We start from the raw sequence: 115,343 nt of genomic DNA, 5'->3' as shown, positions 1-115,343 counted from the left end.
ACTGCACAATTATATCATACCAGCTATTTCACGTCAATTTATTCTACTCTCTTGATTTTCCGCAGTTTTATCCACAACCACTTGATTTTGTTAGATTCCAATAAACAACTTTCAAAAAATGCCCAAAATATAAGGAATCCTTTTCTGTTTTGTAGTAAAATTAATGTGTCAAATCAAAATAATACTAAACAAAAAAACAGGAGGACTCCTTATGCTTAATTCTACAACAAATACTTATACTTTGAAACGGGAAATTTTAACTTTTTCAAATAAAATTTCAAAACACCTGTCCAAGCCGGACAAAAAGTTTTCTGCCGAGATGACTTATGGTATGCTTGCCTCCAGAAGCTGTCTTTTAACCGATGTTGTGGATCAGCTTCACGAAGATTCCAAAAAGGTCAATTCTGTTGAACGGCTGACCAGACATTTAAACAATGGCATTTCCTCCACCGCGCTTAAATCTTATCTTACTGCCATCCGTAAATGGGCTCCGCAAGAACCTGTCATACACATTGATGACAGCGATGTTGTAAATCCTGATGGTTACAAATTTGAAGCTCTCGGACTTGTCAGAGATGGCTCTAAAAGTACTGCTTCCAAAACAGTTTATGAAAAAGGCTATCACGTAACAGAAGCCTGTGTTCTTACCGGCAACAATCATCCCGTGAAGCATATCTGTCTCATGTAAAAGTTCAGATAACCGCTTCTAAAAAAGATATTGACCTGGTGCTCGTCTATGGTTTAACCGAACATCCAATGATGCTTGCAACCAATAAAGATATTAAATCAAAAGAAGATGTAATCGCTGTTGCAAAGCAGTACTTTTCGAGATGGAAAATAGAGGAATATTTCCGCTGCAAAAAACAGATGTTTCAGTTTGAAAACTTTCGAGTACGAAAGCTGTCTGCCATCAATACGTTAAATTTTTATATCACCTTATGCATGGCTTTTCTTGCACATATATCTATGAAGTCAGAAACAAATGCCCTTAAGGTTTCAATTATACAAAAAGCAGACCCTGTAAAGAAAAAAGTATATTTCTGCTATTACCGGTTAGCTAAAGGTATCTCTGGCATACTATCGTATGCAAAAGAAGGCGTCAGGCTATGGTTCCGGACAAAACGTCCGGCATATCGTCAACTCTGCCTTAAGCTGACCGCTTAGATAGATACAAGAATATATCTCCAAAAGCCCGATTTCGGTGGGGCTTATTAAAGTACTTCTACTCACAGAACTTCCATTCCTAGCTCTTCAAAAAAGTGGAAGATTAGTGCTTTGGGAAGGTGTAACCACTTTTTGATTACATTTTATGGAAACTCAAGATCCTACTTTAAGCCAGAGATTTCGCTTTTAACTTTTTTATCCATGCATTTTTATAAATAATCCAGTTATCAGCATTCCATCTGCGGCTGCCCTTCATTCTTGGTCAATACGCGCAAAATCCCCCCTATTTTTTCCCTAGGTTTTTTTCGGCTGATTTTCTCTATCCGCCTTTTCCATATAAAATCTGTTTCACTTTTTCTGTTAGCAGCTCATCGCAAAAAAATCCGGTTTATACTCTTTCGGCTTATTCCGCTTCCTACAAAGCTCCGGCTTCTCCGGTACAAATATAACTCTCTTACATTAAAGCCTATGATTATCAGGTTAGATATTGTTTCAACCGCATCATGACAGTAACAGTGCTTTGCGTGATAATACGTTTTCAATTGATGGAAACCATTCTCCTCAATGTCCCACCTGCGGTTCATCATTTCCCATAACACCCGGTAATCTGCCGTTTCCAGTGTCATTACAAGCCACATAAAACGTTCGGCTTTCCCCCTTTTTCTTCCCACTGCTCACGATACCGCACCACACGCAGTTTATATGGACACCCTTCCATCTCAAAGCCTGAAAGGTCCCTTGGTTTTAACATTTCCTGCCCCAGAATTACGTGTGGTGATTTTCCTATGGTCATGCACACCACACTCCGGTGAAAGTATTCGGTTTCCCCTGTGAGTTTTTTCCGAGTCAGACAGTTCGGACAGGATTTTTTTGTACTGCTGAATAATTCCGCACCATCAAAACCTGCCACAACATATCCGCTTATCGTTCCATTCCGGAATATCCGGTTACGTTTTATGATATCAATCATTTCTTCATGTATGCTGCGTATTTCATCCGGGTTTATTCTGGAGAGAAGGTCGCGGACTGCATCAACTTTTGGAATCCTTCCACTGATACAGTTTTTCAGTCTTTTTGACATGCTTTCAGGGTCTGAAAAAATGGTATGGAAGCTCTCATACTGCGGCATCAGAAAAAGCAGTACCGGCATGACAATGTTGAACAATGGAATAGATTTTCTTTTTCTTTTGTCCGTTAAACACTTGATTTTTTGTGGGATTTTATATTGAAAATGGATATCCCCTGTTTTTCCTGAAATTCACAGGCAAAACCAGGGATTATATTTTTAAAAGCAAAATCTCTGTCTTTAAGCCAAGGATTACTTTCTGAGAAAGACCGAATATACTGTTTTTCTCAGATTCGCAGGCATCAGGATTACAATTCCACGGGTTATGACAGATGTCAGAAATTCCAGTAAATTAATGTATCCGCTATTTAACATGATTTTCCGAAACTCTGCCATATCTTTCAAGTATGAAACTCCTCCGCGCCTCGCATACATGCCATTACCGACTCTCATGTACACTAGCACTTCAGATAAATTATATCCCTTCATCCCGCCTGAGAGCATACGGAGCCATAGATAATAATCCTCAAATCCATGAAAATCCATATAACTTCCAGCTTTTATGACATCACTTTTTTTAAACATAACTGCCGGATGATTAAAAGGATTCCTTTTTTTTGCATATACCGCTATCTTTTCTGATGATTCCGGAACATATCTGACAGTACCTGCCTGTGCTGTATCATCCATAAATTCCTGCACAGCTCCACTGATAATCGATACATTATTTTGGGCAAAAGCTTTTAACTGCCATTCACAACGCTCTGGAACACTGATATCATCGCTGTCCATTCGTGCAACCAGTTCATTTTTACAATAAACCAGTCCTTCTTTGAGTGCTTCTCCCAGTCCTCGGTTTTCAGGCAGTTGAACTATCTGAAAACATTCCGGATACTCCTGCTTTTTTTTTTGGAGTACCTGATTTAATTCATCCCCCAGCAATCCATCACATACAATCACGAAATCCTGCGGTGGTACTGTCTGGGAGAGCATGCTGTCAATGCTTTTTTGCAAATACTCAGCTTTTTCTTTTCTATATACAGACATTAAAACGGAATAATTCTGTTCTATCATTTATATCACCATACTTTTTCGTTTATAAACTATCCATGATCCGAAGCAGCTTCGTACCATAATCCGCATCTGCTGCCCAGCCTTTTCCATATGGATTCTGCGGAATCGCAAGCCACTCCACGTATCTGGCTGTTCCACGCGATACATACTGGAAACGCTTATCCACACATGCATTGTTTAATCCCTCGGTACTTGCATACGCTTTCAAGTGCTGTACCTGTGCACGGAGTCCGGTTCTTACGTCTGCGTAGGTTTCCCCCGCAGCACCGCCACCGACTGCACCGAGTCCGCCAAAGTTGCACTGGCTCGCCTGCACATCACCACCGAATGTGAGTCCACCGGTCTCTAACATCACCTGTGCAAACAATACATCCGCTCTTACACCCTCTGCATCTGCCTCTTCTTTTAAAATCTTAAAGAACGCTTCCGCGGAATCTGCTCCCTTGTCACGGTAAGTATCTGCCGGGAATGTATATCGTTTATTATAATAAGATACCATCTGATCTACCGTCACACTGCTTGTACCCATGATCTCATGAGCTGCTGCTTTTGATTTCACCGCTGACCATGGACCATACATACGGATTCCGCTGCTTAAGTCCTTATATGCTCTTACTTTATAGTAATAGGTTGTTCCCTGTGTCAGATTACTGTGTGTAAAGGAAGTTGCACCGGAAGTCTGTAACGTGGTATAGCTTCCTTTTTCACTGATTGCACCGGCAAGTTCATAACCGCTTGCATTATCCACACTGTTCCAGGAAATATTTAATACATTGTTGTCTCCCAATGTAATAGAAGAAATACCTCCCTGTTTCAGAACAGGAACCTGTGCTACATTACTGTAACTTCCTCTGCCTGCACTTCCCTTGATCTTGTAGGTTGCAGCGATTTTGTAATAATAAGTATTTCCGCTCTTTACGCCCTTATCCGTGTAAGTCAGTGTAGATCCAGATGAAATTGAAGCGATCTTTTCAAATCCACTGTTTGACTTGCTGCTCCGGTAAATATCATACCCCTGTGCTTTTGAAACTTTCTTCCAGCCAAGTGTGACCTGATTTTTGCTGTCACTTGTGATCTGGGAGAATACCACCTGTTTGATCGTCCATGCCTTCTGTACTTTTGAGAAAGATGCCACACCGTTTTTAGCACTGTTGCTCTTATATGCACGAACCTGATAATAGTAAGTTTTTCCGGCTTCTAAGGTTTTATCCTCATATTTTTTCGTATTTTTACCTTTGACCTGTCCGACCTTTTTATAACCACTGTCTTTTGACGTACTCCGGTAAATCTGATATCCGTTTGCCCCATCCACGGCTTTCCATTCCAGTCTTACGGAAGTACTTCCGGTTGCCTTGACTGCTGTAATGGATGTAGTTTTTAATGTCTTTGCTGACACAACTGCGGAATCACCGCTGTATCCTTTTTTACCATTTACCTTGTTGATCGTCTCTACCTTATAATAATAGGTCTTTGCAGTTTTTACATTTTTATCCTGATAGGTTGTTTTATTCTTTCCATTTACGGTCGCAATCACATTATAAGTACCATTCTTTGACGTACTGCGTTTGATACGGTAGCCGTAGGCACCGCTCACTGCTCCCCAGTTTACTTCAATCTGATTACTTCCATTTGAAACAGCATACTTGATCTTCGCTTTTTTCGCTGTTCTTCCTTCCATGGACGCTGAATCACCGCTATAACAGATATTGTCTCCTGTCTTTACCATCGTTTCAACCGTGTAATAATAGGTCTTTCCTGCTTTTACACTGGTGTCTTTGTAGCTGGTCGTGTTTCCGGATTTAATCGTCTTAACAACTTTGTAAGTACCATCTTCATCGGTACTTCGTTTGATACGATAACCATAAGCTCCTGTGATCTTATTCCACTTGATCGTCAAGGTCTTTTCATTTGTGGAAACGATTGATGTGATTTTTGTGCGCTTTGCAGTTTTTCCTGCCACCGCGTCTGATGCACCGCCGTATCCTTTTGTACCGCTGTTGACATTATATGCTTCGACCTTATAGTAATAGGTCTTTCCTGCTTTTACAGTATCATCTGTGTAGGATGTTGTCTTTTCTCCTGATACTGTATCTATTTCACTATAACCACTATCTTTCTTTGTGCTGCGGGAAATGATATATCCCTTTGCACCGCTTACCTTATTCCAGGAAATTTTTAATACTTCCTCATCCGAGGATGTGATTCCTGTAATTTTTGCTTTTGCAAGTGTCTTTGCAGATTTTGTGGAAGAATATGCACCGACACCCTGTCTGCCATTGTTTGTATTGTAAGCCTGTACTTTGTAGGTATATGTTTTGTTATTGGATTTTACAGTATCTGTGTAAGTGAGTGTACTGCCGGATTTTACCGTGCCAATCTGATAAAATTTACTGTCACTGCTGTCCTGACGATAGATCAGATATCCCTCTGCTTTAGAAACCTTTTTCCAGGTCAGGGTAATCTTCTTTCCACTCTTTGCCTTGATCTTTGTGAGGTTTGTTTTTCCTAATGCCACACCTGAGATGGGTTTAGAATACTCTCCTGCAGTTCCATCGTTAAATACCGGACGGACCAGATAGTAATATTTTGTCCCTGCCTTTACGGTATCATCAATATAAGATGTAGCATCCGATACTTCGTCAATCTTAGGATAGTTTGTATCATTCACAGTATTACGATAAATTTCATAATAATCGACATTATCGAGACCTGTCCATTTTAATCTAAGACTACCATCCTCTCTCGACTGCGTGTAATTGAGCGTTACGGTCTTTGCTCCTTTTGTCAGTCCGAAATACTCAGCGATTGCAGTTGCATCCGCAACACCGAGTGCCTTTAATTTTTCATCAGAACTTAAATATGTATAATAATCATTTGCATTGTCCAAAAAGGCATGCTCGATGATCAGACCAGGAATGCCATTATTTTTACAACGACGGATCAGACCGTAATAATCTGCTGCAGAACCATCCGGATATTTATCATAAGATGCATTTCTAATCAAAGTTCCACGATAATTCAATCCAAGTGCTGCCAATTTATCGCATATTTTCTTTGCAAGTGCCTGTCCATTGCCTCCTACCTGTGCATTATAGTTGCTGTTCGGATAATAAACTTCCACACCTCTCGCTGTTCCGTTTGCAGTATTTAAATGGAAACTTACTAACACATTTGCTCCCACATTCTTTGCAAGGTTTGCACGGGCATCCAGACATGCAATATTATCTCCGCCGCCTGCCGGACAGCTTGCACTCTCTCTTGTCATATAAACAGTAATACCATTATAGGTAGATAATTCTTCTTTACAGTATGTGGCGATCTTAAGTGTCAGATCCGCTTCCTGTACTCCAAAACCGGATGCTCCTGCATGGGTGCCATCATGTCCCGGATCGAGTACGACTTTCACATTACTGTTCGCACCTTTTAAGTTATCTGCAACACTGGCGACAGCCTCTGAGATTCCCTGCTCCAGCACATTTTCCACAGTGTTTTCGGAAATAACTTCTCCATCTGCGCTCATAGTAACAACATCAGCATCCACATCCGCATAGGCATCTTCATCATAAAGTACCTGATCCGGGTTCGTCTCTGCCTGTTCATTGACACCAAATCTTACATCCATGCCAAGGTCTGATAGCAGGATTTCCTGTTTTGTTTTCTCCTGTGTAAACTGCACGGAAGTGATCTGATACTCTCCTGCCTGTCCATTTTCTGAAAAATCCATGGTAAACCGGATCATATCCTCTTCTATTCCTGCAGCTTTTGTCTGATATGCTTTTCCGGTGGTCAGATTCTTATAATTTAAGACGATATCCGAAAGCTGCTCATCGCCTGTTCCAAGACTTAAGACCACATTCTGCGTTCCCGGTGTCTCAACGTACGGTGACTCTACCATCATGTAGTTAAGTTCTGCTGCCTGGACAGTCTCTGTCTCCGCAGTCTCTGTCTCCGCAGTCTCCGTTTCGGTCGGCTCTTCTGTCTCTGTTTCAGTTGTTTCCGTTTCGGTTGACTCCTCTGTCTCCGTTTCAGCTGTCTCCGTCTCGGTGCTCTCTGTTTCCGTAGTTTCTGTTTCGATTGTTTCTGTCTCTGCCGGTTTCTCTGTTTCCGAAGTTTCTGTCTCTGCCGGCTCTTCTGTCTCAATCGTCTCTGTTTCGATTGTTACCGTCTCGGTCGTTTCTTCTGTCTCTGCTGTTTCTTCCGTTTCAGCTGCTTCTTCTGTCTCTGCCATCTCCGTTCCAGTCAGCTCTTCTGCTGCATTCCCAGTGTTTTCTGTCTGGGCTGATTTCTCTGACGGTGATGTTTTCTGCGTGCTTTCTGTCTGAACTGCACTGTCTTCTGCTGCACGTACATCTGCAGGCAGTGCTGTCATACTCACGCAGACTGCCATGATTACTGCTAAAATCCTTTTTTTCATTTTCCTTACCCTCTTGTATATTTTTTGACACTATTTAATGTGTAATGTACCATATAACGCAATGCATTTAGCCGGTTCTTTCCTATAAAACGGTAAACTTTCCACTGCATTTTAGCTGACTTGTATTTATTGCGCGACTTTCCGTCACTGCTCCACATAATCCCGTGCATTATAAACCGGCATAATAACAGATATCTGTACTTCGCTTGTCTGTTCCATCTCTATGATTCCTTTTTGATCGCTGTCGTTTGCTTTTCATCTACACCTTCTGTGTTTTCTTTCTGAAACATAATCTTAAATGTCATAAGCATTAATTTCACATCTAACCACGCTGAATATGTCTGTATATAAGTCAGATCCAGTTTTAATTTATCATATGGTGTTGTATTATATTTTCCATATACCTGTGCATACCCTGTCAATCCGGCTTTTACTTTCAGGCGGAACCGAAATTCCGGAACAATTTCTTCATATTTTTCAGCAATTTCCTGTCTTTCCGGTCTAGGACCAACAAAAGACATTTCTCCCTTTAAAATATTAAAAATCTGAGGAAGCTCGTCTAAATGCGTTCTTCGAATTATTTTTCCAACCGGTGTGATCCTGTCATCATCTTTTTTGGCAAGCTGTGCTCCCTGTTTTTCCGAATCTACTTTCATGCTGCGAAACTTGATAATCTGAAACGTCTCGCGGTCTCTCGTCAGACGCTCCTGCTTATAGAATACCGGTCCCCCATCATACAGTTTGATTGCAACTGCAATGACCAGTAAAAACGGCGATGAAATAACAATCGCGAGCAGTGCAAACACGATATCCATAGTCCTCTTTACAAATCTCTGCTCTATCGTAAGTCCCTGATTTCTTGACAACATAAGAGGTGTATCAAACAAATGGATTCGTTCCGTTCCATTTAAAATAATATCCGATATCTTCGGTGTAATATAGGTTCTTTTATTCTGATCATAACAGAACTTTAAAATTTTATTACGGATACTTGCCGGAAGATCACATAAAACTACCGCTTCATACTCTAATATTTTAGAATACAATGCCTCATATCCCATATAGGCGCTGGCAGTTGCACAAACATTGTACTTATCTTTTCTGGAATTAATCTTGGAAATCAGTTCTTCCGGAGAATGTTCCCCGTATATTACGATCATACGTCTTGGCGGATATAATCTGACATAAAAATATCTTACAACAAAAACGGTAGGCAGTGTCACTGCAATCTCAGCTGTCGTCAATAACAGAAGCGGTGATGCTGACATATAATCATTTGCAATCATACAAATCTGAAAATACTCGATAATATTTGCAAACAAAATTCCAAGGATCTGCGACAAACAAATATCTGTAATTCTAAGGTATCCGATCCGGTATCCGCCAAATGTACGGATAAAAAAGAACAATACCAATGCATACATTCCGATTACTGCCCAGTTTCCTCTATTCCAGAACTTATCCTCCAATTCCGGCACATACATTTTATACCATATAAATGCAAACATTGCTGTCTCAGCCACAAGCATTACAAAATTAGCAAATAAATTCAGCAAATGTTTATATCTTTCCCTTTTCCTCATGAAGTACCTCACATTCATACCTTTGCATAATCTATATTATTTTATCATAAAACCCAACCTTTGAATATATCTTACCAGAATTTTCATAAAATCTTAAAAATACCCCGGCAGGATGTATGATGATCATCCCACCGGGGTATCTCTTTTTACTTTTATTTTGCTTTTGTCTTTACGGAAACAACGGAAGAATAACTTCCATATACTTTCTTCCCATTCACTTTGCGGTATGCACGGATCTTATAATAATAGGTCGTCGATTTTTTCAATTTACCGTTTTTGTAAGATGTCGTACTACCTTTGGATATGGTCTTTACTTTACTACATTTTCCATCTTTACTGTTGCTGCGGTAGATCTCATAACCGCTTGCACCTTTTACCTTTGACCAGGTCAGTTTTACATTCTTTGCATCCGACGCTTTTGCCTTTAACGTCGTCTTTGCCGGAACCGCCTTTGCAGATTTTACATTCGAAAATCCACTGGTCTGTTCTCCATTCTGTGTCTTAACAACCGTCTTGATCTTATAATAGTATGTTTTTCCGGTTTTTACACTGCCGTCTGTCCAGGAACTAGTGCCTACACTGTTGATGGTTTTGATATTCTGATAATCCCCATCCTTTGCTGTACTGCGGTAGATCTGATAAGAAGTCGCAGCCGGTACAACTTTCCATGAAACTTTCAGTTTATTGTATGCTGTCGATTTTACGGAAGTCACGCTTGTTTTTCTGTTCTCAATTTTATTAACACAGAGCGTGTATTCTTTTTCCACCGCATTTTTCGCAAATGCCTGCACTTTCAGGTAATAGGTTCCCTTGCTTAATTTGACAGCCTTTGACTCTGTATAGGTACTGCCGGCATAGGAATAGATATGATCATCATCTTTTCTGCTCACTCTCTTGCCGTTTGCATTATAAAGTGTCACATACCAGCTTCTTCCCGCATCATTGATCTTCTCGTGTGCCAGACTAAAGTTGATATACTGCGCTTTTGTGAGTGTAAAGCGATAGCAGTCTTCATCTGACGTATATCCTGTGATCACACCGTTTACCGCTTTGCCGACTTTTATGTTATCTGCCGAAGCCCAGTCACCGTTGTTCTCTGTCTCCCAACCGGAAGCCGCTTTCTGTGTCATGCAGATCGTATAGTCGCCGGTATAAAGTGTAGATGCCTGGCTGACGCATACGTAATATTCCCCTGCATCCAGTCCTAATTTACAGGATGTATAAGAAGTCTCTGTCCCGGTATTCGTAAATTTATAAATTTCACTGTTATCCTTATTGTAAAGAACAACATTATAACAGCTTGCTGTACTCTGACTGTTTTTATGTCCAAACTTAATCTGCAGATAGCCTGCTTTTGACATTTTGATCTTATAGTAATCTTTGTCTGAGGAACTGCTTGTGCTTCCGTAATAGGTTTTTCCGTTCTTTACGGTATTTGCAGTGGCAGCAGAATCATTCGACTCCACTTCCCTGTCACTTGCTGTCTTTGCTATAATACACACATCATAGTTTACAGGATAACTCGTTCCGCTCAATAATGTTCCCGTCGTATTTCCGGTTCCTGCGATCTTAATGTAATACTCACCTTTCGGCAATCCAAGGTTCGGCGTGGAAATGCTTGTGTCCCCGCCACGGATCTTCGTAGTGTAGACTTCTGTATACTGGTCTTTGTCCACTTTACGGATCACGCTGAGCACAAACATGTTTGTTGTTTCCTGTCCGCTCACAACCGGATGCGTCAGTTTCACATTGATATAACCATTTGCAGAAAGTGATGTTTTAAAATAATCTACATCGCTGTAAGTACGGATATCTCCGCTGTATGTCGTGCCGGAAACAGCCGTATTTGCTGTATCGTAAGTATCATTGCTCTCGTGCTCCCAGGTACTGCACGCCTTAAAGGTAGTTTTGATCACATAGTTTCCGCCGTAATATGCATTCTGACCTGCCACTTTAATATAATATTTACCTGCTGACAGTCCCAGTTTGATGGAATCCGTGGATTCATCTTCCGCTTTACTGGTCATTTCGTAGATCGAATTGCCGGAAGTATCACAGACTGTAACTGCATAAATAGCCTTATTCTGCCATCCTGTAACTTTCGAATGCTGCAGATTGATCACGATATATCCGTCTTTTGTTGTCTGAAAACCATAATAATCAGAATCACTGACACCATACAGACTTCCGTAAACTGCCTTGCCTGATGTCATTGTGTCTGCTGTATTTATATCATCATTGCTCTCGCTCTCCCAGTTGTCTGCATTCGTCCAGGATGCCTTCAGCTTGTACGTCTCTCCATTTGCTCCCTGAACTGTCAGTGAACCTGACGCATCCATATATTGGATTCCTGATACTTTCAGATAATAGGTTCCGGCGTCAAGTCCAAAATTAACCGACTCGGTTTTCTCCTCGTCTTTTTTACTCGTCATTGTATACATCGTATTTCCGGCAGCATCACAGACTGCCACGCTGTAAATATCTGTTGAAAGCCTGCCGCTCACTTTATCGTGCTGTAACTGAAATGAAAGATATCCTTTTGTGGTGGATGTGATCTTATAATAATCGGTATCCGATGCAGAGGAAATGCTTCCTGTTATCGTCTGACCCAATCTGTCATAATTATCTGCTGTGGCAATCGTATTATTTTGTTCTGTCTCACAATAGGTATCTTCATACTGTACGCTGAAGCTGTAAGCTGCAGACCCGACTGTAAGTACTCCGGTTCCGGTAATCTGTACATAATAGGTACCGGCATCAAGACCTATTTTCGCCGTCTGGTTCTGTGTATCCTGCATTCCGCTTGTTACAGTGACTAACCCACCAACCTGATCGGCAATAAAATCAATCCTCCAGGCCGTACTGTTGCTTGCGCTCGATAAATTCGCATGTGCAAATTTCAGTTGTACCATACCGGCTTTGCTCATCGTAAATTTATACCAATGTGTAACAGATGTTCTGGATGTCGTTGCATTATAAGTTGTATTCAGTCCAATCGATGTTGCTGCCGCATAGGTACTTCCCGGAGTCACATTTCCGTCTTTCTTTAGAATATCCTCACTTTCTTCTTTCTCCGTGTCTGCCGCTTCGGTATCCCCGATAAGTGCCTCTGTACTTTCTGTATCTTCAGTCATCTCTGAATCTTCTGTTGCCTGCGTACTCTCTGTATTTTCAGTCGTCTCAGGAATTTCTGTACTCTCCGTATCTGCCGGCATCTCAGAACTTTCTGTACTCTCTGTATCTGCCGGTATCTCAGAACTTTCTGTACTCTCTGTATCTGCCGGTATCTCAGAACTTTCTGTGCTCTCCGTATCTGCCGGTATTTCAGAGGTTTCTTCTGATTCAGTAGTTTCTGTCACTTCTGCTTTGCTCTCTGTTCCGGCTTCTTCTGCCTCAGCTTTTTCTCCAGCTCCGGTTTTTTCCGTTGTTTCAGAGTCTTTCATAGCCTCCGCCGACTCCGGAACCTCTGTCAGTTCCGTAAGTTCTGTTACCTCTGTTTCATTCTGCCCACCGGCTGCATATACCACCTGCTCCGCCGGAACCGCTGTCATGCAAAGACTTAATGCCATAAGCCATGCAGCAATTCTTTTCCCTGCCTGATGTCTTTTTTTCATTTGGATCTTCCTCCTTGTTTCTCAAACAAACCATTTCCAAAATCTGATATCACAAATTATTTATATTCTGTGCTGAAACTGTCTCCCGCACATTTTATGATCTTGCCTGATTCATTCTCAAATACTGTTTCCTGTCCATCCAAATAATACTGATTTTCCTGATAATAAGAATCGCCATACAATACTGTAATATACTTGATTCCAAGTTGATTTAAATTATCGAGATTTTCTTTCGGATTAAAATTCCATGTATAACAATCCGTAGACTTCTGTTTGGTTTTCTGCCGGTAAATGATAAAATCAAGGCAGGATTCCTTTGCTGCCATCAAAGGTACCCTTTCATTCTTTAAATGTTTCTTCACATACTTATACAGTTCTAATTTTCCCTCATCATAACCATTTACATATGGAAGTATCTTGCACCAGCTTTCTCCCGGGAATGTCAGGATCGCAGCACGTTCATTTTCATACACCGCTTTACACAGTGAAAAATAATTTTCATACTGCTGATAGATCTTATCCTCTTTATCCACAAAAATCTTCGTGATGCCATTTTTATCCATCTTGACAAGAATATCCATCAGTTCTCTGTTATACGGCTTATATTTTCTCGTATTCTGAGCCCGCATGCCATCAAACCAGTAAAAAGTCCTGTCATCAGCCACCAGCGCCGGGATCTTATCATCATCGAGTTCCTCTGCCGCATAAGACATCACTTCCATAAGATCTGGTAAAATCGTGTATTCCCCATAGTCTTTCTGTGATGTATCTAGATTATTCCAATAGATTGCCAGAAAATGTTTCGGTACGGATGCCTCATTATATCCGGGATCAAATTCCCACATGTTCATATCATAATTTGTAAAAGTAAATAACGCAAGTATTCCAATAAATCCAACATATGCATAAAATCCTGCAAGCTGTTTTTCATCTGCAAGGATATCTGCTGCCATCACGCAAAGCAGCCAGCCGAACAGCCAGAGATTATAGTAGATCTTAAAATAATAATAAAATGACATCATGTGATTTATCAGAAATCCGTACATCACACAGGTGCATACCACCATAAAAAGTGCCATCACAGGGATCGCCGCCGGATATTTCTTTTTTTTCAGCAGATAAAACAGTACGATAAATGCTGCCGGTATGAAATAGATCAGATCTGCATACACGGAATGATACATTCCGCCCGCCTTGCTGACGTAAGTTATCATCTTGTCAAAAGAGCCGCCCCATTTATCCATAAATAAGACAAATACTGCTGCCGCTGCAATGACTACGACAACCAAAAATCCTGCTATCATTTTTTTGTTTATCTTTTTTTGCCGGATCGCGAGTACAAATAATGCCAGGATCACCGCCGCTGAATTGAGCGGGATAAACAGTGCATTACAACATGTATTTGCGTACAATGCAAACAGCAGTAAGATCACATTGCACTTATAATTTTTCGGATACCGCTCCAGCAGAAGCAGGGCATAGACTAAAAGCATCAGTATCATAACACCAATACTCCAGTATACAAATCCGCCTGTCATGTAACTGTATGCAGGATATCCCCAGAAATATCCCAGCGCAAACACCGGTGCAAAAATCCGCACGATCTTTTTCTCACTGACCGTGAGCATCAGTACATAACACATCCACACTTCCAGCACATGCATGAAAATATCCGCAAAAATAAACGCTTTATAATATTTTGAAACGATCAGGATCGGACTGAATATCTCAATAAACATTGCATTGACAAATGCAGAAAAATAAATGTGCTTGCCTAAGACTCCCTGCTTTACAATGACCATTGCATCATTAAAATGATTTGCCGGATCTGAATTGATATAACTCAGCCGCAAATATGGAGTAAACATATGTAGTGAAACTGCAATCACGATTCCTGCAAGAACTGCTAATACAGCAATATCTGTTATCCTCACAAATATCCGCTGCATTTTTTTCTTTTTAATGATCATTCCCCATAACAGGAGCACCGCTGCCGCCATTGAAATACATGTGGATTTAAGATTCACCGGTATTCCCACCAGTTGAAACATGAACGCCCAAAACGACTGATAACAGAAAATAGCCATAATTCCCATCACTGCCACTTTTATCATATTGATCTTTCCATCAATTTTCGGTACCAGTATTATCCCCATTAAAAATGCAAGAAAGAGCAGCACAAAAATTACTGATATTATCATATGTAATCCTCATTCACAAATATTTTTTTCACATCTGCAGTAAATTGCTGATGTTCATTTCTAATATAACTTCTGTAACCGTCAAAATCAACCTTGTGCACATCAAAATTACAGATACAATCCCTGATGCATGATATAATATCTTCTTTTTTCGCACATGACTCATCAAATTTATATGTTTCCGGAATACATACATCCTCCGCGAATGCCGCGGCACCCCTCTTTCCAGTGATAACGATACAGCCGGAAATTGCCGCCTCCCTTGGTATTCTGTCTTTCCCCGGATGATTTCCAAAATCGATATAAACCTTGCTTTTACTCATGCAGGAACGCATCTCTTCCGTCGTCATCCCGATCAGCGGTACCCACCTGAGATCCTGTGCCATCTCACGGAGCGCCTTTGTGAATGCAGCCCCTTTTTTGGGATTATAAAGGACTACATCTTCTTTCTTTTCGCGAAGTGCCGCTTCTTCCCCGGCAAGGTAAATATCATTTACATAATCAGACAGATAACGTACCTGCTTCCCGCTAATCCCGATCGTTTCCAGATAATGGATCGCATAGTAAGACTGACACAGATGCATCTTTGCCTTTTTTACAAAATCCGTTTTATCTTTCAGTTTTCCGGTGAGCAAGGCTTTTATGGCGCGCAATGTGCCATTTGCACGCCTTCTATCCACAAAACTGTTATGAATCAGATAGTTATCCACAGAAAGCCACCAGATATACACGGAAAGATTCTGATATCTCGCCGTTCTCTCACAGTAAATCTCCGGCACAACTAAAATATTTCCTTTTTCATCCTCTATCTCTTCCTCACGCAGATAACCGTCCGTATATTCCAGAAAAGCGGGATTCATGCCAGGATGTTCTTCTGATATCTCAGTATAAACAATTCCTGCAGGAACTTTCACATCCGTCAGGGTCTTTACAAGCTGATGCAGAAGTTCTGTTCCGCCGGTCTTTACATCCGCCGGACATAATACGTAGATCATTGTTTTTCTCTCCTTAATAATGTCTGCTTATACTCCATGCAAACTGGATTGCGAAGCATAATGCATAAAGCAAAATATGAGACCACCCCTGTCACTACTGTTGCTGCAAGCCGCAGAAATTCTCCATTTACCATGCTCATGACAATCCATGTAAGTGCCCCCATAAAAGCTACCGCAATCACGGTTTTTGCCAAATATCCTCTTCTTAATCTTACCTGAATGTGTTTCACGGAAAAACATACACAGCAGACAGTAACCAGTGCTTCGCTGATGACCGATGCCGCTGCCGCACCATTCTGGGCAAACCGCGGAATCATGGAAAAATTAAGACAGACATTTGACACTGCCCCAACGATCGTACAGAAAAGAAGCTTTTTTTCCTCTCCAAATGTTAAAAGCACCTGTGTCCCAAATAAATTGCTGAACCCAAGCGCGAGCGTTAAAAGTGCCGCGATCCGGAGTGTCTCCCCTGCCGGTGCAAAACTTTCGCCAAACATCACGACCATCAGATCATCTGCTGTCAGCATCAGCCCCACACAACATGGCAGGAACAAAAACAGCATGATCTCAAATACCCTGCTTACGATCCGTCCACACGATTCATCATCACCTTCCATATGATACTGGCTTAAATGCGGAAGTAATGTTCCCCCGATTGCTGTAATGACTGTAATGATGATCTTCACGACTTTCATCGCATTTGTATAATAACCAACGTTTTTTTCATCACACAAAAGTCCAAGCATCGTGGTGTCTAACATCGTATAAAGTTCGATCGCGACTGTCGTTCCGAGCATGATAAAGATCGGTTTCATATGCGGCAGGATCTTTATGCCATGGCATGTCAGACGGATACCAAACTTTCTTAACTGCAGCATATTGATAATATAATTTGCCCCTGTCGTCAAAACGATCACAAGCATATACCGCACATAATCTTCACTGCTCCGGATAAACACAAAGATTGCCGCAAGTGAGATCACTTTTACAACAAAACTGCGGATTGCAATATATTTGAATGCCTCCTGCCCCTGATAAAACCAGTCTACATTAAACGCATTAAATATGATCAGAAGTCCTGCCGCAAGTGAGATCATCTTACGTGAAGAAAAATACGGCAGATTCAGGATCAGTGCATAATACAGTGCCGTACAGATCAGCGTGGAGATCAGATTGATAAAAAAGAGAGACGAAAAAAGTTCCTTTGTCTGCTCCTCATCCTTACGCCTTCTTGCAATCTCCCTGATCCCGTAATTGGGGATTCCAAGGGATGCTGCCAGTACAAAATACTGCGCGATATTCTGTGCATATGCAACTTTTCCGACTCCATCCGACATCAGTACCCTTCCAAGGTATGCTGCAGAAACCAGCGGAAAAAGCGCATCCAGGAGTTTATAAATTACATTGTAAACTGAATTTTGAAATAATCCGTCATGTTTACTCATATTTTTTCATCAGTGCCAGAAATGCCCGATAGGATTTCGTGATATTCCCGAAATAAAAAATCTTCGCATCACAAAAATCCTGCATCACAAAATTTGTGGACACTGCCTCCTTGTGCATGCAGCCAATCTCCGGTGCATACAGTAATGTCATGCCGTATTTTCCGGCAAGGTAATAAAGGATCTCTTCCTCCGCATAGAGAAATGTCCCATCATAAAATCCGTCCATCTGTTTGAAAAAATCTTTCGAAAAAACAAGACAGCAGCCATGTAATAGAACATCCTTCATCCGCTCGTCCACGCGGCTGTCCGCCGATACGGACTTTCCGTCCTCCTCACGCGTGGTAAGATTCTTACTGCCATCTTTGACATCGCGCCCCGTTTCATCCGACACGACACCATAATGGCCTGCAATGGCTTTCTTTAAATGAAACAGTTTGATCAGCTGGAACATCTTACATTTCGCCCAGGAAACCAGGATCTGTTTCCGCATATAATTTAACGTGTACTGCCTGTTTCTCGCCACCGGATTAAAATGTCTGGTGCGGCTTGCATCCACAATATCCCCGCCTAAAATATCAAAGCGCTCTTCCTTATAGATTTCCCGCAGCTTCTCACAGTAATCTTCCTGTTCAAAAATAATATCGCTGTTTGCCGCCACGATAAAATCCGGTTCAAAATGAGACCTTGCATACCGGATGCCAAGATTGTTGCCGCGTGCAAATCCAAGGTTTTTCTCACTTGCGATCACATGCACTCTTTTTTCCCCGGCAAATTCTTCCCGAAGCGACTCCTCACTGCCATTGCCGGAACCGTTGTCCACTAAAACAATGCGGATATCCTGCCCCTGCTGCGTCTTTAGAATGGACTCCGCACATGCGGCCGCCTCACGCCAGGTCTTATAATTTAAAATCACAAAACAGATCGTTCCCATATAAATCCTCATTCAAATATTGCGATGATCATGCCGGCTTTCTACGCGCCGGAGTATCTCGTCTTTGTTCCAAGTATAATACGGATATACGGTGTAATGGAACGCACAATGGCCGTTCCAAGTCCGAAGTTTTTATGCAAAAAATGGAACCAGTCGCGGAATGGAAGTCCCTTGCGGCTCTCCTTTAGACGGATCCGTTCCATGCGCGGCAGCGTCTCATCCTGCCAGGTTTTCTGCAGTGTATTATCATTGCACTCGCCGACAAACTTTGGATAAATATGAATTTTATATCCAAGTTTACTGATCTGTAACCCGTAATCAAAATCACCGATACTGTGCTGGTAAAATGGATCGATCCCGACTTTTTCAAAGATTTCACGCGGAATGATGGCACAGTTTGCATTGAAGGTATCACAGTTTACCTCCGGCGCATCCGGGCCTAATTTTTTGTATTTGATCCCTTTGGTGTATTTGATACCGCCGTAACTCAAACCGCCGTTTTCGCCACAGATCGCACCGACTGTAACCTCATCCTTTTTCAGATGTGGTGCCATCTCATCAAAAATGCCCGGGAAGAACTTTGTATCATCATTCATCAGCATATAGTAGTCGTAATCCATATGCGTATTTTTGATGTGTTCGATCGCCTTGTGCATGCCGCCATTCCAGAAATTGCTTCCGTCTCCCTCGATCAGGTCGATCTGATATGTGCCGTCATCGCGCATCTGCTTTAACATCTCACGCGTTCCGTCAGAACTATTGTCGTCTAAGATCACATAGTCAAACGTGACGTCTCTATTTTCTGAGAGTGTTGCCATGCCCCGCTTTGTCAGTTCTTTTCTGTTAAAACAGGTAAAAATTGCAAGTATCTTCATAATTTATTTCATCCTCATTTCCAGACAGCCTGTTTTGTCTGCCATTCAAATGTTCTATGCCTGTCCGATATAGTTTTTCCGGAATACCACATGGTAGATCCGTTTGATCAGATTCGGCTGTGACTCATGGATCAGTGCTTTTTTCATCGCCTTATGGAGCTCCGGTTTTTCACAGATCTCCTGTGGGAACTCTGTGATCCTGTGATCTGTCATCAGTTTATGGTCGAATACCGGTCCCTTTTCATTGCCGCAGTGGATCCCGGTGCCATCCCAGCCTTCATTGCTGACTAAAGACTTTGTCGGGGATAAGATCAGTCCCTGTTTCCGGAAATTCGTCCAGTACCAGCGGATCGCCCAGGAGTTGGTCTTTTCATCGGTTTTCTGCATTTTCATGATCTTGTAAAAATCATAGGTATTGTCATAATTAAATGCTTTGCGCAGTTTTTTATCGGAAACCATATCCGTCCAGTCGTCGCAGTCCGCATCGAAATACTTCCAGCGGTCGCTCCAGGTCGCCCACGACCAGCTTGTGCCTGAGAGCGTGTTAAAATAGGACTCACACGGGTAGGAAAAAGTATCCCCGAAATGGGAGAACCCTGTGATTCCGGTCACTTTCTGTTCGTTCTGGTAACGATCTAATCCGTCATTCATAAACAAAAGAAAATAGCGGTTTGTGACAAGGTCATCCTCTAAAACGATCACTTTTCCATATTTATTTACGATCGCAGTCACGCCCTCGATCACATTTTTTGCAAGACCGTAGTTCTGTTCCCTTGCGGTCAGTTCCACCTGACGGAATCCCTGCACGGACTTTACATAATCACGGATTTCCTGCACTTTTCCTTTATCTGCATCTTTTTTTGCCGCATCGGAAAATACATACAGATCTGTTTCTGCTGCAAGTTCGTTTGCTGCAAGTGCCTCGATGGTGCGCTTTGTATGTTCCGGCCGGTTGTAGGTAAACAAAATTACCGGAGCCAGACTTCTCGTCTCTTCCATTCTTTTTCGCCCTTTCTATGCCTGCTGTTTTACCCAGCCTACATATTCGCGGATTCCTTCGGTAAGATCCATTTTTTTCTCATATCCGATCTTTTTCAAAAGAGAGATATCCGCACGCCAGTTCTGTGGATCGCCGACTTTCGTCTCCCCGTTAAACCGCACGATATCCGTTTTTTCTCCAAGCTGTGCGGCATAAATCTCAGCAAGTTCCCGGATAGACACTTCCTCGCCGTTTGCAACGTTAAAGATCTCCTCCGGTCCCTGATATCCTAAGATCAACTCTAAGGCACGCAGAATATCGGAAATATGGATAAAATCACGCGTCTCATTTCCGGTTCCGAACAGATCGATCCGTCCGGTATTTAAGTATTTCTGATAAATATCCCACAAAAGCTGTTTGCGCAGTCCGCTTCCATATGCAGAAAAGATACGCACACAGCGGATATGGTAACCATGTACCCTGTTATAATAGCTGCAGAGTTCCTCGCCCATCTGCTTGTGCACGCCATATGGTGAGATCGGTGCCAATGCATCTTTTTCCGTGATCGGAAGCTGCTTTGGATTGCCATAGACACCTGCACTTGATAAGAAAATGATTTTCGGTCTTTTTTCAAATGACTGCAATGCTAAAAGCAGCTGGTATAAACTGTGCAGATTGCCGTCTAAGTCTGCCATCGGATTTACAATGGATGCTCCGACATTGGCACTGCCGGCACAGTGTAAGATCACATCCGGCTGCACTCCGGTAAATATGTTGGCAAGTTCCTGTGAGTCTTTGGACATGTTGCACTGATAGTAGTGGATTTCTGCCCCGTCCTCACAGTAACGGTCGGCTAAGTCGATGCCGGTGATCTCGTAATCTTTGCTGAAATATTCCATGGCGCATCTTCCGATAAAACCGTTTACGCCGGTAATGATCATTTTTTTCATGGGCGAACCTCCTATAAAAATACCCTTTCAAGTGCCCTCGAGTACTCTCTCGCCTCGCGGTACATATTTGCGATGCCCTGTTCCATGTTACCGGCATATTCGGCTTCATGCTCCGGCAGGGATGCGCGCGCTGCAGTGCGCGCGATCGTTTCGGCAAGCTGTTTCGGGTCGTGTGGATCAAAGAGAACACATTTTTTGTTCTGCTGTTCCTGATGTACCGGGATGTTTGACAAAAGTACAACTTTATCAAGTACTTTCGCATCCTCTAATACGGTTCCCCAGCCCTCACAGAGTGACGGCTGTACGATAAACTGTGCGTTTTTCATGATTGCAAGCTGTTCGGTACGCTCTACAAATCCCAACAGTTTTATATTAGCACAAACCGTGTCTGATTCCATAATTTTTCTTAATTTATCGATATATTCCGGGTTACGGTAATCTTTCAGATTGCCGGTAAATACAAAATCATAGTCACATAATCTGCCCTCTTTCAGGAGACATTCGATTGCTTCTACCATAACGATATGATTTTTATGCTGCCAGAACTGGTTCGGAATATAGATATAGTTTCTCTTTAAGTCAAATTTTTCACGGACACTCTGCTCTAATTCCGGTGTAATGGCACGCACTTCCGGTTCAATGTAAGATACAAAATGTACCACCTCAACCGAGCATCGGTGTCCCGGATAGAAACGCTCTAAATCCCTTGCCGCATCGAAGCTGCTTAAAACCATCGGATTATCGCTTCCTGTCATGGCAAGATCATTTTTTTCTTTGTGTGCTAACTCCTCTGCGCCGAAAAACTCCGGCAGGGTTCTGTGCTGAAAGTCAGGTATCCAGAAGATACCTTTCTTTTTAAAGAGTTTTCCGATCTTGTTGAGTTCTAAGGCATAGCAGTATTTTACCCCGCCAAACCAGATCAGACGCATCTCATAAAGTGCCAGTTTTATTTTATTATTTCCATCATAGACACGAATATCTACATTTACATTTTCTTTAAAACAGTCAAAAATATCGGCATGTTCCGGATCGATCAAAAGCACCAGCGAAAAACGTTCCATGATATTTTCGTTCTGCAGGCAGCTGAACATAATGTTCTTAATATAATAAAGTCCGCCGATCCATCCTCTGTTTCCAAGTCCGTTAAATAAAATCTTCTTTTTCATATTCATCCTCATTTTTGAGCAACTTGCTGAGAAGAGGCGACGAGAATCTCAAATTCTCGTCTGCCATCAAAGCTATTTGTTTTTATTTAGAAACAAATAGCCGTGCAAAAAATAAGCTATCGAGCTTATTTTTCGCACTAATCCTTTATTTCTGTGATAATACATACGAAAGTGCCGCAATACAACCTTTTGAAACCTGTTCAAAAGAAAATTCATGTGCCTTTTCGTAACTCTTTTTTCCCATGACAGATGTCATATCACCGGCTGCAGCCTTTTCGATTGCCTCCGCAAAACCATCCACATCTTCCGGGTCAATGATATAGCCGTTTTCACCATCTGAGACGAGATCTCTTGCACCATCTGCATATTTTGATGAAATGATTGGAAGAGATGCACACATTGCCTCTAAAAGAACAAGTCCAAAGCAGTCCTCCCTGGTCGGAAGCACAAAAGCATCCGCTGTGCGGTATAATTTCTGCAATGGCTCCCCTTCCTGGTATCCTAAAAATTCCACACGGTCAGAAATTTTAAGTTCTGTGCACTGTTTTTGCAGCAGATCTTTTTCCTGCCCCTCTCCAACGATCCAGAGCCTTATATTCTGCGGTGTTTTTGCAAGTGCCGGCAGTAACAGATCAAGTCCTTTCCGCTGGATCAGGCTTCCCACATACAGAAGCTGCAATCCCTCATTTTGGGTTGTTTTCTGTGGTTTCTCATACAGATATTTCTGAATATCCACGGTAAGATATGAGATAAAGCATTTCTTTTCATCAGCACCGTAAGCGATCTGTGCCTCACGCGATGCAGTGCTGCTCGCGATAAATGCCGCCGCTCTTTTTATAATATAGCTTCTCGATAAGCGCTGTACTTTTCCGATATTTTTCTCGGAATTTAAAGTGCCGTCCGTCCAGCTGATAAACGGGATCTTCTTTTTCCGGCACCAATGTACCGCACGAAGGATCGTCGGGTTGTACTCCATGGCAAAGACCACATCCGGCGCGATCTCATTTAAAGTCTTTTCCACACCTACCGGGATAAACACATATCGGTCATCAAACCGTTTGCGGATGATGATCGTCTTTGATTTCAGGAAATGATAATGTTCGATCTCCTCCATCTCAACACTCCATTTCCGGTTTTCCATGCCTGCACCGGAAAAAATGATATGAAACTCATATTCCGGAAAGTTTTTCTGCATATAAGAAAAGAAATCCACCCGGTATGGCGATGGTATATTCGTGATAAATACTGCCTTTTTTTTCATTGTTCTTTTTCCTCTGAAATGCTGTGGTAGATACTGATGAGTTTCTGATAGTTATCTTCCGGTCTTAACCGGTGCTGATAAAATTCTCTCGCATTTTCCTTTAATCTGTTTAGATCCATCTGTTCAAACTCACAGACTTTTCTGGCAAGATCCTCAATAGAGTTATACTCAAATTTTACACCCGTCACACCTTCCTGCACCATACCATCCATATTGCCGACACGTCCTGCGATCACCGGTACGCCATAGGAATATGCCTCCGCGATCGTCATGGCAAACGCCTCATAACACTGGGAAGTCATGATGACTGCCTTTGCATTATAAAATTTCTCGGTCATCTCCTCTTTCTGCAGGTAACCCAAAAAGCGGACATTTTTCATATTATGGGTGCTGACGTATGCCTGCATCTCATCCATCATCGGTCCTGTTCCCGCAACATAAAGAATCTTATCCGGCAATTTTTCAAAAGCTTTTACTGCAATGTCAATTCCCTTTAATGCCTCCACTCTTCCAGCGAACAGATAATATTCTTCCTCAGGCTGTTTTTTAACCGGGACGATTCCATCTGCAAAGGTAAAGTTTGGTTTGATGTAAACACGTTTCGGATCCACGATCTTTTTGCCCGGATCTAAGGAGCTTAACAGTTTATTTTTGTTAAATTCCGTCAGACAGATAAAATTCACACGATAGTAGGTTCCAAGAAAACGGTGAATCCAGAGGATTGCAGAGCTTACCATCGTCTGTATTTTACTTCCGCGGTAACATTTGTGCCGGATTGCACATTTTAATCCGCCATTCACACATTCCTCACAGATCACATTGTTGCGGAAAAATGATCCGGCCGGACAGAGCATGCGGAAATTATGAAGTGTCTGGACCACCGGCACCTTACACTGAAATGCCGCATAAAATACAGATGGACTCACCATCATCAGGGTATTGTGCACATGCACGATATCGATTTTATTTTCACGGATAATCTTTTTTACTTCCCTGCAGGTTTTTAACGAATAGACTGCCGTAAAAGGAATAAAAAGTTTTTTTAATTTATTCCCCTCGTTCAGTTCTTTGTTACTGCGATAGTAAGTAAAGACTTCATGTCCATGCTCCTCTAACAGCTTTTTCTCATTGCGCACCACGACGTCTTCCCCGCCCGGGATCTGATAAAAATTATGAATTTGAAGAATTCGATATTTTTCCATTGTCTCCTCCATCTGAGATCTCATTTAACATCGTCGGATATAGCAATACACCTGCAAGCAAAATAAACGGATTCATAAAACCATTTAAGACAAACTGTTCCATGATCCCATACAATGCAAATACGGAAAGCATGACTAATTCTTTATATCCCCCTGCTTTATAGAGTCTGACTAACGTAACGCAGAGTGCCGCAAAAAATGCGATTGCAAAAATCCATCCGCAGTACAGTAAAATATACATATATGCGTTATCGATCAGCCCATGATAACTTGCATAAAAATACTCCTGGTTTCTCGGAAGCAGCGCAAGCCCTTGGTCATGATAATATTTTCCAAGGATATATACCCTTCCTGATACATAGCGGTCGATCGTCTTCATAATGTCATTGTCACTGTTAAATAGAATCATCATAACAAAACTGAAAATTGCTCCAACCGGTATAGACAGTGCATAAATAAACTTCACTTTTTTATTTTTGACCAGTTTTTCAAACAGAATTATCCCCCACGCAAAAAAGAATACAATAATCCCGGTACGGCAAAATGTTATTTTATAAAAAATAAACGCTGTCAGGCATGTTCCGAAAAACCACCATATATTTAATTTTTCATAGAAATAATAGAGCATAAGCATAAGAAGCAGAAAAATTGTCATATATGCAGCATTCGGTTCACTAAAACCAAGACTGTACACCGGTACTTCCACATACTGTGCATTTGGCACTGTCTTATAACCAATATCAAACAACCCATAAGCGGATCCGGCTACCATAATAAATGCTACAAAAAGTCTGGTCCATACAGAGATTTCAATCAATTTCCGGAAACACACATCCTTGATTCCGATGATCGTTAAAAACAAAAACAGTATCGTCGCCTTTTTGGTCATTACCCATATGAAAAGACCTGCACCTAGCATCAGCGCGATCACAACGATCTCCCGCAGCGTATATCTGGTTGTAACAAGTTTCATTCCCAAAAGGATCACGCCGGAAAGCATAAAAAATTTGTAGATCTGATCACTACTGTCATAACCAAATGCTTTTACCAGCACATTGACCGCAAAGTATCCATAATACGCAATGATCCCCATGCTCTTCCAGTCATTTTCCCGTATCCATTTTCTGATCTGCTCCATCTATTCCTCTCCAAGCATATAAATGACATAATCTCCGGTTTCCCTGTAATAGTGATATCCATACGGCTTCATATCATCCGGTATTTCCTGTTCTGTACGGTTAAAACATAAAAATACTACCTGATTGCGCTTTGCAATATCCGTCACTACTGTCATGTCCGGTTTTTCCTGACACATCTGCTGATACATTGCGACTTCATCATCCCCGATCCCGGAAATAAATCCGCCCACGTTTCTTCCATAAAATAATCCGATATCACAGCGGTACTGTCTGATATAGCAGAGCAGTTCATTCGGTACAACCGATCTTACTTTCCAGCTGACACCTGCGCCTGCTAAAATATCCGCAACATCCAGCGCAGCCTGCGGCAGTTTATATTCATTTTCTGCCTCCGTAAAGGTTGCTTTACTGTAAATTTTCTGTCCGCTTAATGCGATCGTACCAAGGGCCGCCACAAGCACAACGATACGGACTGCCTGTTTTTTCCACCGGCACACCAGCCAGACCACCACATACGCAGCCGTGAAAGAAACCGGAAGCATCCAGAACAGTCTCCAGTACACACCGGCAAAGAAACGGCTTCCCACATAACGGTAAAATAATGGATTAAATAAAAATAACAGTACCAGGATTGTCGGCCATACCAGAAACCGGACGGTCTGTTTCTCTTCCTGATATTTTCTTCCCAGGAAAAACAGCATTACAACTGCAAGACAAAACAGGCACCAGTGAAAAAGTCCGGTACGTCCGCCAATAAAATTTTTAAAATTGTCCAGTATTGAATAAAAATCTGCTGCCATATCCGTTCTCTTTCCTTTTTAAATCCCCGCCGTATAATAAATCATATAAACAGCACACGGCAGTGCTGCGATCCATATACAGAGCATACGTTTCAGATTCCGGTGGTAAATACCATCTAAAAGTCCGTACAATCCCATCATAACTGGTGCCATAATAATTCCCATTCCCGATAAAAGAGCTGCCGCAAAACTTAAGGCATACAATGGTGCCGCCCATTTCATACTCTGTTTTTCACTCATAAAGATCTGGTAAAACAAATACATTAACAATGGAAGGATAAATCCCGCCACGATTGCCTTTCCCTGCCAGATCCGCAATAAAAACATCGCCGACAGTGTATGTGTTGATGTAAAATTCCAGATATGGAACACAGATAAAACAATCAGAAACAGTGCTGTTTTTTCCGCATCACCGCGAAACAGTACATTTCCGATCATTCCATACAACACATAACAGATGATGATCATAAAAAATGGAAAAAATGTATGTGAAAACACCGCCGGAGCAATTCCTGTTATTTTACAGCACATTGCCACATACATCGTCCATGGGGATGTCACATCTTTTCTTACTTCCCCGACATCCCAGTACATATATTCATCCGTGATCGGATCATCCACTAAAAGCGTATCATGCACAACCGCAGAAACTTCTTCCGAAACATATCTTGCATCGTCATCATCAATATGCTGGTAATGATACGGAATCCATGCCTGCAAAAGGATCAGCGCCGCTGCAAGAATTCCAAAAATGATTTTCCATGCTCCGGCTTTCTTTTTTTTGTTTTCCAGCTTATTTTCTACTGTAACTAAGATACCACATCTGCGTATCAGAATTACCATGATAACAATGGAAACAATCACCAGAAATATCTTCCAAAGTGTGACAGCCTCGGTAAGCGTCCTTTTGCCAAGTATCATTGGCACCAGCAAAATCTGTCCCGATGCAAACATGCTTGCAAGTCCAAGCACCCATGCGTTGCACAGTTTTCTGACCGTTCCCTCTATTTTCAGATACCATACCCACAACAATCCAAACCAGACCGGAAGTACTACGAAAAGCATTCCTGTATAAAGTAGATTCTTATAAATCATATACCAGCACTCCATCCAGATGGATATGGTTGATCTCAGCCGTATTCTTTAACATATAAAGTTCTTCCGTTCTGACATTTCTGCGTCCGCAGATGACAAGATTACTGTCGCAAAGCAATGCCGTCTGATATCCTTCGGATATTGCCGACACATCCCTTCCATTGACCAGAATGTATTCATACTGCTTTGAGAAGCGATCCAGAAGCTCTTTGAACTTTTCATTTCCAACAAGATCAAATCCCTGTTCCTGTTTCAAATTTCTCTTTACGGTGTCTAAGTAGTCATTCATCTGCTGTAACTTTAATTCTGTCGTATTCCCCATAACATAGGCACTTAAAGATGCATCATCACTGTCAGTTGCATTCAGGTCGATCAGCAGAGTCTTTTTCTTTTCATTTGCATAGCACATCGCAAGACGCAATGCTGTGGTATCCGCAGTTCTTCCGACCGGCAGACAGTTAATCTTAAGGCATCCTTCTGCTTTTTGTCCATTCAAAAACATAGCCGCTTTTTTATAGGTTTCTTCATCTTCATTCTTTTTTGTGATCACATCAACGATCTGTGTCTCTAAACATTCCTGCACTTCCTGTGCATCCTTCGGTTTTTTATAAATCATCATCCACAATGTATATAAAACAACCTCAAGCATAATGCCAAGTAAAATACCTGCGATCACTGCTTTTAATACTCCCTGGCGGAACTCAGAACTGGAGATGGTATAAGTTTCAAGCTTTGTCACTTCTCTCTGGGACTGCGGTTCATCAAATACAGTAAAACACTGTGTGCCGACCTGTTTCTTTGTCACGGTATCCAATGCCTGAAGAAGTCCGTTCACAAAAGCATACGCTTCCTCTTCGTCATTTACGGTATAATCCCAGCTCGTTCTCGGATACACCACATAAAAAGTAATAATGTCCGATGCCTCTGTCTGTTCACACTCAAACATATCCGTAAATGCCTGTTTTGTCAGATCGATTCCTGTCACTTTACAGAATTCGTCGTACACACTGCTGCTCTTTGCAATTTTCATAATATCATTGCCACGCTCCACAGTACTTCCGGAATTATAATCTTTTAAAAGCACCGAAGTCTCCACCTGCATTCTGTCATCATAGACTTCTGCATCAATATAAGGCATCAGGGTTTTTGCCTTGTATCCACCGACGATCACTGCAAAAACTGCCGCAAAGACAGCCGCAAGCCACCATTTTCTTAAGTTATACTGCAGCACATCCATCAAACTGTATTCTTTTCTGCTCTCATATCTCTGATTCATATCAGGTCTCCTTTCTATTCTCCGCCTTTTTCAAACACCACTTTTATCGTCTTTAAAATGATCTTGATATCCAGTCCCAGACTCCAGTTATCAATATACTGTACATCCAGTTTCACGACATCCTCAAAATCAGTAATCTCGTTCCGTCCGCTTACCTGCCATAATCCGGTAATGCCCGGTTTTGCACTTAAACGGCGTTTCTGGTGTGATTCATACTGTTTGAACTCATCTACCGTCGGTGGTCTTGTACCGACCAGACTCATATCACCTTTCAAAACGTTGAAAAACTGTGGAAGCTCATCGATACTGGTCTTACGGATAAATTTTCCAACCTTCGTAATACGCGGGTCATCTTTCATTTTAAACATCAGACCATTCATCTCATTCTGGCTTTCCAGTTCTTTTTTGCGTTCCTCTGCATCCTTATACATCGAACGGAACTTATAGATCTTAAAAAATCTTCCATTCTTGCCGACACGCTTCTGTGCGAAAAACAGAGGTCCCGGAGATTCGATCAAAAGCGGCGGTGCTAAAAAGACCGTCACAACTGCCGTGATCACAAGTCCCACGATCGAACCTGCGATGTCCATCACACGCTTGATCATAAGCATTTTCCAGTCATAGGACTGATTGGAAAATGTGACGACCGGTATATTTCCCAGCATGTTAAAAGTTTTATGGTAATCATCAAACTTGTTTAAGATCTCAATCGTGACATGTACGGTTGCCCCCATATCCTCAAAACGGTTGACCACCTCCGCAAGCGAATCTCCTGTCTCATACGGCACACTGATAAAAACTTCATCCACAATCTGTTCTTTTACATACTGGAACATATTATCATAAGTGGCAACGACAGGAACACCATGATACCATTTTCCAATCTGGTTTTCATCAATGATCGCAATACTTGCAAGACGATGGATCCAGTCTCCGGAATGGTCTGCATCCGCGATCACCTCTTCCACACGTTCTGCCGTTGTGACCAGAAATACCTGATTATTTGCTCTTTTGTTACGGTAAACATGCAGCAGATAATATTTAATGATAATATGCATGCCAAAATACAGGCACATATTTACCAGCGCAATACAAAAATAAACACCTCGGGAAGCCTCCGCATTATTGTGCTGTAAAAAAATGGTCAGCGCTGTCACACATACTAACACAACGCTCGCTTTGATTGCTGCCCACAACTCCTGAAATACACTTCGGTCAATAAAACGATTATCAATATCCGAAAAGAGCATTACCAGCATGTAAACAACCATTACGATGCCAAAGCTCTCCATCAGCTCTATCTTCATATTTGCGACGGATACATTTCGATAACCCACCAGCCACAGATAACCGCCCCCGAAATAACTTACGGCAAAGCATATCAGATCCGCCAGCAGTAAAATGATACTCTGAATTTTTTCTCTTGTCTGGTACATGTCAAGTCCTTTCCTGTTCCTTTTCCCCGGTTTCATGCCCAGGTGTCACTGTTTCTTCCTGTCATTTATTCTGGTAATCATATTCCGCACTGCGTTTTCCCAACGAAAAAATCAGTTTCCATTCCGTTTCGCGCGGAACAATAAACACACAGTCAAATCCCAGGTTCAGGTTCACATCGCACGTCCGGCGCAGTTTTAATGCATCGGCGACATCCGCTCTCGGATATCTTTTCAATTCCGCTGTGACCACAGTGCCGTCCGGCATCACTGCTTTTATATCAACTGGAAGTACCTTTCCATTCCATGTCTTTGCAAGTGCCCATCCACAACAGACCACACTGCCATCCTGATATTCCTGTCTGTCAATGTGATACAGAATCTTCCGCACTCTAAAAGGTACATTCTGCATTTCTTCTATCTGTACATTCCCTGCATCCTGCCTTAGCAGCTGCTCTAAGGGAACGATCTTTGTTCCCATCACACGCTGCATATTGCGCACCGGAACGCTGCCCTTTCCCAGATATGCCTGAAAATTCTCCTCCATCCTGCCAAACTGTTCTTTTAATTCCTTACTGATTCCGTAAGCTGCTAACAGCTCATCCAGCGGAGTGCCTTTTCCTCCCATGATCTGGTAATATGCAAAATAAAGTGCACGGTATAATACAAATAACTTTGGTACCGGAAAGAAAAACGTCCACTCATAATCAATGACTGTCCATTCTGCTTCCTCTATTTTCATCTCACTGCCTGCAGGAATCAAAATATTGGCAAATATCATATCGATATCGCATATATCCACCGCTTCAGTTTCCTCTGTAAAATGAACCTCTCCAAACACTTTTCGGAAATCTTCGGTTGGTGTAAACAGGTGTTTTCCACCATATTCCATGATACGTTTTGCATAATCATCAAGGATACGCTTTACCAGTTCCGTCTGATTTCTTTCAATCGCCCGCTCCATCACATCCTGCAGTGTGACACCGGGATCAAAACCGGATACGGCTGCATCATTTTTTGTATGACAGGCGCAGAATCTGATTTTCCCATTACTGTCCGCATAGCACGATGACAATTTTTCGTATGACTTCTCCATATGACAGATATGCTCTCTTCCTTCCGGATAAAGTGCATATTTTCTGACATTTTTTTCTCCATCCGCTTTCTTGCAGATATCCGTGCGGATGGCAAACTGCCTTGCCCTCTCATTGGAATATTTTGAATAAATCACACGCTGTTCTCCGGTCCTATTTCCTGCCTCGATCAAAAAGGAATTGGCAAGTTCTCCAAATAACCCTTCTGCCAGAACCGTATCAAAAACTTTTTTCTCGTCAAAAAGCTGTAATCTGTCCCTGTCAAAATTTCTCCGGTTGTCGGAAAGTTCTCCCCTTCCCGGAAGATATTCATCCGAATAGATACAGGATGGGAACTTGTGATCCGGATATGGGTAATAGCTGTAAATTCCCGAAAATCCTGCTTCTTTTAAGATCTGTTCATACTCTTTTCTGGTATAGACCCTCGCCTCACCGTGCCTGTCATCCTCTGTGAATCGTTCCGGATCCTTATCATAATTTTCCAGTCCGGCAAAATATCCCCCGCGGTATTCCTCCTGACACCCCGCAAAATATTTCAGTCCCAGACGGTTGGCATCCGCCACATAGAGTTTCCCGTTGTCAGATAAGTGTTCTCTCATACAGGAAAGCTCATTTTGAAATTTTGAAAATTCGCCTGCAATCAATATCATGTCATAGGCCTGATCCTGATACAGTACATTTGTTTCCGGTTTTGTATCCGAAGCCGGAACAACCAGAACCGTCAGATTGCCGGCATTTTCATAACGCACCCGTAAAATGTCAGCTTCCTCTTCACTCTCCACCACTGCCGTCACATGTAACGCCATAGAAAGCAGTTTTCCTGTCAGTGCACCGCATCCTGCATTCCGCTCTAAAACATGCATCTGCTTTGTCACCGGCAGAAATGCGATCAGGTTCTCCCTGATATCCGACAGATGAAAAAGGTACGGATAGGATGCCTGTTCCATGATGATCTGCGGATAGGCTTTTTCACTATTCTGTTGTATGATCTCTTTCAGCCCCTCCGGCACGTTCACATGTCCCATTGCTTCCTCACTTTTACGTTCTTCTATTCGTCACATTTTTCAATCGTAACTTCTGAATTCATATCATAAAAACCGACGGTATTTTTGTCGGATACCACCGTCACACCGACCACATCATATAATCTGTGGTACGCGCGGAACTCTCCGCCGACATAACCGGTGCAGCTGATGGATAACAGATATTCGCCGCCCTGCATATCCATGTTCTGGCGGAATGTCGCAACATAGGTATCACCTGTCTTTGCCATCCCGATGCCCACTTTTTCAAACATCGTGTTTGTTCCGGTAACAGCAGTTCCCTGTACGGTTTTAAATGTATAAGTAAAAATCGGATCCTGTATATCAGAGAGGAATTTCACCTTGGATTTGATGGTAAAAGAAGTCCCCTTCTGGATACAGTTCGTATAATTGCCATATTCATCGATCAGCGCAAAGTCAATGATCTCCGCCTCACCGGTTCCATATTCATTGACATCCGGGTTGAGCTGGTAATTGGATTTCCAGAGTTTCTTTCCATCGGACGCATCATTTTCTAAAATCTTACCGCCAGTGATCTTGTCTGAATTCTTAAGCAGAACCTTTTTGTAAAGGTTGATCATATCCTTGGCATTTCCCTCTGCCAGTTTATCTCCCTTATTGAGTAAGATGACACGGTCACAATATTTTGCCACACTGCTGATATCGTGGCTGACGAACAGAATGGTCTTTCCCTGCGCCTTGAAATCCTCAAACTTTTTATAACATTTTGCCTGAAAAAATACATCTCCGACCGATAATGCCTCATCCACGATCAGGATCTCCGGATCAATATTGATCGCCACCGCAAACGCAAGCCGGACAAACATACCGCTCGAATAGGTCTTACACGGCTGATGCACGAAATCACCGATATCTGCAAATTTTAAGATATCATCTAACCTTGCATCCATCTCCTCGCGGGAAAATCCCATCATCATACCGTTTAGATAGACATTTTCGATTCCGGTATACTCCATATTAAATCCGGCACCAAGCTCTAACAGTGCGGAAATCCTTCCATCGATTTCCACCTCGCCGCTCGTCGGACTTAAAACACCTGTAATTATTTTTAAAATGGTAGATTTCCCGGATCCATTGGTTCCGATAATGCCGATCGTCTCACCTTTTTTCACCTCAAATGACACATGATTTAACGCATGATGTTCTTTGAAACGGTTCTTTCTGACCAGTCCAAGTGCATCCTTTAACCGGTCAGACGGTTTATCATAAAGTTTGTAGACTTTGCAGACATCCTCTACCCTGATTGCTAAATTATCCATACTATCCTCATTCCACAGTTTTCATTCTTGCGATGCTCCTACAGCACATCTGCGAAATGTACACGCAGACGCTTAAATACGGTCGTTCCCGCCCAAAGTGTAAACAGCGTGATTCCCCAGAACCACAATGTCAGTCCCGGATGTTCCCAGAATGCCGTTTTATTGATCAGTGCATCCCGGTATCCGGAAACGATATAATACATCGGATTTAGCTTAAGCAGTACTACAGCCCATTTTGGAATGCCCTGCATGCTCTCAAAATTCCACATGATCGGTGTCACCCACATTCCAATCTGCAAAAGAATGGCGACAACCTCTTTCATGTCACGGAAAAACACCGTCACGGCGCTTGTCGCATAGATCAGTCCTGCCGTAAACATCACCATGCAAAACGAATAATAAACCACCTGAAGCACATAAAGATCCGGATAAAATCCCATAACGACAAAAACAACCAGCATAAATATCACAAAAAAAGCGTGTGTAAACAATGCAGAGATCAGTTTTACCACCGGAAGTGCATCGATCTGGAATACGACCTTTTTGACCAGATAACTGTATTCATCAAGAACCCCGGTTCCTCCATTTAAAGCCTCCTGAAAATAAAACCACGGCACAAGACCGCCCATCAGCCAGAGTACAAATGGCACCTCGATTCCTGTTCTTAAATCATTGACTTTCTGATGTAGTCCAAACTCAAAGACAAACCAGTATAAAAGCACTGTGATCACCGGCTGTATGAAAGCCCATATCACGCCAAAATAAGAACCCGCAAATTTTTTCTTAAAATCATTTTTGGCAAGATTGCCGATGAGTTTACGGCTGGCAATCAGACGTTTTGGCAGGCAGACATTTTTCTTCTTTTCTGTCATATGAGTGCTCCTATCTTACAATTCCCCGTTCCTTACAATATGCATCGAATCCACCGTGCACTTTATCCTTATCGGAAAGGATCAGATCCGCCTGTGTCATTCCTTCCGGCATTGGCCATTCAACACCGATTGCCGGATCATTCCAGAGAATACCGCCCTCGTCATTTGGATGGTAGAAATCAGTAACCTTATAGCAGAACTCTGCATAATCAGACAGCACGATGAATCCATGTGCAAAATTCTTTGGTACAAAGAACTGTTTTTTATTTTCTGCAGACAAGACAATACCAAACCATTTTCCGAATGTCTCAGAACCTTCTCTTAAATCCACTGCAACGTCAAACACTTCTCCATTTACCACTCGAACCAGTTTATCCTGCGGATGGTTGATCTGGAAATGTAAGCCCCTGAGCACACCTTTTTTTGAGGCAGACTGGTTATCCTGTACGAACTGGCAGTCAATTCCTGCCTCCTTAAAATCGTTGTAATTGTATGTCTCCATAAAATATCCCCTGGCATCCCCGAATACTGCCGGTTCAATTACCTTCAGTCCCTCTATTCCATTACAGTCATGTGTTACTTTAATTTTTCCCATAATTATTGATCCTCACTATCTGTTTTTTTTAAAGTCCCTTGGCAACTTCTACTAAATATTTGCCGTAATCAGTCTTAAGAAGCGGTTCTGCAAGTTTTAACAACTGCTCTTTATCTATAAATCCGCGTTTGTATGCGATCTCTTCGATACATGACACATAAAGTCCCTGACGTTTCTGGATCGCTGACACAAAATCTGCAGCCGCAAGCAGCATATCGTGGTTTCCTGTATCAAGCCATGCAAATCCCCTGCCAAGCGTCTCAACGCTTAAATCACCACGCTCTAAATATGCATTATTTACGGAAGTAATCTCAATTTCACCTCTTGCAGACGGCTTTACATTTTTTGCGATCTGTACAACATCATTGTCATAAAAATAAAGTCCCGGCACAGCATAATTTGACTTTGGATGCTCCGGTTTTTCCTCGATAGAAAGAGCTTTTCCGTTCTCATCAAACTCTACCACGCCGTATTCTCTCGGATCTCTGACATAGTAGCCAAAAATCGTAGCACCCTTTTCATTCTGTGTGCGTTCAGCTGCACTGCGCAGAACATTGGAAAAACTTTGTCCGTAGAAAATATTATCTCCAAGAACCAATGCAACCGCATCGTTTCCAATAAACTTTTCACCGATGATAAATGCATCTGCCAGGCCCCTTGGCTGTTCCTGCACGGCATAAGAAAAACTCATGCCAAGCTGGCTTCCGTCTCCAAACAACTCTTCAAACACCGGCAGATCTCTCGGTGTGGAAATAATCAGAATCTCTCTTATGCCGGCAAGCATCAGTGTAGATAACGGATAATAGATCATCGGCTTATCATACACCGGCATAATCTGTTTTGAAATTGCCTTTGTCAGCGGATATAATCTTGTTCCGGAACCACCTGCTAAAATAATACCCTTCATTATTCAATCCTCCTTGTTTTGCGGAGCAAAATGCAATTTTATCATGTAAAATTTGCCCTCTGGTGAGCAGAGGATTTTCCTCCTTGTTTTCACGTCCATTATAAAACGCAAACAAGCAGTATCGCCCCATCTGGCGGTACTGCTGCCTGCATCTTCTTACCTGTTCTGATACATATCCTCATAATACTTCTGATAATCACCGCTGGTAACGTTTTTCATCCAGTCCTCATGTTCAAAATACCATGCGATCGTCTTTTTGATGCCTTCTTTGAACATGGTCTCCGGCTCCCAGCCGATCTCTGCCTTGATCTTATCCGGTGCGATCGCATAACGTCTGTCATGACCTTTGCGGTCCTCCACATAAGTGATCAGATCCTTGCTCACAAGTGCACGTCTCGGATCATCTGCCGGAAGCATCTCAAGCAGTGTATCTATAATGATATTGATAATTTCAATATTCTGTTTTTCATTGTGTCCGCCGACGTTGTAAGTCTCGCCGAGGCGTCCGTTTTCCTGTACCATATCGATTGCTTTCGCATGGTCATCCACATACAGCCAGTCGCGGACATTTTTTCCGTCTCCATATACCGGAAGTTTCTTTCCATGCAGCGCATTGTTGATGATAAGCGGAATCAGTTTTTCCGGGAACTGGTATGGTCCATAATTGTTAGAACAGTTGGTAATGTTTGCCGGGAAATGGTAAGTGTCAATATAAGCCTTTACCAGCATGTCTGAAGATGCTTTGCTCGCAGAATACGGACTGTGCGGTGCATACGGTGTTGTCTCATAAAAATATGTTCCGTCATCCTCTAAAGAACCATATACCTCATCCGTCGATACATGAAGGAATTTCTTCCCTTCTTTGAAACTGCCATCCGGCAGCTCCCATGCCGCTTTTGCACAGTTTAACATAACTGCTGTTCCAAGCACGTTCGTTTTTACAAATACTTCCGGATTTTTGATACTGCGGTCTACATGACTCTCTGCTGCAAAATGTACCACGCGGTCGATCTCATTTTCTGCAAAAATCTTTGCAATTGCCTCTTTATCCGTGATATCTGCACGCACAAATGTATAATTTTCACGATTTTCAATGTCTTTTAAATTTTCCAGATTGCCCGCATAAGTAAGCACATCCACATTGATAATTCTGATCTCGTTATCATATTTGCGAAACATGTAATGAATATAGTTAGATCCAATAAATCCGGCTCCTCCGGTTACTAAATATGTTCTCATAATTTTCTCCATTCTATGGTCTACAAAATCTTTCATCATTTTACCATACTTTTATTGTCTGTACAAGTTTTACCACCAGTCCACTGCCGGGCGTTCCGTAATTTCAGACAGCTTGACGACCACCAGATCTTTTTCTTCCACGATTGAACCCTCAGCCGGAAAGACTGTCATATCTTCCGACAGTGCTGCCGCCTTATATTCCATCTCTTCGGAATAACCATCGTCCAGATGGACTCCATTATGTGCTTCTAAAAATCCTGCGATCCGGTGCGTTGCCCCCGCTGGATGTTCTCTGGTATAATCCCATTCAAAAAATGACCACCCGTACATTTCCGTATGGCGGTTCCAGCTGTTTAACTGTGGCTGCCGGTATCCGATAAATACCACTTTTTTATCCACCGGTTCTCCTTCTGCATCCACCCCGGGGATCTCCCTCTTCAAAGCATCCGTGATCTGATCCGCTAGCAGCGCATCCTGTTCATAACGCACCTGATCTGCGCTGTGCATTCTGATGTTATAGCAGACCTGACCGCCTGTAACTGCGATTACAAGCAATATCACCACATTGCCCATTACCTGCAGCCATCGGCACATTTTCCTGTCCCGCTCCTGTTTTTCCGGTCGTACATCGGAAATCTGCTGCTCTTTTAATATCATCACACCAAACATCGCAAGAAATGCAGCCACAACCGGAAGTGCAAACTGTGTCCTTGTCACCAGCATCGCACCTGCATAGATTGTCATTAAAAAAGGTGTAATGAGCATAAAAATCATTCCTGCTGCAAAAATCCAAAAACCGGCACGTCCACTTTCTGTTCTTCTCGTCCATGCGATCCATATCACATAAAATGCGAGCAGTACACCGATCACATAGAAAGAGAAATTCCGCGGTCCGACGGTAAGAAGCTGATTTTTCACAACACGAAGAACATTCTTGACACATTCAGCAGCCGGTTCACTTCCCCAGTTGCTCTGCCCTTCCATATAATCACCGGCTGCCATGAACCATGTACCCGCAATCCCCCTGTATATCAGATAGGAAATACCGAAATGGGCCACAAGAAAAATAATGCGAATTCCACATTTTTCCCTTTTTCCATTCACCTGCCAGAAGAACAATAAGAAAAACATGACACAGACTGCAATATAATAAACTGCCAGTGCCTGGTAAGTACCAAGTGCCAGCACAATAAACACTGTGGACAAAAACAGCTTACACAGATCTTTTCCGCTTCTGTTCTCCTTATATTTCTCGCAAAAACAAAGATCACACATAAAAAATCCGGTGACTGCCATCAAAAGCATTGCAAATGCGACTTCCGCCTGCTGCAGTGAAAAATAAAACTGAAAACTCCAGATATTGGATGTCATATAAAGCAGCGTAAATATCCAGTACGGTTTTCCATCCTTTTTTCCTGAAAAATAATAGCATCCATACGTCAGTACATTGCCTCCCAGGATAAAAAACAAAAGCATCAGAATACCACTCTTTATCGTTCGGTGTACACCAAGACCAAGCATCCGTTTTAACAGAACCAGTCCAAATCTTCCAATCGTAAGCCACCCTAACGTAGACCCGGGATGATTGATCAGTTCCTCTGTATCGATTCTGATATTCGAGTTAAATGCCTGATACCCAAAACAGACCAGCGCAGCAAATACCGACATCAGAATCAGCCGGTAATGTTTTTTGATATATTCTGTCATCGTATTATTCCAGTGTTTTCATATACTCATCAAGTGCATCCTGCCATTCAGCCATTTTGTAACCGTCTGTCAGTTTCATCATATAGTTCTCAAGAATCGAATATGCCGGTCTGTTTGCAGAAGCCGGATTCATCTTCGCATACTGCTCACTTGTGACATGGTTGACTTTTGTTGTCTTTCCTGCACGTTTAAAAATTGCTTCCGCAAAAGCTGCCCAGTTGGTATCGCCCTCACAGGTTGCATGAAATGTACCATAATTTTCTGTCGGTTCAAAATGATGAATGGCTCTTGCCAGTTCCACCGCACTTGTCGGGGATCCCTGCTGGTCACATACAACACTGACTTCATCGTGTGACTCCGCAAGGCGAAGCATCGTCTTTACAAAGTTTTTTCCATCTCCATAAAGCCATGCGGTACGGAAAATAAAATATCTGTCTGCAAATTCACGGACAAACTTTTCTCCCTCCGCCTTCGTCTTTCCATAGGCACTGACCGGATGGATCTCATCAAATTCCGTATATGGCTTTGTTCCGTTTCCCTCAAATACATAATCGGTGGAAACGTGGATCATTTTTGCTCCGACTTCTCTTGCTGCAATACTTAAATTTCTCGGTCCGATCGCATTGATCCGGTATGCGGCATCCCACTGCTGTTCGCACGCATCCACATTGGTGTGCGCTGCACAGTTGATAATGACATCCGGTCTCTCCGCACGAACCAGCGCAAGGACAGCATTCACATCGGTAATATCGAGCGCCACAATGCCTTCACCTTCCGCAACATCTGTATTGATAAAGGAAACATCCTCACCTTTATATTCCTGTCGGATGGCACGCCCTAACTGTCCGTTGCACCCTGTCACTAAGATCTTTTTCATCATTTATTCTCCTAATCCATTTTCAATTGCCGTAACAATCGACGTAAGTGCTTCTTTTTCATCTTCTCCTTCGCAGACAAGCTCTATTTCATCCCCGGATTTGATGCATGCACCAAGTACACTCAACACGCTTTTTGCATTTGCTGTATTTTCTCTGTAACGAAATGTCACATGTGATTTAAACTGCATGGCCTCCTTGCATAAAATTCCAGCCGGTCTCAAATGAAGTCCCGTCGGATTTTTAATCGTTACTTTCTGGCTTACCATAGTAAATCCCTCCAAACTGTTTATTGTATATACGATATTTAAAGCATGATCTTCGTAATCAGTTCCGCTAACTTTTTAGCTTCCTCATCGATCACCTTTTGATCTTTTCCTTCAATCATGACACGGACAAGCGGCTCTGTACCAGATGGACGGATCAAAACTCTTCCCTCTCCGTTAAACTTCTGCTCTAATTTTGCAACTGCATCCGCAATCTCCTGATAATCCATAAAGTTGTCTTTTTTATGGTTTGGCACTTTTGCATTTACAAGTGCCTGCGGTAATACTTCCATAACAGATGCAAGCTCTGATAAAGTTTTTTTCGTTTTCACCATAACCTCAAGCAGATGAAGTGCAGAAAGCAGACCATCACCTGTGGTGTTGTCATCCAGGAAAATAACGTGTCCTGACTGCTCGCCTCCGATATTATAGCCATGTTCTCTCATATTTTCAAGAACATATCTGTCGCCAACTTTTGTCTTTTCCACATGGATGCCTTCGCGTTCTCCCATCAGTGAAAATCCAAGGTTTGTCATAACAGTAACAACGATCGTATTCTTTTTTAAGGTACCTTTCTGTTTCATATAAGTACCACAGATTGCCATGATCTGGTCTCCATCGACCAGTTCTCCTTTTTCATCCACAGCAAGCATACGGTCTGCATCCCCGTCAAATGCAATACCAATGGCAGCATTTTCATAAACTACTCTGGCTTTTAATTCATCCATATGCGTCGAACCACAGTTTGCATTGATATTCGTTCCATCCGGTTCGGTATGGATTGCCACCAGATCAGCCCCCAGATCTTTCAATGTCTTCACTGACGTATAATGAGCGGCTCCCTCTGCACAGTCAACCACGATCCTCATGCCTGTCAGATCAACCGGAACACATTTTTTCATAAATTCAACATATTCGTCTCTTAAATCGAAACGATAATCAATTTTACCGACTCCGGAACCGATCGGCAGGTTGACATCCTTCATATTATTACGGATCAGTGCCTCGATCTCGTCTTCAAGCTCATCAGAAAGCTTATATCCCTCGCCGTTAAAAAATTTAATTCCGTTAAATTCCATCGGGTTATGGGATGCGGAAATGACAACCCCGGCATCTACCTTATGTTTTCTCGTCAGATACGCAATTGCAGGTGTCGGCATTACTCCGACAAAAATCGCATTTGCACCGACAGAACAGATTCCTGCCATCAGTGCACTTGCAAGCATTCCTCCTGAAATTCTCGTATCACAGCCAACGATAATCGTTGCCTGATGTTCCTGCTCTTTCGTAAGCACATAAGCTCCCGCCTGTCCAAGTTTTGTCGCAAGCTCGATCGTAAGTTCTGATCCAGCCACTCCACGGACACCATCTGTACCAAACATTCTTGCCATTGTATTTCCTCCAAATTATTAATTTCTTTTATTTTGTTTTAGAAGCACTCTTTTTGCTGCTTTCCGTTGATTTTATTTCCGTATCTTCCGCAGTCATTTTAACCGGGATCCGCACGGTTTTTACCTGATAAAGTTCATTATCCACATCAATATCTGCAGCGATATTATGTTCACCATTTCCATATCCCTGCAGATTAACAGTACCTGTAATGTCATCTGCTGACAGCTTCTTAATATCGCTTTCCGCTCCGGTGACCTCAACCTGAATCGTATCTTCCGTAATCTTCGCCTTTGTCGCATCCGGAATATTTTCAAGCGTAAACGCAGATGCATCCACCTCGAAGGTTTTTGTTGTGATCGGCTCTACTTTTACTTTGACCTCCACTTTTGCGTCTGCTGCAAGTACCAGCGAAGTTCCATCTGGAAGATAAGATGTAATATCTACAGTTGTCTCAACATCTTCCGTTGCACCGCTCATATCTAACACATCATCCGGTATTGCGATCTTAGCCACCTTATTAAGCACATCCGTTTCTCCCTTGATCCGGACTTTTTTCGGACTGTAGGTAATTTCTTTTAATGTATAGCCGGATGCCACAGTTCCTTTTGTCTGGAAGGAAAGATCCACATCTTTTGTATTTAATATCTGCGCCGTGATCGTAACGGTATTAATATTCATTTTTAACTTTGAAGCATCGATCTCATTACCATCCGCATCATATAAAACCGGCACTACTGTATCGGTCACATCCGATGACATTCCGTCAACATTGATCGTTGCGACTACCGTGCTGATCTGACTCGTAACAGAAGACGGTCCCGAAATTTTCAAAAGATTCGATGTCACGATGGAAACATCTCCAAGTGCACAGCCATCCATGACCGTACCTTCCGTGCTTGCAGTGATCTTTTTCTGTACATTTCCAAGATCTTCCACTGTCACATCCAGATACTGCTGTTTGGATGAAATGGTAACTGTATTGCTGTTATATTTACTGCATGTGATCGTAATCGGGACACGGCATACGCCATCACCTTCCACATATTCAATCTTTTCCATATCCGCAACTGCAGTAAAATCCGTGTTGGATAATTTTTCCAGAATACTTCGTTTTGCCGATGCCGTAAACGTAACTGTATTTTTCCCGCCAAGTGTCTCGGAATACTTTCCATTTGAGGTAAGATAATCCATATTATCCTGTGTTACACTGATCGTATACTGTGCCGGTTTGACCGGATCATCAATATTGACCACTACGATCCACAGAGCGATCGCAAATAACACAGCCAGTACCTTGAGGCCAAGATTATTCGTTAGTTTTTTTGCCAGATTCTTTAACATCCTTAAGCCTCCTTCTCCATAATTCAATTTTTGAAACTTTCTTCTCGCGATGCTGTATAAATGAAAGTTTGTTCTTTAAAAACTCAGCGTCCACATTGCGGTACAATTCCCCACCCATGGCGATGGAAACTTTTCCCGTTTCCTCAGATACAACAATGGTAAGAGAATCACTGACTTCACTGATTCCGACCGCCGCACGATGTCTTGTACCAAGATCTTTGCTGATACTTAAAGAATCCGTCAGTGGCAGATAGCAGGTGGCAGACACCACTCTGTCCCCGCGGACAATCACGGCTCCGTCATGAAGCGGTGTGTTTTTTTCAAAAATATTGATCAAAAGCTGGCTTGTCAGTATTCCATCTACTGCAATACCGGTTCTTTCATACTCCGAAAGAACAATTTCATCCTCAATGACGATAAGTGCACCTGTTTTGACTTTTCCCATCTCATAACATGCCTTTACCAGTTCATTGATCGTTTTATCCGTAAACTTTGCGATTTCTCCCTTTGAAAAATCAAACGCAAAAAAAGAAGTAAGGAAATTCTTCTGTCCAAGATTTTCCAGTGCTTTCCGGATTTCCGGCTGGAATATAATAACTATGGCAGTAATTGCGACGCTCAATGTGTTCTTTGCAATCCAGATGATCGTATTCATCTGAAATACAGCTGCAACCAGAACAAAAAGCAATATTACCATAATACCTTTTAACAGTACCCATGCCCTTGTGTTCTTAATCCACACAAGCATATAATAAAACAGAAATGTTATGATGAGAATTTCCACAACATCTGTCATTGTAATCTTTGGTAAATTCAAATAAATAGACGCTTTTTCCCAAAACGCGCCCATGGTTGCCATCGCATTCTGCACCTGCTTCACTTTCCTTTCCGCTATCTGTATTTAAAGTAACTAATCCAGCAGATCTTCGTCAATCTCCATTTCTTCTGCGAAACGTTTTTTCGTCATACGATCCTGTTCTTCTTTTCCACTGAATCTGGTCACTTTTTTATCTGTCCCTGCAACGATTGCTTTCGGTACGGCTTTTACATAATAATAATACTCATCATCTTCAAACTGGAGTCTTTCTGTCCTTGAATAATCCAGATTGAAAAACAGGAACTGAATCACAAATGCAATCACGCAGGAAATAATGCTTCCCACCAGAATTGTGATGGTCTTTCCGCTGATTCCAAGTACCATATCCCCTGCGATCATACCAACTGCCTCGAATAAAATACCAAATATAATTGCGACCGCCCATGCATGCTCAATGGACATTTTTCGTATGATATAAACGATGACCAGTGTTACCACCATGATCGCAAGCACCAGATACATTTCCCTGTTGCCCAAAAGCTGGTTCAACGCAACAACAATCTTTGATGTTGCCGCATCTTTCTCATCCACTCCGCCAAGTGTTGTTTCATTCTGCTTTACACCGTTTAAGAAGAAATAAAGAACGATACCGCAGACCAGAGAAAACATGGAATATAATTCCCGCAAAAGTCCCATGCCGACCGGCATCACAAACGGAATGTTCAGTCCAAAACAAATCGGTGTCAAAAGCACCCCATACTCGTTTTTTGGAGAAAACCGAAAATACAGGATATACATCAGAATAAACAGGATCAGGGCCACAATACATACTTCTAAGGAAAGTGCATACATATCCAAAAGGATCAGCACAGAGCCAATAAAAACGGCCCCCCCGACTGGAAGAATCGAACAGATCAGGGCAAGGATCAGGGCAATTGGTGTACTGCTGATTTTTTCCATATAACCAATGTTGTGATTTATCAGCAAAAATGCTGTGAGTGCAACAGTAAACTTTATCACCGGCGTAATGTATATATCATATTTTCCATAAAAACGTGTTAATTTCTCTTTTAATTCCAATAAGGTCGTCATACTAATCTCCATTTCCACATGTGAAAAATCTCATTTTCCGCATTGCTTCCGTTGTCAGTCCCAGTCTTTGTTTCCGTTCCCTTTCAACCGTTCTTCCCGCAGATACATCGCACTGATCTTTTTTAGACCCGCATAGTATTTTTTTACCTTTTTTCTGCCATAAGTGTACTTCATATTAAAAATAATATATGTGGCAAGAAGATAAATTACCATAAAAATTCCATAGAGCAGTCCCAGTGTAGTAGCAGCCTTTACAAAATCCATTTTGTTGATCTGTTCCATCAAAGCATCCATAGAATAGAGTACCCAAAGCCCTAACATCATAAAAAATGCGATCGTGCCGACCACGAAACTTTTCAGAAGCTGTAATGCCACATAATCCTTTCGCGCATACTGGATCATCGGTTTGCAGCGTTTTCCATCGTTTGCATCAAATTTTGCTATTTTTATCATGCTGTGCAGTCGTTGTTCATTGACCATGCTGCGTTTCCTTTCTCTTAGCAAACTGCATTTTTGCTCGCAGTTACGCATTCTTATTTTTCATTATATCACAGTGCCCTTCTTTTTCAAAGGAAAAAAAGAATCCTGTTCCACAGGATTCACCGCCTGCGGCGGGTCGCCCCCGCGACATAATTCATCTCTGACGCAGTGCGATCCCACCCGGAGGGCTTTTTTATTCATAGGACGTAATTCCTTATGAATAAAAAAGCAGGACCACCTGTCAGGCCCTGCTCTTCTCTTATAAGAAACGCATCTTGTTTCCGTCGCGTTCTTTTTTCTGTGGTTCTAAAGGCTTTGGTTTTTCAATCGAGTTTGCGAATGAATTTGCCATTGCCGCTTTACACTTTTCGCAAAAGCGCCCCGTCCGGATCGGTCTGCCACAATGCTCGCAGGTAACACCGTCAAGTGAAGCTTCTGAAAGTGAAAGTCTCTCTTCACGGATCCACTGCTTGATCTGTTTTACTGATACATCATTGTCCTCGGATACCTGATTAACAGATGCATTCGGGTTCTCGTCCAGATATTGTTTTACTTCCTGAAACTTTTGTTCAAATTTTTTTCTGCATCCATCACACAATGGTGCACCACCCATATAATTAAATAAACGTCCACAGCCCTTGCAATTCTTCACTTCCATATTGGCATGACCTCCTGTCATTCTGTCAATACCCTTCTCCGATACTGATACAGATATAATATATGTTTTCCACTCCTGACGCTTTCAGGACTTTTGATACTTCATCCATCGTACTCCCTGTCGTATAGATATCATCCACAAGCACGACTCTCTTATATTCTACTATATCTGCTGTCAATTGGAAAGCATTTTTTAAATTTCTGTGTCGTTGTGATTCATTTAACTCTTTTTGAGGAATTGTATTTCTCACTCTTCTGACCAGGTGCTCATCCACTAAAATCCCTGCTTTTCTTCCAAGTTCCCGCGCAAATACTTCGGCCTGATTGTATCCGCGCAGTCGCTTCTTCCGGGAATACATTGGAATGGGAATCAGCACTTCTGCTTTTATTTTGTTCAGCCACACTCCATATTTTTCCACTGCTGCATTCGCATAAAACTCTGCATATTCTCTTTTATTTCCATATTTAAAGCGGTACATTGAATTTCTTATACCACCCTCATAAACAAACACTGCCTTTCCCTGTGTGTATACATGATGCTTTTTTCCACAGTCGGTGCAAAATTCCTTTCTCTCATCCACAAGCGGTTTCCCGCATTTTTTACATGCCGGTTCTCCTGCCACATGCACCTTGTCTTTACATAGCGGACAAATACCCTTTCCTGTCACTTCAATTTCATCACAGACTGCACATCTTCGTGGATAAAGGATTTCAAGCATCTGAAATAACATTTTTCTTCCATATAGGAAAATGTCATTTTTTCTGATTTTCATAAGATCCTTTCCGGATCTCTCCCTGCAAAGAATATCATTTTTGCCAAATACATACCATAAAGTTTTTCTTAATTTTTTCTTACTATAATGTTGACGAATCCCATTTAGGTCTTTATAATTTATTTATTAAAAGCGATAGCACTTTAAAGTCCTAAAGGGCAGCAATGTGAAAAATAAAATTTTTCACACACAAGATGTGTGCCCCGGCACAAACTTATGATGCCCTGAAAAACGGGCAGGAATGGAGAATTCTATGAAAAACTACAAAAAAATCTTATCTGTCGTAATGACAGCAGCCATGGCTGCATCACTTGCAGCATGTGGAAACAGTACAGCAAACACCAGCAGTACCACGGATGCAGCAGCTTCCGATTCAGCACAGACTTCGGATGCAGTGGCCACTGAAAGTGGTGCAGGCACCTCTTCCGATGGCAAAAAATATACGATCGGTATCTGCCAGCAGTTAGAGCATCCTGCTCTTGATCAGGCAACCCAGGGATTTGAAGATGCACTGACTGAATTACTTGGTTCTGGCAATGTTACCTTTGATCTTCAGAATGCCCAGGGCGAGCAGGCAAACTGCGCAACCATCAGCAACGGTTTCGTCGCTAACAATTATGACCTGATCTTAGCAAATGCAACGACTGCTCTGCAGTGTGCAGCTGCAGCAACCAGCACGATCCCGGTGATCGGTACTTCCGTTACCGACTATGCAACAGCACTTGACATTGACAACTGGACCGGCTCTACCGGTACAAACGTATCCGGAACTGCAGATCTTGCTCCGATTGACCAGCAGGAAGACATGCTTGTCGAATTGTTCCCAGATGCAAAAAATGTCGGCATTCTCTACTGCTCCGCAGAACCAAACTCTGCATACCAGGCAACCGAATTTGAAAAAGCTCTCGATGAAGACAGTATTTCCTATAAAGAATATACCGTATCAGATTCCAACGACATCGCTTCTGTTGTACAGAGTGCCGTCAGTGAATGTGATGTCCTCTATATTCCGACTGACAATACCATGGCAGGCAATACTGAATCCATCAACAATATTGCTCTTCCGGCAGGTGTTCCGATCATCGCCGGTGAGGAAGGTATCTGTTCCGGCTGTGGTGTAGCCACACTTTCCATCAGCTACTATGATATCGGTTATACAGCAGGCAAAATGGCATACGACGTTTTAGTAAACGGTGCTGACATCTCGACCATGGATGTACAGTATGCAGAGAATGTTACCAAAGAATACAATGCTGATATCTGTTCACAGCTTGGCATCACAGTTCCTGATGACTATACTGCCATCGCTGCCGAATAAAAAATATTTTTGATAAGGGGTTTTTCTATGACAATACTTATGTCCTTAGACCCGATGGCTCTCTTCCGTTCCATGCCCGGCGCCTTTGCGCAGGGGCTGGTCTGGGGGTTGATGGCACTGGGTGTATATATTACATACAGACTTTTAGATTTTGCCGATCTTACCGTTGACGGTTCTCTTGCAACCGGCGGTGCAGTTGCCGTTATACTGATCCGTTCCGGCATGCATCCATGGGCAGCACTTATTTTTGCATTTTTAGCAGGTATGGCAGCCGGTTTTATCACCGGAATTCTGCATACTGCACTTGGTATTCCCGGAATCCTTGCAAGTATCCTGACACAGATTTCACTCTATTCCATCAACTTAAATATTATGGGAAGTTCGAATCAGGCTGTCAGTGTTGACAAGTATCCGTTAGTTGTTTCCCTGCGTTACATCTCGGATTCTTCCGCTACCAAAGTCCAGCTGTTTGTGACATGTGTTCTTTTCTGCGTGGCGGTCGTTGCCCTTTTATACTGGTATTTCGGAACCGAGCAGGGACATGCCATCCGCGCAACCGGATGTAACCGGCAGATGTCCCGCGCACAGGGTATCAACACTGATTTCCACACGGTCGTTGCGCTGATGATCTCAAACGGTCTTGTCGGTCTTTCCGGAGGACTCTACGCACAGTATCAGGGTGCCGCAGATGTCAACATGGGACGTGGTGCCATCGTCATCGGTCTTGCCGCTGTCATCATCGGTGAGGTACTTTTCGGGAAGTTATGTGCCGGAAAACATTTTGCTTTTGCATATACCATGTTTTCCGTGATCGGCGGCGCGATCATCTACTATATTGTAATGAATATCGTATTATGGCTGAAACTGCCGTCTGATGACCTAAAACTGTTTTCTGCCATCGTCGTTGCGATTTTCCTTGCATTCCCGTATCTCAAATCCAAATACGGCAGGAAAGGGGTGTCCGTCAATGGCTGAAATGTTAAAACTCGACAATATCCACAAAACTTTTAATCCCGGAACCATCAACGAAAAAATTGCTTTAAATGGTGTCAATCTGACTTTAAATGAGGGCGATTTTGTTACCGTGATCGGTGGAAACGGTGCCGGAAAATCAACCACGTTAAACGCCATCGCAGGTGTATGGCCAATTGATTCCGGGAAAATTTATATCGGTGGAGACGATGTCACAAAATTATCCGAGCACAAACGTGCCAAATACCTCGGACGTGTATTTCAGGATCCGATGACCGGAACCGCAACCACCATGTCGATCGAAGAAAACATGGCGATTGCAGCAAGACGTGGTGAAAAACGGGGACTTTCGTGGGGAATCACCCATCAGGAACGCGATACCTACCGCGAAATGTTAAAAGCCTTAGATCTTGGACTGGAAGACCGTCTCACCAGTAAAGTCGGTCTGCTCTCCGGCGGACAGCGGCAGGCGATCACACTTTTAATGGCGTCGATCAAAAAACCAAAACTTTTGCTGTTAGACGAACACACTGCAGCACTTGATCCGAAAACTGCCGCAAAAGTGCTTGAGATTTCTGATAAGATCATCGCAGAAAATCATCTGACCGCCATGATGGTCACACACAATATGAAGGATGCCATCGTGCACGGTAACCGCCTGATCATGATGCACGAAGGAAAAGTGATCTTAAATATCTCCGGAGAAGAGAAAAAGAAACTGACCGTCGAAGATCTACTTCATCAGTTTGAAAAGGTCAGCGGCGAAGAATTCGCCAATGATAAAGCACTGTTATCCTGATATGCAGATCTGCTAAAGCACAACAGGATTTTAAAATTACCAATAACAATAGAATGCACACTCTGCGAACATTCTATTGTCATAAATTAAAAGCTGCCGTACAAGTGAGCCGGTGTTAATGATTTTCATTACCGGTTGCCCTGCATGGCAGCTTCTTATTATTTTATTTAATTTTCTTTTAAGCGGTCGCAGAGTCCGCTGTACCTTTTCTGCTGTGAGGTATTCCGAATCATCTGCTGGAAGGTCACTTCATTGCCGACTAACGTCACACATTTTCTTGCACGCGTGACGGCAGTATACAATAGATTCCGGTTCATTAACATCATCGGACCGCCAAGCAGCGGAATGACGACCGCCGGATACTCACTTCCCTGTGATTTATGGATCGTGATCGCATAGGCAAGCTCAAGTTCATCCAGAAGTTTATAGGGGTACTCTACCATTCTCCCTTCATCAAACTCTATGATCATCTGTTCTGCGAAATCATTGATCTGTCTTATGATTCCCATATCTCCATTGAAAATTCCAAGGCCTTTATCCACAGTGAGTCCAAATTTTGTACGGATTTCCCACGCGAGCTGGTAGTTATTCTTTGTCTGCATAACTTTATCCCCCTCACGGAACACAGTGCTGCCATATTCTTTCTCCACTTTATCATTGGCAGGCGGATTCATATATCGCTGCAAAATCCCATTCAGGCGCTCTACGCCAAGCAGTCCCTTGCGCATCGGTGTCAGTACCTGGATATCATAAGGCGTCGCATCCACAAACTTCGGCAGTTTCTGCTTAATGAGCTGCAGCACCACATTGATGATCACATCTGCGTCATACCGTTTCAGGAAAAAGAAATCCATGCTCTTATTATCTAATATCACTTCTTCTCCATGATTGATCTTATGCGCATTGACAATAATATCACTGGTGGATGCCTGACGGAAGATTTTGGTCAGCATAACTACATTGCAGGCATGTGATTGGATAATATCACGGAGTACACTTCCCGGTCCGACACTCGGAAGCTGATTGACATCCCCGACAAGAATCAGCCTCGTTCCCACAGAGATTGCTTTGAGCAGAGAATACATCAGTGAGATATCCACCATCGACATCTCATCTACAATGATCACATCCGCTTCGAGTGGATTACTTTCATCCCTTTCAAATCCACCGCTTCCCTCGGCTCCCCCATTCAGCTCTAACATACGGTGAACTGTCCGCGCCTCAAATCCCGTTGTCTCACTCATGCGCTTTGCTGCACGCCCTGTCGGAGCTGCCAAAAAGATTTCCAAGCCCTCCAGTTCAAAATAGCGGATGATCGTATTAATCGTGGTCGTCTTTCCGGTTCCAGGCCCCCCCGTGATCACAAGCAGACCATTCCGCACTGCCTCTTTGACCGCCGTTACCTGATGTTCATCCAACGTCATGCCGCTTTTCTTTTCGATCCCCCGGATTCGCTGTTCAATCTCCGCATCTGACACATCATAACTTACATTGAGCCGTTTTAACATCGTCGCCGTGTTTGCTTCCATATAATAAAATGACGCTGCATAGATCTGTGTCTGATCTTCCATCTGTTTTAAGATGATCTTCCTTTCAATGGCAAGATCCATGTACTGCTTTTCCACCTGTTCTGCCGTAACATTCAATAATTTTGATGCACGCGGTGTCAGCTCTGTCTCCGGCAGATAGGTATGTCCCTCCCCACTTGCCTGAAGCAGTGTATACAGGATTCCGCTTCGCACACGGAAATCAGAGTCCATCCGGATACCAACCCGCGCCGCGATCTCATCCGCCGTCCGGAATCCGACTCCATCAATATCGTCCGCCAGCCGGTACGGATTTTCCCGGATGATACCATAAACATCCTGTCCGTATGCCTGATATACCTTGACCGCTAAATTCATCGTGATTCCATACTGCTGCAAAAAGATCATCGCCTGCCGCAGATCCCTCTTTTCGTTGACCTGGCTGGCAATCTCCATTGCTTTGCGGTTACTGATCCCTTTGATCTCAGCGAGACGTTCCGGTTCTTCCTCTATGATCCGGAAGGTATCCTCCTTAAAACGCCTGACAATTCTTGCCGCCATGGCAAGCCCGATTCCCTTGATTGCACCGGAACCAAGATACCGCTCTATTGCCTCCTCATCTTCAGGTGCTTTCTCCTCAAAACTTGTTACTTTAAACTGCTGCCCATAGGTCGGATGTTCCGTGTACTCCCCCTGTGCCTCAATATTTTCTCCCTCTGCGATTGCCGAAAATATCCCCACACAGGTGATTTCATCCTCCCCGCTCACCAGATTTAACACGGTATATCCATTATCCGCATTCCGATATATAATGTGTTCCACATATCCTGCAAGACTTTCCACTGTTTTCTCCATTCCAGAATTCTGTTTTCTGCCGCGAAAGCAATAAAATAAACGCTTTGTGAGCGAGCTATTGCCATGAATAAAAAATGCAGTCTAACGGGATTTTTGAACCCATCGTTCATTTTCCCGTTAAAACTGCACCGATTTTTGCATACTGTTTCAATTATGTACTTATCTGCACACTTTACTTCTGCTGCGCCGATTTTACGACATTTTATCTGCGCAAACTTATTCTATATTATAATTACGTTTCATCTGCTCATAGAGCTGCTGCGTAAAATTGGTTCCAACCTCATCTACAACCTGGTCTGCAACCAGTTCGATGACATTGTCCATATAATAATCTTTCAGTGTTGATGTGGAAGAATCCTCCTCATCATCCTCACTTGTCAGGCTCTCTTTAATTTCTTTTAAAACTTCTTCCACAAAATATGATTCAAAATCTTTACAAACCTGCATCAGTTCGTCCTCGGAAGAATCCGAAGAAATACTGTTTAAGGAACTCTGCAGGGAACTTGCCTGATTTGCAGCTACTGTATTTTTGCTTGTATCGATCAATGATGAAATGCTGTCCATGGAAATCATATTGTTTTTCCTTTCCTACATCCGCTGTCTAATCTTAACGTTTCAGATTGTTTGCCTGCTCAAGCATCTCGTCCGATGTTGTGATTGCCTTTGAGTTGAGCTGATATGCACGCTGTGCAATGATCAGGTTTACCATCTCATCTGCGACTTGAACATTAGAACCTTCCAGGTATTTCTGTAAAACTTTGCTCTTAGTAAGATTTGCAGTTGTAGACTCGTTCATTGCATTACCGGATGCCGGTGTCACTGCAAGAAGATTGGTTCCTGTTTTTTCAAGTCCGCTTGGATTATTAAACTGGAATAATCCAATCGTCTGGTTCATATCCACATATGTGCCGGCTGCATTGGTATATCCCATTTTTCCATTTTCGCTGACGATCACTTTCTCTGCACTGATACCTGCCGGAAGATTGATCGGCTGATTGTTGGAATCTAAAACCGGGTATCCCTCATTCGTGCAAAGAGTTAATGTACCGCCTGCATTGACAGACCATACAAAATCTCCGGCTCTGGTATAATAAGTTTTTCCGTCTGCTCCGCGCACTGCAAAAAATCCATCACCGCTGATTGCAAAATCAGTTGCATTCTCACTTGCCATCAGTGACCCCTGTGTATAAATAGAGGTGTTGGATGCCACTCTGGTACCAAGTCCTACCTGTGCAGAGATCGGCTTTTCCTCGCCATTTGCACTGGTTGTACGCGTCTGGATTGTCTGGTAAAGCAGAGACTTAAACTCCATCTTCTCCTGTTTATATCCGACTGTATTGACATTTGAAAGGTTATTTGAAATATTATCCACGTTTGACTGCTGTGCAATCATACCGGTTGCCGCAGTATAAAGAGCTCTCATCATAATTCCAGTTTACCTCCTGCTTATACCCTTCCCACCTGGTTTACCGCTTTGTCTAATGTTTCATCCACAGCGTTGATCACCTTCTGTCCAGCCTGAAAGGCTCTCGATATCGTGATCATATTGACCATCTCCGAAACAACATTGATATTGGATGATTCGATACATCCCTGCGTTACTTTCGCAGTGGATGCCTGACGGGCACCGCCATTTACCAGGTCATACATATTCTCGCCGTATTTTGCCAGATAATTATAATCTGCAATATCTACAACGCCGATCGTACCAACCTGCTGGTTATTCTGAAAAATGTTACCTTTTTCATCCACCGTGATCGGTACATTCGGATCCACCTGAATACGTGCTCCTGCATCCGCATTCATGGCTCCATTCTGATTTAATACATAGTCGCCGTCTTTTGTGACAAGATAACCTGCTGTATTTACCACAAAGGCTCCATCCCTGCTGTACTTTACAGATGTGTTTCCTGCTTTATCCGTATAGGCGATTGCAAAGAAACCATCTCCATCCAGTGCAAAATCCGTTGCGTTATCTGTTACCCTGAAATTTCCCTGGCTGTAATCCGTGTAAGTCTCTCCGATGTGTACACCCATGCTCATGGTTCCAAGCTTCTGCGGCATGCCGTAGCTGGATGTATCCTTGATCTTGATCGCAAGCTCATCTGCAAACGTCTGGTTTGTCGCTCCCTCTTTCTTATAACCATTGGTGTCTGCATTTGCAAGGTTATTCGAAAGAATGTCCAGACGATTCTGTTCATTGATCATTCCTGTATACGCTGTATACAATCCCTTTACCATGTAAACTCTCCATTTCTGCACAGCTTCTGATGTATTTTAATCCGTATTTCCGCATATGAAAAACCTTATTTTTCACACGTTTTCCCTATCTGTGCACAAAGCATATCTTTCATTTATTGTATCGGCAAAACACAAAAAAAATTTAATCTTCGTCACGTTTTCCGGCTAAAAACTCTACGAATTTTCCGGTACCGATTGCAACACATGTCATCGGTTCATCTGCAGTCATCGTATTGATTCCGGTGCGATCCTCGATCAGCTCCTCCAAACCTCTGAGCAATGAACCACCGCCTGTCAGCACAATACCACGATCCGCAACATCTGCTGCAAGTTCCGGCGGAGTTTTCTCCAGTACAGAATGTACTGCTTCTACGATCTGAAGTGTCGGCTCTCTGAGTGCCTCTTCTGTCTCCTCCGAAGAAACCGTTACAGTTTTCGGAAGTCCTGTCACAAGGTTACGTCCGCGTACATCCATCGTCTCGGCCTGTGCCTGTGGGAAACAGCTTCCGATACGGATCTTGATATCCTCTGCAGTACGTTCACCGATCAGAAGATTGTGCTTTTTACGCATATAACGGACAATCGCCTCATCAAAATCATCTCCGGCGATCTTGATAGAGGTGCTGACAACCGAACCGCCCAGAGAGATCACCGCGATATCGGCTGTTCCTCCTCCGATATCCACGATCATATTTCCACAAGGTCTTGAAATATCAATACCTGCTCCGATTGCCGCAGCGATCGGTTCCTCGATGATTGCAACTTCTCTTGCTCCTGCCTGATATGTTGCATCCTCAACAGCTTTTTTCTCAACCTCTGTGACACCGCTTGGCACACATACACTGATGCGCGGCTTACGGAATGTTTTCTTACCAAGTGCTTTCTGGATAAAGTACTTGATCATCTTCTCTGTAACCTGATAATCAGAAATAACACCCTGACGAAGTGGTCTGACTGCCACGATATTTCCCGGTGTTCTTCCGAGCATCAGTCTTGCTTCCTCTCCGATTGCTTTGATCTTATTTGTATCACGGTCAAAAGCCACAACTGACGGCTCCTTTAATACAACACCTTTTCCTTTGATATAAACTAATATACTGGCAGTACCGAGATCGATACCAATATCTGTACTCATCATTTTAAATACTTGCCCCTTTCGTCTCTCTGTTCCTGAATCTATGGATAATATTCCCATATCCACGCGGACATAGAAATGCCATTAAACCTATTTTTACATATACAGTCCTATTATATACAAAAAATGGGATTTTTCAAAGGTTTTTTTATGGCAGGACTGCATTTTTAAAAAAAATAAGAAAATCTTCATTCTTTTTTATTTATTTTGTTTATTTTTCATTTTGTCATCACATTTTCATCACATTTCTATTTTATATTCTAAGAGTACTAGCTAATAAGTCCGATACAAACGGACCCAACCGTCAGAATTACTGACGGGCAGTATAATTTTTCATAACTCATGCTTCCCGGTTTTCCGCAAGGATTTCCGGGGAGTACTCCCCGAACGTGATAAGGCGCTGCGATTGCAGCGCCTTTTTAAACTCCTTCTATAAACCAACCTGCCAGTTTTTTGATCTTTTCAACAAAAACAGGAAGTACCCTATTGTATTTTACTGCAAGCCGGGCTGCACATCTCTGCCCTGTTTTTCCTATGGTCGCTTTCCTGATCTCATTTATTCCGACAGCAATGATAACCACACACGCAGCATATCCCAGGACTAAAAGCAATAGCAATTTATTATTTCCAAATTGTTCAATCCCTGTATATGGTTTCAAAAAATACTGAATATGTTCATCAAGCACGGTAACTGCCAAAACATTTCCGGCAATTCTGTTGATAAGTCTGCTTGAAAATTCAAATTCCTTAAACCATAAAAAAATACAGACGGACGCCATGATAATAAAACTGGAACAATCCCTTGAAAACGTACTGTAAAGTACTCCATTTATCTGCGTACGTACACTGTCCAGGATAAATATCAGTAAAACCAAACTTACAGCTCCCATGCCAAGCCTTTTTTTTTGCAGTCTGACCGGATATTTTGACAGATAACGCCCGATCAGGTAAATCATAACAAAATCCACAAGGCCTTTTCCCGAATCCTGCATAATATCATAAGTAGTGATCGTTGGTATCACACTGAATAACAGTAACATGGTCACAAGAAGTCTTTCAAAATTTTCTTTTTTTATTTTTTCTGCCAGTGCATTCAATAATGGTGCAAGAAAACAAAGCGCAAAATAACAGGAGATAAACCAGTAACGCCTGGTTATGATCGGAAAACATGCAAGTATCAGTTCTTTTGCCTTAAGATCCCCCCGCACGGCAACACCTGCCACCGTATAAAAAATTACCATAAAATCCATTTCAATCAGCTTTTCCAGACGGAATTTTATTCCAAAGTATCCGGAAATTAAAATGAAACAGGTTACCCCAGTATTAAATAATGCGTTGACAAAAATATGACTTTCTGTATTCCAGACGGAGAGGCTTGTATCAATATTTCCCATAGCATGCATAACCACGATTCCAAAAATGCAAAAAAGCCGAAGCAATTCAAAATTAGACTTTCTCATGTTTCATCTCCCCGGATTTTCTTTTTATTCATGCAAACTTTCTTTCCATATTCCAGACACCGGTTTAACAGCAGACACAATACGATTGCAACGGTAATCCGCACGATCTGGTAACATAAATTCCATCCACTTTCCGGCGGCGGAAGTTCCATTATTTTTTCTGCTATTACTTCCGTACTTTGTAATATAAATATATGAAAAATAAGGATCACCACCGTATTTTTCCCTATATATGCAAGTATTTTTCCCAGCCACATGGATTCAATCATGGCTCCAGCCCACATGCAGAGAATCGATCCGCAAATTCCAACCAATATGAAAAGCAAAACACTCCATGCTCCATAATTTCCATAGCTTCTTACCGAAATATTAATTCCCGGATTCACTTTTGCCAGCACAAAAAACAAAACTACTATACAGAAAATCCACTTTTTCTTCCATTTTTCTATACTGTAGTTTTGCCCTAACAAAGTCCCTGCAATCATCAGAACCGCACCTGCAAATGCAATATCTATACTCCATGGAAGTAAAATTGGCAATTTTGCCAGACACACAGATACAGCCAGAAAACATATGATATAACCGGCGCATTTCTTTTTACTTCTTATGCACACATCAATCACGGCATAATAAACGGCGCCTGCCGTAAATAAAGATGTCAGATACCACATTGCTCCATTTGCAATATCCAGAAAAAAAATGTTATTTTTCTCAGCAGCAATATCCATGTTATAAAAGCAATACCTTGAATACAATATCCCGATACCCGAAAACAACATTTCCTTTGTTGTGCGGCCAAGTACTTTATATATTCCCAACAGCACAATACTTCCCAGAAAATATGGAACCAGAAGTCTTTCTGTCTTTCTTTTCATATTTTGTTTATAACTTTTTCCCTGCCGGTACACATATCCGGAAAGTACAAAAAATAACTGCATAAAAAAACAGGTCAGATACATTGATATTCCCATTGCATGTCCTGCTACAACAAGCACCATTCCGATTCCTCTTGCCACATCAATATAAGGATATCTTCTCATTGCATCCCTCTTTTTATTTTTAATAATAATACCTGTCTCTATTTTCTCACAAACAGATAATTTGTACAGAAAAATATCTCTAAAATATCTCTATACTCTGTAATTTCCTCTACTCCGTCTAAAAGGACACGGTATACTTTATATTTTGCACTGAGTAAATTCCAGAAATCTCTGAAATAAGTTCTCGAATCGATATTGCAGCCGCCAAATTCCATCTGGATTACATCAATTTTTCCTTCGTCCAGCATCCGCTGTGCACCATGCAAAGCGTTTAACTCATTTCCTTCTATATCTATTTTTAACAAATTGATTCGCGGAATATTTCTTTCTTCACAATAATGATCTACGGTATCCAGTTTTATACGGATCGGTTCCGCATGTTCCACACACTGACGTTTATACATGCTTGCCAGTCCATCGCATTCTGCATCGTAATAAAGAATGCTTTCCGTACATGTATCACTCATTCCAAAATTATTCATTATCACTTTATCAGACTTCACCTGGCTGCATAAAATCTTAAATGTTTCAGCCGCCGGTTCGAAACAATGGATCTCTGCATTTCTATAATTCTTTACCAGCTCCTTTGCATAATCCCCCCTGTTCGCTCCGACATCAAACAAAACCGGCTTATCTATATTTTTAAGCAGGTTTTTAACATACCCCATGGCATATTTTTCTCCACTGCTTTCAAAATCTCCACCATTTCCTACGTTCATTCCCATCATTGATGCCTTATACAATTTGTTCCATATTCTGTAATATTTTTTCTTTCCAAAAAAAGGACTCACTATTTTCTCTGCTAATCTGCTCATTTTTTCCTCCAATTTGTAAATTATCTGAATCGTACGTTTTCAGTTTCTTTATCATATCATATATTTCCGTATTTGTGAATATTTTTTCACCATTACGGAAATACCAATCTATACACTAGCCTTAATAGGAGGTATTAACATTTTGAATTTAGGAGAAAAATTGAAACAATTAAGGCTTGAGAAAAATCTGACGCAAAAACAGCTTGCAGACAGACTCGGTGTCGCAATCAGCGCCATCTCTTCCTACGAATCCGATACCCGTTGTCCTACTTTTGATACGCTCATAAAATATGCCCGCATTTTTCATGTATCAACAGACTATCTTCTTGGTTTAGAACCAATACACACTCTTGATGTATCCGGTCTCTCAGACACAGAAATCCTGGTCGTTGCCCAGCTTGTTGATATCATTCGAACAAAAAAATAATGATTCATTCCATACGGATTTATAACGCAAAAGAAGTGGCTGCCTTTTCTACAGCCACTTCTTTTCCTCTATACATATATAACTTCCGTTTTATTTATCCTTCTCTAAATACTTCTTCACATAATAACCCGTATAAGATTCCGGCACTTCTGCCACTTCCTCCGGTGTTCCCTGTGCGATCACGGTTCCACCGCCATCTCCGCCTTCCGGTCCCATGTCGATGATATAGTCAGCGGTCTTGATCACATCCAGATTATGTTCGATCACGATTACAGTGTTTCCCCCATCTGAGAGTCTTCGCAGGATCTCGATCAGTTTATGGACATCCGCAAAATGAAGTCCCGTCGTCGGCTCATCCAGAATGTAAATGGTCTTGCCTGTGCTGCGTTTTGACAGTTCTGTTGCCAGTTTGATACGCTGTGCCTCCCCACCGGACAGCTCCGTTGACGGCTGACCAAGCTTGACATAGGAAAGTCCCACGTCATAAAGTGTCTGTATCTTTCTTGCGATCGCAGGCACGTTTTCAAAGAATTTCAATGCTTCTTCCACCGTCATATCAAGCACATCATAAATGCTCTTGCCCTTGTATTTGACCTCTAACGTATCACGGTTATAACGTTTTCCTCCACAGACTTCACACGGGACGTACACGTCCGGCAAAAAGTGCATCTCGATCTTTAAAATTCCGTCACCGGAACATGCCTCACAGCGTCCGCCTTTTACATTGAAACTGAATCTGCCCTTCTTGTATCCCTTCGCCTTCGCATCCGGCGTCGACGCAAAAAGATCACGGATCATGTCGAATACACCGGTATATGTCGCCGGATTCGAACGCGGCGTCCTTCCGATCGGGGACTGGTCGATATCGATCACCTTGTCTAACTGGTCAATGCCGATGATATCGTCATGCTTCCCTGGAATGCATCTCGCACGGTTCAGATCTCTTGCAAGTCTCTTATATAAAATCTCATTGGTCAGTGAGCTCTTTCCCGATCCTGACACACCGGTGATACAGGTCATAATGCCAAGTGGAATCTTCACATCAATATTCTTAAGATTATTCTCCCTTGCACCTTTGACAGTCAGGAAACCTGTCGGCTTTCTGCGCTCTGTGGGAACCGGTATTTTGATTCTGCCGCTCAGATAAGCACCTGTCACAGAATTTTTATTTTTCATGATTTCTTCTGCTGTTCCGCATGCCACCACTTGTCCACCATGCGCACCTGCTCCGGGACCGATATCCACAATATAATCCGCAGCCAGCATTGTATCCTCATCATGCTCCACAACAATCAGCGTATTTCCAAGGTCTTTTAAGTTCTTTAATGCGCCGAGCAGTTTATCGTTGTCTCTCTGATGCAGACCGATCGATGGCTCATCTAAGATATATGCCACACCAACCAGTCCGGAACCGATCTGTGTTGCCAGACGGATACGCTGTGCCTCTCCACCGGAAAGTGTTCCGGTTGCGCGGGACAGTGACAGATAATCCAGTCCGACTTCATTTAAAAATCCGACACGCGCACGGATCTCCTTTAAGATCTGATCTCCGATCAGATGCTGCTGATGGCTCAGCTCCATATCATTTAGAAAACTTCCAAGATTCTTTACGGACATGGATGTGATCTCATAAATATTCTTGTCCGCAACTGTGACCGCTAAGGATTCCGCCTTCAGACGCTGTCCCTTACAGGTTTCACACGGCGTGATGCGCATAAACTGCTCATATTCCTGCTTCATCGTATCAGATCCTGTCTCACGGTATTTACGCTGTACATTCCGGATCAGTCCCTCAAACGCCACATCATAAACACCCTCGCCGCGCATGCCTTTGTAATGTACCTTTAACTCCCTGCCATCTGTTCCGTGCAGGATCACATATTTTATCTCGTCCGGATAATCCTGGAATGGTGTCTCCAGTGAAAAATGATATTCTTCTGTCAATGCTTTTAACACCGCGTAGGTAAAACTGGAAGGATCTGTGCAGGACTGCCAGCCCATAACCTGAATTGCCCCCTCCGCAATGGAAAGGTGCTTATCCGGGATCATCAGATCCACATCAAACTCCATCTTGTATCCCAGTCCAAAGCAGGTCGGACAGGCGCCAAACGGATTGTTGAAAGAAAAACTTCTCGGTTCGATCTCCCCGATACTGATTCCACAGTCCGGGCAGGAGAAACTCTCCGAAAACTGGATCGGTTCCCCGTCGATCACATCCACGGTCATCAGCCCTTTGGATAATTCCAGTACATTTTCGATAGAATCAGACAAACGCTTCTCGATCCCCGGCTTGACCATCAGACGGTCTACCACGATCTCGATATTGTGTTTTTTATTTTTGTCAAGTTTGATCTCCTCCGTCAGCTCATACATGCTGCCGTCTACGATCACACGCACATAACCACTGCGCTTTGCCTGCTCTAAGAGCTTCTGGTGCTCCCCTTTTCTTCCGCGCACGACCGGTGCTAAAAGCTGGATCTTTGTGCGCTCTGGGAGTGTCATGATCTGATCGACCATCTGATCTACCGTCTGTTTTTTGATCTCCCTGCCACATTTCGGACAATGTGGGATACCGACTCTCGCGTACAAAAGGCGGAAATAATCATAAATCTCCGTAACCGTACCAACGGTAGATCTTGGATTGCGGTTCGTGGACTTCTGGTCAATGGAGATCGCCGGGGACAGCCCCTCGATCTTCTCCACATTCGGCTTTTCCATCTGCCCTAAGAATTGTCTTGCATAGGAGGAAAGTGACTCCATATAGCGCCTCTGTCCCTCCGCATAGATCGTATCAAACGCAAGCGATGATTTTCCGGAACCGGAAAGTCCGGTCAGCACAACAAATTCATCTCTTGGAATATCTACATCAATATTTTTTAAGTTGTGCTCATTTGCCCCCCGGATCTTAATGTATTTTCTTTCACTGTTTTTCTTCATGATTTACTGTCCTTTTTCTTTTCCCAAAAACACTTCTTACTGACGACTATTTCGTCACTCTTCACAATACAATGCTTCCTCACATATCACGCAGCATGCCCTTTAACTCCACCATCTTGTCGCGGTACTCTGCAGCAGCCTCGAAGTTTAAGTCTGCTGCCGCTTTCTGCATCTTCTTCTGGATGTCTGCGATCAGCTTTGTGAGTTCGTCCCGGTTCATGGATTCCGGGTCTTTTTTGAAGTTCATTTCTTCCTTTGCGACCTTCTTTGACACGCTGATCAGTTCCCGCACAGATTTCTGGATCGTTGTCGGTGTAATGCCGTGTTCCTCATTGTATGCCTGCTGTATCTCACGGCGGCGCTTCGTCTCCTCCATCGCAACACGCATGGAGTCTGTGATCTTGTCCGCATACATGATAACGTGTCCCTCACTGTTACGCGCAGCACGCCCGATCGTCTGTATCAGTGATGTCTCCGACCGCAGGAATCCCTCTTTATCTGCATCTAAAATTGCCACCAGCGTGATCTCCGGAATATCCAGTCCCTCCCGGAGCAGGTTGATGCCGACAAGCACATCAAATACATCCAGCCGCAGATCTCTTATGATCTCCGCACGCTCTAACGTATCGATATCCGAATGAAGATATTTCACGCGGATACCGATCTCACGCATATAATCCGTCAGATCCTCCGCCATCTTCTTCGTCAGTGTCGTAATCAGCACCTTATGATGGTCTTTGATTTCCTTATTGACCTCACCGATCAGATCATCGATCTGTCCCTCCACCGGACGCACCACGACCTCCGGATCAAGCAGTCCGGTCGGACGGATAATCTGTTCTGTCCTAAGCAGCTCGTGTTCATCCTCATATACATTCGGTGTTGCCGATACGAACAGCATCTGATCGATCTTGCTCTCAAATTCCTCAAAATTAAGCGGCCGGTTGTCTTTCGCCGACGGCAGACGGAATCCGTAGTCCACCAGCGTTGACTTTCTCGACTGGTCTCCCGCATACATGCCGCGGATCTGTGGAATCGTGATATGGGACTCATCCACGATGATCAGATAGTCATCCTTAAAATAATCCATCAGCGTATGCGGCGTTGCCCCCGCCGGAAGTCCTGCAAGATGTCTCGAATAATTTTCAATACCACTGCAGAAACCTGTTTCTTTTAACATCTCGATATCAAAATTCGTCCGCTCGGAAATGCGCTGCGCCTCAAGCAGCTTGTCCTCGCCCTTAAAATACCGGATGCGCTCATCCAGTTCCTGTTCGATGGCATCGCATGCCTTTAAGATTTTCTCCTGCGGCACAACATAATGGGATGCCGGGAACACCGCAAAATGCTCCAGCTCGCATTTGATCTCCCCTGTCAGCACATCCACCTCCGTGATACGGTCGATTTCATCCCCGAAAAATTCCACACGGACCGCCGTATCTCCGTAGTTTGCCGGGAAAATCTCTAACGTATCTCCCCGCACACGGAACGTACCTCGGTGAAAATCCATATCATTTCTCGTATACTGAATATCGACCAGCGCACGGATCACGTCATCTCTGTCCTTCTCCATCCCGGGTCTTAGGGAAACCATCATGCCAAGATAATCTTCCGGGCTGCCTAAACCATAAATACAGGAAACCGATGCTACCACGATCACATCCTTGCGCTCCACCAGCGCCGCCGTCGCTGAAAGACGCAGTTTATCGATCTCCTCATTGATTGCGGAGTCCTTTGCGATATAGGTATCCGTCTGCGGCACATATGCTTCGGGCTGGTAATAATCATAGTATGACACAAAATATTCGACCGCATTCTCCGGGAAAAATTCTTTCATCTCCCCGTATAACTGCGCTGCCAGCGTTTTATTATGCGATATGATCAGTGTCGGCTTATTCAATGCCTGGATCACATTTGCCATTGTAAAAGTCTTACCGGAACCAGTCACTCCAAGCAGCGTCTGAAACTGGTTGCCCTCCTCAAATCCTTTTACCAGCTCCTCGATCGCATGAGGCTGATCCCCGGTTGGTTTGTATTTTGAATGTAATTTGAAATGATCCATGATATTCCTCATTTCTCCCTATTTATAAAATATAGAAACACTTTCTATCCGGAAACAATTAACATCAATATTTTAGTATGATTCTGTTTCCAGTATATCATTCAATTTATAAATTGTACAGCAAAAATCGAACTTTTGTTCTGTTTTTCTGCAAAAACAAAGCACAGGACAATATTTTATCCCATGCTTTGCTATGCTTTGCCTTTTATTTTACACTGTTTATTTTATACCATACTGTTCACAATCGCATCCGCCAGTGCATCCAGCTCTGCCTTCTGGTCTGCATGCATTGCAGACTTGATGGTAAGTCCTGTATCAAGGATCGTCATATCCTTCATTTCACTGATTTTCTCTTTAACCTGCTTTGCCGCTGTCGGTGCCCAGGTTCCGTTTTCCATAACTGCAACGGTCTTTTTCTGAACAGCCAGTGCCTTCATATCGGAAAGCAGATTTTCCATAACCGGATAAATTCCGGCATTGTAAGTCGGTGCCGCAAATACCAGATGGCTTGCACGGAAAATTTCACTGATCAGCTCGGAAACGTGCGCATTTGAAACATCATACACAGCAATCTTTTTCACGCCGCGCACTGCAAGTGCCCCTGCAAGCGCATCTGCCGCAGATGCCGTATTGCCATACATGGATGCATACATGATCACAACCGCCTGATCTTCCGCTTCATAAGTACTCCATTTCTGGTATTTTTCCAGAATGTAAGAGAGATTTTCTCTCCAGATTGGTCCGTGCAGCGGGCAGATCACAGCGATCTCAAGTCCTGCAGCTTTCTTTAATAATGTCTGCACGGACGCACCGTATTTTCCAACAATATTTGTGTAATAACGTCTTGCATCGTCCAGCCAGTCACGGTCAAAATCTACTTCATCCGCAAAAACATTGCCGTTTAATGCGCCAAAGGATCCGAATCCGTCTGCGGAAAACAGCACTTTGTCCACATCATCGTAGGTGACCATTGCCTCCGGCCAGTGCACCATCGGTGCCATCACAAAATGAAGCGTATGCTTTCCTGCAGATAAGGTATCTCCCTCTTTCACCACAACAGAACGTTCAGAAAAATCTGTTCCAAAGAACTGGTTCATCATACCAAATGTCTTTGTATTTCCAACGATCTTTACAGCCGGATATCTGCGTACAATATCACCGATCATCGCGCAGTGATCCGGTTCCATATGATTTACGATCAGATAGTCTAATGATCTTCCCTCTAAAGCAGCTTCCAGGTTTTCGAAAAACTGTCCCGCAACGGAAGCATCCACGGTATCAAAAAGGACGGTCTGCTCATCCAGCAGAACATAGGAGTTGTAAGACACACCGCGTTTGATTGGAAAAATATTTTCAAACAATGCCAGTCTGCGGTCGCTTACTCCGATCCAGGTAATATCATCAGTAACTTTTCTTATGTTATACATATCCGTCTCCTTCTTTCTCTCCATTTTATAATTGGCTTTTCCGGTGAAATCATACCACATACTTATCCATGTTTCAATGAACTGCATACAGATTTATAAAATGTTTATTTTCATCGTCTGCCATATCGCATATCTTTTACTAATTTTAATAATAGTAATTATTACTGTTATTAAAATATCAAATAATCCATTTTTTGTCAATTATTTTTTTGTGAAGATTCGGACGACAAAAAAAGCGCCACATTTACGAATCACTCCATAAACATGACGCCCTCTTCTTATTTTAAAATTTTATGCCATTTTTCCACAGCACTGTTTGTATTTTTTACCGGATCCACATGGGCACGGATCATTCGGATAAACCTTTGCAGCCGTACGTTTTTTCGGTGTATTGGTTGCCGTCTCATCCTTATTTGTACCGGTTACTTTTGCAACCTGCTCACGCTCTACCTTCTGTTCGATCTTGACATGGTACAGCAGACGGACTGTATCTTCCTGAATGTTTGCGATCATATCGTCAAACATGTCAAATCCTGCCATCTTGTACTCAACCAGCGGATCTCTCTGTCCGTATGCCTGTAAGCCGATACCCTGACGGAGCTGATCCATATCGTCGATATGATCCATCCACTTACGGTCAATGACTTTTAACAGTACGACACGCTCTAATTCACGGAACTGCTCCGGCTCCGGGAACTCTGTCTCTTTTGCCTCGTACAGTTTCACTGCACGCTCTTTTAAGAGATGTTTTAATTCTTTATTATTCTTAACACTGTCCACATCAGCAGCATTTACAGGCTCTAACGGGATAATATCCGTCAGAAGCTGGTTTAACTCGTTTAAATCCCACTCTTCTTTCGGTAATTCAGAAGAAATACAGGTATCCACGCAGCTCTCCACACGGTCTGTGATCATCTTGAAGATCACATCGCGCATGTTCTCGCCGTTTAATACACGCATACGCTCTGCGTAAATGATCTCTCTCTGATCATTCATAACCTGATCGTACTCAAGCAGGTTTTTACGGATACCGAAGTTGTTGCCCTCGATCTTCGTCTGTGCCTTCTCGATCGCAGATGTTAACATCTTATGCTGGATCTGCTCATTTTCCGGAACACCTAATGTATTAAAGATATCCATCAGTTTTTCAGAACCGAACAGACGCATCAGATCATCCTCAAGAGAGATAAAGAACTGGGATTCACCCGGATCTCCCTGACGTCCGGAACGTCCACGCAGCTGATTGTCAATACGTCTTGACTCATGACGCTCAGTACCGATAACTTTTAATCCACCGGCTTCCTTCGCATCATCATCCAGCTTGATATCGGTACCACGGCCAGCCATGTTGGTTGCGATCGTTACCGCACCGTGCTGTCCTGCTGCCGCTACGATCTCTGCCTCAAGTTCATGGAACTTCGCATTTAAAACAGTATGCTGGATTCCCTCTCTCTTTAACATTGCACTGATCGTCTCGGATACATCGATCGTGATCGTACCAACCAGTACCGGCTGTCCTTTTGCATGTGCAGCTTTTACTTCCTCGACAACTGCATGATATTTTTCTTTCTTGGTCTTATAAACAGCATCCTGTTTGTCCACACGGATGACTGGTCTGTTGGTCGGGATCTCGATAACATCCATACCATAGATATCACGGAACTCTTTTTCTTCGGTCAGGGCAGTACCTGTCATACCTGATTTTTTATCAAATTTATTAAAGAAGTTCTGGAACGTAATCGTTGCAAGCGTCTTGCTCTCACGTTTTACTTTTACATGCTCTTTTGCCTCGATTGCCTGATGCAGACCGTCTGAATAACGGCGTCCCGGCATGATACGTCCGGTAAACTCATCAACGATCAGTACCTCATCATCCTTTACAACGTAATCCTGATCGCGGAACATCAGGTTGTGTGCACGCAAGGCAAGAATCACATTGTGCTGGATCTCAAGGTTCTCTGCATCTGCAAGGTTGTCGATCTTGAAGAACTGCTCAACCTTTTTCACACCTTCCTGTGTCAGGCTGACAACCTTGTCCTTCTCATTGACAAGGAAATCTCCGGTCTCTTCCTGCTCAATACCCATGATGGCATCCATCTTGGAATACTCCGGTACATCCTCACCACGTTTCATCTGCTGTGCTAAAATATCGCATGCCTCATAAAGACGGGTGGATTTACCGCTCTGTCCGGAAATGATAAGTGGTGTACGCGCCTCGTCGATCAATACGGAATCGACCTCATCGATGATTGCATAATGGAGTCCTCTCTGAACAAGCTGCTCCTTGTAAATAACCATGTTGTCCCTCAGATAATCAAATCCAAGTTCGTTGTTTGTCACATAAGTGATATCGCAGTTATATGCCTCACGACGCTCGTCATTGGTCATGGAGTTTAAAACCACTCCGACTTTTAAGCCGAGGAACTCATGGATCTGTCCCATCCACTCAGAGTCACGCTTTGCAAGGTAATCATTGACTGTTACGATGCACACGCCCTTGCCCTCTAAGGCATTTAAGTATGCAGGCAGTGTGGAAACAAGTGTCTTACCTTCACCGGTCTTCATCTCTGCGATACGTCCCTGATGTAAGATAATACCACCGATGATCTGCACGCGGTAATGCTCCATTCCAAGCACACGTTTTGCTGCTTCACGGACGGTTGCATATGCCTCCGGTAAAAGATCATCCAGTGTCTCTCCCTTTTCCAGTCTCTCTTTATATTCTTTTGTCTTGTCTCTTAATTCTTCATCGGACAGTGCTCCCATGGCGTCACGGTATGACTCCACTTTGTCAACGAGCGGGTAAATTCTTTTTAACTCGCGTTCGCTGTGTGTTCCGAATAACTTTGTAAATGCGCTCATAAAAACTCCTATTCCTGGCTGTTTTTCTCAAATTTGCAAGTCTGTTTTCCGTCCTTTTGCAGGCTAAGCCTTGCACAATATCGTTATTGTAACACTTTTCGTGTATTACCACAACTAAAATAGGGGTAAACGTTTTGTGAATTTTTTATTAACGCAAAAAAAGTCCTTGCACTGCTGCACGCTTGTGTTTATACTCTTACTGAATCGCACTTTCTGCGATGGCACACAGGATATGATCTACAACAAAGGAGGAATCTGATATGACTTATTCTTATAAAACAAAAGGAACCTGTTCCACACAGATCGACTTAGAACTGGACGGAAACGTTGTTCATAACGTAAAATTCACCGGCGGCTGCAACGGCAACCTGCAGGCAATCCCAAAATTAGTGGAAGGCCTTACCGTGGAACAGGTGGAAGAAAAAATCGGCGGCATCCGCTGTGGCGGACGTCCTACTTCCTGCGGCGACCAGCTTGCAAAAGCGTGCCGTGAAGCATTAGAGGCGTCCCAAAACGCTTAAGCATTAAAAAAGACAGGCTGCAAAACACAGCCTGCCTTTTCTTTTTTACGATGACTAAATATTCACGAAACATACATTCCATGCTTCCCCTTTTTCATCATGGCTCCTGCAGTACCGGCTGTATCTGTTTTCCCTGCAGCGCCGCCTCGATTGTTTCCGGAAGCAGTTCCATCTTCGCGACCATGGAATTCGGCTTGCTCTTATAATTATCCTGTCCAAATGGCACAAAATAAATATTTTTCATATTCATCAGCATACCGATATTTTTAAAACCGGCTCCAAGGGCATCGTTTGTGGAAATCGCAATGACAAGCGGTTTACCGTTGCGCATATGCGCCTTTGCCGCCATCAGCACCGGCGTATCGACGATTCCCCCGGTCAGTTTTGCCGCAGTATTTCCGGTACACGGCGCGATCACCATAATATCAAGGAAATTGTTCGGTCCGATCGGCTCCGCCGCACAGATGGAACGTATCCCTTCATTTCCCGTGATCTCACAGATCCCCTCCACATATTCTTTGGCACTGCCAAACCTGGTATCGCAGGTCTGTGCATTGAATGAAAATATCGGGATCACATTTGCCCCCATCTCACAGAGATGTTCCACCGCTTTTCTCGCCTTTGCAAATGTACAGAAAGATCCTGTGATTCCAAAACCGATATTATACTTATCAAAATCCATCTGACATTTCCCCCTGTTTTTCCTTCAAAATAAACCGCTCTACAGAGCGTTCCAAAATATACGCACTCTCTTTCGGCGCATATTTTCCCGGGATTCCAAGCACATGGTCCGCATGGATGCCGTATTCCCTCGCACATGCAAAATCTGTACCGCCCTCCCCGGAGGCAATATCCACAATATATGCATCTCTTGGAAGTTCCCGGATAATCTTTTCCGTGACCACAAGCGCCGGAACCGTATTGACAACCATCGCCGCCCCCATTGCCTCCTCCGGTCCAAACGCAAAATCCACCGCATAAAAACCATCACCTTTTGCCTCTTTGCGTGCTTCCTTCCTTCTCGCAAGCACAGTCACACGCGCGCCAAGCGCCCCAAGTCTCTTTGCAATCGCTTTTCCACAATATCCGTATCCCGTCACAAGCACTTTTGCCTCATCAATATTATACGGACTTTTTTCCACAAGCTCTGCGATCGTTCCCTCCGCCGTCGCCACGGCATTTTCCTCCGTCACAACCGTATCTTCCATAAAATCCAGGAAATGAATATCTCTTCCGGTTAAAAGTTCCCTCTGCTCTGTAGAAAAGCATCCTCCCATCACCAGTGTTTTCTTTTCCAGATTTTTATTTAATATATCATAAAAGATCTCCTGCTCCGGCACTTTCTGCACCGGAATTGGAAGGATCAGTACATCTGCCTTATCCAGAAAACGTTTCAGCTTCTCTAACTGCTGCAATGCCGTCTCACGGTTTCTGATATCGAGGCAGCGCACATTATGACCTTTCTTTGTCAGTATCTCAGCAAGATACACCTGACGCATATCGCTGATCAGAAGAATTGTCTGTCTGTCCATGCAAACTCCTTTACGCTCCCTTCACATTATTATATGAAGGTTCTGTTTCTGCCGTTCCAGATTCGTCTTCCCGTTCCTGTCAAACTTTCATTGAACTTTGGGTTTTGAGTCTCATGTCAAACATTTTTTCCGTTTTTGTTTTTATTTTCTGTGCTTTTTGTATTTTCTGAATTTTTCATTAATTTTACGCAATTTTTAATTATCTTTTATTTTTTTTACATTTTATCTATTTTCTTATTGACAAACATATTTTTATCAGATATAATCAAATTACAAAATAACAAAAGAGATACGAAAGAAAAACAAAAACGGTTGCAGAGACGAAGCAGCCAGAAAGGAAGGTACAGACCACCAGAGGGATAATGATTTGCCCTAGACGATACTAAGAAAGAGAGGTACAAACCACCAGAAAGATAACGATTTACCCCAAACGATACTAAGAAAGAGAGGTACGGACCACCGAAAACATAAGCGCATTCGTTTTTTCATTCAAAAGAGGAAAGAAAACATGACGGTCCTAAGAAAGGATTTATGAATCAGTATCAGACGAGATTCTCAGATATGATACGATATCAGGAGTCATAAGAATAACAGATCCGGATTGAAGATAAAGCGGAGAAGTACAAACGAATCTGAGACAAGCTCAGAAAAATACAGATGAATTGAGGTATAGTCCCATGGACGAAATAGTTTAGAAGGCGGCATCGCATGAATGAATTCCATACGGTGTCGCCTTCATTGTGTGTCACAGCATTTTGGACTGTACGCTGCATATACTCTCCTGCAGACGGAAATAAAATTCCGCCGCAGGTTTCTTTTTTTATAACTGGGTCACTACAAAAATATCATAGATCGCACGGATCGCATTTTCAAAATCTGCATTGCTGACACCAATGATAATGTTCAACTCAGAAGATCCCTGATCGATCATCTTAACATTGATGTTTGCATGTGCCAGTGCGGAGAAAATTCTTCCTGCTGTTCCACGGGTAGATTTCATACCGCGTCCAACGACTGCGATCAATGCCAGATCTCCCTCTAACTCAATGCTGTCCGGTTTTGCAAGACGATGGATCGCAGAAATCACAGACTGCTCTTTGCCCTCAAATTCCGGCTGATGCACAAAGATCGTCATCGTATCGATACCGGATGGCATATGCTCAAATGAAATTCCATTTTCCTCAAATGCGGATAAAACTTTTCTTCCAAAACCAACTTCGGCGTTCATCATATCCTTATCAATATTGACAGAAACAAAACCTTTCTTTCCGGCGATACCCGTGATCGTGTATTTCGACTGATGACAGGTACTCTCAACAATCCAGGTTCCTGCATCTTCCGGCGCATTGGTGTTACGGATATTGATTGGAATACCGGCTTTGCGGACCGGGAATACCGCATCCTCATGCAGTACGCTTGCTCCCATGTAAGAAAGCTCTCTTAACTCGCGGTAAGTGATCGTCTTGATCGTTTCCGGATGGTCGATGATCCTTGGATCTGCAACCAGGAAACCGGATACGTCTGTCCAGTTCTCATAACAGGTTGCATGTACGGCTCTTGATACGATAGATCCGGTGATATCAGAACCGCCTCTTGAAAATGTGCGGACACTTCCGTCCGGATTAGCACCGTAAAATCCTGGAATTACTGCGCGCTCGATCTTTGCAAGACGTTTACTGAGTACCTTATCTGTCTTTTCTGCATCAAAGTTTCCCTCTTTATCAAAGAAAATAACTTCTGCAGCATCTACAAACTCATAGCCAAGGTAATTCGCCATGATGATACCATTTAAATATTCTCCACGGGAAGCTGCGTAATCCACACCGGCTTTATTTTTAAAATTCTCTGCGATTTTCTTGAACTCATCTTCTAACGATAATTTCAAATTCAGACCATTGATAATTGTGTCATAGCGGTCCTTGATCTTCATGAGCGGCACACGGAAATCTTCATCTGCCTCCACCAGGTCATAACATGCGTATAACATATCAGTAACCTTGGTATCTTTGGAATTTCTTTTTCCCGGTGCACTCGGAACTACATATCTTCTCTCTTTATCTGCGTTGATAATTTTACCAACCTTTGCAAACTGTTCTGCACTTGCAAGAGAGCTGCCGCCAAATTTCACAACTTTAATCATTTTCTTCTGAACCTCCACTTACTTTCGCGTGTAAGAAAACACCCGATACTATCCATATAATGAATATATATTATCATAAATGCAGTTTCCGTCAAATGATTTTTCCGATTTTTAGTTCCATGGAATCAAAAATTTTTGTATTTTTCTATATTATGTCAACTTTTCATTACCTGTACTTATAAGTACTTTAAATTCAGGTAATACCAACCGGTCCTATCAGCACTTCGCGCGCTACAAAAAGCGACAGATCCGGTCTCGTCGCCATCTTCCATTTCACCAGTGTAAGCTGCATATCTGTGATTTCAATTCCGGTAATGCCATACGGATGCACGCAGCTCCCGGCATTCAGGTACAGACTGCCGTCTGCCGGCAGCCTTGGACGGTGGGAATGTCCGGCCGCCAGATAGCAGTCATGCTCTTTTGTCCAGTTATCTAAACATTTTTCATATTTTAAGGTCTTTTTATAATTCCGCGCCGCACTCGTCGGATCACTGACGCCAAAACGCTCTAACGGTTTCCAGAAATACCGCACCAGAAAACGGGATAATTTCCAGCAGACTGAGTTAAAAAAATCTGCCTGATGCCCGTGGATCATGCAGATATCCCTGCCTCCCTCACAGTTATCTAAGATCATTGCTTCCCCTAACATGCCTTTCATTTCCATATTGTGATTTCCGTAAATGCGGTATATCCGGCACTGTTTCTGCAGTGTTTCAAACCGGCAGTAGACATCCTGATGACTCTCCTCAATGCGGGAAAGATGCCTGTTTTCCCACAATTCCTCCCCGTCACCGAGTTCAAAATAGGTGAAACCATGCGCGATATAGTAGTTTAACGCCGCCATATACAGATGCTGGTTTCTCAAGAAATTATCATTTGCCCCTCCCTCTCCCCGGTGGCAGTCGCTGATGATGATATAACGGCTGCAACTGTTAAGCGGAAGATGGACTGCTTCTGAAAGCGCTTTATCGATCCGCATCTGACAGGAAAAGGGCGGATATCTTTTCTTATTTTCCATGCTTCCATCCCCGCATCCGAAACGCATGTTTCAAACACCACGGAAGCTGATAGTATAAAAATAAAAGACGGTCAGGTGCAGCAATAAACGGATGTGTGAACAGACGGTAAAGGAAACAGCAGAAACAGTTCCAAGCCTGCACCATGCAGCGCCAAACGGACGCACAGAATTTGTGTTTCATACAGAAATCCATTCTGACATAAACTTCATTACGGCAGATCCGGTATTTATTCCCCGGTATTTTTCCTTTCGCCCGCTTTAATCCCTCAAAAAATGCTTCTGCCATGCATTCATTCTGAAACCGTATTGTCGTCACCAATATCAGATCCGATGGTCTCGAAAATGTCCCCATCCCAAATCCGGTCAGCCACCAGTGCCGCTTCTGCAGGAAATAAACTTTTTTCCGCCTGCGGTCTAGCCTGCACTGGATAAACGGCATATCCTGATCTTCCACCGCCTCAAAATGGGCGATCCTGTAATATCGTTCCGGGACGACCTTTCCCGCATGATATACGCCAACCTCTCCTCCGGTATTGATGCCATACTGCCCCTTCCAGAATTCGATCAGCCAGGTTTCGCCAGCATAATCAAAATAGATAGGCAGTGCATCAAACACCATGCCTGCTCCCACTGCTGCCCTGTCGTAAAGCGCCTCATACCCCTGTTTTCTCTGCCACGCATCTTCCCTCGACGTGAACACGTCTTCACACGGCACATAACAAAAGCCGAATGGTTCTGCGAGTTCATTCAGAAGCTGAATTTTCTCTGCATCACACATCCGGCGTATTTTTCTCTTACTTTTTTCTCTTTTTACCGTGATGATCACTGCTGCAATCAGTAAAACAAGCAGGATCACCACAATACATCCAATTTTTATCACATTAAAATCTGGCATTTTTCCCTCCTGCATATTTTTTTCAGGAATTCACATCCTGTACTATAAGATATGCAGGGAAAAATGGTTTGGCATCAGAATCAGCGCCTATACATACTTCTTTAAAGTAGCACGCACTGCGCCCGCCCCGGCAATCAGTTCTTTAAAATACTGCACCGTCAGTCCGGCAAGACCGGCCTCATAAAGATCCACGCCAAAGATTGCTCTGTTTGTCAGCAATGGCCGGATCATTTCTTCCACATCTGTATCACCAAATTTGATACCGGCAACGACCGGGCAGACCGTCTCAAGCAGTGGGTCCGGGCTTAACTCAAATTTTTCGCCATTATCATCAACTGCCATGAGATACCGAAGCCATCCCGCAAATACCAGTGGAATGAGTTTTAAGTTTTTGATATCCTTATCTTTTGATGCAAGATAATTTTTCACAGTTTCTCCAAAGCGGATCGCAAGTTTCTGTGAAGTATCTGTGGCAATACGCTGTGGTGTATCCGGCATAAACGGATTTGGTATGCGGACATTTAACACGGTATCAATAAACTCTTTCGGATCAAGGATACCCGGATCTACAACGACCGGAAGTCCCTCGGTATATCCGATTCTCTCCACCATTTTCCGAAGTTCTGCATCTTTCATTTCATCGGAGATCTTTGTGTAGCCAAGCAGACAGCCAAACACTGCAAGAGCCGTGTGAAGCGGATTCAAGCAGGTGCAGACTTTCATTTTTTCCACCTTGTCAACGGTTGCGCGGTCGGTAAACATGATGCCGCCCTTTTCCAGCTCCGGGCGTCCGTTCGGGAACCAGTCCTCGATCACTAAATATTCACATTCCTCTGCATTCACAAATGGAGCTACATAGGTGTTTTTGGATGTAACGACCGGATCAAGCCCATCGATCTCATCTTTCTTTAAGATCTCTTCCACGGAAGCATCCGGTCTCGGCGTGATCTTATCGATCATAGACCATGGGAACGAAACCTTTTCCCTGTCATTGATATAGTTTACAAAATCTTTCTCTGCAAGACCGTTTTCTGCCCATTTTTCGGCAAATGTATGGATTGCCGCATATAATTTATCCCCGTTATAGGAGCAGTTGTCCATGGATACCATGGCGATCGGAAGCTGTCCGTTTTTAAAACGTGTGTATAAAAGAGATGCAACTTTTCCGATATAGCTTGCAGGTTTCTCCGGGCCGGCTGCAAAATCGGCAGCGACTGCCGGAAGCAGTTCTCCTTTTCCGTTTGCCAGACTGTATCCCTTTTCTGTGATGGTAAAGGATACCATCTGCAAGGACTGTTTGCAGAAAATCTCTTTTAATCTGCCATACTCGCCCTCATTTTCCGAATCGAGGATACAGGACTCCACAACAGAACCGACAACTGTTTTTTCGACGCTTCCATCTGCCTTTAATGTGACAAGAATGGAATAATCATCATGCGGACGGTTCATTTTTTCAATGATCTCATAATCAAAACCTTCCGCTACGATCAGGCCTGTTTCCATTTCCCCTCTGTTTAAGATATTCTGCATTACATTTGCCTGAAATGCACGGAAAATATTTCCTGCACCAAAGTGAATCCAGCACGGATTTTCTCTGGTTGCCTCTGTTACTGCTGCACGGTCAAACTGCGGAAGCTGATATCCCTTTGCTTCCCACTGTGCCCTGTCTTTTAAACCAAGTGTACTTAATTCCATAGCTTTTCCTTTCTCCATTGTTCAACGTTTTTTGATATGTTTATTATAAGTGAATCCCCTTAAGACATCCAATAGAGTTGCTTGTTGTTCACATTGCAAAAATTGCGATTCTGTGATAAATTTTTTTTATCAGATCGTCACTTTTTCCTTATATTTGAAATATTTCAGAGGATTTTACCATGCGCAGACAGTTACAGTCTCCTTTTAATGAACGACAGTATATGCTGTCCAAAGATTTTGAAATTTACTATTATAATGACAACCACTTTTATGGCGTGACAGATCACACCCACGATTACTATGAATTCTATTTTTTTCTGGAGGGAAATGTAACGATCTCCATTGAAAAGGAACATCATCATCTGAAACCGGGGGATATGGTCTTCATTCCCCCTGGTATTCACCACCATGTGTCCAGTGTGGGGGAAACACTTCCCTATCAGCGTTTTGTTTTCTGGATCAGTCAGGATTACTGTCAGAAACTGAAAGAATTGTCCAAAGACTATGTTTATCTGATCGAACATGCACAGGATACCCATCATTTTATTTATCACTATGATGTCGTGGCTTTCAATGCGCTTTCCGCAAAGATTTTCCGGCTGATCGAGGAGATCCATGCGGACCGTTTTGGAAAAGCTGCCAAGATCGAGCTCTGCGTGAACGATCTGATGCTCCACATCAACCGGGCTGTCTATGAGGCAGAACATCCTGCAGCCCGCAAAGATGCCTCTGGTCTGTATGACGGCATCCTGCAATACATTGAGTCCCATCTGGATGAGGATCTCTCCTTAGACAGCCTCTCCAAAGCTTTTTTTGTGAGCAAATACCATATTTCCCATATTTTTAAGGATAACTTTGGAATATCCGTCCATCAGTATATTACTAAAAAAAGGTTATCCATGTGCAGGGATGCCATTCTCAGCAATGAAAATATCACAAAAATCTACCTGATGTACGGATTCAAAGATTACACCAGTTTTTTTCGTGCATTCAAAAAAGAGTATGGCATCTCACCCAAAGAATATAAGGAACTTTATGCGCAGAAACCGCAGTAGAATCTACCGCTCTGTTTTAGTGTTAGAGGGAACCCATGGGCATTTTTTTGCAACTTCGCTGTTATAATGCTCCAATTCCCTCATCTGTTCTACGATATGGTTCATATCCATGCGCTCCACCAATTTTTCAATGATTTCCACACCCTCTTTTGCAAGTGTTTCCCTCGCTGCTTCATCTGCAATGACCGGTGTACTCATGTGGTCTTTTTTCTCGCCAAAATAATAACCGATCGCAGCACTCTGATATGCCAGTCCGAAAATATCCTCAAATCCGGCACAGGACTGCGGCTCGTTATGCGCATACTCCGTTGTGAGCGGCACGTCACTTAATCGGTTCATTTTCTGATAAGCTCCCACTGTAATTGCGTGGAAACTGTCCATTGATGTAAAAATATCCCTTGCATTTTTCATCATCTGCATGGTGAGGTCCATATATAAAATCGGCACTCCGGTCTCATCAAAGAAATCCCGCACCATCGGACTGCATGTCATATGTGCCGGGCCGTGAAAACTGATGTAGATCTGGCGTTTGAATCCCTGGCGCAACAGGCTGTTTGCCACCGCCATCAAATAGTCGATTCCTTCCCGCACACTCACCTGGACGGTTCCCCTGCCGCTTGCCGTTGCGCCTGCGTAAAAATACGGAAGTCCTGTCAATACCAGCCCGTCACACGCCTCTGCCATCTCCAGTGCAAATGCCTCACTGATGGTGGTTTCTGAATCCAGTGGAAATCCCCCGTGCATCTCTACCGTTCCGACCGGTACAATGATAATGTCATTTCTGGAAAGATATTCTTCCACCTCATCATTTAACATTCTAGGTAATATTCTTGTTCTCATATGTTTCCTCCTGTTTTTGAGGGATGTGGTATGTTTTCGGCTATCCCTCTTTTTTCTTATAAGTGAAATAATTTTTCTGCATTTGTACGGCAGATTTTTTCATAGGCACTCCGGCTGAGTCTTCCTGCGTGTTCCTGCTCATCCAGCCAGTTTCCAAGCGGAAATGTCATTTCACAATTTGCCATATCTGTTCCAAACAGCAACCGGTCCTGATATTTTTCCAGAAAAGCCAGCCCAAATTCTTCGTCACGCATGATTGCACATCCGCCACTGTTTGCGGACAGATCTCCATATAAATTTTCATAGGTTTCAAACAGATATGGCAGTCTGCCGCCGGGACATACAGCTCCCTCTCCCCATTTCATCCGTTCCTTTGGGGTCGCCGGTGCATCTTTTGAAATTTCATGCCAGAATGGCTGACTGTGCCCGATGAACTTTAATCCTTTATAACGCTTTAAATTTTCCTCCAGCAGCGGGAGCCCCGGCCCGTCCACAACCCCATACTGAAAGCCCTCTTTCGGACTCATGTGAAAAAGAACAGGTAATTTTAATTCTTCTGCCACCTCAAATACACTCTGTAAAAATGGAGCATCCAGCCTCTGGTTTACCATCAGTTCCCCGATTCCGACCGCACCGCTCTCTTTACAGGCTAAGATCCGTTTATACACATCTGTCTGGTTTTTTGCATCCACATTGCACATCCAGTGGAACTTCTTGGGGAACTGTTCACAGATGCGTTTACACTCCTCATTTGCTGCAACCAGGATCTGCTCATTTTCCTGTTCGCCGGAAGATAACACGATTCCCTGTTCAATTCCAAGTTCCTCTAAGTGCGGCAGCATCTGTGCCGCACTGGAAAGGAACATGGTATCTGTTTTCGGATACTGCTGTAATGTCAGATGAAGATGAATATCAATTTTTTTCAATCTAATCTCCTCTTTACTATTCACGTCTTTGTTTTAATTCCGCATACATTTCTTTGGTCTGTTCCTTATCCAGATTAAAGATTGCGCCGATACCAATGAGTTCCAGCACACAGGTCAGCACCGGGATCAATGCCACTAACATGTAGATATTGTTTATGGTTGCATCTGACTGCACCACATTATTTCCAGAAATATATCCGATCGCCTGGAGTCCGAAGGAAACACCTGCGGAAGCAATGGTGGAACCGATTTTACGGCTGAACGTATAAAGGGAATACATCGAGCCATCACTTCTCTCATGGAACTTCCACTCACTGTAATCCAGACAGTCTGTGACAAGCGCCCAGATCAGCATGGTAAATACGGTCTGTCCGATCATTGCCAGTACATTCAGTACCGAATAAACATAAACGTTTGGTATTTTTACGGCAAAAATGATTACACTGAGCACGGTACTGCTGATTACGCCAAACATCAATGTCGTTTTCTTTCCAAACTTTGCAACCAGTTTTGGCACAAGCGGGAAACAGATGATAATGATCGGCACACTTGCAAGACTAAGCAGAGTCATTGCAGAGGTATTTCCATAGTACTCTTTGAATACATAACTTCTAATCTGGTTTGAACCGGTGATATAGAGCATACTTCCAATGGTTGCAACCATGACACCGATCAGTGGCCTATTTTTTACGACTGCTTTCAACACATTTCCATAATTGAACTTTTCTGTATTCTGTTTCTTTTCCTCACGCACACGCTCTGTCGTTAAATGTAACAGCAGGCAGTAGCAGACCACACTTAAAATTCCAAAAATAACTGCCAGAAGTGTAAATCTTTCCGGGATAATGTTGCTTTCGCTGTCAAAACAGACTACCGGCACAAAGGATAACGCTGCAATTCCCACAAATGTTCCGCCAAGACTTCTTGCCCTTGAGAGTTTACTCCGGTCAATCGGATCTGTGCTGACCACACTTGCCATCGCACCAAACGGCATGGAAGTTCCGGTATAGCTCATTCCATATAAGACATACACAAAAGCGACCCACGCATGAAGTGCAACACCTTCAAACGGCACTTTGGAAAAACAAAGCACACCTGACAACGCTAGCGGTATCATAAAAATTTTAATCCACGGTTTGAATTTATCTCCTGATTTTCCAAGCATCCAACGGTCCGGAAAAGAACCCATGATCGGGTCATTTACTGCATCCCAGAGTCTCGCTGCAAGGAACAGGGAACCCATCCACGCCGGACTGATTCCCAGCACATAAGTACAAAACGTCAAAAAATATGCGTCTACAAATAAATTGACAAAACTGCCCGCCATATCTCCAAACACATATCCGATCTCATCCCTTTTTGAAAAGGGTCTTACATTTCTTTCATTCATAAATTTTTCTCCTTCTGGTATTTGTACGCGCGCATTGGTTTTGTGTCTGTACATTTCACAAGAACCGATATCCTTATGATACATTTGCTTTATTGCAATTTAAATTGCATTTATACTAAAATACATTGCATATCTTACATTTATTGTGCTATAATATTTGTAGGATTGTATAAATATAACAAATCAGAACAGGAGTTTTTATGAAATATAGCCAAATGAAACGTTTTTTAATGGAACATAAGGATTCGATGAAGCCTCCGTATATTTCCACGCTCGATGGCATCCTGACTGCCGGTGGGGAATTGATCGGATACCAGGAACTGGAAATGGACAGCCCCTATCTGGATGTGCATGAGGATACCAGTTACACGAAAGACTATGTAACCCTCCACAGCCACGAGTTTTACGAACTTCTTTTCTGCCGCAGTGGAAACTTGCAATATCTCATTGGAAACACCCGTTACCAGATCCGCAAAAATGATATCATCCTCGTTCCCCCCGGCACCAGCCACCGCCCTTTATTTTTAGAGCAGCTTCGGGAACCCTATCAGAGAACCGTACTCTGGATCAACAACGATTTTTTTGAGACCTGTAAGCAGAACTTCTTTGCGGATACAGGCTCCTCCCAATATGCACCACAAAAGCAGCTCCCCTATGTCATCCGCCCGGAAGGAACACTCTTAAACCAGATCGACCAGCTTCTGGCTGCACTGTTGTACGAGGGTTCCACCATGCGTCTTGGAAGCGAGCTCTACCGCATGGGGCTTTTTCTGCAGTTGTTCTGTCTGTTTTACCGTATGAACGACCATCCGCAGTCAGACATCCCCAAACCGGAGAATACAGGCCTGTTAGACCAGATTCTCAACTACATTGAATTGCATTTATCCGAAGACCTCAGCCTCGCATCTATTTCAGCGCAGTTTATGGTAAGCCAGTCGACAGTAAGCCAGCTTTTTAAAAAGCAGCTTGACACCGGCTTTTACAAAATCGTTACCCAGCGGAGACTGATCGAATCTAAAAATCTGATCAATTCCGGCTTTCCATTGAAAGAAGTTGCCGAACAGTGCGGCTTTTGTGATTATTCTGTTTTTTACAAAGCGTTTGTGAAAGAATATGGCATCTCTCCACGCAGCTTCCGGACCCGTGAAAAAGAAACGCATGATTTTTACTGATGCGGATTCAGGTGTCAAAAGGTAACTTCAGATTTTTTGACTGGCAAATAATGCCCTTTTGATAACCAGAGATAAGCATACAAAAATCCGCGGCATATGCCACGGACTTTTCCATAATACAAGGGACTGCCATACGGCAGTCCCTAATTATGCATATTTTATACTTATTTATTTCCATCCAGCTTATCGAGCATATCCCACACGCCGAGCATATACATAATACCCAGTGCGCGGTCGTATAAGCCATACCCCGGACGAACATTGCCCGGCTTTTCACCCCAGAGGTGGCGTCCATGATCCGGACGGATATAACCCTCAAATCCGCAGTCATGGTATGCTTTTAAAATGTCAAGGATTCCGGTATCCCCATCACAGTCACGATGAGAAGCCTCCGAAAAATCTCCATTCGGAAAATGTTTTACATTGCGGATGTGCGCAAATGCAATGCGGTCACAATGCTTGCGGACAATATCTGCCACATTGTTTCCCGGGTCGGCATTCAAAGACCCTGAGCACAGTGTCAGACAGTTGTACGGGTTGTCAACCATCTTTAAGAAACGGTCAATATTTTCCTCGCAGGTCAGAAGACGTGGAAGTCCGAAAATATCCCATGGCGGATCATCCATGTGGATTGCCATTTTGATATCGCATTCTTTACAGGTCGGCATAAGCGCTTCAAGAAAATATTTTAAGTTTTCCCACAATACTTCTTTTGTCACAGGCTTGTAAGCTGCAAAAAGCTCGTCCAGTTTCTCCATACGTTCCGGCTCCCAGCCTGGAAATGTCATTCCATGTAAATTATTTAAAATATAGTCTGCCATTTCTTTCGGATCATCATGGATCTTGCCTGCTTCGTAATAAAGTGCTGTCGAACCATCTCCTACCGGATGAAATAAATCCGTGCGCGTCCAGTCAAAGATCGGCATAAAATTATAGCAGATAACCTTGACACCGAATTTGGAAAGGTTCTTAATTGTCTGGATGTAGTTTTCAATATACTGGTCACGGCTTGGAAGTCCGATCTTGATATCATCATGTACATTAACAGATTCCACAACGTCCATATTAAAACCATATGGCTCAAGCTGTTTCTGCACTTCTGCAATCTCTTCTACCGTCCACACTTCTCCCGGCAGTTTATGATGCAGTGCCCACACGATGCTCGTCACACCTGGAATCTGTTTGATATCAGCAAGGCTGATCTTGTCATTACCCTCGCCATACCAGCGGAAACCCATCTGCATTGGCATATCTTTTTCCCCCTTAATCTTGATAATTGCATTATAGCATGTACATTTTTTTACTGGCAATTCAAGTTAATTGCTGTTTTTATTGCAAATCTTGCGATTCCGTTACTTTTGGCATTTTTCGAATCGTCCGGAATACCCCTGTGTATTTCTGCTGTTCCACCATGCGGTCTGAAAACGTACTCTACCGCATGGGGCTTTTTCTGCAGCTGTTCTATCTGCTTTAACGAATGAATGATCAGTTGAATTGCATTTAGCAGAAGGCTTCAATCTATACGTTTTATCTTGCCAGCAGTCCTCTCGCAAAATAATCTGCCATCGCAAGCGCCTGCTGTTCCACATCGCGGAATACATCAATGCTCTGTTCGTATTCCCCATTGACCTGATGCTCAATCTCCTCCCTGGTCAGATCCAGATGATTCAAAAGCATGTTTCTTGTTTCCCTGCTCTCAAAGTACGGATTGTAATTCGCAAAAAGAGCTGCCATCTGATTGGCATTGCGGTACCACTCCTGCACCAGCGCATCATAATCAGTCATATTTTTTGCTTTCAGCGCCTGAATGATCTGCCCGCCGATTTCAATATGCTCCGTCAGAAGATTGCGGAGCTGTCTGGTCGTTGCGATCGGAAGATACCTTGCAAATACATCCGTGATCTCGTCTGCGGTCTCAAGCAGCCGTTCTTCCACCGCCTGCTGGTCCGCATTGTCTGCGACTGCACTCATCAGGTACATTCTGGTCCAGTAAACATGATTTAACCATGCAAGGCGCATATCCTCGTTGAGACGGAGGATGGAATCCTCACGCTCGGATTCGGTCTCGTTGCTGCCTCCGGCATTTCCTGTTCCTCCTCCCATGTTTCCGCCCATGCTGCCTGTGCCGCCGCTCATATTCCCGCTTCCGGTGTTTCCTGTTCCGCTTCCAGCGTTTCCTGTTCCTCCGCCCGTGTTTCCGCCTCCCGGATTCTGCGGCGGCACATATCCCTCTCCCGGGCAGATAAATAGCTGCATCCCGATCTGGAGATTATATGGATTGACTCCCGGATTTCCAAGGATCAGTTCCGTCACTGTCGTGTGATACTGTCTCGATAATTTATACAGGGAATCGCCTGCCTGTATCGTATGCACAATTTTGTTCTGACAATACATATCTTTATTTCCAACCATAACTTTTTCATATTATGATATGAAATACAAAAAAAAATGTGAAATACCATTTCTGAGATTTCACATTTCGCATTATTTTTCTACCAGGATTCGGGTGGCAAATATAGTTTTCAGTTTTTGACTGCTAAATTGCACATCTGTCATGGCTACCCCCATATTTACAACAGCGTCGCAAATATCGGTGCAGCGATTACCGTCAGAATACCTGCCACTGCAATGGAAAGGCTGCTCATGGCACCTTCGATCTCTCCAAGTTCCAATGCCTTTGCTGTTCCAAGTGCATGTGAGGATGATCCGATCGCAATTCCCTTTGCCACCGGCTCTTCAATTTTGAAAACACGGCAGATCGTTTCCGCTAACACATTTCCGATGATACCGGTGATAATGATGACCGCAACCGTGATTGTGACATAACCGCCAAGTTCCTCCGAGATTCCCATTCCGATCGCCGTTGTGATCGACTTCGGGAGAAGCGTGACATACTGTGCATGGTCAAAGTGGAATAACAGCGACAAGACCAGAACACAGATCACACTCGTCAGAACACCGGAAATCAATCCTGCAAAAATCGCCGCAACATTCTGTTTCAGCAGTTCGAACTGCTCATAAAGCGGGATCGCTAAACAAACCGTTGCCGGAGTCAGAAGGTAACTTAAGTATTTTGCGCCCTCATTATAACTCTCATATGGAATATGGAACGCAACCAGAAAAACGATCACGGCAACGATCGAGATCAGAAGTGGATTGAATACTGCCAGTTTTAATTTTTTCTTCAAAAATACACCCAGCTCATATGCCAAAATGCTGATCGCAACACCAAAAAATACGGAATCACATAAAAACTCTTTCATTGCTGCTCTCCTTTCCTTTTCCCCCTGCGCATCACAAATTGTGTCACATGACCGGACACGATCATAACCACGATCGTTGATACCACCATGATCATCACGATCTGCACACAGATCGGGCGTAGTGCATCCCATGCATCAATGAGTCCTGCACCGGCCGGAATAAACATTAACGGCATGATTTCGATCATGAACTTTCCGGCATCTTTGACTGCTGCAAGTGGAAGGATCCTTGTTTCCAGTGCAATAAATAAGAGAACCAGCCCATAAATACTTGCCGGTACCGGAAACGGGAGCACATATTTTAACAGCTCTCCCAGAAATGAAAACAACAGAATGATCATAAATTGTCTCAAGTACTTCATAAAATATCCTTTTCTTCAGAGGCTTCTCTGAAATTTCAATTTTCAGCCGGATATAATCATAGCACTTTTTGTTAGAATATCAACCTTTTCCGTTACTAATTATCCACTTGTATTTTTTAAAAAACATCAGATTTGTTTTCCAGTTTATGACGTGCCGGATTTTCTAACACTTCCTGGCTAATTGCAAGCTGTGGTTTTAAAATACTGCGCTCCTCCCATTCCTCATAGAAGTCACGCCCGCTCTCATATGGACGGAAAAAGAAAATCTGTAAAAACATCATGCAGACCGTTTTCTTTTCATCCTCAGTATTCAGCCGGCTTAAATATTCCTGCATATTCTTTTTTAAGCTGTGCCACTCTGCCAAAAACTGCTGATATCGTTTTAACTGCGGCGTATCTAACCATTTTTCCACTTTGATTTTCGTTTTGCCGCGTTCACAGGCACCACTCTGTAGAAAATAGGAAACACCCTGCTCCTCATAAATTCTTCCCAGAGGAAATAGTCTGCAGATGCCCGGACGGTATGCATGGATACTGCACCTTCCCACCTCATTTAAAAATACACAGGTATCCGTCTGTTCCTGCATTTTCAAATGCGGCACGATAAGCCCCTCTTCCACATGAAGTCCTACACAGGACTGCATCAGTTGTTCAAATCCCATCCCAAGCTCTGTCTCTAATCTTTTACAGTCGTACGGATCGACTAAAACTGTATCTCCCATCTGTTCACAGCAGCTATGACAGCCCTCGCAGTCACTGCAGCCGACACGGACCATATCATGTACGCCGTATATTTTTCCATCTGAAATTTCATTGATATCCTGTAACATATATGATATTCCTCTCTTATATCCTCCGCCGGAGATACGCAGCCTGAAACGTGAAAAATTTAATTCAAAGTCCTGTTTTATAAATTTTGATCAAAGAACGCAAGCATGTTTTCACTCCACATTTTTGCAGAAGTATGATATCCAAGCCCGATTCCATGATCTCCGGTCGGATAAACCTCGCACAGATGCTTTACGCCTGCTTTTTCCAGTGCTTCATTCAAACGCATGGTATTGCTTGCAGGTACACAGCCATCGTCCGCATTGGCATAGGCATAAGTCATCGGATAATCCGACGTGATATGGAACTCAACCGATAATTTTTCACGAAGTCCCGGTTTCTCATTCGTATTATAAATATAACTTCCCTCGTGATATTCTGAAGTAAAGCTGATGACCGGATATAATAATCCTACTGCGTCCGGTCTGGCAGAAATTTTTCTATATTGTTCTACCATATCAGCTTTCTGGAATTTTGCAAGGTTTTCCAGTACATTTTCCTTTAATTCCTCATGGAGCAGCGCCTCACTCGCACAGAGATGACCGCCTGCGGATGCGCCCACGATCACGATCCGGTTCGGATCCACCTGATATTCCGCCGCATGTGCCCGCACATACATAACCGCTCTTGCAAGATCCATCTGTGGCAGCGGATAGTAGTTCGGACGGATCCGGTAGCATAAAATAAATGCCTTATAGCCGCCATCGCGTTCCATGCGCTGTGCAGGCTGAAGTCCCTCATTATAGAAGGATACCATCTCATAGCCGCCGCCCGGACAGAGGATCACCGCCGGTTTTAAGCCTGATGTATTTCTTTTTTCCTTGGAAACCGCCACAGATTCATAAGGCGGAATGGAATCACTGCCAGCAGTATGCGCAAATGCCTCGTTGTCCACAGCCGGATCACCGGTAAACAGCCAGACACCTTCCTCCGTATTTAAATCTGCATCCGGGATCCCGTTTTTCCAGTGTGACATTTTATCGCCTGCCGATGCATCATCATTTTCTCCCCACAGTGGAATGTACTTAAATTTCTTTGTCTCCGCCGTTTCTTTGATCAGGTTTGCACATTCTAAAAAGGCATCCGCTAAAAATGGTGCTCCCCACTCCATCGTTTCTTCCTTCTCAATCTGTGCCATCGTATGATCCCTGTGTTCCACCGGTACGCGTGCCATAAAACAGGTTGGAAACAGATTGCCGGCTGCACGTCCGACCGGCTCTGTATTTAAAATTTCGTTCATGGTGTTGTTTTTTGTAAACATGTGACTGCCTCTCTTTATACTGACTTTTTCAATGTATTGATTCCTGCTTCACATATGATAAGGTGAGATCTGTCTTTATCAAAACACTGACTATTACGAAAAAAAATCTGATGATACTTTTAATATACATCAGATTTTTCGTGCTGGGTACTAGAAAAACTATATTATTTTTGCATGGAGAATTTGTCTAAGCCAGGCTCTTACAGATTGTGTCCATATTGTAGCCCGGGACAGATTTTTGTTTCATTTAATTATTACGTATTTTCAGATACTCCAACCAGCTTTTTCATTTCGCCATTACTGATTCCAACCTCAAGAATGTTCATCTCCACTGCCTCCCATTCTTCTGATTCTTTTACCTCTGATACAATCCTGTCAAGCTCTATAAGCCGTTCATCCTTTACCTTAATTTCAGAATTATCTAATCGTGTATCTTTCATATATTGTAACAAACTCATCAACTCTTTGGAACCATTTTTACTTGCCATATTTAAGAAAATTTTTGTTGTACCATCCTCAAGATGTAATCCTGTTATTTCTTCACATCATCATGCATATTATTTTCCATTTCCATATTGATCTGCCTGTTATCAACGGTTTTCCCCCACGCATCCAAACGTATCGCCCTTTTTCCGTAACGATTTAAAATAACCTGCTCTACCTTAACCTCCTCCATCTTAATATCCAGTTCATCTAAAATAATACTTAATGTATTTTCATAAGTCTTTCTATTTTTCATTACAGTCCATTTGATAACCATATTGATTTACTTTTGAATTGTATTTTTGACTATTAAGAACTATATTTATAATATACTACATCAAAAAACACATCTCAATCATTTTATTATGAAAAATTTATAAACCACTACCACAAAAAAATACCGGATAAAGACGCAGTTCCAAAACTTTCTGCGTTCTTTATCCGGTATCTATCATTCTGCTATGTTTTCCATCGACTTATCTATAAAGCCTAAAAACTTTCTGTCTCAATTAGTCCTCAAACGGAATAACTGCTCCATCATAAGTATCGTTAATGAATTTCTTGATGTCATCAGATTTTAATACTTTTACAAGTGCCTGGATGCCAGGGTTGTTCTCGTTTCCTTCTTTTACAGCGATGACATTTACATATGTTTTTGCTGCCTCAGAATCAGATGTCTCGTATGCTAAGGAATCCTGTGCTACAGAGTAACCTGCCTGTAATGCGTAGTTACCGTTTAATACAACGAATGCAACTTCCGGTGCCACTCTTGCTACCTGTTCTGCTGCGAGCTCTTCGATCTTTACGTTGTGCGGGTTCTCAGCGATATCGTTGACAGTTGCCTCTAAGCCGGCGCCGTCTTTTAAAGTGATGATGCCGTTATCCTGTAACAGTAATAATGCTCTTGCCTCGTTTGTGGTATCGTTTGGTACTGCGATCGTATCGCCGTCTGCTAACTCAGAGAGATCTTTCTTTGTTCCCGGATAAATTCCGAATGGCTCGTAGTGAATGCCTCCTGCATTGACAAGGTGTGTACCTTTCTCTGCGTTGAAGTTCTCTAAGTAAGGAATGTGCTGGAAGTAGTTTGCGTCGAACTCGCCGCTCTCTACTACCTCGTTTGGAAGTACGTAATCATCAAAAATTGTGATCTCTAAGTCCCATCCCTGATCTGCAAGGATCTTCTTTGCTTCCTCTAAGATCTCTGCATGTGGTGTTGCAGAAGCTGCTACGGTAATCGTACCGCCCTCTGTTGTCTGTGTGTCAGCTACGCTCTCGGCTGCTTCACTTTCTGCTGCAGTGGTGTCTGCAACTGCTGCATCATTTGTTTCTGCTGCTGCGTTATTATCTGCAGCTGCATTGCCTGCTGTGTTGCTGCTGCCGCATCCTGCGAATGCAGATACTGCTAAAACGCCTGCTAAGATTGTGGTAAGTACTCTTTTTTTCATAATATGAATCCTCCTTGTTTTGCGGAGCAAAATGCGACTGCCTTTGCAGGAGCAGAGGATTTTACTCCTTGTTTTGCGGAGCAAAATGTCTGCTATGCATGCTATGCTCAATAGCTTGCATAGCATGTGCCTCTTGCATGGAGCAATGCCCAACACATTGGGCAGGATTTTACTCCTTGTTTATACAAATGTTAAAAAACATTGTTTACGTTTATTTTCTGCGATCTAAATTGCTCGCAAGCTTCATGCCGATCGTCTGGAATATCTGGAATAAAATTACCAGTAAAATAACCGTTACGATCATGATATCGGTCTGCCATCTGGTATAACCATAGCGGATTGCGATATCTCCAAGTCCACCGCCGCCGACGGTTCCCGCCATTGCGGAATATCCTAAAATTGTTCCAAGTGAAATGGTTGCCCCTACGATCAGGGATGTACGCGCTTCCACTAACATAACTTTTGTTACAATGGTAAAATTGGATGCTCCCATGGAACGCGCTGCCTCAATGACACCTGCGTCCACTTCCTTTAAGGAAGACTCCACCATTCGTGCAATATATGGTGCCGCTGCTATGACAAGCGGTACGATCGTCGCTGTCGGACCATAGCTTCTTCCGATCAGAAATCTCGTAAACGGAATCAGCACGATCAGCAAAATCAAAAACGGTACGCTTCGGATCAGGTTTGCGATCACGTCTAATACCTTGTAAACTGCTGTATTCGGATGAATTCCATCTTTGTCAGTGACCGTTAAAAGAATTCCCATCGGAAGTCCGATCACATAACCGATCAGTGTCGATGTCAATGTCATATAAAGTGTGTCCTTGATGCCCTCTAACAGCATCATGATAATCTGCTCATTCCACATCTTCGGTCACCTCCTCAACTGCGAGTCCTTTTTCTTTTAAATATTCCTCAATATCCACCTGTAAATGTCTATCCTCCGGAAGTCCTAAAATCATTTCTCCCTTGGCTACACCGCCGACATTCTTGGTGTCTGCCCTTAAAATATTGACCGGTGTTTTAAACTGTAAGATCATGTTTGCAATGACCGGCTCAAATGCGGAATTTTCAGAAAAGACGATTCGGATCTTTTTATCTCCCTGCATGCGCTCCTGAACTGCATTTGCCAATGGTGCATTGTTATTCCCCGGCTGATCCCTTAAGATCAGTTCCTTTGCAGCTTTGGATTTCGGATGGGAAAAGATATCCTCCACAAGTCCGTCTTCCACTAACACACCATGTTCAATGATCGCCACATGGCTGCAGATCTCACGGATCACTGACATCTGATGTGTGATGATCACGATCGTGATGCCAAGTTTTTCATTGATCTCTTTTAGCAGCGATAGGATCGAAGCGGTTGTCTGTGGATCTAATGCGCTGGTCGCCTCATCGCAAAGTAAAATCTTCGGATCGGAAGCAAGTGCTCTTGCGATCGCAACTCTCTGTCTCTGTCCTCCGGAAAGCTGTGCCGGATATGCCTTTTCTTTTTCGGAAAGGCCAACCGTTTTTAACAGTTCTCTCGCTCTTTCTCTCGCCTCTTTCTTTTTCTTTCCCTGAATCTGCATCGGGAAACATACATTGTCAAGTACACTCTTTTGCATCAGAAGATTAAAATTCTGAAAAATCATCGCAATATCGCTGCGCTGCCCTCTTAATTCCTTCTCTGTCAATGCTCCTAATTCCTGACCCTCGATCAGCACCTGACCTTCTGTCGGTTTCTCTAAGAAATTTAAGCATCGTACCAGTGTACTTTTTCCAGCTCCCGACATACCGATGATTCCGTAGATATCGCCCTGCTCCACCGTCAGATTGATATCACTTAATGCCTCAACGGTCACTCCCTTTTGTTCAAACCTTTTATAGAGATGTCTGACCTCAATTGCTGCCATACATGTTCTCCTTTCTTCCTGCCCTATGTGAGCACCTGTCTGCACTCCGCGCTCCATATTAACACAAATTTTATTTTAAGGCAAAAAAACAGATGCTCCCTCGCGGAAACATCTGTTTTACATTTTCTATCAACGCATAAAATCAGATATCTTTCCGCACACGAAATCGTCCCATACAGCACATACACATCATGCCGCACATGGATCCTGTCATCATCATTTTGTCTGCTGTTGTATAGGTCTTAATTTCTGTACGCATATCTGATCTCTCCTTTCTCCTACTGCTCTGTCTTGATTTGATAGTCCTTATTATAACAGGTAGTTACAGAAAGTGTTAATATTGGAAACCTTGAGTTGGTTATAGGTTTCACCTATAACTGATTACATCACATTTTCCCTGTATTTTTTTAATTCTTCGATATAGATCTCCCCGATATGGCTGACTTTTGCCCCTTTCCGCTTCACATAGCCAATGCGCATTTTCTCCGTTTCCTTTAACGGGATTGCCATATAGTCACTGCCGTTTAGTTCCTCACAGATAATTCCGGAACAGAGCGTATAGGCATTTAATCCAATCATCAGATTCAGAAGCGTGGCACGGTCATTTGCCTTGATGAGTCTTTTATAATCATAAGTACTCTTCATTTCCTCCGCCAGATAAAGCGAATGGTGTTCGCCCTGATCAAAAGAAAGACATGGATACGCATCGAGTTCTTCCATCGAGATCACTTCCTGTTTTGCCAGCGGATGCCCGGACCAGAGATAGACATAGGTGTCGCAGGAAAACAGTTCAATAAATTCCAATCCGTGTTCTCTGATGATCTTATTCATGACTTTCTCATTGAAATCATTCAGATATAAAACCCCGATCTCACTCCGGAAATTTTTTACATTCTCAAGTACATCATAAGTGGTGGTCTCATGGACTGCAAATTCATACTGTTCCATTCCAGCCTGTTTTACCGTCTCCACAAATGCCTTGACTGCAAATGTATAGTGCTGCATGGATACGCTGAACTTTTCTTTGACCTGCTTGTCGATATAGCGGGAAGTGAGCAGTGTAAACTGCTCCGTGACCTGTCTTGCATATCCTAAAAACTCTTCCCCCTCCGGTGTCACCAGGATTCCCCGGTTAGAACGCACAAACAGATCAAACCCGATCTCCGTTTCAAGTTCCCGGATCGTCTCTGAGAGACTCGGCTGGGAAAGAAATAGTGTCTTTGCCGCCTCATTCATCGATCCGCAGTCCGCGATCGTCAATGCATATTTTAACTGCTGCAGTGTCATCTGATCCTCCCTTTAACCTTCCACATCCCCGGTCTGTTTTAAATATCTCTTCTTGCTCGAAAAACCTCTTCCCGACACTTCACTGACTTTATTGATAACCACAAAGGCATCCGGGTCTACTTCATGAATCAGTTTTTCCGTTTTGGCAAGCTCACGCATGGATACCACGGTCAGAAGCATCATCGTGTTATTTCTTAAGAACCCTGTCTCGCTGTTTAACAGTGTCACACCGCGGTCAATATCTTTTAATACCGCTGTGCGGATCTCATCAATATGGCTGCTGACGACCTTGATCTGCATTTTCGTAGTTCCAAGCATCAGACATTTATCCAGCACTGCGCTGTATACGATCACAAGCAGAATGCCATAGAGTACCTGTTCACCTGTGCTGTGAAATACCTGAAGGAGTAAGATCAGCATATCAAATACATAGATGGAACTTGACACCGGAATCTTAAAATACTTATTTAAGATCAGCGGCGGAATATCCATGCCGCCCGTGGAAGCCCCCATCCGGATGACAAGTCCGATCGCTGCCCCGATACAAATACCGCCAAAAACAGTACACAAGATCAGGTCATCGGTAATCCGGTAACCCCCAAGCAGCCTTGTGATCAGTTCGAGTGCAATCGGGTAGCTGAATGTGCTGACAATCGTATTTGCCGCAAACTTCCACCCGAATGCAAAAAATCCGATCAGAAACATAATGGTATTAAATACAAATACAAACACGGTGACCGGCGTGTGGAAAACATCATTGACAAACAGTGCGATACCGGTCGTTCCACCGGTGATCAGCCCGCTTGGCAGAATAAACATTGCAATTCCAAATGCATAAATGCAGTTTCCAAATATCACAACCAATGTTTCCACAATTCTTTTTAAAATCTGTCGCATAAAACTCTCCATTCCTGCATGTGAAAAATCTTATTCTTCACACGGATGTCTCTCCGTAGTTATTCTTCGTCATCCTCATCCATGACATCTTCTTCATATTCGTCATACACTCTCTGATGTCTCTTTTTGCTGCGGTTTTGATCCTGATGCGCCACATCCCGGATCAGACTTACGATTCCTTTATAAATCTCCCGGATGACCGCAAAAATAAAAAACATCACGATAAACCCGACTACTCCAAATACGATATCTGCAAATTCCATATTGCCGGTATTCGTCACCTTCTGTCCGATCTCAATCGCAAATGTGATCACGATGATCAGTGTAAAAACATAAATCCATGCGATCACCATCACATGATCGTGTTTTGCGAGCCATTTAAAAACAGGATACACCACAAAAATAAACATCATTCCCAAAATTCCAATGACTAAAAAATGCAATTCCTTATCACTGAAATTGTATTCGTATGCATCATTGAACCGGAGCAGATAACTATGTATCTTCGCGAGCAGTTCCACAATGCCATAAAGTAATTCTTTCATAAACCTCATCCTTTCTACCGGGAATTATCGTAATATATCTTTTTTAATTTGTAAAGAAAGAAACCTTTAATTTCCCATAAATCAAAAAATACCCAGGGTCTTGCGACTCCGGGCATCTCTCATCTACTTTGTAACCTGTGATCAATATACATGTTTCTTTGACTTATGCGCTTCTCTTGCCTCTTCTACTGCGGCATGATCTGCAATATTGATCTTGGCTGCTGCCTTTTTCTTTTTTAATGGATGTTTTGGATTCTTATCTGACATACTATACGCTTCCTTTCTGCATATCATCTTTCATCCTTTTACTTTATTTTCTTGCTTCGGTTATGTTATAGCACTATAAATCAGCAAAGTCAAGTATTATCCATTTGTTTTTTTGTTATTTTATGATTTCTTTTAAATTTTCAGAATATTTTTATAATTCATAATCTGAACCTAATGCAGTGTAATATACACGAAATCCATGCCTTTTCTTCTCCACATAGTCCATCCGGATCAGCAGATTGATAAATTCCTGTATCAGACCTTTTTCCCAGCGTCTGTTATACACTTCATTCACTGCTTCCGTTAACTCAGCAGTACACATCTCTTCATTTCTGTCCCACAGAATATTTAAGATCATATTGGCTGTGTCCGGAAGATTGTCTAAAAATACACTTTCCATCTCCATCACTCTGCTCCTCATCTTTCGTAATGCTCCGGTACTTATTCAAACCGTGACTTTCTGCCCATGAGTTTAGCATAGATTTGATGGCATTAAAATAGATATGTCCGATATTCTCGGAAACACGTCCTTTTCACATTTATATTCTTAATATAGCGGATTTTTCCAGGTTTATGCGTCAATTCCAAGTTCCGCCGGAAGGAAACGCGGACAGACATTCTCGGATGACGTGATCACGGACGCCGCCAGACGTGTTCCAATCTCCACCGCTTCCTCTAAGGTTTTTCCGTATGTCAGACCACTTGCCACACCTGCGCAAAACGCATCGCCTGCTCCTGTCGTATCTTTTACCTGTACTTTTTTTGCCGGGCAGATGCCGTATGTGCCTTCCCGGTCTGCATAGACCGCACCTTTGCCTCCCATCGTCACAACCATGGACGGAATATTGGCACGTTTTACACAGCCTGCAAGAATTTCTGCGAGTGCTTCCGGTGTCTTTTCGCTGTAATCATCCGAAAAGAACATCCCTGCCTCTAACTGGTTACAGATAAAACAGTCAAATTTCCGCAGGAAATCTCTTCTCTCTGCCGCAATACTCATATTGCTGACAACCCCGTAAAGCGGTTTTTTAAACTTTTCACACAGACTTACCACTTTTTTTACGATCTCTTTATCCATATCCACTTCGATCACGACAGAATCAGCATTTTCAAAAATCTCATCCCCGGATTCTTCCAACACATCAAGAATCGGCATCAGATTCGGTCTCTGTGAAATTGAACCGGCAACATCTCCACGATGGTCAAATACAGCAAGCCAGGTTCCCATTCCATTTGGAATCGTTAACATGTATTCTGTATTTACTTTATGATTCTGCAGTTTGTGAATGACATCACTTCCAAGTGCCGAATCATCCACAATTCCCAAAAATGTAGGGCGCAGTTCGATATTCGCGATATCTTCTACAACGTTACGGCTGACACCTCCATGGATATATTCGATTCTTCCCGCATTTCTCCCATCCGGGATATAAATATCTTCCGGAAACCCCTTGATATCCACAAATACTGCACCAATTACTACAATTCCATTTTTATTTACTGCCATATATTTCAATTACCTTTCTATCGTTTTCTGATATGGATCTCCGGGATCGCCACACTGTCATAAGTAATTCCCGGCTTTTTTTCATCTTCATCTGCCGCATCCTCCGGTTCATGTGTATGGATCTCCGGAACCGCAAGATTATCATAAGTCAGATTGTATTCGTGACCTTTCTCTCGTTTCTTTCTGAATTTAAACATACTTACTCCGTTTCTTCTATTATAATATATTGATGAAAAATGTAATAACCAGACTGTTGATAAAATCTGCAAACAGACTTCCGATCAGAGGAATGATCAGATACGCCTTTACGGACGGAGCATATTTTTCACACAGCACCTGCATGTTTGCCATGGCGTTCGGTGTCGCGCCCATTCCAAATCCACAGGTTCCGGCTGCAAGCACCGCTGCGTCATAATCTTTTCCCATCACATAAAATACCACAAACCTTGCAAATACACAGATCAAAACTGCCTGTACTGCCAACAGTATGATAAGCGGCAGTGCAAGCGACGCAAGCTGCCACAGTTTTAACGTGATCATTGCCATTCCAAGGAACAATGACAGCGAAATACCACCAATATCATTGATCTCTCCCATATGGATCACAAACTTGCCGGAATACTCTCCGATATTACGAAACAGTGCCGCTGCGATCATTGCGCCGATATAGATTGGGAACGTCATTCCTGTTTTCGTCAGAAGCCAGGAAAAAACGGTGCCCAGTCCGATTGCCAGAATCAGCTGAAACACTGCAGATGCATACATATTCGTATGACGCTCATGTTTCTTTTCATCTTCCACCAGAAGACTGTCATCTTCCGGCACAACCGTATCGAGCAGATTTTTCTTTTCGATCAGTTTCCTGCCAAGCGGTCCGCCAACCAGACTTCCCGCGATCAGTCCAAATGTTGCCGCCGCGGTACAGATCGTCGTTGCACCTTCCACATTCAGATCCTCCAGAACCGGGCCAAACGCGCCCGCAGTTCCGTGTCCGCCCACCATCGGGATCGAACCGGTACACATACCGATCAGCGCATCAATGCCAAGCAGATGGGATGTTCCGATTGCAAGCAGATTCTGTAAAACGATCAGGAGAATGACCAACCCTAAAAATATCGCCAGCGACTTTCCACCACTCTTTAACACCTTCAGATTTGCCTGAAATCCTACTGATGTAAAAAAGAATACCATACACACTTCCCTTAAGGTATCATCAAAAGAGATCTCCATAAATCCACTGCTGTAACAGATACATGTGACGATTGCAAATAGCAGTCCCCCGACGACCGGCGCCGGAATACAGAATTTTTCCAGTACATGTATCTGTTGTTTTAGATAACTACCCAGCATCAGCACCAGCACCGAAGCTGCCAATGTCTGATACATATCCAACTGAACTTCCATATTTATCCTTTCGATTCTAATTCCCAAACCGGATCTTATTTTTCAAATCCGGTATTTACTCTGTCGGCACCTCGATACCGCACTCTGCATAATATGCCGCCGCACCCTTATGAAACGGGATTGTAATACCTCCAATCGCAGACTGCTCGTCCTCTTTTAATTCGATTGAGGCCGCATAGCGGATATCCTTTCCATGTAAAAATAAAAGTTCCGTCAGCTCTTTTACCGTATTCTCCGATAAACTGTCACCTGCCAGAAGCACCGCCTGTACAGACAGTGTTTTTACCTCTTCTGTCTGACCGGTATAAGTGCCTGCCGGAATCGTATATTCGGAATAAAACGGATATGCCGCCTTTAACCGGTTCCGGCATTTTACATCAATACTCAACAGCCGGATTCCGCATTCCTTTGCCAGTTCCCCGATCACCGTAGTCTGTGTTCCCGCTGTACAAAAGAACGCATCGATCTCTCCATCTGCAAGTTTCGCTGCCGCCTCCGTGTAATCCAAATTGACAGTCTTTACCATATCTCCGCTGATGCCCTGTGCCTGCAGAATCTGGTTTGCGTTCCGCTCTGTCCCGGATTCCTCTGCCCCGATACTGATCGTTTTCCCAAGAAGATCATCCAATGTCTCAATCTCTGAATCCGTGCGCACGACGATCTGACATGCCTCCGGATAAAGCGCTGCAACCGCTTTATATCCCTGGTATGCTTTGTCCCGGAATTCCCCGGTTCCATGATAGGCTTCCTCCACCAGATCTGCCTGGGCAATCCCAAGTTCAATATATTTGCCCGAAAGAAGTCTGACATTTGCTGCAGATCCGGCAGTATTCCTTGTTTCAAGTTTATACGAAAAATCCTCTTTATTTGCAAGACTGACATATGCATTGGCAAAGGAATCGTACATTCCGCCGATTCCCGCAGCTCCAAACCGGATTGTTTTCCGGTTTGCGCCGCATCCTGCCAGCATTAAGATCATTGCCAGTCCAAGAAAAATATACCGACTTTTTATCAATCTATGCCCCCTCCTTTTCGATTAACTTTTATCTGCATGTTATGCATCTGATCTCGCATATGCATTTTTCATCTGACCGCTCAGTTCAAACAGTACCTTATCGAGTGTATCTGTGGTTTCTTTCTTTAACATTCCGGCAACCGCACGGTTTGCCTCATGCCGGATCTCTTTTCTTTTTGCTGCATCCGTCTCTTGGGAAAGAAGTGCATCATAACGATTAATCAGCTCATGACCTTTCGCTAACACATGTTCCTTATATCTTTCAATATGGAATACCGAACTGCGGTAAGAGGCGTCTGCCATCGCCGCGATCATCCTGCCTGACCAGTAAAAATTGTCCGTGGAAACCTCACCTGTGGTGTTGCAGAGATAGTCCGGTGTCTCATCGATATCCGCATAAAACGGAACCAGTACATTAAACGCATTGGATGCAAATGCGATCCACTCGATCACATTACAGTCACGTTCCATTCCCGGACGCATCTGGATCACAGCCAAAAAGTCATTGCGGTTGATTCCGATCGAGCGGTATGCACCGCGCATATTTTTCTCCCCGTATGCCGCATACGGATCGTACGGCGTCCCCTGGAAGTGGGAGGACAGCACATATTTTACATCCTCCACCGTGATCTTCTTTTCCGGTACCATACACCACGGAATGTCGTCGGACTGCGGGGTATAGTCTGCATGTTCTCCATCCCAGACTTTCGTGTGCGGATTTAAGCAGCGCTCCATATACCACGCTCTCGGCGTATTGTATACATGGTCTGCGTCATCATGGCTGCCAAACGCATCTCTCGGATTTAAGCTGCCGTCCATTGAGAGATTCAGATGATTTTTCTCAATAAATTCTTTCAGATCTGAAGAACACATATATTCTTTCTGATCAGATAGCGCATCCTCAAGATCAAAGTGGTCAATACCAAGCTGGTTTGGCATGACAACATATACATCATCCGGCACCCTTCTTGCGATCCAGTGATGTCCGCCGATCGTCTCAAGCCACCAGACCTCATCCTGATCCTGAAAAGCGATTCCGTTCATCTCATAGGTGCCGTACTGTTCTAATAGAGAACCAAGGCGTTTCACACCCTCTCTTGCACTGCGGATATACGGCAGAACGATACATACGATATCCTCCTCGCCGATCCCGCCAGGTACTTCTTCTTTTCCATCTTCCGCCGGCTGAATTTCAACTAACGGATCTGCTCCAAGCACACGCGGATTTGATGTGATCGTCTCCGTTGCTGTCATCGCAACATTTGCCTCATTGACACCTGCCGCTGCCCAGATTCCTTCTCCCTCCACGGCATTTGGCACCGCCGTATAGCGCATCGGATCATCCGGAAGTTCGATTGTCACATGTGAAATAACAGATTTATATGTTTTCGGCTGCTCCTCCGGATGAATAACAACAAATTTTTTCGGTGTAAAATGTCCGGAACCGGAATCATCATTTCTTGCGATCATCGTAGAACCGTCATAAGATGCTTTTTTCCCAACAAGTATTGTAGTACATGCCATTTTTATTATCTCCTCCCGTGTATTTTATCTATTCCGCTTCATCATAAAAAATTTTGTCTTTTTCTAACACTGTTCCGACACCATCCTTCACCTCAACAATGCAGACAGAACAGTTTTTCGGGATTCCCCCGCGCCAGATATCTTCTTTATCATCATAAAAATTTGCCAGAAAACAGCGTCCGGCTGCCCCGTGTGTCGATATGAAGATCGTAGCATTTTCATATGCCTTGTTCTGTACCAGCGACTGATAAAAATCTTCGGTCCGTTTTAAAACATCCTGAAAACTTTCCCCGCCCGGAGCCCTCATGCAGTGATACGGATCATTGTAAAACTTATCAATAAAATCCGGTGGAAGGACTTTGCTGTCTCTCACACATTCTCCCTCCCAGTCGCCAAAAGAAAGTTCTATGATACGTCTGTCTGTGATCATAGGAAGATGTCTTCCCGCCATCACAAGCTCTGCCGTCTGTTTTGCGCGGATCAGGGGACTTGAAATGACAAGATCAAAATCTATGTCTTTCATGCCTTCACCGGTTAATTCTGCAAGACGGATGCCCGCATCATTTAACATGATATCACGCTGTCCCTGCAGTTTTTTCTGTTTGTTCCACGATGTTTCACCGTGCCTGATTATGTATAATTTCATCTTTTTGCCTTTCTGTACTTTATCTCCGGGTAATAAACGAATTTTCTGCTCATTGCCTAACACATTATAGCATGAGATTTTTTCTTTTCCAAATCTTATCTATGATTTCAGATTACACCTGTCACTGACGTATTTTTTCCAAATCTGGATTCTTCACAGCCGATAAGCATTTTTTCCGCACAAAATAATAGCAGATCACCTGCATTATGATCGTAGCCAGCCAGGACGCCGGATACGAGATAAACAGAAAATACAGGGATCTGTGAAGCGGGAAAAATACAAAGATCCATAAAATACGCATCCCGACCGTGCCGATCACAGACAGTATCATAGGAACAGAGGAATACCCCATACCACGCAGTGCGCCTGGGAAAAGATCCATGATGCCGCACAGGAAATACGGCACGGTTGTGATGGAAAGTATTTCCAATCCACATGCAATCACATCCGGTTCTTTGGTATAGATCGTCAGTATCTGTGCCCCAAAGAAATATGCGCTGCATCCAAGCACAGCAGCAACACTCACAGACAAAATCAGACAATCCATAAGAACTCGGTCCATTCTCTTATATTTTCCCACACTAAAATTCTGACTCGTAAAACTCATGCAGGCCTGTGTGATGGAATTGACTGAAACATACAAAAAGCCAAGCAGGTTATTGGCTGCCGTATACCCCGCCATCGCCGTCGCACCAAAAGAGTTGACGGACGACTGTAACAGTGCGTTCGAAAAGTTGATCACTGTACTCTGAATTCCTGCCGGAATCCCAACCTGAAAAATCTGTTTCAGATAAACTTCTTTGATACACAGCTTTGAAAAATGAAGCTGATAACTGCTCTGCGTCCTGCAAAGGCATCGTAAAACCAGAATACAGGACACACACTGGGAAATGATCGTTGCGATTGCAACCCCGGCAACATCCAGATGGAATCCAATCACCAGGATCAGGTTTAATCCCGCATTGATACAGCCTGAAATGATAAGGAAGAAAAGCGGTCTTTTGGTGTCCCCGACGGCACGGAGTATCGCTGCACCGTAATTATAGAGCATAAAAAATGGCATCCCCATAAAATAGATCCGCATATATAAGGTCGACTGACTGATCACGTCATCCGGTGTGCCCATCAGTTCCAATGCCCCCTTCGCAAACAATACACCAACAAATGCCATCACAACACCGCTGATCAGTGCTAACGTGATCGCAGTATGTACGGTCTGTGACATTTCTTCCTCCCGTCCTGCGGCATAAAATCTTGCCGCAAGCACATTCGCTCCAAGTGAAATTCCGATAAACAAATTCACAAATACATTGATCAGTGCCGTTGTCGAACCGACCGCTGCAAGCGCCTGACTGCCGCTGAATCGTCCCACGACGATGATGTCGACTGCATTAAACATTAATTGTAAAATTCCCGAAAGCATCAGAGGGAATGCAAAGGAAATTAATTTATCCATGATAGTGCCGTTACACATATCGATTTCATATTTATTATTTTTCAATGAGAGGACTCCTTTCCTGATTTCTTACTATCTGTATTTTATTATGCGTATCTTGTTATGCATAAATTTGTATTGAATATTTTACATTGCGTATCTTACTGCCTTTTTGGGGCTTCGTCAATAAATTTTGTTTGGTTATCAAAAGGGGGATCTAGAACGTAATGGAGCAGCCTGCTGGTGAAAGCAGACTGCCCCATCTTCAGAAAACATGTAAAAATTTTATTATCGTGAATGATTTACGACCCGGACGGGATGCGCACGATATAATGCTCTCCATCCCGTTCCACCCGTGTTAAGACCGGAATATGTTTTTTACGAAGCTGATGCACAACCGGATAGGTCAAAAAAACATCGCCTTCCACATAAACAGCTTCCGGTTTTTCCTTTAAAATCTGTTTCACCTGGTCTTTGATCCGGCTCTTCCACTGTTGCTTTTCCATGATAACTTCTCCGTAAATTCCCTGCACCTCAAGTTCCGGGACATCCGGCAGCGCGCAGTGTGAAATGCGCGCATGCTCCATTCCTGGCAGCTGCTGTAAGAGTTCATCCGCTTCTTTTCCACCGCCAAAATTTACGATCACCGGCTCCTCCTTAAAGCAGGACAAACTGATCTTACATGCCGCCACGGCATCTTCTAATGTGCCAGCCGTCATCAGAAAACCTCCCTTGTGGCAGAAGCCTGCACTGAAAAGTCCTGTTGCCTGCACCAGCTCCTCATTTTCTAATCCAAGCCATTTTTCCGGGAAGCTGCACTTGTAATTCATGGAGTATTCTCTTTTCTGTGGCTGGATACAGTAACCGCCGCGGTTGGATGGGAAAATCACAAACGCGATATCGGTTTCTGAGAGCCTTTTCTGACACGGGATAAATTCCGGCAGAACCAGTATTTTCGCCTCATCTTCCGGTTTTTCTCCTGCCTCAAGTGCCTTCTGCTGTGCCTCTAAAACTTCCTCGATCCGTTTATCTGCCCGCTCATTTCCAAGATAGCGTTCAAATTTATTTTCCAAAATCATTCCGGCTACACCGACTGCCTTGAAAAATGCGTCATCACTGCTGCCCGCTGCATCCCATGTCGGATTGAAATTTCCAATCAATGTTGCAAGTTCATTTTTCTCCCCGGTATTGTCGTTGTTATCAAGCGGCTGAACAAATGCCTCATCAAAAGTCTGTGCGAGTTCCTCTCCTAAGATTCCGGCACCAAGCTGCTCCCAGAGCAGTCCAAACGCCGCATACGGCACTCCGTTTTCACGGATCCTGCTGTCTTTCTGATGATGATCATACTCTCCGCGTCCAATGTCAAATACGATCCCGTCATAATCTTCGGGAACTTTGCTGCCGCGCGTGATCGTAATTTCCGGGTTTAAATAGAGCAGTAATGCTGAGGAAAAGACGTCGTCCGCGTGAAACTTGCCGCTGTGGGTAAATGCTTTCGCGTCTTTTCTGGTGATCTGTTGTAATAATGTGTTGTTCATGGTGATATCCTCTTACCTTTTACCTTTTTACATGATTACCTATTTTAAATTTTAAACTGACTGATGATCGTTTCAAGTTCATCCACAATTTCTTTATTGTTCAAAACCGCATCCACAATTTTCTTAAACTCTTCATCGATCTGTGTCATATATCCGGAATTTTTCACCACTTCTTCCTTCTGTTTATCAAACCCATCCATAATGTCATTTACATAATAATGAATACGTTCCATACTCTGCTGCAGTTCATCTATACAGCCACCAAACTTCTCCATCTGATTTTTAAAATTATGTGCATCGCTTGCATATTCCTCGCCTGTATGTACAAGAACATCATAATCTGAAATAACATTTGTTTTCACATAGTTTAACAATTCAAAAGAAGATTCCGCCAGTTTATCTACGATATCCACGATAAACGTATTAATTTTCTGAATTTCCCCTGCAGTCTTTGATGATTCCTCTGCAAGACTGGATATCTCGTTTGCCACAACTGCAAACCCTTTGCCACTTTCTCCCGCTCTTGCGGCCTCAATGCTTGCATTCAGCGCAAGAAGGTTTGTCTGGTCTGCAACATTCAGAATCTGGTTTGTAAGCTGTTGTATCCGCTCTACTTCCTTCGATTCTTCAATTTTATCTTCAAGCGTCTTTCCAATTCTCACAATCGTATTCTGCATACATTCTCTGGCAGATACGGCATCTTCTTCTAACTTTTCCGCTTTTTGTCCAACCTCACCAATGTACTCTGCCTGCGATTTTGTCTCATGTATGACGGATGACATCATTTCCTTATTGCTCTGTGCATTTTCAGCAATCTTATGCACCATGTCGCTCATTTCAAGAACCCTGCCTTCCATAGCGTTCATGGTAGCATTTACTTTCGACACTTCATTTGCAGACGAAGTTACAATATTATTTACATGCTCTGAATTACTTAAAAGTTTCTTTTCACTTGCACTGATATTTTGAATGATCTCACGCAAGTTCTCCAGAAAGATATTTAAACTGTCTGCAATATTTCCAACCTCATCTGTCGATCTTACATTTATCTTTTGTGTAAGATCCCCCTCTTTCTTTGCAAGCTCACTCATTTTCTCCGCTATCACACTTACATTTCTTGACAAAACACCACTGATAATAAGCGAAAGTGCTGCTGCTATCACCAATCCTGCAAGTTCAATGATTACAAATTCTTTTATAAATATGTTTTCCTGAAGTCTGATATCAGTTGCAGAACAATCCACTCCTACAATTCCTGCAATTTCACCGGAACTATTGTAAACCGGAGCAAATGCACTATAAAAATCTCCCCACTCATCGGATGTCATTTCACTATCAACTGTGGCATTTCCGTCAAATGCCTCTGCTATTTCATCATAAATCTCATATTCTTCGCCAATCGCAGCCCCTTCTTCGGTATCAGCGTCACCAATAAATTCCAGCCTGTCACCATTCATCCGCATTGTATATATGTATTTGATATCATCTCCACACAAGAAATCCTGCAGTTGCGATAATATTTCTTTATAATTTTCTGTTTTCTCATCTCCGGCTTTAATTTGTCCTAAAATATCACCATCGATTCTTTCCGCGGCAATTTTAGCTGAATTTCTGGCATTGTTCTTACACTGTTCTAACAATGTATCTTTCGCCTGTACGATAAAAAACCAGCCGATCAGATTCGTCACAATCAAAACACATGCTATCATTCCGGTCAAAATTTTTGCACGTATGCTGATTTTAAAATTTTTCTGTGATTTACCTTCTTTCATGCTGTCCTCCGCCCTTCATATCATTTATATGAATATTATAGCGTTTTGCATTCTCTCTGGCAAGAAAATCAAACTTGCTAAGTTCTTCTTCCCTTGTCCGGCAATGAATCATTCCATCGTCAGCATACCTTTCAAATGGTGCTTGCGGAAAATTTCTTTTTCCGCATATTCCCCGATATCCTCGGCCTTGCGCTAGGGAGACCGGAATAACATTTTGCATTGATTGACGGTGACCCTGATCAACCAGTTTTTCAAATGGAAATCTGATTCAATCCGATACTTTCCTGATAGCCCGCCATCCCATATTTTGTTACCGCATCCACGACAGGGAGCAGCCTTTCATCTGTAATCTTTTGCAGCATTTTCTTTCTCTTTTCAGAAATTATTTCTTTCGATCTGCACTGCTCATAATCGAAAGGCGTCATATGCCAATAGCAGAATGTTCCCCGATAGTACTGCGATAATTTTTGTGCGATCAGTATCCCCTCCGGATCGAGATCGCCGGAATAATATACCTTAGTTCCTGACTTTGCAAGCAGTTCTAACACCAAAAGCCCTGCCAGTCTTGGCTGCCCATTCATGCACATGCACGACTTTTCTCCACAGATCAGGGCAAAAACAGACGGGTTTTCCACGATAAAGATCTCATGATCCACACACTCGATACGCTCCCATTCAGAAAGTACTGTAAGCGGCACCTGCACCATATTTTTTTCCTGACAGAATCCGTCCATCCCTCTGTGTAATTCTCCGTTCTTTTTGATCGCATGCACGTTATAAAGCAATGCATAATTGGAAATATCATCGATTAATATCCCGGCAAGAAGATAGCTTTTCTGTCTCTTATATGCAGGAAACATTTCTAAAGTTTCCACCTGTATGCCCCTCTGTCCTAAATCCATTTGTATGACCTGATAAAGGATCTTTCCCTCTGCCGTGCCCTGGTCAAATGCATGCGGATTTCCGGTTACAGCAGCGGCAAATACCGCGAGGTACACGCTCTTTTGTGTGCGGTACGGCAAAGCGTTATATAGGTTCGCACACAGCCAGAGAAGGCGTTTCCACTCTTTTAAGTTCTCTTTGTCGCTGCTTTTTAAAATATTTTCGAATGTATCAAACTCCAAAAAGGCAGGAGTCCCTTTGAAATTTTCAAGGAACTCCTTTTTTATCTCCCGTATCTGATTTTCTTTAAATGCCTTTTCCTCTGCCTTTCCAATCAGCGCTTTTCCAAAATACTCTGCCAGCACTTCTTCCGGTGTGACCGTCCCATATTTGCTGCAGGAAAGTGCTTTTCGGAATTTTTCAGCAGAAACCGTAATACTTTTTTTGCCATGAAAATTCTGGCAGAAGAATCCTTCTAACGTGTCAAGTCCGTCCCCGGATATATTCTTTACAGTCACTTTACCCGAAAATCTGCCGTAGGAACTGTATTTCTCACGAAAACCTGTAAAGATGCGCTGCCAGATCTCATTTTGCCTGAAATATGCCACGCAGTCACGTTTTAACTTTTCATGCCCTGTCAAATTGTTCAATCTCTATCCCTCTTTGTTCTACTTTTTCTTCATCATCTAACAGTTCTTTACTGTGTCCGTTCCATAAATAAGGCATTACGGTAACAAATTTCGCGTTTTCCGGGCGGATCAGCTGATAAATTGCCAGCGCATCCAGCGTATCACAGTCTCCCCACAATACCTGTGAATTGATAATAAAATCAAATTCAAACTGTGTCATCAGGCGGAACATGTCTCTGATATTCCGGTTGTCGACACCGGCAAATGCCTCATCTAACGAGATCAGTCTCGGCGCATCCGCCCTGCCGCCCTGATATTTTGCAACGACAGCAGAAAAGAGCGGTACATACATGGACATTGCTTTTTCTCCTCCACTGAACGTACCAAATACACTATTGGTCAGTTCCTTCTGGCGCTCTCCGCTTTTTTGGGAGAACAACTGAAATTCAAACCATTTTCTATAATCAAGTGTTTCTTTCATGATCTGATAAAAGGAGATCATTCCGGCACTGTCACGCGCATTGCGTCTCGCCTCGTCGACCTTTGACCTGAAATGTGCAGAAAGTCTTGCCGCCTCTTCTTCACTCATCAGACGGTAATCTTTCTTTAACAGTTCTACCAGTTCCCTGGTGTCAAGCTGATCCTCTTTTTCGGCTGTCTTACTCCTCCATCTGAGACTCAGTTTCAGACCGCTTGACGTATCCATGCCATTCATCAGCGTATTCATTTTCTGCACCCACAGATTCGACGCATTGATCTTTCCCCGGATCTTGCGGCTCACAGTATTGGCCAGAATATCTTCGAATAATTCCCGGTCTCCGTCTTTGATCAGGTTTTCAAGCTCACTGATGTCTTCATCAAGATGTGTCAGCAGACTTGCAAACGTTACCTTCGTCCCCTGATATCTTGCTGTGATATCAAGCCGCTTTGGGGTATAATCATCTATTTTTTCACTCTCATCTGATTCTGCAAATAATTCATTCTGCGTAAGCTGATAATCGGTCAGAAAACCTCTGTTTTCAAAATATACCCTGTTGAGGTCAGCGATAATACTGTTTTTTTCCATATCTTTGATATCTGTCAGCAGATAATCATAAATATGCCCTGCATCATCCGTAATCTCTTCTGGTACAGCCACATAAAAAAGTCCCCGCTCCTGTTCATAACATTTCCGGTAAAATTCCACTTTCTTTTCATATACCTTTATCGTATCCGCATTGCTGATACGATTCGCTTCGATCAGCTTTGCTTCATCCGTCTTTTGTGTCTTTTCGGTCACACGTTTCTGAAACTCTTTCGGAAATGCATTCAGCCACGAAATGCAGGCATCTAACCTGTCTTTGACCGCTTCATAATCTGTCAGGGCAAGCTGTTCCAGAATGGATGTTCTTTCTTCCTGTTTTGAACTGATCTGCTTTTCGGTCTCCCTTATGTCATATCTGATCTGATCCATATCAAGATCTAAATCTTCTAAATGAACTTTGCGCTCCCTTAAGTATGCCGCGCTTCTTAAAATCATTTCATGTGCCGACTTTAACTCTACCAGATTTTTGTCATATTCCTCCGCTGCACTTTTTGCACTCTGGAACGTCTCATAAGTACAGTTGAGATACAATTTTTCAGCGATCTCAATCGCACCCTTTTTCTTTTCCTTTATTTCTTCCAGAAAGGCTGTCAGCTGCTCCCCCGTCTTTTCATTTTCACTCCGCAGCAATTCATACTTTTGTTCTTCCGCTAAGAGCAGCTTCATTGCCTCCCTCAGATCCGTATCGCCCGGAAGCGCACCATATTCTGATTTCAGCCGGTCCTTCCGTTCTGATAAATTGTTTCGTTCTCTCTCTAAACCTGCAATCTTTTCCTCTAACACCAATATCAGATTTTTACATTCTTCTATTTTTGCAAGCCTGTGTCTTTCCCTCGCTTTACTGCCCAGATACCCTGCTTCATATTCCCCGGTAACTGTTCCAGCCAGAACACCCATATGATAGGAACCATCCTCAGAAACTGACACTTCATTCTCACCGCCATAAGCGATACTTGAAAGGATTTTTGTCAGTCTCTGGTTTGAAAAAATATCATTGACTTCCTCGTTTAGTTCCAGTACGTCCAACAGACTCTTTTCTGCCTGCGTTTTTCCTGCAAAAAGATAATGGTCTTCGCACCCTTTTACCGGTGTAAGAACCTGTTCCCTGTATTGCTCATCCACCACAATTGCATCGAGTATTCCCATTTTTAGCAGGGCTTCTTCTAAATGGTTACAGGCATCTTCATCCAGCTCCGATCCAAATTCTATCACTTTATAAAATTCCTGATATGGAATCCCTGCTTCATCCAGTCTCTGGCGGTTTCTTATCACAGCTTCTGATCTCTGTGGCTGTGGTTCTTTCTGATTTTCCCACTCACTCAGCTCTGTTTTTGCTTCATCGAGTTCTGTTTTTGCTGTTTCCTGCTCCAGAAGAATGGAATTGATCTGCGTTTCTATTTTAGACTGCTTTTTAATCCATTGATCTGCAGCCTTCTGGCGTACCACCGCGTAGTCAGAATTTTCCTCATACGTATCTGCGAATGTACTGAGCTCCCTCAATAGTTCCTTTTCCAATTTCAGTTCCACATTGTTTTCATTCCATTGATAAAGTGCTTCTTTCCACTCATTTTCTACCTGGATCAGCATGTTTTCAAATTCCGATATTTTTCGCTGGAGTGCGTCTAATTCCCGGATCTGCTTCTCCCTTTTCTGGATCATTTCATCCTTCTGCCGGTCAAGACTTTTAAGTTCTGCGAGCAATTTTTCTCCATCATTGATATATTGACGTGTATGTTCAAACTGCTGCCTGTGAAGATCAAATTTATAATCATTTTCCAGATCAGCACACAGTTCCTCACTCATAAATGCAAATTCCTGGAATGCCATCTGGTCTGCTTCCTCACGCATATCTTCTAACAGAGTCTCTACTTCTTTTTCTTTTTCATACTTTCTGTTTTCTTCCTCTTTGATCTGGTTTGTGACATCTCTGTACTGTGCTTCCTTTGCAGCCAGAAATGACTTTTTATCCGCAAGGATTTTATCATGAGCCTCAAGTTCTTTGGTGAGCTGTGCCTCTCTGCCCTTTAGCGCAACTGCATCACTTTTATTGAGGGACTCCTTTTCTTTTTCTAAAGTTTCCTTCTTCTGATTCATCTGCAGAATCTCTGTTTCAAGTTCCTCAATCTTCCGGTTACATTCTGCATATTTATCCTCATATGCCTTTTGTTCTGCTGCCGCTTTTTGTAATCTCTGCTTTGTACGCTCATATCTGTCCGCTTTTTCACAGAGCAGAAGTTTATTATATTTCTGGAAAACCGCATTGATCTTTTCAGCAGCCCCTCTCGCCTCCCTGCGCCCCTTTAAATTCATATTCATCATGTCCATATTTTCAATGGCTTCTGACATCGGACGCAGATCCTCATCCGAAAGCGGCTGGAGAGAATCACTCAATATATCATTGATCACAGACGGTTTGAAATCCTTTGACAGCTTTGGGGTTCGAAGCTGGATCAGCAGATCTACCATTTCCTTATATTCATCTGCAGTCTCAAATCCAAATATCTGTCTGTTGACATAATCCATGTAATCTGCCTGACGATCAAATACTCTTCCGCCTTCTGCCACCCTGTTTTCCAGTTCTTTTTTGGAAAGGGTCACTTTCTCACCCATATCTTTGTATAAGAAAAAGTCTTTGCCGATGCGTCTTCCATCTGTCAGACTGAAATACCATTTATCGAGCGGTTTATTTCGCTTTGCGCGGATCCCCATTCCGATCGTCAGATATGTTTCACTGTCTTTTCTTTTGAACTCAAGATAAAGATAACCCGTTCTCTCTTCCCTTCCATCATTTTCCTCGAGAAGATAACTGCTCATTTTACGATCCCTTGAACCAAACGGATCAAGTCTCTCCGGACTCATATTTCCGTCTAATAGTAACGGCACAACACTCTGCATCGTTACCGATTTTCCGGAACCGTTTGAACCACGGAGAAGCATCCGCCCCTTTACAAAAGGAAATTCCTGTTCATCATAATACCAGAAATTGATCAGCCCAATTTTATTTGCCTGCCATCTACTGTTCATTTTCATTTCCTCCTGTGTAATCCTGCGGATAACTTCCCTGTATTTTTCCGACAAGCGGACAGATTTTTATCTGATGCATATCATCCACTTTTTTTATAAACATCCAGCGTTCCATTTCATCTGTTACGTTTTTTATAAACTCCCCTTCCGGCATATCCCGGTAAAGTTTCGCAAAACCAGATCCATATTCTTTTTTCACATCCAGGATCAGAGATTCAAACTCAATCTTATCAACAAGACTCATTTCTTCCGGCGTTATTTTCCACACCTTACCTTCTATTTTTTCTCTGATCTTTCCAAAGGCAAGCATTAAAATATCTGCCATGGAATTGTTCTCCGGAAAAGCAGCTCCCATCCGGCAGTCCTGCCCGGATAAAAGGAATGCACTTCCCCGATGGATCTGTACATGACATTCAAAAAGCTGTTCTAATTCTTCAGAAAGCCTGTATCCGTAATATTTTAAATACTCGAAATCCTCCCCGGATCCATCTTCCCTGTACACTGCCGGTGCAAACAACAGTCTCTTATACACTCTGTGCCTTCTGGCTAATCCGCGGTCCTCGTCCACTTCAAACCATTCACTTTCCCGGAAATCTTCCGGTTTTGTATACTCCATGATATCCCGGGAAAAATTTCTCATAAAATATTTGGATGCCCCTGTATTTTCATATAAGACCTCGCCCCCGGCATCATCCATAAACACATCATCTGTTCCATCCGTCACACGGACCATTCCCTGTTCCACAGTATAGCGGAGTACCCGGATGAGTTTTCTCCGGTTGTTGTACAATGTCCAGTCTGTGATCTCACCGGGCATCACCGCCGTCATATATTCCGTCAGCTGTGACAGTATAAACTGCTCCTGTGCATCTTTATCTTCCAGGAACATCAATAAAATACACAGATACACATATTCTTCTTTCGAAGAGAACTGGCCAATTCCCATAAACTGCTCCGGGATGACCGGTATCTTTTCCAGTTTTATCAGCAAAGAATTATCTATGATCTGACAGCCTAATTTATCTGTCACATATTTCCGGATCTCCCCGACTGCATCCCTGACCCTGTAATACAGTTCTTTATCTTCTGATTTCAGTATCCAGCGTCTGTTTAACAAAATTTCAAGCTCTTTCATACGCTCTCCTCCTGAAATACGATCCTCATCTTTGGCATGGTAAAATTGCCATCCTCACAATGCACCACACATTTTTCTGCCATATTACTTTTGTCTAAACGATATCTTCTGCCATCATCCGTCCTTGCAGAAAAATCAACCGACTCCATTGCATCTGAAATCCATTTTAAAAGTATTTCCCGGATTCTCGGCTCTAAAATGGGCAATGCAGAAAAGTCAATGGCTCCATCTTTTTCTAACATCTTTATTTTCTTTTCCTCTTCCTTTTGCTGCTCTAACATTTTCCTGCGTGTTTCTAATTTTTTTTCGGTTGATTCTATGATGGAACTTCTTTTTGTCTTTTCCCGGTATGTGCGCACTCTCGGTTTCAGTTCTATCTGAATCGGCTTTTCTTCATACACTCCCCGGTTCATGCTGTCCGTCTCTCTTACCTGATCCCCTGCGATATGAAATGTTTTTTCCATCCCAAAAACCATGGCAGACATTTTGTGTGCTTCCTCAAGATTTTCACATCTCATAAACATTTCAGCGACTTTTCTGTATTCCTCTTTCCGGTTTGCACCGAGTGCATTTTTTTCACTCAATTGTGCTGCATACCGCGTGATTCTTCGTATGATCTCATTTGTCACGTCAAAAAGTTTTGCTGCCTCATTTTCCTGTCCTTCACTGCCCACAAACCAGTCATAAATACTTTTAAAACGTCCCTCTGCCTTCTGCCGGATCATTTTTTCAGACACTTCCACTTCCATACGCGGAATCAAAAGCTCATATTCGACGATCTTATCAAATACCGCCTCGCGCATATCACTTTCCTGCGTTTTCAGACACTCCTCAATCACACCGACATTGCGCTGCAGACCTTTGATAAAACTGCGCAGATACTCAATCAGTCTGTCTTTAAACACCAGAAATTCCTTTGTGCGCATCATTTCCTCTGCCTTTACGCTGTTTAAGTCCCTGATATAATCCTGATAATTCTGATTCAGCCTCATAAAATCATTGTTTAAATCCGTCCACCATGTATAAACTTCATTCTTATCTTTCCCTGCCATCTCTGGAAAACGTTCCATATTTCTCCGTATCCGCTCAAGCAGCGTAGGTTCTAACGATGCCCCTTCAATAAAAAGATTTTCAAGACGGATCACAAGTCTCTCGATCTCGACACTGTATTCCGACATCTGATAACGGTACTTCTTATTTTTAAATTCTTCTATGGAGGACACTCTTCTTGTGTCCTGTATCGTGTTTAAATTTTTCCATTCCGTAAGCATCGTCAGATCCTGCTGGCACTGCTCGATTTTATACTCTGACCAGAACGGATCTTTTAACATTTCCTCATAAACTTCTTCTAAATACAGCCAGTATTTTAACTTTTCATAATTCTCAAAAAAAATGCGCATAATGCAACGATACCTGCTGACATTATCCGCATTTAAATATTTTGCCTCTGTGAGTGGTTTTAATAATTTATCTGATACCTGCAACGCGACATGTTCTCCTTTATTCATGATACGCCAGAACCAACTGCCTGATTCTGATATTTGTGGTATGTCTGAATCAGCTTCAACCGCCTGATTCCAGTTACTCTCCAACTTTTATTCCAATGTTTATATTATACTTACAAGTTGAGACAGCCGCAAGAAAATTTTTGTTTCATTTTAAGATTTACAGATTTTCTGTTACTGTTCGCACTTCAATGTGACCAACAACAATTACATCCCATGAAAAGTACCTCTTTGAGGCAGGGGGGCTGTAATCTCACAACAATATACACTACAGCACATAGCTTGACAGCCAATCGTCAAGCTTGCGTCTGAACAGTAGCGATTTTCTCTCAAATTCACTGTTTTACATAACTTACCAGCCATTAAGTTGTAAAGAATCTTTTGATATCACAATCCTATAAAAAAAAGACACTAAATTAATAGTGTCTTCCATACCTCAGTATAAATAGCGAGAAAGAGACTTGAACTCTTAACCTCCCGGGTATGAACCGGACGCTCTAGCCAGTTGAGCCATCTCGCCATATATTTATTTGAACAAAAAAATATTGATACCTTCAAAACTTCATACAGAACTCCGATTTTTTCGAAAGTGGTCATTGCCACTTTCCATGCGAACATTGTTCGCATTGTTTTGGTCAAGCCCTCGATCGATTAGTAACAGTCAGCTCCACACGTTACCGTGCTTCCACCTCTGCCCTATCTACCTTGTACTCTTCAAGGGATCTTACTCACTTATGTGAGGGATATCTCATCTTGAGGGGGGCTTCACGCTTAGATGCCTTCAGCGTTTATCCCTTCCGGACTTGGCTACTCTGCCATGCCGTTGGTCGACAGCAGATACACCAGTGGTCCGTCCATCCCGGTCCTCTCGTACTAAGGACAGCTCCTCTCAAATATCCTCCGCCCGCGCCGGATAGGGACCGAACTGTCTCACGACGTTCTGAACCCAGCTCGCGTACCGCTTTAATGGGCGAACAGCCCAACCCTTGGGACCTGCTACAGCCCCAGGATGCGATGAGCCGACATCGAGGTGCCAAACCACTCCGTCGATGTGAACTCTTGGGAGTGATAAGCCTGTTATCCCCAGGGTAGCTTTTATCCGTTGAGCGATGGCAATCCCACTTTATGCCACCGGATCACTAAGTCCTACTTTCGTACCTGCTCCACCCGTCGGTGTCGCAGTCAAGCTCCCTTCTGCCTTTGCACTCTTAAAATGGTTTCCGACCATTCTGAGGGAACCTTTGAGCGCCTCCGATACCCTTTCGGAGGCGACCGCCCCAGTCAAACTCCCCGCCTGGCATTGTCCCACCGCTGGATCACAGCGGCTGGTTAGAAACCCAATACTGCAGGGGTGGTATCCCAACAGTGACTCCATTGAAACTGGCGTTCCAATTTCTCAGTCTCCCACCTATCCTGTACATGCAGTACCGAATCCCAGTACCAAACTGGAGTAAAGCTCCATGGGGTCTTTCCGTCCTGGCGCGGGTAACCAGCATCTTCACTGGTACTTCAATTTCACCGGATGCATTGTCGAGACAGTGCTCAAATCATTAC

At 43.1% G+C, this 115,343-nt stretch carries 97 protein-coding genes, 1 tRNA gene and 1 rRNA gene (1 of these 99 running past the window's edge); 9 read left to right on the top strand and 90 right to left on the bottom strand.

Annotated elements, in window-relative coordinates; genetic code table 11:
- The first annotated feature begins 211 nt into the window (after window positions 1-211).
- Entirely contained in the window at window positions 212-688 is a 477-nt protein-coding gene (locus tag RIL182_RS03975) for a hypothetical protein (protein WP_044998862.1), read from the top strand.
- A gap of 38 nt (window positions 689-726) precedes the next feature.
- Window positions 727-1,164, top strand: a complete 438-nt coding sequence (locus RIL182_RS03970) for a transposase (RefSeq protein ID WP_243091534.1) — start codon at window positions 727-729, stop codon at window positions 1,162-1,164.
- Window positions 1,165-1,532: 368 nt separating this feature from the next.
- Here RIL182_RS03970 and RIL182_RS21585 read toward each other — a convergent pair whose 3' ends face one another.
- The 37 genes from RIL182_RS21585 to RIL182_RS03785 form a co-directional block, all read right to left on the bottom strand.
- Entirely contained in the window at window positions 1,533-1,802 is a 270-nt protein-coding gene (locus tag RIL182_RS21585; RefSeq protein WP_006856670.1) for a hypothetical protein, read from the bottom strand.
- Entirely contained in the window at window positions 1,790-2,314 is a 525-nt protein-coding gene (locus tag RIL182_RS21580; RefSeq protein ID WP_006856744.1) for a ubiquitin-activating E1 family protein, read from the bottom strand. Before RIL182_RS21580 ends, RIL182_RS21585 begins: the two co-directional genes overlap by 13 nt.
- Before the next feature lie 168 nt (window positions 2,315-2,482).
- The gene (locus tag RIL182_RS03955) at window positions 2,483-3,304 is read right to left on the bottom strand and encodes a glycosyltransferase (RefSeq protein WP_006856671.1); all 822 of its coding nucleotides are present in this window, start codon (window positions 3,302-3,304) and stop codon (window positions 2,483-2,485) included.
- A 22-nt stretch (window positions 3,305-3,326) separates the two neighbouring features.
- A complete protein-coding gene (locus tag RIL182_RS03950) occupies window positions 3,327-7,718 on the bottom strand; it encodes an N-acetylmuramoyl-L-alanine amidase (RefSeq protein WP_006856672.1) in 4,392 nt (1,463 codons plus the stop codon).
- A 221-nt stretch (window positions 7,719-7,939) separates the two neighbouring features.
- Window positions 7,940-9,301 (bottom strand): sugar transferase, encoded by a 1,362-nt coding sequence (locus tag RIL182_RS03945; protein WP_015559560.1) that lies wholly within the window; start codon window positions 9,299-9,301, stop codon window positions 7,940-7,942.
- 152 nt (window positions 9,302-9,453) lie between these two features.
- The gene (locus tag RIL182_RS03940) at window positions 9,454-12,915 is read right to left on the bottom strand and encodes a fibronectin type III domain-containing protein (protein WP_006856673.1); all 3,462 of its coding nucleotides are present in this window, start codon (window positions 12,913-12,915) and stop codon (window positions 9,454-9,456) included.
- Between the two features lie 56 nt (window positions 12,916-12,971).
- Window positions 12,972-15,116 (bottom strand): hypothetical protein, encoded by a 2,145-nt coding sequence (locus RIL182_RS03935; RefSeq protein ID WP_006856674.1) that lies wholly within the window; start codon window positions 15,114-15,116, stop codon window positions 12,972-12,974.
- Window positions 15,113-16,111 carry a hypothetical protein gene (locus RIL182_RS03930; RefSeq protein WP_006856675.1) on the bottom strand — a complete coding sequence of 333 codons (999 nt, stop codon included), beginning with the start codon at window positions 16,109-16,111 and terminating at the stop codon, window positions 15,113-15,115. The genes RIL182_RS03935 and RIL182_RS03930 overlap by 4 nt, the downstream gene beginning before the upstream one ends.
- Window positions 16,108-17,556, bottom strand: coding sequence for a flippase (locus RIL182_RS03925; protein ID WP_006856676.1), 1,449 nt, complete (start codon window positions 17,554-17,556; stop codon window positions 16,108-16,110). Before RIL182_RS03925 ends, RIL182_RS03930 begins: the two co-directional genes overlap by 4 nt.
- The gene (locus tag RIL182_RS03920; RefSeq protein ID WP_015559558.1) at window positions 17,549-18,487 is read right to left on the bottom strand and encodes a glycosyltransferase family 2 protein; all 939 of its coding nucleotides are present in this window, start codon (window positions 18,485-18,487) and stop codon (window positions 17,549-17,551) included. Before RIL182_RS03920 ends, RIL182_RS03925 begins: the two co-directional genes overlap by 8 nt.
- A 41-nt stretch (window positions 18,488-18,528) precedes the next feature.
- Complete coding sequence (locus tag RIL182_RS03915; RefSeq protein ID WP_006856677.1) at window positions 18,529-19,362, bottom strand: glycosyltransferase family 2 protein; 834 nt, start codon at window positions 19,360-19,362, stop codon at window positions 18,529-18,531.
- Between the two features lie 54 nt (window positions 19,363-19,416).
- Window positions 19,417-20,361, bottom strand: a complete 945-nt coding sequence (locus RIL182_RS03910) for a glycosyltransferase (protein ID WP_006856678.1) — start codon at window positions 20,359-20,361, stop codon at window positions 19,417-19,419.
- Window positions 20,362-20,376: 15 nt separating this feature from the next.
- Window positions 20,377-21,291 carry an NAD-dependent epimerase/dehydratase family protein gene (locus RIL182_RS03905; RefSeq protein ID WP_006856679.1) on the bottom strand — a complete coding sequence of 305 codons (915 nt, stop codon included), beginning with the start codon at window positions 21,289-21,291 and terminating at the stop codon, window positions 20,377-20,379.
- Between the two features lie 11 nt (window positions 21,292-21,302).
- On the bottom strand, window positions 21,303-22,457 hold the full coding sequence (locus RIL182_RS03900) for a glycosyltransferase (protein ID WP_044998864.1): 1,155 nt from the start codon (window positions 22,455-22,457) through the stop codon (window positions 21,303-21,305).
- A gap of 145 nt (window positions 22,458-22,602) precedes the next feature.
- Window positions 22,603-23,718, bottom strand: coding sequence for a glycosyltransferase family 4 protein (locus RIL182_RS03895; RefSeq protein WP_006856680.1), 1,116 nt, complete (start codon window positions 23,716-23,718; stop codon window positions 22,603-22,605).
- Complete coding sequence (locus RIL182_RS03890; RefSeq protein WP_022112660.1) at window positions 23,715-24,920, bottom strand: glycosyltransferase family 4 protein; 1,206 nt, start codon at window positions 24,918-24,920, stop codon at window positions 23,715-23,717. Before RIL182_RS03890 ends, RIL182_RS03895 begins: the two co-directional genes overlap by 4 nt.
- Window positions 24,889-26,058, bottom strand: a complete 1,170-nt coding sequence (locus RIL182_RS03885) for a hypothetical protein (protein ID WP_006856681.1) — start codon at window positions 26,056-26,058, stop codon at window positions 24,889-24,891. The genes RIL182_RS03890 and RIL182_RS03885 overlap by 32 nt, the downstream gene beginning before the upstream one ends.
- Entirely contained in the window at window positions 26,059-26,859 is an 801-nt protein-coding gene (locus tag RIL182_RS03880; RefSeq protein ID WP_006856682.1) for a hypothetical protein, read from the bottom strand. It lies immediately after the preceding gene.
- Between the two features lie 18 nt (window positions 26,860-26,877).
- Window positions 26,878-27,954: a DUF6077 domain-containing protein gene (locus RIL182_RS03875; RefSeq protein WP_006856683.1), complete on the bottom strand. Its 1,077-nt coding sequence runs from the start codon at window positions 27,952-27,954 to the stop codon at window positions 26,878-26,880.
- Window positions 27,944-29,230 carry a P-loop NTPase family protein gene (locus tag RIL182_RS03870; protein WP_006856684.1) on the bottom strand — a complete coding sequence of 429 codons (1,287 nt, stop codon included), beginning with the start codon at window positions 29,228-29,230 and terminating at the stop codon, window positions 27,944-27,946. Before RIL182_RS03870 ends, RIL182_RS03875 begins: the two co-directional genes overlap by 11 nt.
- A gap of 14 nt (window positions 29,231-29,244) precedes the next feature.
- Entirely contained in the window at window positions 29,245-30,702 is a 1,458-nt protein-coding gene (locus RIL182_RS03865) for a sugar transferase (protein ID WP_006856685.1), read from the bottom strand.
- Between the two features lie 25 nt (window positions 30,703-30,727).
- Window positions 30,728-32,782 (bottom strand): class I SAM-dependent methyltransferase, encoded by a 2,055-nt coding sequence (locus RIL182_RS03860; protein ID WP_006856686.1) that lies wholly within the window; start codon window positions 32,780-32,782, stop codon window positions 30,728-30,730.
- Between the two features lie 23 nt (window positions 32,783-32,805).
- Window positions 32,806-34,080, bottom strand: a complete 1,275-nt coding sequence (locus tag RIL182_RS03855) for an ABC transporter ATP-binding protein (RefSeq protein ID WP_006856687.1) — start codon at window positions 34,078-34,080, stop codon at window positions 32,806-32,808.
- Window positions 34,081-34,118: 38 nt separating this feature from the next.
- Window positions 34,119-34,952, bottom strand: a complete 834-nt coding sequence (locus tag RIL182_RS03850) for an ABC transporter permease (protein WP_006856688.1) — start codon at window positions 34,950-34,952, stop codon at window positions 34,119-34,121.
- Window positions 34,953-34,962: 10 nt separating this feature from the next.
- Complete coding sequence (gene rfbC / locus RIL182_RS03845; protein WP_006856689.1) at window positions 34,963-35,547, bottom strand: dTDP-4-dehydrorhamnose 3,5-epimerase; 585 nt, start codon at window positions 35,545-35,547, stop codon at window positions 34,963-34,965.
- 28 nt (window positions 35,548-35,575) lie between these two features.
- Window positions 35,576-36,454 carry a glucose-1-phosphate thymidylyltransferase RfbA gene (rfbA, locus tag RIL182_RS03840; protein ID WP_006856690.1) on the bottom strand — a complete coding sequence of 293 codons (879 nt, stop codon included), beginning with the start codon at window positions 36,452-36,454 and terminating at the stop codon, window positions 35,576-35,578.
- A 156-nt stretch (window positions 36,455-36,610) separates the two neighbouring features.
- Window positions 36,611-37,693 carry a dTDP-glucose 4,6-dehydratase gene (gene rfbB / locus RIL182_RS03835; protein WP_044998866.1) on the bottom strand — a complete coding sequence of 361 codons (1,083 nt, stop codon included), beginning with the start codon at window positions 37,691-37,693 and terminating at the stop codon, window positions 36,611-36,613.
- Between the two features lie 69 nt (window positions 37,694-37,762).
- A complete protein-coding gene (locus RIL182_RS03830; protein ID WP_006856691.1) occupies window positions 37,763-39,400 on the bottom strand; it encodes a glucosyltransferase domain-containing protein in 1,638 nt (545 codons plus the stop codon).
- A 4-nt stretch (window positions 39,401-39,404) separates the two neighbouring features.
- Complete coding sequence (rfbD, locus tag RIL182_RS03825) at window positions 39,405-40,277, bottom strand: dTDP-4-dehydrorhamnose reductase (RefSeq protein WP_015559543.1); 873 nt, start codon at window positions 40,275-40,277, stop codon at window positions 39,405-39,407.
- Window positions 40,278-40,280: 3 nt separating this feature from the next.
- On the bottom strand, window positions 40,281-40,544 hold the full coding sequence (locus RIL182_RS03820) for an HPr family phosphocarrier protein (protein ID WP_006856693.1): 264 nt from the start codon (window positions 40,542-40,544) through the stop codon (window positions 40,281-40,283).
- A gap of 38 nt (window positions 40,545-40,582) precedes the next feature.
- Window positions 40,583-41,932, bottom strand: a complete 1,350-nt coding sequence (glmM, locus tag RIL182_RS03815; RefSeq protein WP_006856694.1) for a phosphoglucosamine mutase — start codon at window positions 41,930-41,932, stop codon at window positions 40,583-40,585.
- A gap of 28 nt (window positions 41,933-41,960) precedes the next feature.
- Window positions 41,961-43,274, bottom strand: a complete 1,314-nt coding sequence (locus tag RIL182_RS03810; RefSeq protein ID WP_006856695.1) for a CdaR family protein — start codon at window positions 43,272-43,274, stop codon at window positions 41,961-41,963.
- Window positions 43,240-44,133 carry a diadenylate cyclase CdaA gene (cdaA, locus tag RIL182_RS03805; RefSeq protein ID WP_022112671.1) on the bottom strand — a complete coding sequence of 298 codons (894 nt, stop codon included), beginning with the start codon at window positions 44,131-44,133 and terminating at the stop codon, window positions 43,240-43,242. Before cdaA ends, RIL182_RS03810 begins: the two co-directional genes overlap by 35 nt.
- Window positions 44,134-44,184: 51 nt before the next feature.
- Complete coding sequence (locus RIL182_RS03800; RefSeq protein WP_006856751.1) at window positions 44,185-45,195, bottom strand: hypothetical protein; 1,011 nt, start codon at window positions 45,193-45,195, stop codon at window positions 44,185-44,187.
- A gap of 42 nt (window positions 45,196-45,237) precedes the next feature.
- A complete protein-coding gene (locus RIL182_RS03795) occupies window positions 45,238-45,636 on the bottom strand; it encodes a hypothetical protein (RefSeq protein WP_015521987.1) in 399 nt (132 codons plus the stop codon).
- A gap of 286 nt (window positions 45,637-45,922) precedes the next feature.
- Window positions 45,923-46,321, bottom strand: coding sequence for a flagellar protein (locus RIL182_RS03790; protein ID WP_172606696.1), 399 nt, complete (start codon window positions 46,319-46,321; stop codon window positions 45,923-45,925).
- Between the two features lie 25 nt (window positions 46,322-46,346).
- On the bottom strand, window positions 46,347-47,093 hold the full coding sequence (locus RIL182_RS03785; RefSeq protein ID WP_006856698.1) for a ComF family protein: 747 nt from the start codon (window positions 47,091-47,093) through the stop codon (window positions 46,347-46,349).
- 241 nt (window positions 47,094-47,334) lie between these two features.
- On the opposite strand from RIL182_RS03785, the gene RIL182_RS03780 reads away from it, so the two are divergent.
- The 3 genes from RIL182_RS03780 to RIL182_RS03770 are packed head-to-tail and all read left to right on the top strand — an operon-like array spanning window position 47,335 to window position 50,182.
- Window positions 47,335-48,411: an ABC transporter substrate-binding protein gene (locus RIL182_RS03780; protein ID WP_006856753.1), complete on the top strand. Its 1,077-nt coding sequence runs from the start codon at window positions 47,335-47,337 to the stop codon at window positions 48,409-48,411.
- 27 nt (window positions 48,412-48,438) lie between these two features.
- Entirely contained in the window at window positions 48,439-49,386 is a 948-nt protein-coding gene (locus tag RIL182_RS03775) for an ABC transporter permease (RefSeq protein WP_006856754.1), read from the top strand.
- A gap of 1 nt (window position 49,387) precedes the next feature.
- Window positions 49,388-50,182, top strand: a complete 795-nt coding sequence (locus tag RIL182_RS03770) for an ABC transporter ATP-binding protein (protein WP_172606736.1) — start codon at window positions 49,388-49,390, stop codon at window positions 50,180-50,182.
- A 167-nt stretch (window positions 50,183-50,349) separates the two neighbouring features.
- On the opposite strand, the gene recD2 is transcribed toward RIL182_RS03770, so the two are convergent.
- From recD2 to RIL182_RS03730, 8 genes are all read right to left on the bottom strand, one after another.
- Window positions 50,350-52,563: an SF1B family DNA helicase RecD2 gene (gene recD2, locus RIL182_RS03765; protein ID WP_006856700.1), complete on the bottom strand. Its 2,214-nt coding sequence runs from the start codon at window positions 52,561-52,563 to the stop codon at window positions 50,350-50,352.
- Window positions 52,564-52,779: 216 nt separating this feature from the next.
- Window positions 52,780-53,136 carry a hypothetical protein gene (locus tag RIL182_RS03760; protein ID WP_006856701.1) on the bottom strand — a complete coding sequence of 119 codons (357 nt, stop codon included), beginning with the start codon at window positions 53,134-53,136 and terminating at the stop codon, window positions 52,780-52,782.
- A gap of 34 nt (window positions 53,137-53,170) precedes the next feature.
- Window positions 53,171-53,989 carry a flagellar hook-basal body protein gene (locus tag RIL182_RS03755; RefSeq protein WP_006856702.1) on the bottom strand — a complete coding sequence of 273 codons (819 nt, stop codon included), beginning with the start codon at window positions 53,987-53,989 and terminating at the stop codon, window positions 53,171-53,173.
- Window positions 53,990-54,009: 20 nt separating this feature from the next.
- Window positions 54,010-54,804 (bottom strand): flagellar hook-basal body protein, encoded by a 795-nt coding sequence (locus RIL182_RS03750; protein ID WP_006856703.1) that lies wholly within the window; start codon window positions 54,802-54,804, stop codon window positions 54,010-54,012.
- Between the two features lie 142 nt (window positions 54,805-54,946).
- Entirely contained in the window at window positions 54,947-55,942 is a 996-nt protein-coding gene (gene mreB / locus RIL182_RS03745) for a rod shape-determining protein (RefSeq protein ID WP_015521979.1), read from the bottom strand.
- 416 nt (window positions 55,943-56,358) lie between these two features.
- Window positions 56,359-57,399 (bottom strand): acyltransferase, encoded by a 1,041-nt coding sequence (locus tag RIL182_RS03740; RefSeq protein ID WP_006856704.1) that lies wholly within the window; start codon window positions 57,397-57,399, stop codon window positions 56,359-56,361.
- Window positions 57,396-58,439, bottom strand: a complete 1,044-nt coding sequence (locus RIL182_RS03735) for an acyltransferase family protein (protein WP_006856705.1) — start codon at window positions 58,437-58,439, stop codon at window positions 57,396-57,398. The genes RIL182_RS03740 and RIL182_RS03735 overlap by 4 nt, the downstream gene beginning before the upstream one ends.
- A gap of 38 nt (window positions 58,440-58,477) precedes the next feature.
- A complete protein-coding gene (locus tag RIL182_RS03730; protein WP_006856706.1) occupies window positions 58,478-59,254 on the bottom strand; it encodes an FkbM family methyltransferase in 777 nt (258 codons plus the stop codon).
- A gap of 142 nt (window positions 59,255-59,396) precedes the next feature.
- Between RIL182_RS03730 and RIL182_RS03725 the strand changes: the two genes are divergently transcribed.
- Window positions 59,397-59,681 (top strand): helix-turn-helix domain-containing protein, encoded by a 285-nt coding sequence (locus RIL182_RS03725; protein WP_006856707.1) that lies wholly within the window; start codon window positions 59,397-59,399, stop codon window positions 59,679-59,681.
- A gap of 90 nt (window positions 59,682-59,771) precedes the next feature.
- Here the strand turns inward: RIL182_RS03725 and uvrA are convergent, their stop codons facing one another.
- The 4 genes from uvrA to secA all read right to left on the bottom strand — a co-directional run bounded on the left by uvrA (window position 59,772) and on the right by secA (window position 68,969).
- Window positions 59,772-62,618: an excinuclease ABC subunit UvrA gene (uvrA, locus tag RIL182_RS03720; RefSeq protein WP_134523039.1), complete on the bottom strand. Its 2,847-nt coding sequence runs from the start codon at window positions 62,616-62,618 to the stop codon at window positions 59,772-59,774.
- A gap of 79 nt (window positions 62,619-62,697) precedes the next feature.
- Window positions 62,698-64,680: an excinuclease ABC subunit UvrB gene (gene uvrB / locus RIL182_RS03715; RefSeq protein WP_118413036.1), complete on the bottom strand. Its 1,983-nt coding sequence runs from the start codon at window positions 64,678-64,680 to the stop codon at window positions 62,698-62,700.
- Between the two features lie 224 nt (window positions 64,681-64,904).
- A complete protein-coding gene (locus RIL182_RS03710) occupies window positions 64,905-66,107 on the bottom strand; it encodes an FprA family A-type flavoprotein (protein ID WP_044998898.1) in 1,203 nt (400 codons plus the stop codon).
- A gap of 291 nt (window positions 66,108-66,398) precedes the next feature.
- Window positions 66,399-68,969: a preprotein translocase subunit SecA gene (gene secA / locus RIL182_RS03705; RefSeq protein ID WP_006856709.1), complete on the bottom strand. Its 2,571-nt coding sequence runs from the start codon at window positions 68,967-68,969 to the stop codon at window positions 66,399-66,401.
- Window positions 68,970-69,229: 260 nt separating this feature from the next.
- Between secA and RIL182_RS03700 the strand changes: the two genes are divergently transcribed.
- A complete protein-coding gene (locus RIL182_RS03700; RefSeq protein WP_006856710.1) occupies window positions 69,230-69,490 on the top strand; it encodes a TIGR03905 family TSCPD domain-containing protein in 261 nt (86 codons plus the stop codon).
- A 97-nt stretch (window positions 69,491-69,587) separates the two neighbouring features.
- Here RIL182_RS03700 and RIL182_RS03695 read toward each other — a convergent pair whose 3' ends face one another.
- From RIL182_RS03695 to RIL182_RS03670, 6 genes are all read right to left on the bottom strand, one after another.
- Entirely contained in the window at window positions 69,588-70,172 is a 585-nt protein-coding gene (locus RIL182_RS03695) for a dipicolinate synthase subunit B (RefSeq protein WP_006856711.1), read from the bottom strand.
- A complete protein-coding gene (locus RIL182_RS03690; protein WP_006856712.1) occupies window positions 70,162-71,022 on the bottom strand; it encodes a dipicolinate synthase subunit DpsA in 861 nt (286 codons plus the stop codon). The genes RIL182_RS03695 and RIL182_RS03690 overlap by 11 nt, the downstream gene beginning before the upstream one ends.
- Before the next feature lie 820 nt (window positions 71,023-71,842).
- A complete protein-coding gene (locus RIL182_RS03685) occupies window positions 71,843-73,162 on the bottom strand; it encodes an aspartate kinase (protein ID WP_044998875.1) in 1,320 nt (439 codons plus the stop codon).
- A gap of 193 nt (window positions 73,163-73,355) precedes the next feature.
- Window positions 73,356-74,180: a metallophosphoesterase family protein gene (locus RIL182_RS03680; RefSeq protein ID WP_006856713.1), complete on the bottom strand. Its 825-nt coding sequence runs from the start codon at window positions 74,178-74,180 to the stop codon at window positions 73,356-73,358.
- Complete coding sequence (locus RIL182_RS03675; RefSeq protein WP_242655535.1) at window positions 74,170-75,075, bottom strand: DUF4474 domain-containing protein; 906 nt, start codon at window positions 75,073-75,075, stop codon at window positions 74,170-74,172. Before RIL182_RS03675 ends, RIL182_RS03680 begins: the two co-directional genes overlap by 11 nt.
- A gap of 87 nt (window positions 75,076-75,162) precedes the next feature.
- Window positions 75,163-76,770 (bottom strand): mannitol dehydrogenase family protein, encoded by a 1,608-nt coding sequence (locus RIL182_RS03670; protein ID WP_134523037.1) that lies wholly within the window; start codon window positions 76,768-76,770, stop codon window positions 75,163-75,165.
- Between the two features lie 179 nt (window positions 76,771-76,949).
- Between RIL182_RS03670 and RIL182_RS03665 the strand changes: the two genes are divergently transcribed.
- Window positions 76,950-77,825: a helix-turn-helix transcriptional regulator gene (locus tag RIL182_RS03665; RefSeq protein ID WP_006856715.1), complete on the top strand. Its 876-nt coding sequence runs from the start codon at window positions 76,950-76,952 to the stop codon at window positions 77,823-77,825.
- 3 nt (window positions 77,826-77,828) lie between these two features.
- Here RIL182_RS03665 and RIL182_RS03660 read toward each other — a convergent pair whose 3' ends face one another.
- From RIL182_RS03660 to RIL182_RS03650, 3 genes are read right to left on the bottom strand one after another with little or no spacing between them, the layout of a single operon-like run.
- A complete protein-coding gene (locus RIL182_RS03660) occupies window positions 77,829-78,665 on the bottom strand; it encodes a creatininase family protein (protein WP_044998877.1) in 837 nt (278 codons plus the stop codon).
- Window positions 78,666-78,721: 56 nt separating this feature from the next.
- Window positions 78,722-79,591, bottom strand: a complete 870-nt coding sequence (locus RIL182_RS03655; RefSeq protein ID WP_022112684.1) for an amidohydrolase family protein — start codon at window positions 79,589-79,591, stop codon at window positions 78,722-78,724.
- 16 nt (window positions 79,592-79,607) lie between these two features.
- Window positions 79,608-80,981: an MFS transporter gene (locus tag RIL182_RS03650; RefSeq protein ID WP_015559526.1), complete on the bottom strand. Its 1,374-nt coding sequence runs from the start codon at window positions 80,979-80,981 to the stop codon at window positions 79,608-79,610.
- Window positions 80,982-81,181: 200 nt separating this feature from the next.
- Between RIL182_RS03650 and RIL182_RS03645 the strand changes: the two genes are divergently transcribed.
- Window positions 81,182-82,153 carry an AraC family transcriptional regulator gene (locus RIL182_RS03645; protein WP_006856770.1) on the top strand — a complete coding sequence of 324 codons (972 nt, stop codon included), beginning with the start codon at window positions 81,182-81,184 and terminating at the stop codon, window positions 82,151-82,153.
- Between the two features lie 164 nt (window positions 82,154-82,317).
- Here the strand turns inward: RIL182_RS03645 and uxuA are convergent, their stop codons facing one another.
- The 32 genes from uxuA to RIL182_RS03490 form a co-directional block, all read right to left on the bottom strand.
- Window positions 82,318-83,397: a mannonate dehydratase gene (uxuA, locus tag RIL182_RS03640; protein ID WP_334290629.1), complete on the bottom strand. Its 1,080-nt coding sequence runs from the start codon at window positions 83,395-83,397 to the stop codon at window positions 82,318-82,320.
- A 283-nt stretch (window positions 83,398-83,680) separates the two neighbouring features.
- Window positions 83,681-84,565: a LysM peptidoglycan-binding domain-containing protein gene (locus RIL182_RS03635; RefSeq protein WP_006856716.1), complete on the bottom strand. Its 885-nt coding sequence runs from the start codon at window positions 84,563-84,565 to the stop codon at window positions 83,681-83,683.
- A gap of 158 nt (window positions 84,566-84,723) precedes the next feature.
- On the bottom strand, window positions 84,724-85,416 hold the full coding sequence (locus tag RIL182_RS03630) for an LrgB family protein (RefSeq protein ID WP_006856717.1): 693 nt from the start codon (window positions 85,414-85,416) through the stop codon (window positions 84,724-84,726).
- Window positions 85,413-85,778 carry a CidA/LrgA family protein gene (locus RIL182_RS03625; RefSeq protein ID WP_006856774.1) on the bottom strand — a complete coding sequence of 122 codons (366 nt, stop codon included), beginning with the start codon at window positions 85,776-85,778 and terminating at the stop codon, window positions 85,413-85,415. The genes RIL182_RS03630 and RIL182_RS03625 overlap by 4 nt, the downstream gene beginning before the upstream one ends.
- A gap of 116 nt (window positions 85,779-85,894) precedes the next feature.
- Window positions 85,895-86,608: a YkgJ family cysteine cluster protein gene (locus RIL182_RS03620; protein WP_006856718.1), complete on the bottom strand. Its 714-nt coding sequence runs from the start codon at window positions 86,606-86,608 to the stop codon at window positions 85,895-85,897.
- A 77-nt stretch (window positions 86,609-86,685) separates the two neighbouring features.
- A complete protein-coding gene (locus tag RIL182_RS03615) occupies window positions 86,686-87,846 on the bottom strand; it encodes an alpha/beta hydrolase (protein ID WP_243128726.1) in 1,161 nt (386 codons plus the stop codon).
- A 275-nt stretch (window positions 87,847-88,121) separates the two neighbouring features.
- Window positions 88,122-88,355 (bottom strand): hypothetical protein, encoded by a 234-nt coding sequence (locus RIL182_RS03610; RefSeq protein ID WP_006856720.1) that lies wholly within the window; start codon window positions 88,353-88,355, stop codon window positions 88,122-88,124.
- A gap of 44 nt (window positions 88,356-88,399) precedes the next feature.
- Window positions 88,400-88,606, bottom strand: coding sequence for an exotoxin (locus tag RIL182_RS03605; protein WP_242655537.1), 207 nt, complete (start codon window positions 88,604-88,606; stop codon window positions 88,400-88,402).
- Between the two features lie 253 nt (window positions 88,607-88,859).
- Window positions 88,860-89,795, bottom strand: coding sequence for a MetQ/NlpA family ABC transporter substrate-binding protein (locus RIL182_RS03600; protein ID WP_006856722.1), 936 nt, complete (start codon window positions 89,793-89,795; stop codon window positions 88,860-88,862).
- A 211-nt stretch (window positions 89,796-90,006) separates the two neighbouring features.
- Window positions 90,007-90,666, bottom strand: a complete 660-nt coding sequence (locus tag RIL182_RS03595) for a methionine ABC transporter permease (protein ID WP_006856723.1) — start codon at window positions 90,664-90,666, stop codon at window positions 90,007-90,009.
- Entirely contained in the window at window positions 90,656-91,693 is a 1,038-nt protein-coding gene (locus tag RIL182_RS03590) for a methionine ABC transporter ATP-binding protein (RefSeq protein ID WP_044998882.1), read from the bottom strand. The genes RIL182_RS03595 and RIL182_RS03590 overlap by 11 nt, the downstream gene beginning before the upstream one ends.
- 381 nt (window positions 91,694-92,074) lie before the next feature.
- Complete coding sequence (locus tag RIL182_RS03585; protein WP_006856724.1) at window positions 92,075-92,980, bottom strand: LysR family transcriptional regulator; 906 nt, start codon at window positions 92,978-92,980, stop codon at window positions 92,075-92,077.
- Window positions 92,981-92,992: 12 nt separating this feature from the next.
- The gene (locus tag RIL182_RS03580) at window positions 92,993-93,889 is read right to left on the bottom strand and encodes a YitT family protein (RefSeq protein WP_006856777.1); all 897 of its coding nucleotides are present in this window, start codon (window positions 93,887-93,889) and stop codon (window positions 92,993-92,995) included.
- Between the two features lie 47 nt (window positions 93,890-93,936).
- Window positions 93,937-94,422, bottom strand: a complete 486-nt coding sequence (locus tag RIL182_RS03575; RefSeq protein WP_015521955.1) for a hypothetical protein — start codon at window positions 94,420-94,422, stop codon at window positions 93,937-93,939.
- Window positions 94,423-94,563: 141 nt separating this feature from the next.
- Window positions 94,564-94,689 carry a hypothetical protein gene (locus RIL182_RS21920; RefSeq protein WP_015521954.1) on the bottom strand — a complete coding sequence of 42 codons (126 nt, stop codon included), beginning with the start codon at window positions 94,687-94,689 and terminating at the stop codon, window positions 94,564-94,566.
- A gap of 151 nt (window positions 94,690-94,840) precedes the next feature.
- A complete protein-coding gene (locus tag RIL182_RS03570) occupies window positions 94,841-95,095 on the bottom strand; it encodes an ArsR family transcriptional regulator (RefSeq protein WP_006856780.1) in 255 nt (84 codons plus the stop codon).
- 165 nt (window positions 95,096-95,260) lie between these two features.
- Window positions 95,261-96,196, bottom strand: coding sequence for a PfkB family carbohydrate kinase (locus RIL182_RS03565; protein WP_006856725.1), 936 nt, complete (start codon window positions 96,194-96,196; stop codon window positions 95,261-95,263).
- Between the two features lie 17 nt (window positions 96,197-96,213).
- A complete protein-coding gene (locus tag RIL182_RS03560; RefSeq protein ID WP_006856726.1) occupies window positions 96,214-96,393 on the bottom strand; it encodes a hypothetical protein in 180 nt (59 codons plus the stop codon).
- Window positions 96,394-96,412: 19 nt separating this feature from the next.
- On the bottom strand, window positions 96,413-97,600 hold the full coding sequence (gltS, locus tag RIL182_RS03555) for a sodium/glutamate symporter (RefSeq protein ID WP_006856727.1): 1,188 nt from the start codon (window positions 97,598-97,600) through the stop codon (window positions 96,413-96,415).
- A 55-nt stretch (window positions 97,601-97,655) separates the two neighbouring features.
- On the bottom strand, window positions 97,656-98,579 hold the full coding sequence (locus tag RIL182_RS03550) for a TAXI family TRAP transporter solute-binding subunit (protein ID WP_006856781.1): 924 nt from the start codon (window positions 98,577-98,579) through the stop codon (window positions 97,656-97,658).
- A gap of 75 nt (window positions 98,580-98,654) precedes the next feature.
- Window positions 98,655-100,139: a C69 family dipeptidase gene (locus tag RIL182_RS03545; RefSeq protein WP_134523033.1), complete on the bottom strand. Its 1,485-nt coding sequence runs from the start codon at window positions 100,137-100,139 to the stop codon at window positions 98,655-98,657.
- Window positions 100,140-100,167: 28 nt separating this feature from the next.
- Entirely contained in the window at window positions 100,168-100,785 is a 618-nt protein-coding gene (locus tag RIL182_RS03540) for a histidine phosphatase family protein (protein WP_044998902.1), read from the bottom strand.
- A 121-nt stretch (window positions 100,786-100,906) separates the two neighbouring features.
- Window positions 100,907-102,259 (bottom strand): MATE family efflux transporter, encoded by a 1,353-nt coding sequence (locus tag RIL182_RS03535; protein WP_006856782.1) that lies wholly within the window; start codon window positions 102,257-102,259, stop codon window positions 100,907-100,909.
- A gap of 263 nt (window positions 102,260-102,522) precedes the next feature.
- Entirely contained in the window at window positions 102,523-103,758 is a 1,236-nt protein-coding gene (locus RIL182_RS03530) for an MYG1 family protein (RefSeq protein WP_006856730.1), read from the bottom strand.
- 44 nt (window positions 103,759-103,802) lie between these two features.
- Window positions 103,803-105,530, bottom strand: a complete 1,728-nt coding sequence (locus RIL182_RS03525; RefSeq protein WP_006856731.1) for a methyl-accepting chemotaxis protein — start codon at window positions 105,528-105,530, stop codon at window positions 103,803-103,805.
- A complete protein-coding gene (locus tag RIL182_RS03520) occupies window positions 105,517-105,750 on the bottom strand; it encodes a hypothetical protein (protein WP_006856732.1) in 234 nt (77 codons plus the stop codon). Before RIL182_RS03520 ends, RIL182_RS03525 begins: the two co-directional genes overlap by 14 nt.
- 31 nt (window positions 105,751-105,781) lie before the next feature.
- Window positions 105,782-107,062, bottom strand: a complete 1,281-nt coding sequence (locus RIL182_RS03515; RefSeq protein WP_006856733.1) for a TIGR02679 domain-containing protein — start codon at window positions 107,060-107,062, stop codon at window positions 105,782-105,784.
- On the bottom strand, window positions 107,040-111,149 hold the full coding sequence (locus tag RIL182_RS03510) for a TIGR02680 family protein (RefSeq protein ID WP_242655539.1): 4,110 nt from the start codon (window positions 111,147-111,149) through the stop codon (window positions 107,040-107,042). Before RIL182_RS03510 ends, RIL182_RS03515 begins: the two co-directional genes overlap by 23 nt.
- On the bottom strand, window positions 111,139-112,284 hold the full coding sequence (locus tag RIL182_RS03505; protein WP_006856734.1) for a TIGR02678 family protein: 1,146 nt from the start codon (window positions 112,282-112,284) through the stop codon (window positions 111,139-111,141). Before RIL182_RS03505 ends, RIL182_RS03510 begins: the two co-directional genes overlap by 11 nt.
- Complete coding sequence (locus tag RIL182_RS03500; protein ID WP_118591112.1) at window positions 112,281-113,792, bottom strand: TIGR02677 family protein; 1,512 nt, start codon at window positions 113,790-113,792, stop codon at window positions 112,281-112,283. The genes RIL182_RS03505 and RIL182_RS03500 overlap by 4 nt, the downstream gene beginning before the upstream one ends.
- Window positions 113,793-114,235: 443 nt before the next feature.
- Window positions 114,236-114,309: transfer RNA gene (locus tag RIL182_RS03495), tRNA-Met, on the bottom strand.
- Between the two features lie 111 nt (window positions 114,310-114,420).
- Window positions 114,421-115,343, bottom strand: a 23S ribosomal RNA gene (locus tag RIL182_RS03490); it runs 1,970 nt beyond the window's last position.

It is taken from the genome of Roseburia intestinalis L1-82, assembly GCF_900537995.1.
GTDB classification, from domain to species: Bacteria; Bacillota; Clostridia; order Lachnospirales; family Lachnospiraceae; genus Roseburia; species Roseburia intestinalis.
This window is presented reverse-complemented; position numbering and strand designations above follow the sequence as displayed.

Coding starts and splice junctions, on each gene's coding strand:
- rfbD (WP_015559543.1), bottom strand. CDS start 40,277: ATGAAAAAGATCTTAGTGACAGGGTGCAACGGACAGTTAGGGCGTGCC.
- RIL182_RS03560 (WP_006856726.1), bottom strand. CDS start 96,393: ATGTTTAAATTCAGAAAGAAACGAGAGAAAGGTCACGAATACAATCTG.
- uvrA (WP_134523039.1), bottom strand. CDS start 62,618: ATGAAGAAAAACAGTGAAAGAAAATACATTAAGATCCGGGGGGCAAAT.
- RIL182_RS03545 (WP_134523033.1), bottom strand. CDS start 100,139: ATGGCATGTACTACAATACTTGTTGGGAAAAAAGCATCTTATGACGGT.
- secA (WP_006856709.1), bottom strand. CDS start 68,969: ATGAGCGCATTTACAAAGTTATTCGGAACACACAGCGAACGCGAGTTA.
- RIL182_RS03950 (WP_006856672.1), bottom strand. CDS start 7,718: ATGAAAAAAAGGATTTTAGCAGTAATCATGGCAGTCTGCGTGAGTATG.
- RIL182_RS03770 (WP_172606736.1), top strand. CDS start 49,388: ATGTTAAAACTCGACAATATCCACAAAACTTTTAATCCCGGAACCATC.
- uxuA (WP_334290629.1), bottom strand. CDS start 83,397: ATGCAGATGGGTTTCCGCTGGTATGGCGAGGGTAATGACAAGATCAGC.
- RIL182_RS03810 (WP_006856695.1), bottom strand. CDS start 43,274: ATGTTAAAGAATCTGGCAAAAAAACTAACGAATAATCTTGGCCTCAAG.
- RIL182_RS03755 (WP_006856702.1), bottom strand. CDS start 53,989: ATGATGAGAGCTCTTTATACTGCGGCAACCGGTATGATTGCACAGCAG.
- rfbA (WP_006856690.1), bottom strand. CDS start 36,454: ATGAAGGGTATTATTTTAGCAGGTGGTTCCGGAACAAGATTATATCCG.
- RIL182_RS03580 (WP_006856777.1), bottom strand. CDS start 93,889: ATGGAGAGTTTTATGCGACAGATTTTAAAAAGAATTGTGGAAACATTG.
- RIL182_RS03870 (WP_006856684.1), bottom strand. CDS start 29,230: ATGAATCAGAGATATGAGAGCAGAAAAGAATACAGTTTGATGGATGTG.
- RIL182_RS03620 (WP_006856718.1), bottom strand. CDS start 86,608: ATGTTACAGGATATCAATGAAATTTCAGATGGAAAAATATACGGCGTA.
- RIL182_RS21585 (WP_006856670.1), bottom strand. CDS start 1,802: ATGTGGCTTGTAATGACACTGGAAACGGCAGATTACCGGGTGTTATGG.
- RIL182_RS03935 (WP_006856674.1), bottom strand. CDS start 15,116: ATGATAATATCAGTAATTTTTGTGCTGCTCTTTCTTGCATTTTTAATG.
- RIL182_RS03955 (WP_006856671.1), bottom strand. CDS start 3,304: ATGATAGAACAGAATTATTCCGTTTTAATGTCTGTATATAGAAAAGAA.
- RIL182_RS03880 (WP_006856682.1), bottom strand. CDS start 26,859: ATGGCAGCAGATTTTTATTCAATACTGGACAATTTTAAAAATTTTATT.
- RIL182_RS03735 (WP_006856705.1), bottom strand. CDS start 58,439: ATGAGAAGATATCCTTATATTGATGTGGCAAGAGGAATCGGAATGGTG.
- RIL182_RS03675 (WP_242655535.1), bottom strand. CDS start 75,075: ATGCCAGATTTTAATGTGATAAAAATTGGATGTATTGTGGTGATCCTG.
- RIL182_RS03900 (WP_044998864.1), bottom strand. CDS start 22,457: ATGAAAAAGAAGATTTTATTTAACGGACTTGGAAACAGAGGATGGATC.
- RIL182_RS03730 (WP_006856706.1), bottom strand. CDS start 59,254: ATGAGCAGATTAGCAGAGAAAATAGTGAGTCCTTTTTTTGGAAAGAAA.
- RIL182_RS03830 (WP_006856691.1), bottom strand. CDS start 39,400: ATGACAGAATATATCAAAAAACATTACCGGCTGATTCTGATGTCGGTA.
- RIL182_RS03530 (WP_006856730.1), bottom strand. CDS start 103,758: ATGAACAACACATTATTACAACAGATCACCAGAAAAGACGCGAAAGCA.
- RIL182_RS03940 (WP_006856673.1), bottom strand. CDS start 12,915: ATGAAAAAAAGACATCAGGCAGGGAAAAGAATTGCTGCATGGCTTATG.
- RIL182_RS03795 (WP_015521987.1), bottom strand. CDS start 45,636: ATGATAAAAATAGCAAAATTTGATGCAAACGATGGAAAACGCTGCAAA.
- RIL182_RS03635 (WP_006856716.1), bottom strand. CDS start 84,565: ATGGTTGGAAATAAAGATATGTATTGTCAGAACAAAATTGTGCATACG.
- RIL182_RS03820 (WP_006856693.1), bottom strand. CDS start 40,544: ATGGTAAGCCAGAAAGTAACGATTAAAAATCCGACGGGACTTCATTTG.
- RIL182_RS03700 (WP_006856710.1), top strand. CDS start 69,230: ATGACTTATTCTTATAAAACAAAAGGAACCTGTTCCACACAGATCGAC.
- RIL182_RS03660 (WP_044998877.1), bottom strand. CDS start 78,665: ATGAGAACAAGAATATTACCTAGAATGTTAAATGATGAGGTGGAAGAA.
- RIL182_RS03680 (WP_006856713.1), bottom strand. CDS start 74,180: ATGGAAAATAAGAAAAGATATCCGCCCTTTTCCTGTCAGATGCGGATC.
- RIL182_RS03625 (WP_006856774.1), bottom strand. CDS start 85,778: ATGAAGTACTTGAGACAATTTATGATCATTCTGTTGTTTTCATTTCTG.
- RIL182_RS03875 (WP_006856683.1), bottom strand. CDS start 27,954: ATGATTTATAAGAATCTACTTTATACAGGAATGCTTTTCGTAGTACTT.
- RIL182_RS03695 (WP_006856711.1), bottom strand. CDS start 70,172: ATGGATTTTGATAAGTATAATATCGGTTTTGGAATCACAGGATCTTTC.
- RIL182_RS03860 (WP_006856686.1), bottom strand. CDS start 32,782: ATGGGACATGTGAACGTGCCGGAGGGGCTGAAAGAGATCATACAACAG.
- RIL182_RS03685 (WP_044998875.1), bottom strand. CDS start 73,162: ATGATTAAAGTTGTGAAATTTGGCGGCAGCTCTCTTGCAAGTGCAGAA.
- RIL182_RS03740 (WP_006856704.1), bottom strand. CDS start 57,399: ATGAGAAAGTCTAATTTTGAATTGCTTCGGCTTTTTTGCATTTTTGGA.
- RIL182_RS03630 (WP_006856717.1), bottom strand. CDS start 85,416: ATGAAAGAGTTTTTATGTGATTCCGTATTTTTTGGTGTTGCGATCAGC.
- rfbC (WP_006856689.1), bottom strand. CDS start 35,547: ATGGGAAAAATTAAAGTAACACATGACTGTAATGGAATAGAGGGACTG.
- RIL182_RS03525 (WP_006856731.1), bottom strand. CDS start 105,530: ATGAAAGAAGGTAAATCACAGAAAAATTTTAAAATCAGCATACGTGCA.
- gltS (WP_006856727.1), bottom strand. CDS start 97,600: ATGGAAGTTCAGTTGGATATGTATCAGACATTGGCAGCTTCGGTGCTG.
- RIL182_RS03800 (WP_006856751.1), bottom strand. CDS start 45,195: ATGGAGATTAGTATGACGACCTTATTGGAATTAAAAGAGAAATTAACA.
- RIL182_RS03890 (WP_022112660.1), bottom strand. CDS start 24,920: ATGGAAAAATATCGAATTCTTCAAATTCATAATTTTTATCAGATCCCG.
- RIL182_RS21920 (WP_015521954.1), bottom strand. CDS start 94,689: ATGTCAGATAAGAATCCAAAACATCCATTAAAAAAGAAAAAGGCAGCA.
- RIL182_RS03790 (WP_172606696.1), bottom strand. CDS start 46,321: ATGGAAGTGAAGAATTGCAAGGGCTGTGGACGTTTATTTAATTATATG.
- RIL182_RS03925 (WP_006856676.1), bottom strand. CDS start 17,556: ATGAGTAAACATGACGGATTATTTCAAAATTCAGTTTACAATGTAATT.
- RIL182_RS03910 (WP_006856678.1), bottom strand. CDS start 20,361: ATGGAAGAGACGAGAAGTCTGGCTCCGGTAATTTTGTTTACCTACAAC.
- RIL182_RS03750 (WP_006856703.1), bottom strand. CDS start 54,804: ATGGTAAAGGGATTGTATACAGCGTATACAGGAATGATCAATGAACAG.
- RIL182_RS03855 (WP_006856687.1), bottom strand. CDS start 34,080: ATGGATAATTTAGCAATCAGGGTAGAGGATGTCTGCAAAGTCTACAAA.
- RIL182_RS03930 (WP_006856675.1), bottom strand. CDS start 16,111: ATGATCTACGTATTATGTCCGGCGGATGTAAAGACCGGCGGAACAGAA.
- RIL182_RS03575 (WP_015521955.1), bottom strand. CDS start 94,422: ATGAAAGAATTACTTTATGGCATTGTGGAACTGCTCGCGAAGATACAT.
- RIL182_RS03540 (WP_044998902.1), bottom strand. CDS start 100,785: ATGAAATTATACATAATCAGGCACGGTGAAACATCGTGGAACAAACAG.
- RIL182_RS03645 (WP_006856770.1), top strand. CDS start 81,182: ATGAAATATAGCCAAATGAAACGTTTTTTAATGGAACATAAGGATTCG.
- RIL182_RS03590 (WP_044998882.1), bottom strand. CDS start 91,693: ATGGCAGCAATTGAGGTCAGACATCTCTATAAAAGGTTTGAACAAAAG.
- RIL182_RS03710 (WP_044998898.1), bottom strand. CDS start 66,107: ATGTATAACATAAGAAAAGTTACTGATGATATTACCTGGATCGGAGTA.
- uvrB (WP_118413036.1), bottom strand. CDS start 64,680: ATGGATCATTTCAAATTACATTCAAAATACAAACCAACCGGGGATCAG.
- RIL182_RS03775 (WP_006856754.1), top strand. CDS start 48,439: ATGACAATACTTATGTCCTTAGACCCGATGGCTCTCTTCCGTTCCATG.
- RIL182_RS03920 (WP_015559558.1), bottom strand. CDS start 18,487: ATGGGAACGATCTGTTTTGTGATTTTAAATTATAAGACCTGGCGTGAG.
- RIL182_RS03600 (WP_006856722.1), bottom strand. CDS start 89,795: ATGAAAAAAAGAGTACTTACCACAATCTTAGCAGGCGTTTTAGCAGTA.
- cdaA (WP_022112671.1), bottom strand. CDS start 44,133: ATGGCAACCATGGGCGCGTTTTGGGAAAAAGCGTCTATTTATTTGAAT.
- RIL182_RS03850 (WP_006856688.1), bottom strand. CDS start 34,952: ATGACAGAAAAGAAGAAAAATGTCTGCCTGCCAAAACGTCTGATTGCC.
- RIL182_RS03945 (WP_015559560.1), bottom strand. CDS start 9,301: ATGAGGAAAAGGGAAAGATATAAACATTTGCTGAATTTATTTGCTAAT.
- RIL182_RS03610 (WP_006856720.1), bottom strand. CDS start 88,355: ATGGCAAGTAAAAATGGTTCCAAAGAGTTGATGAGTTTGTTACAATAT.
- RIL182_RS03895 (WP_006856680.1), bottom strand. CDS start 23,718: ATGAAAAAAAAGGCAGTATTTATCACGAATATACCATCGCCATACCGG.
- glmM (WP_006856694.1), bottom strand. CDS start 41,932: ATGGCAAGAATGTTTGGTACAGATGGTGTCCGTGGAGTGGCTGGATCA.
- RIL182_RS03760 (WP_006856701.1), bottom strand. CDS start 53,136: ATGATTTCCATGGACAGCATTTCATCATTGATCGATACAAGCAAAAAT.
- RIL182_RS03615 (WP_243128726.1), bottom strand. CDS start 87,846: ATGAACGAAATTTTAAATACAGAGCCGGTCGGACGTGCAGCCGGCAAT.
- RIL182_RS03975 (WP_044998862.1), top strand. CDS start 212: ATGCTTAATTCTACAACAAATACTTATACTTTGAAACGGGAAATTTTA.
- RIL182_RS03535 (WP_006856782.1), bottom strand. CDS start 102,259: ATGTGTAACGGCACTATCATGGATAAATTAATTTCCTTTGCATTCCCT.
- RIL182_RS03520 (WP_006856732.1), bottom strand. CDS start 105,750: ATGCAAAATGTTATTCCGGTCTCCCTAGCGCAAGGCCGAGGATATCGG.
- RIL182_RS03915 (WP_006856677.1), bottom strand. CDS start 19,362: ATGAAGATACTTGCAATTTTTACCTGTTTTAACAGAAAAGAACTGACA.
- RIL182_RS03650 (WP_015559526.1), bottom strand. CDS start 80,981: ATGAATGAAAGAAATGTAAGACCCTTTTCAAAAAGGGATGAGATCGGA.
- RIL182_RS03785 (WP_006856698.1), bottom strand. CDS start 47,093: ATGAAAATCAGAAAAAATGACATTTTCCTATATGGAAGAAAAATGTTA.
- RIL182_RS03550 (WP_006856781.1), bottom strand. CDS start 98,579: ATGATCTTAATGCTGGCAGGATGCGGCGCAAACCGGAAAACAATCCGG.
- RIL182_RS03670 (WP_134523037.1), bottom strand. CDS start 76,770: ATGGAATTAAGTACACTTGGTTTAAAAGACAGGGCACAGTGGGAAGCA.
- RIL182_RS03565 (WP_006856725.1), bottom strand. CDS start 96,196: ATGGCAGTAAATAAAAATGGAATTGTAGTAATTGGTGCAGTATTTGTG.
- RIL182_RS03865 (WP_006856685.1), bottom strand. CDS start 30,702: ATGAAACCGGGGAAAAGGAACAGGAAAGGACTTGACATGTACCAGACA.
- RIL182_RS03780 (WP_006856753.1), top strand. CDS start 47,335: ATGGAGAATTCTATGAAAAACTACAAAAAAATCTTATCTGTCGTAATG.
- RIL182_RS03595 (WP_006856723.1), bottom strand. CDS start 90,666: ATGTGGAATGAGCAGATTATCATGATGCTGTTAGAGGGCATCAAGGAC.
- RIL182_RS03665 (WP_006856715.1), top strand. CDS start 76,950: ATGCGCAGACAGTTACAGTCTCCTTTTAATGAACGACAGTATATGCTG.
- RIL182_RS03570 (WP_006856780.1), bottom strand. CDS start 95,095: ATGGAGATGGAAAGTGTATTTTTAGACAATCTTCCGGACACAGCCAAT.
- RIL182_RS03505 (WP_006856734.1), bottom strand. CDS start 112,284: ATGAAAGAGCTTGAAATTTTGTTAAACAGACGCTGGATACTGAAATCA.
- recD2 (WP_006856700.1), bottom strand. CDS start 52,563: ATGGAGAAAACAGTGGAAAGTCTTGCAGGATATGTGGAACACATTATA.
- RIL182_RS03885 (WP_006856681.1), bottom strand. CDS start 26,058: ATGGAGCAGATCAGAAAATGGATACGGGAAAATGACTGGAAGAGCATG.
- RIL182_RS03585 (WP_006856724.1), bottom strand. CDS start 92,980: ATGACACTGCAGCAGTTAAAATATGCATTGACGATCGCGGACTGCGGA.
- RIL182_RS03605 (WP_242655537.1), bottom strand. CDS start 88,606: ATGAAAAATAGAAAGACTTATGAAAATACATTAAGTATTATTTTAGAT.
- RIL182_RS21580 (WP_006856744.1), bottom strand. CDS start 2,314: ATGCCGGTACTGCTTTTTCTGATGCCGCAGTATGAGAGCTTCCATACC.
- RIL182_RS03690 (WP_006856712.1), bottom strand. CDS start 71,022: ATGGACAGACAGACAATTCTTCTGATCAGCGATATGCGTCAGGTGTAT.
- RIL182_RS03510 (WP_242655539.1), bottom strand. CDS start 111,149: ATGAACAGTAGATGGCAGGCAAATAAAATTGGGCTGATCAATTTCTGG.
- mreB (WP_015521979.1), bottom strand. CDS start 55,942: ATGATGAGTACAGATATTGGTATCGATCTCGGTACTGCCAGTATATTA.
- rfbB (WP_044998866.1), bottom strand. CDS start 37,693: ATGAGAACATATTTAGTAACCGGAGGAGCCGGATTTATTGGATCTAAC.
- RIL182_RS03905 (WP_006856679.1), bottom strand. CDS start 21,291: ATGAAAAAAATGATCATTACCGGCGTAAACGGTTTTATCGGAAGATGC.
- RIL182_RS03500 (WP_118591112.1), bottom strand. CDS start 113,792: ATGAATAAAGGAGAACATGTCGCGTTGCAGGTATCAGATAAATTATTA.